Origin of the sequence: Rhizobium sp. UGM030330-04 (genome assembly GCF_003208455.1) — a bacterium.
GTDB classification, from domain to species: domain Bacteria; phylum Pseudomonadota; class Alphaproteobacteria; order Rhizobiales; family Rhizobiaceae; genus Agrobacterium; species Agrobacterium rhizogenes_A.
The window spans coordinates 173015-288075 of sequence record NZ_QKML01000008.1 but is presented as its reverse complement, the minus strand read 5'-3'; the positions used below and the strand labels follow the sequence as shown (position 1 = coordinate 288075).

The window sequence follows — 115061 nt, the reverse complement described above, 5'->3', positions numbered from 1 at the left end:
TGCCCCCGCAACCAAAATTTACCGGAATATCAAGACTTTGTCGGCCTCCCAACGGGAGGCCTAAGTCGTTTTTAAGCCTAGCACAACGCAAGCACAGAATCCGGTGTCAAAATGATGTGCCTGGACGATGACGGCCTGAAACCTCGTGTCGAATTTGTCATTCAATCGCATTGCCATCTCATCAGATTGGGAGATAGCAATGGGCGCAAACGCACTTGTCCAAACATGTATTGATGCCGAGATTCGGGATCGTGCTTATGAAGCCCATTGAGCATAATTCCGGACGGCCAGTGATTGCAGTACGAAGACTCTCGGTCTGTCCGACATTCGAAAACATGGGGTGTGCCCGCCTACCGGAAGAAAACTTTATCGCAGGGTCATGGCGCCAGCCGCACGATGATCGTGGCCTCAGAAGACGACAATTGCCGCTCGACCATTCCGGCTTGCGATGAATCAAGGCCATTGATGGTCACGTTGCCGCCCGTAATTGGCTCTCTCACCACCGGCTCGAAGATGACGTCTCCATTGACCAGCAACTGGGTCTTCTGCCCGAGAGCTGCGCGCGTGAAATCCTCATGGCTCTATCCTATTTAGGCAAAGCAGTCGTTGCAAATAGTCCACCGTGGCGAAAAGCTTGAATACCGTGATATTAAATTTTCAAGAAGGGGAGACCAGGATAGGTCGAAATTAGAATTAGATACTCCTCTAACACTACGGTATTTAAAGGCGAAAGGACTTCGATAATTCGACCATATGGAAATTCACGATTAGATCAGGCACCACAAGGTATGGCGCTCGGCTCAATCCTTCGGGCGTCTTAAGACATTGTTATAACTATATAATATATCGCTTGTGGAAATCGGATTTATGGGGTTATTGGTTCGGACCCCATCAACTGCACGGTCATGCAGTAGTAAGACCAGACAGTCTATCTCTTGCCGTGCCGCGCATCAAATCTTTGATGTTGGCCACCGTTTGGCAGTGAGCTTTCCGTGAAGCTGCCCCATATCCCAAGAGAGACCGGCGGAAGGGACAGGCTCCGGTTTCGATACGGCGATCTGATGGGCGTTCGCCGCGCATGGGGTGCCTGCCTGCCTCTGGTTCCCGTCGGAAAAATCTCACCATATGGGCGGCATTCCCTCAAGAGGAAAAGAAACATTGTCAGTTTCCAAATGCGACCGCAATTTCAGGCCCATGACCGGCCGATCCCATTCGGCAGGCAATCTCAGACAGGGAGCGAGGGCTATGGAGCGACAACTTTACGGAACGACGGTTTACGACATCGCGTCGGCACAGCTTTCCGCGAGCTTTTGTCCGGGGATGGGCGGCCGGCTTCTGGTGTTTCGGGCTAAAAACGGCTCCGACATCGTCATTCCCACTGAGCCACACGGTTTCGACGTTATCAACTGGCCCCGGGCCGGGGCCTATCCGCTGGTGCCCTATCACAATCGTCTTGCCCGGGCAAAGATCGCGGTGGGCGAGGACGTGGTCGCCCTTCGGCCGCACCCCGCCGCCATGCCGCATACTTTGCACGGTCCGGGCCATGCCAGACCCTGGATGGCGGGCGTGCATCATGCGAACCTCTTTTCGATGCGGCTCGATTACCGGGCAGATGACGACTGGCCGTGGGATTTTCACACGGAGCAGGTTTTTGAACTGGATGGCGAAAGTCTGCGCCTTACGATGACAGTGGAAAACCGGTCGACTCGTCCCATGCCTGCGGGTATGGGTTGGCACCCCTATTTCGCTTCCCGCCACCCTATCGTTGCCGATGCGGGCTACCTCTGGCCACACGGTCCAGATTACCTGCCTGGGGGTGAACGGAGCCGGACGGCAGGAAACGACCAGCCGGTGCATGTGGAAACCGCCTATTTCGAGGCGTGGGGGAGAGCGCGGATTTCACTGGGCGGCGATGTAACCGCAACGATGACGGCCTCACCACCGTTCGACTTTCTCGTCGTCCATCGCGGCGCCCCCTCCCATATCTGCGTAGAACCCACCACGCATGTCGCTAATGCCTGGAATCTTGGGCTGTCACCGTCACAAACCGGCGCCGCCCTTCTTTCTCCCGGCGAGCGTCTCACGGGCGAGATTGAAATCCGCCTTTCAGGCAAATGTGACGGGCATTGACGCCTTGCTATGCCGGCGTCTCATGATGTGGGCATATTCACGCTCGACATGGACTTTCCAGCGGCGTTTATATGGATCGTCTCATTGATTGGGTTTAGAAGCGGGGGCATGTCCATGAACGATGTACAGTGGTCGACGGATCTAATCTCGCCAAAGAACGTGGCCGGCACGGCCCTTCTTGGCAAGGCGTGCGATATCATCGAAATCATAGGAAGAGCGCCGGGGCTGGTGGGGCAGGTGGCGCTTTCGGAGCAGACAGGCATTCCCCGCGCTACGCTTTATCGTATTCTTGCTGCCCTCATCGCGCGAGGCCTCATACGTCCCGACCCCGTGACGCAGAATTATACGCTGGGGTTCAATTTCCTCGAACTGGCGCAGAATGCGTGGTCGTCGTCCGATCTTGCCTCCATCGCTTCGGTGGAGCTTCGCCGCCTGCGTGACCTGACCGGCGAGACATCTTACTTGGCGGTTCAGGAGGGTGCCTATGTCCTAGCCCTCGGCCGGTTCGAAAGCGCCCATGACAAACGTTCCAGTGCCAGGCTCGGGGTTCTGAAGCCGATGCATTGCACCAGCCAGGGCAAGTCGATACTCGCGCATCTGAGCGAGGCGCAACTGGAAACGTTTCTGTCAGGCGAACTGCAATCCTTCACCGCCAACACCATTTCCGATCCCAGGCAATTGAGGTCACATCTCGCCATTGTGCGCGCTCGCGGTTACGCCATAGACGATGAGGAAATTGTCCTTGGCACGCGTTGTGTCGGTGCAGCCATCCTTGATGACGGTGGCCGTCCATTGGCGGCGATCAGCGTGGCCGGTCCTACCTTCCGCATGCCGCCGGAACGGGCCGAGCAACTGGGCACGGAACTGGCCGAGGCAGCGAGACGCATTTCAACCCAGTTGACACCAACCCTGAAGGCGGCCGTGCAGCATTCGGGTGGCTTTCGTGTCTGGACGACCCATTCCGCCTATGTCGGCGCGGCACCGCGCTGGGACGGCCGGCGCAATGCGCTGGTATGGGCAGACCTTCTTGCGCCTGCCATCCGCATTGATGGCGATGGTGGCGCAGACCTTCTCTATTTGCACGAACTTGCGCAACGGATCGGAACGCTTTGCCTTTCGGAGGACGGTTTCGTGGTTTCGGCCGGGGGCGACGTCGTTCTCTGCGGACCGGAAGGTATCCAGCAGAGGGTCGGCGGTTCTGGCGCATTACTCATCCGTGCTCTGCGCACGGACATGGCGGGCACCATATGGGCGGCAGCCTTCGATGCCGAGGCCAATCTTACCCATATCGGACCGTGGACGATCGCGGCGGGCTTCGAGCCCGTTTTCGAGCTTGCTGGCGACGTGACGGATATCGCATTTGCTGGAGAACTGGGGCTTTATGTGGTTCAGCCGACTCGGCAAAGTGTCCTGCTTCTCGATCCGGTGACACGGCGCCGGCGCAAGTTCACGGATATCCCCAAGGTTGCAGGATCACCCTGTGCCCTTGCCGTCGATGAAAATCTCAACGCTTGGATCGGCCTTTCGGATGGCTGGAGTGTGATCAAGCTCGATGAAAACGGCGAAATCCAGCGCACCATTGCCCTGCCCATTCCAAGCCCGATCGGCATCGCCTTTGGGGGAGAGGATCTGTCGGATCTTTTCATCACCAGCGCCCGCACCGGCCAGACCCGGGAAAGCCTGAACAACGCACCACTTTCTGGGCAACTGCTTTCCGTCAATGTGGGCGAGCGCGGACTACCGGAAACGAACGGCAAACCCTAAAAGAGGATATCATGCCTGAGACCGCATCCCGCCCCGTACCGAAGATTGCTTCGCTGAAGACCTTCGCTGTGCGCATGCCATTTGTGGACGGCGGGGCCGGCACCGGTGGCACCCCGAGCCGCTGGCACGAACTGGACATGGTGCTGGTCCGGGTTGAGGACGAGGATGGTCACGTCGGCTGGGGCGAAGCCTTTGCTTATTTTTGTCTGGAGCCGGTGAGGGCCGCTGTCGAGCGCATGATCGCTCCCTTCGTTGTCGGTGAACGAATTGACGACATTGTCGCATGGAATATGGGCATTCAGAAGAAGCTGCACCTCTTCGGACGGTATGGAATCACGCTCTTTGCGCTTTCTGGTGTTGACATCGCATTGTGGGACCTGGCGGCGAAACGGCAGGGCTTGCCGCTGTGGCGCCTGTTCGGTGCGGCGGAGAATACCGAGCGGCCCGCTTATGCCAGTCTGGTGCGTTACGGTGATGCCGATCTGGTAGCACAACAGTGCCGGCGGGCGCTCGATCTCGGTTATCGTCTGGTGAAACTGCACGAAGTCGAACCGGTGGTGATTGCACGAGCGCGGCAGGCGATCGGCACCGACGTGCCGCTGATGGTTGATGCCAATTGCGCCTGGTCGGTGGAGGAGGCGAAGGCGCTTGCGCCCGTGTTTCGCGAAAACAATGTATTCTGGGTCGAGGAGCCGGTTTTTCCACCGGACGACTATGCTGCGATGATTGCTCTCGAGGCCGCCGGAATCCCTGTAGGAACGGGCGAAAACGCTTCTACCGCCTTTGATTTCAGCCGCGTCATCCAAAGCGTCAGCTACCCTCAGCCAAGCATGACCAAGGCTGGTGGAGTGTCTGAGTTCATCCGCATCACCGAGGCTTGCCGAGTGGCAGGCAAGACGCCCATGCCGCACACGCCCTATTTCGGGCCCGGCTATTTTGCGACACTGGCTCTGCTGCCGTTGATGCCGGCGCAGACGCTGGTCGAATATCTCTTCGTCGATCCGGAAGCCTGGATCGCCGAAACACCTCGGCCGGAAGGTGGCAAACTCCGCTCGTCGTCCCGCTCCGGAATAGGTTTTGCGCCGGATCCTGAGGTGCTGGAACGTTACGCGGTCAAATCCTGATCCCAACATGTGAGACGGCAGCGATGCTGACCACAGATCACCACTTTTGTGGCAGGCAAAATTCGATAGATTGAAATGGCTGGCGGCGAGGAGATCGCCAGCCGAGAACCGAAGGGAAGCAGGCTTTGCACAACGGCGGCGCATCGTTGCCGCCGGCGGAGATGCTGTGAGGACAGAGACATGGAAATTTTTGTATCCGGCGCCACCGGGCGGGTTGGCGGCGTACTTTCGGCCGCCTTGATGAAGCGTGGCCACAATGTAAGAACCATCGCTATTGCGGGTGATCCAAACCGCGCAGCAACCGAGGCGGCGGGTATTCTCTGCCATACCGGCAGTCTCGCCAGCTTCACCGATGTCGAAAAGGTCATGGAAGGCGTGGAGGCCGTGTTCCACATGGCGGCCGTCATCTCGTTCCAGCCCGGCGCCCGCGATCTCTTGTGGGATGTCAATGTGATGGGCACCTATAATGTGCTACGCGCCGTGGCCACCCAATCCCGGCAGCGCCACATCCGCATGGTCTTCGCATCCAGTGATCAGGTCTATCCGACCCGCTTTGCCCGTTACCGGCCGACGGATGAAAACCACCCCAGGGAACCCTATACGTTTTACGGCATGACCAAGGTTCTCGGCGAGGATATGGTGAAGTTCTACCAGCGTTCGGAAAAGCAGCTCGACATCAGCACGGCCGTTTTCTCCCATACTGAAGCGGCGCATGAGATTATCGATCCGGACGGCGAATATGCCGGCCCGGCCTTCTACGTCAATAGTCGTGTCCGCAGCCTGAAGGCCAGCAGCACGCATCATGCCGGTGCCACGTCCAATTCGGAACTGGACCAGATTCTGTCGATCCTCGAGCCACTGGTGGCGGACGACCAGCCGCTGCTTTTGCCACGTGACGTCAACGGCATTCCGCATACCCAGGAACTGGTCGATGTGCGCGATATTGTCGACGGTCTGCTGCTGATTTTCGACAAGCCGGAAGCCATCGGTGAAACCTTCAATCTTGCCCCGGTTTCACCGGTCAGTCTCGGCGAATTCATTCCCTATCTCGCCCGAAAGACCGGTCGGCGCGTGGTCGAGGCAACGATCCCCGTCGATCTCGGCCGCACCCATGGCAGTAACGTCAAGGCGCGTGCCATTCTCGGTTTCCAGCCCAAATATTCGATGTTCGACATGGTGGACGAGGCGATTGCCGCCCGTTCCTGACACACACCTTCATTTTCAGGAGATGTCCTATGGTTGAAATTTCCAAAGAGACCCTGGACAAGCTCAAGGCTTGTTCAACCGCCACACTAACCACTCAGCTGTTCAAACGGAACTTTCGCCAGCAGTTCCTCGTCGGCCTCAAGCCGCTCAACCCGGATGCCAGCCCGTTTGCGGGGGAAGCCTTTACGCTTCGCTTCATTCCCTCGCGCGAAGACAAGGACTGGGATCTCGGTGATCTGAAGAAGCGCGGCGAAGACAACATCCAGTGGGAAGCCGTCGAGGCCATCCGCGCCGGCCAGGTGCTGGTCATCGATAGCCGGAATGATGCACGCGCGGCGTCTGCCGGCAACATGCTGATGACGAGGATGATGCGCAAGGGCGTCGCAGCCGCCATCACCGATGGTGCTTTCCGTGACGGCACCGAGATTTCCCGCATGCCGTTTCCGGCCTATTGTTCGGCAAACACCGCCTCCACCCGTCCGGCCTATCACCGTGCCATCGACATGCAGTTGCCGATCGGTTGCGCCGGCGTTGCCGTCTATCCAGGGGACATCATTGTCGGCGACAGTGATGGCGTGGTGGTCGTGCCGCGTGCCATAGCCACCGAACTCGCCACCGATTCCTACGAACAGGAACAGCGCGAAAAGTTCCTGTTCACCAAGATCGATGCCGGCGCATCGCTCTGGGGTACCTATCCGCCGAATGAGGAAACACTGAAGGAATACGCCGAATGGCGTGCCCGCAACCAGGCGGCGGAGTGAACGATGAGCGGATCACCTGCTGCACGTGCCGAGGCACTTATCCGGCGTTATTTCGACGCCTGCAACGCCGCCGACCATAAGGCTCTTGTCGATTGTTTCACGGACGACGCCGTCCACTATTTCCCGCCGGGGCTTCCCGGCGCGCCGTGGCGGGGGGCTGGCGCGATTGCCGACGGCTGGGTCTGGTGCGTGAAGACGCTCGGCTCCCGCTGGACAATCGAAAAAGTGCTGGCGGCTGCCGACGGACGTGAAGCTGTGATCGAGTGGACCCACTGGAAGACCGCCATTGGCGAAGTGCTGCGCGGCGACGAATGGTACATCTTCAATGATGACGTGACGAAAATCCACGAAATCCGTGCCTATTACGCATCGCCGGTCAACAAGGCAGAGCCAGTGAACAGGCTCCCTGAATTCGATTACGAGGCGAGGGGATATGCACTGCAGCCCCCGTCTCCCGCCCCGAAGATCGTGTGAGGAGACGGCATGCAGTTTACCATCATTGCCCGTGATGACAGGCGGGAAGGTACGCTCGACAAACGCCTCGCCGCCCGCGAGAAGCACATGGAGCGCATTCACGCCATGAAAGCGGAAGGCAGCATCATAGACGGCGGCGCACTCATCGATGATGCAGGCAGGATGGTCGGCTCTGTCGTGCTTTGCGAGTTTCCGGATCGTGCAGCGCTCGACAGTTACATAGAGAGCGAAGTCTATTTCACGGACGGCGTTTGGAAGGATGTCGAAATACTGCCCTTCCGCCGCGTGCAGTGGCGGTGAGGCCGGTATGACTCTCTACCAGAACCTGATCGCCGGTGACTGGGTCGGCGCCGAGGTGCCGGCAAATATCAATTCCTCTGAAACGGATAACGTTGTGTTGCGTGAAGAGGCAGCCTTGCCTCCGAATTCTTCACGGCCTTGAAGACCGCCTTATACACCGGCAGGAAAAGAGACACCGTAATGACGCAACCAAGCATAACCGGCAAGACCCGGGTCCATTTCCTCATCGGTTCGCCCATCGCGCAAGTTCTGGCGCCTGGGTGGCTGACTGAGCGGATGCGAAATGCAAATTATGACGGCATGCTGGTGCCGCTGCATATCGAGAAAGGCAATCTGGAAAGCGCCTTGCCGGTGTTGAAGGCAATGCCTAACGTGGACAGCATCCTGATCACTCTGCCGCATAAATTCGAAGCAACCGCCTTTTGCGACCGCCTGTCCGACCGGGCACGGGTGCTTGGTGCCATAAACGCCATGCGGCGTGAGCCGGACGGCACATGGTTCGGCGATAATTTCGACGGAGCGGGCCTGGCATCCGGCATTCTCAAGGCCGGGCGTTCCATCGTGGGCAAGAAGGTGTTCATGGTCGGTGCGGGCGGCGCGGGGTCGTCCATCGGCGTCTCGATGCTGGAGGAAGGCGCAAGCCATCTGACCTTCCACGATCTGAACAAGACGAACGAGCATGCCCTTTACGAGAAACTGGCTGCAGCCTATCCGGGCCGCGTATCCGTGGGAACCTCTGTGCCAGCGGGCACCGAAATCGTGGTCAACGCCACATCTGCAGGTTTACACGATAGTGATCCGCTACCGGTCGTGCCTGCGGAACTGTCGCCGGCCATGGTCGTCGCTGATGTTATCACCCATCCGATCCCCACCCGGCTCGTGATTGCTGCGGCCGATGCCGGCTGCTTTACCCGCGATGGTACCCATATGCTTGAGGGGCAGATCGAACTTCTCTTCAATTTCATGCTGACACACGGCAAGTGTTGAACGACGCTTCACAGCTTGTAGTGCGTCAATTCGAATTCTCATACTGTGAGACGGGAAAACAATAAGAGTGAAAAAATCGTATGTTCACATTCTGAACTGAATTAAACTCTCGTAATATGAGATAATAATTGGGAGGATCCAATGAAAAATCTAAATTTTCTTATGAAATTCGTCACTGTTACTTTTGTTGTGGCCGGTCCTGCCATGATTTCTTCTGCCAGTGCAGATGCACTGCAGGGTATTACTGAAAAAGGCAAACTTCGTGTGTCCATCGATCCGGCTGCTCCCCCTTATTCGGCGATGGACGAAGCCGGCAAATACAAGGGTTCGGAAGTCGAGGTGGCGAAGAAGCTTGCCGCCGACTGGAAGCTTGAACTGGAACTCGTGCCTACCTCTGCCGCCAACCGCATTCCCTATCTGGTATCCGGCCGTTCGGATGTCGTCATCTCGACGCTGTCGATCACCGACGAACGCAAGAAGGCGATCGATTTTTCCAAACCCTATAGTGCGATTCAGATTGTCGTTGGTGCGCCACGGGCCGAGAACATTGGCAAGCTCGACGACCTCGTCGGCAAGCGCGTGGCGGTGACACGCGGCTCGACCAACGATGCCGAAATCACCAAAGTGGCGCTTCCCGGCACGGATATCATACGGTTCGAGGATGACGCGACCTCCATCACCGCGCTCTTGAGCGGGCAAGCATCCTACTATGTCACCGCGCCGGCGCTGCTGACAACAGTCAATGCCAAGAACCCGGCAGCCGGGCTTGAGCCGAAGATCGTACTCAAGACCAATGTCACGGGCATCGGCATCAGGAAGGGGGAGGCTGCCCTTCTGGAAAAGCTGAACGCCTGGGTGAACGCCGGCCTCGCCGACGGCAGCCTGAACGGCGTCTACAAGACGGCATTCGGCATCGATCTGCCGCCCGAGGTCACAAATGCAAAGTGAGGGCGGCCTAGGGCCTGCGGCGCGTTATGACGTCGAGGCTGTGCGTGGTCTTGTCGCGCGGCTGTTTGCGGCGAGCGGCATGACGAAGACGGTGGCTCGTGAGGTCGCAGACTGCCTGTTGACCGCCGACATGATGGGGCATTCCACCCACGGTCTTGCCATCGCTCCGTGGTATTTCGAGGAAATTCGCTGCGGCGGCATGAACCTCGAAGGCAGCTACGAAGTGCGCTCCGACCGCGGCGCCTGCGTTGCCTGGAACGGCAGGCGCCTGCCGGGTGCCTGGCTCATCAACCGGGCAATCGATCTGGCGCTGGAACGCATCGCCGATCACGGCGTGGTGACAGTGACGATTGCCGACGGACACCATACTGGCGCGCTGGCGACCTATCTGCCGCGACTGACCGAGCGTGGGCTTCTGGTGCAACTGGCCTGTTCCGGGCCGGCCTCCGGTGGGGTGGCTCCGTTCGGCGGCACCCGCGGCATCTTCACTCCCAACCCATTGTCAGCCGGTATTCCAGGCCGGGGTGACCCGATCCTGCTCGACATCAGTTGCTCGATCACCACGATCAAGCGGTCCACGCAGCTCGCAGAGGCTGGTCGCCTCTATCCCGGCGTCTGGGCGCTCGATGCCGAAGGCAACCCCTCAGACGATCCGCAGGTGCTGATGAGTGGCGGCGGTTCACTTCTGCCGGTCGGCGGACTGGACCATGGCCACAAGGGCTACGCGATGGCCCTGCTTGTTGAGGCTCTGACGCAGGGGCTCAGCGGCGTCGGCCGTAAGGACAAGCTGACGGGCATCGCCATGAACACGTTCCTGCAGGTGATGGATCCGGCTGCGTTTGGCGGATCGGATGCCTTTCTGGACGAGACGACATGGCTGATTGACGCCTGCCATGCCAATCCGCCGCGTCCCGGTGTGGATGCGGTGCGAGTGCCGGGTGATCGCGCCCGAGTGCGCGTGGAGGACGCGCGCACGGCTGGGGTGGCGTTGGACCCAGTCATCGTCGCGGCGCTGGAACCATATGCGCAACGCATCGGCGAAACATTTCCGCCGTCCGTCTGACGTTGTCACTTCAACTGGGAGGATTGAATGAAGAACCTGAAAAATATCGTGGCTACGCTAGCGATCATGCTTGCTGCAACCGCACAGGCCTCGGCGGAGGACGCGCTCGCGAAAATCCGCAGTGCCGGCGTCATCCGTATCGCGATCGATCTCAGCGTGCCGCCGTGGTCCTACAAGGACGACAGCCTCAATCCGACCGGTTCGGAAGTCGAGGCGGCGAAGCTTCTCGCCTCCGATCTCGGCGTGAAGATGGAGATCGTCGCCACCAATGGTGCCAACCGGATTCCGAACCTGATGCAGAACCGTGCCGACATCATCATGTCTGCGCTTTCCATCACTGATGAACGCAAAAAAACCATAGCGTTTTCACTGCCTTACTCCGGCAACACCACCTCAGTCTTCGCGCCGAAGAGCATGGAGATCAAATCCTTCGCGGATCTCGCCGAGAAGCGCGTTGCGGTCACCCGCGGGACAACGAACGACCAGGATATCACCAAGATGGCGCCAGATGCCGAGATCGTGCGCTTCGAGGACGAGGCGACGACAATGACCTCGATCGTCTCAAACCAGCTCGACATAGTGGCGATCGCGCAATCTTTGGTCGATCTCATCAACCAGAAGAACCCGGGCAAGGACTTCGAGCCCAAGTTGACGCTCCGCACCGCCACCATGGGCGTGGGCATGCGCAAGGAAGATGCCGAACTGAAGAAATGGATCGACGGATGGGTGAGGACAAATCTCGACAACGGCAAATTGCCGGCGATCTACAAGCAGTTCCAGAAGACTGACATTCCACCGCAGGTTCTGGCGGAAGCCAAATAAATGAATAATGTGAGGCGAAGAAACGACCATGACCTATGAATTCGATTTTGAGGCGGTGCTGGAATATTGGCCGCTGCTTCTGCAGGGTACGTGGACGACGCTGCGCCTCACATTCTTCTGCACCGTTTTCGGTATATTGATCGGCGCCTTCTGCGCGGTGGTGCGCACTGGCGGCCCCGGCTGGGCACGTCATCTGGTGGGCGTGTATGTGGAGTTCATCCGCAATACGCCGCTTCTGATCCAGTCCTATTTTCTGATCTTCGGCATCGCCAGCATGGGTGTCCGCCTTCCCATCCTCGCGGGTGCAACCATCGCACTCACCATCAATATCGGCGCCTATACGACTGAGATCGTCCGCGCTGGCATCGAATCCATCCATCGCGGCCAACTGGAGGCGGCGGAGTGCCTCGGCCTGAGCCGGACGCAGACCTATCTCCACGTCATCATTCGGCCCGCCCTGGAAAGGGTCTATCCGGCACTGTCGAGCCAGTATGTGCTGCTGATGCTCGCCTCCAGCATCCTTTCCTCGGTGGGAGTGGAAGAACTGTTCGGCATGGCCAACCGCATCCAGAGCGACACGTTCCGCAATTTCGAGGTCTTCGTAGTGCTCGGCATTCTCTATCTCTTCCTTGCGGTGGTGGTGCGTGCCGGTTTTTCCCTGCTCGGCCTCGCCCTCTTTCCCCGTCGGCGCAAGCTCGGAACGCCGTTGTGATCCCGGAGCCATCAACATGAACGTGACTTTCATCATTTCCCTTCTGGAAGGACTCTGGGGCACTGTCGTGCTCAGTGTCCTGACCTTTCTCTTCGGCGGTCTTGCAGGCTTCATCATCGCCATGGCGCGCATTTCGCCGATACCGGCGGTTTCGAAGGGAACGAGCGTTTATATCGAAATCATGCAGGGTCTTCCGCTGCTGGTGCTGATGGGCCTCTGCTTCTATGGGCCCGGCATTCTGGGCTATGATTCCCTGACCCCGCTCCAGGCCGCCACCTTCGCGCTGACGCTTTACAGCAGCGCCTATCTTGGCGAGATCTGGCGCGGTTGCATCCAGTCGGTAGCCAAACCGCAATGGGAGGCGGCGGAATGCCTCGGGCTCAGCCGCTGGCAGCGGATGAGAACCGTCATCCTGCCCCAGGCGCTGCGCATCGCCACGCCGCCGACGGTTGGTTTCATGGTGCAGATCGTCAAGAATACCTCCATTGCGTCGCTGGTCGTCGGTTATGCCGAACTCTCCTACAACGCAAAGATCATCAATAATTCGACCTTTCAGCCGTTTCTCTATTTCGGGATCGCCGCGCTGATGTATTTCGCCGTCTGCTATCCCCTTTCGGTTCAGAGCAGGGCGCTGGAAAGGAAGCTCAATGTCGCCAATCGTTGAACTCAAGAATGTTCGCAAGAGCTTCGGCGCTCTCGAAATCCTCAAGGGCGTGACCTTCGAGGTCAATAAAGGGGAGGTCGCCGCCGTCATCGGCCAGAGCGGTTCTGGCAAGAGCACGGCGTTGCGCTGCATGGACCGGCTCGAAACGATCCAGGGCGGCTCGATGGTCATCTGCGGACACAGGCTCGAAGATTCGAATGTCGACCTGAAGGCGCTGCGGCGCGACGTCGGTATCGTATTTCAGAGCTACAATCTTTTCCCGCATCTGACCGTCGCCGAAAATGTCATGCTGGCCCCGCGCCTGGTCAAGGGCATTGCGCGTGCCAGTGCACACGGCATTGCCGAGGCGGTGATCGCCAAGGTCGGCCTGCGCGAAAAAATGGATTGCTACCCGGAACAGCTTTCCGGCGGCCAGCAGCAGCGTGTGGCAATTGCACGCTCGTTGGCCATGGAACCCAAGCTGATGCTTTTCGATGAGGTTACCTCGGCGCTTGACCCACAGCTGACGGGCGAAGTGCTGCGCGTGATGGAACAGCTTGCCGCCGATGGCATGACCATGATCCTCGTCACTCATGAAATGGGTTTTGCCCGCAAGGTGGCCGATAAGGTGATCTACATGAAGGACGGCAAGGTCCACGAGATGGGCTCCGCCGATATCCTCCGCAATCCATCGACGCCGGAACTGTCCGAGTTCATCTCGGAAGCAACTGAGCACTGAATTCAATCCACGGGAGGGAAACATGAAACGCAGAACTCTGCTTCTTGCCGGTCTCGGTGCAATCGTCGCCGGTGCAATGCCCGCGGCGGCGCAGGATGGACTGGCTGCAATCAAAGCTGCCGGCAAGATCCGTGTCGCGCTGGAATTCGGCCGTCCGCCATGGGGCTACAAGGACGACGCACTGAAACCGACCGGATCAGATTACGAGACCGCTTCCCTTCTTGCCAGGGATCTCGGCGTTATGTTGGAAATCGTCGAAGTTACCGGCCCGAATCGCGTCCCCTTTCTCGTCAGCAACCGCGCCGATGTCGTGATCTCGACCTTCTCCATCACGCCGGAACGGCAGAAGGTCATCGATTTTTCGGTGCCCTACGCCAGCGCCGTGCAGTTCGTTGCCGCGCCGAGGAACCTTGCGCTGGCGCGGCAGGATGATCTGTCCGGCAAACGTGTGGGTGTGACGCGTGGCACGACAGGTGATACCGTGCTGTCGAAGCTTCCGGTGCCCGGTATCGAAATCGTCCGTTTCGATGATGAATCCACCAACATGACGGCCTTTGCCAGTGGTCAGGTGGACATAGTCGTGCAGGAGCCAGCGGTCATCACCCGCGTGGCGCAGCAGAATCCAACGAAGGAAATCGAAAAGAAGTTTGTCATCGCCGAGTTCGATGTCGGCATCGGGCTGCGCAAGCACGATGATACGCTCAGGGCCTATCTCGACGACTGGGTGCGCACCAACCTCAAGAACGGCGAATTGAACCGCATTTACGAGAAATTTCAGGGCGCGCCGCTATCGCAGAAGATTTTGGTCGCGGGTGACTGAAACCTAAAAGAGACGGTCGTGCCGGAGGTGATCCTGATGGATCGTCGCCCGGCACGTCGGAAATGGATCAGGGTCACGACCTTTACGGGATAACGGTCTATGCAAGCCATCCGCCTGTGGCGCTGGAACCCAAATTCTTGCTGCCTGGTGAGTGATTATAGAGAAGAAAGACAAGGGCGTGGAGATATCTCATTTCTAAACAGGACTTGTAGCGAATGTCGGTATCGGTGGTTGCCCCCGTAACGCCAATACTACTAACGTCGTCCATAGATGCCTCCTCTGTAGGTGACGTAATGCATCGGCCACCTTGGCACATCGCGACGCTGGTGGGAGGGACTCCAACCCGCCAGTGCCAATCAACAGGTGATGCTACGGCTATGCCAGGCCGCCACAAATTTGATCTTTCCAGAGAAGTTGATCGTATCCTAATTCCAGCACGGATTCTGGAAATCCCTCATCAACATGGTCCCCCAGGCGCGTTCTTCTGCACTCATTGATATCAAAGCTCTCTAATGAAATAACGACACCGCCCTTGATGTAGGCGCAGGATGCACTCACTCCCAACCCATGGGGGGCGCGATAGAACTAATCGACAACGGTTTGGGGGGCGGGCCACATTTGATGACGTAACGGCGTCAGGACACTCCACCCTTAATAAGGGTTGTCTCGTATATGAAGCTTTTACCTTGTCACGACCGCTCATCGCAGTTCTGTCAGACTTCTTCGTAACGCCACCTCGAAATTTCCACTCATGAGCTGTGCCGGTAGAACCAACGGAAAGCTTCGGTGGACCGCTGACAGAAGATGTGCATCTGTAGTGGGGCTGGATAATATATCGCGAATAATCATGGCCTGAGGATCATGTATCCCATAATCGGCTAGTCCCTTTGCCCAGCGTTCGGCGTAGACGATCCACGCGGCGATTGCGAAAGCAAAAGGCTGAAAGTCGGTGCCGCGTTCGAGGGCCATAAGGGCGGGAGCAGTCACTCTTTGCGGGAGCTTTTGGGTGCCGTCCATGGCGATCTGGGCGGTCGCGTGTGCAATTGCCGGATTAGAGAAACGTTCCTTCAGCTTCTCGGCATAGTCCGAAAGGTCGATGCCGAGTTGTCCGATCGCGGCCGATGCCGCCTGCAGGTGCCGGGAGACCAGCGCCTTCAGATCCGGATCCGCCATCACATCCCTGACGAACGGCTTGCCCCTGAGGCAGCCGCAATAGGCGATCAGGGAGTGGGTGCCATTCAGCATCCATAGTTTCATGCGCTCATAATTGCGGATATCCGGTACCAATATTGCTCCGGCGGTATCCCACGCGGGGCGCCCGGTGGAGAAATTGTCCTCGATGATCCATTGGCGGAACGGTTCTGTTTCCACGGCGGCGAGGTCGTTATAACCGGTTTCCGCAAAGGCCAGCATGGAGGTCGTTTCGACCGGGGCTGGGGTAATCCTGTCGACGACGGTGGAAGGAAAGGCTCCTTCCGCCGCAATCTGGTCTGCAAGGGACCGCCCATAGGCCGTGCGGGTGAATTCCAGCACACCTTCCCTCAGCTTTCGTCCGTTATCGGGAAGGTTGTCGCAGCTGATGGTGGTGAAAGGTGGAAGGCCGGTTGCGTAGCGCACGGCGAGTGCGGCTGAGATTACGCCGATGACGCCACGGGGCGATCCCGGTTCCGACAGATCGTGGACTAGATCCGGATGGGCGGTGTCGAGGCCGCCATGACCGGCAAGCGCGTAGCCTTTTTCCGTCACTGTCAGGCTGACGATGCGGCATTGCGCAGAGCTCATGGCCGAGAGCAGGTCGGGGATACGTGCCTGCCCGGAAACTACCGAATGAAGCGAACCGATCACTGTCGCTTTCGTTTCTGCGCCTTTTTCCAGCAGCGTATAACGGTAATCCTGTGGGGAGAGGAGGTCGTCGACCGTCGAACCCCGCAGGGAGGCGCCGATAACGCGCCAATCACCGCCTGCCGCCGCGAGCGCATCATCGGTATAGGAGAGCAGGTGGGCTCGCGCGAAATTGCCGAGCCCTAGGTGGACTATGCCATAGCCGTGCGCTTCCGGCCAATAATTCGGCCACAGGGCGGCCCTGCCGACAATTGGCTTGCTGGCGGCGCCAAGCTTCATCCGTTGCGCTCCTTGGAGAACATCGGATGGGATATCGCGGTCATGATGCCGCGCAGTTCCGCCAGTCCCTTGAGGCGGCCGATGGCCGGATAACCGGGTCGGGTCTGGCGAACATGATCGTCGAGAATGTTCTGGCCATGGTCTGGGCGGAACGGTATCTGCCAGTCGTCCCGGCCATGCCGTTTGCGCCGGGTTTCTTCGGCAAGGATTGCGGCAATGACGGCGACCATATCGGTATTGCCTTCCAGATGAGCAGCCTCATGAAACGAGCCGCCGGCGCGTCCGTCTTCCAGCGCCACATTGCGGAGATGCAGGAAATGCACCCGGCTGCCGAGCCTCGCCATCATGCCGGGCAGATCGTTGTCCCTGCGGGCGCCAAGCGAGCCTGTGCAGAGCGTGATACCGTTTGCCGGAATGTCGATGGTGTCGGTCAGATCATGATAGTCTTTTTCGGTCGACATGATGCGCGGCAGGCCGAGCAGCGGGAATGGCGGATCGTCCGGGTGGCAGCATAGGCTTAGGCCTAAATCCTCGGCGAAAGGCGCAACCTCGCCCAGAAAATCCAGCAGGTTCTGGCGCAACCGGTCGGCGGATATGCCGCTATAGAGATCAAGATGTGCCTTCACCTCATCGATGGTCATATGGGTCGCCGCCCCCGGCAGGCCGGATACAATATTTGCGACAAGTTGCTGCCTGCGGCGATCGTCCATCTCTGAGAAGCGCTGCCGCGCTTCTTCGATCAGCTCTGCATCGAAATCTCCATCGGCGCCGGGGCGTTCGAGCAGGAAAAGATCGAAAGCAGCGAAATCCACAGCATCGAAGCGCATACAGGTTGCGCCGTTGCCCAGGCGGTAGGCGAGATCGGTGCGCGTCCAGTCGAGGACCGGCATGAAATTGTAGCAGATCGTGCGGATGCCGGCGTCGGCCAGATGGGAGAGGCTGGTCTTCCAGTTTTCGATATGCGTGCGCCAGGCACCGCTCTGGCGCTTGATATCTTCCGAAACGGGCAGGCTTTCCACCACCTCCCAGATCAGGCCGGATGGCTGACCGTCGCGCATGACGGAAAGTTCCCGCTGGTGCCGGCCGATTTCCTTCGGTGACCATATCTCGCCAGGCGGGATATGGTGCAGCGCCGTGACGACACCTTCGACCCCCGCCTGCAGCATGTCATCGATCGATACGGGATCGGAAGGGCCGAACCAACGCCAAGTCTGCCGCATTTTTAGTCCTCTTCTGATAGTATGAATGGCGTTTAGCGAACGAAGGAAAAGGGAGGTTTGCCTCCCCGCTATTCCTTCATGCCGCTGGCGGCGACGCCCTTGACGAAGTTCCGCCGCATCGCGCCGAAGAAGACGACGCTCGGGATCAGGGACAGGGCTGCGGCGGCGCTGAGGCGACCGAGATCGACGGTGAAGCCCGTCTGGAAAAGGGCAAGCCCCACCTCGAGAACGTATTTGTCGCGGGCGGTATTGACGACCATCGGCCATGCGAAGGTCGTCCATGCCTGAAAGAAAGCGAGAACGGTCAGCGTGCCGATCGGACCGCGCATCAGCGGCAGGACAATGCGGAAGAAGATCCACCATTCGCCGGCGCCGTCCATGCGCGCGGCTTCCATCAATTCGTCGGGGATGGAAGAGATCGCGTATTGCCGGATGAGGAAGATGCCGAAGCTCATCACCAGATAGCCGGCCAGAAGTCCGCCAAGGGAGTTCAGTAACCCCAGTTGCCGCACACCGAGATAAAGCGGGATCATGTATACTTCGAACGGTACGATAGCGGTAGCCAGTACACCGAAGAATATCAGGTTTACGCCGGGAAAGCGGAATTTCGCCAGGACATAACCGGTAACGGACGACGTAAGAACGATGGCGACCGTCGAAATGGCCGCGAAAGCGAGACTGTTGCCCATCCAGATCAACAGCGGCGTTTCGGTAAGGACGGAGGAGAAATTATCCAGCGTCGGCGATTGCGGAATGAGCCTGGGCGGCCACGCCAGGAGTTCCGCGGGTGTCTTGAAGGCATTGGCGGTGAGCATGATGAGCGGCAGGATCATCAGCACGCCGAAGACGGTCAGAATGATGTCCACGATAAATTTCTGGAAGGAAAAACGCCCGGATTTCCGGTTTTGTAACGTGTGGTTCATCGGCGCGCCGCCTTGTCACGGAAGAAAACGAATTGACCGGCCGTCAGGAAAAGCACGATGGCGAGAAGCACCACGGCTTCCGCTGCGGCGTATCCGACGCGGTAATTGCGGAAGCTGTTTTCCAGCATGTCGAGCACGAGCACCCTGACGAGCTTGCCGGGCGCGCCCTGAGAGTCCGAGGCGAGCACGAAAGCCTGCCCGTAAATATTGAAGGCGGCGATCATGGTGACGACCGATACATAGAGTGTCACGGGCCGCAACTGCGGCACGGAAATATGCCGGAAACATTCCCATGCCGTCGCACCGTCCAGCCGGGCGGCTTCATAGAGCGACACCGGGATATTGCGCAGGCCGATCAGGAAGATCAGGACCGCGTAACCGAGCGCCTGCCAGGAACACAGGACGATGATGCAGACGATTGACCAGACAGGATCAAAAAGCCATGCCTGCGCAGGTATGCCGAAGAGGCTGAGGAAAGCATTCAACGGCCCGAGTTGCGCATCGAAAACCCATTTCCAGGCCATGGCGGCCGGTACGAGCGACACGATATGAGGAATAAAGACGCTGGTCTCGTAAAACCCCGCCAATGCGCTGCGGAAGCGATATTGGATGAGTGCTGCAAGACCGAGCGCAAGGGGGATCGTCAAGGCCAGCACACCGAAGGCGATGATCGTGGTGTTGCGCAGGGCTTCGAGAAACAGCGGATCGCCAGCAAGTTCCTGAAAATTGGCGAGACCGATAAAGGGCTTGTTGCGGGAGATGATATCCCATTTGAACAGGCTGAGCCGTAACGTCTCGAAGATCGGTACGACCCGGACGAGCACGAACAGCGTCAGCGGCACGGCCAGCGCACTTATCACGAAGCTCAATTGTTTGCGGCGTTTCATCTGACGGTCCTTTCGTCGCGGGGACAGCAAGGCCGTCCCCGGCACGTTGCTTCAGGCGCTGGCGATTATTTCGCCAGCAGGCCTTCCCGTTCGAGAATGGTATCGATCTCCCTGGCCGCGTCGGCAAGCGCGCGATCGATACCCGCATCGTCCGTCGCGAGCGCCGGATTGGCGAAAGCAGCTTCCAGACGTGCGGCGAAACGGGTCAAAATTTCGCTTGAGGGCGCAATCGGCGGCAAGCTGAAATAGGTGTAGTCCTGCGGCGGTGCGGCAAAGGCTTCCAGCGCCGGGTTTTTGGCTATAATGGCAGCGTAGTCGATATTGTCCCGCGAGGGCAGCCAGCCGACATTCTCCAGCAGCCATTGCAGATTCTCGGGAGCATTTGTCTTCTCGACGAATTCCCAGGCAAGACCGCTGCGGTCGTTTTCTGCCGGCACGAACAGTGATGCCGGCACGACCAGAGAGCCCTTGGGCAGCGGCGCGGTTGCGTATTTCAGGTTCGGCGCCTTCTTGAGGATGTCGCCGATGACCCAGGATTCACGGATAAACATTGCGGTCTGCCCAAGCTCGAATGCTTCCGCATCGGCCTTCATCTGCGGACTGACGGTCTTCGTTACAAAAAGCTGCTCGAGATATTGCTTTAGCGTTTTTCGTCCGGCCTCGCTGGCAATCGCCGCTTTCCAGCCTTCGCCCTTCTTCTCGATCAACGTACCGCCGAACTGATGAAGATTGATCCAGAACTTTTCACTGATGCCCTGTCCACCGCCGGAAAGTCGCATGGACCAGCCACTGGCGGCGGGATTTCCGGAAGCATCCCGTTCGGTTAGCTTTGCGGCATATTCGGAATATTGCTCCATCGTCTTCGGCGGGCCAGAGAGACCGGCCTTGGCGAATTTTTCGGCATTGTAATAGAGTGCGGCCTGTCCGTGATAAAGCGGCACGCCATAGATATGCTCGCCATCCGACACGGCGGCGGAATAGACGGCGTTGAAGTTTTTCGGGTCCTTCACGAAGGCCGCCACTTTATCCGGTGCGGGTGCCAACAGACCCGACTGCACGTAACGTGGCGCCTCTGACTGCATTTCGACAATATCGGCGGCGGAGCCAGCGGGCAGGGCAAAGGCCAGCCGCTTTTCATGTTCGCGCAGGCTAATGGTTTCGACTTTCAGCTCGAAATCCGGATGCGCGATCTTCATTTGTCCGGCTACGTATTTGTAGAAAGGTTCGAGCTCGGGCGATCCGCCCCAAAGCGTCAGGGTTTCCGCCTGCGCCGTCCAGGAAAGGCCAGCCATCAGTGCGGCAATGGGAAGCGTCTTGAAGGGATGATATGCCATTTCTGTTCTCCTCTTATGAAATTGACTGTTTTTATTGTTGTATTTATCGGTTAGCGCTGACCGTTTTCGATCCTTGCCCCGCTTGCCTTGTCGAACAGATGCGTTCCGGCACGGGATAGTTTCAGCGACAGGGCGCCGCCCGGATGGTCCGGCAATCTTTCCCGGAATACGGCGGTCACTTCCTCTCCGCCGAGCATCAGCGTGGCATGGCTTTCTGCGCCTGTCGGCTCGACAGAAACAATGGAGGCTTCGATGCGTGCCGGGTCGTCGGGCGCGCAAAGGATCAGGCTTTCGGGCCGGATGCCCAGCAGCGCCTCGCCTGAGGAGTGGCCCAGTCGCGTCGGAAGTGGTATTTTTGTACCGTCGCACATCACGAAATCCGTTTCAGTCGAAAGTCCTTCGAGAAAATTCATCGCCGGGGAACCGATGAAGCCCGCAACGAAGAGATTGGCGGGCCGGTCGTACAATTCCAGTGGAGAGCCGACCTGCTCGATGATGCCGCTCTGCATGACCACGATCCTGTCCGCCATCGTCATGGCTTCGACCTGATCATGGGTGACGTAAATCATCGTGTTGCCAAGCCGGCGATGCAGCGACTTGATCTCCGAGCGCATCTTCACGCGCAGCTTCGCATCCAGATTCGAGAGGGGTTCGTCAAACAGGAAGACCTTCGGCTTGCGCACGATCGCGCGTCCCATGGCGACGCGCTGGCGCTGGCCCCCCGAGAGCTGGCGCGGGTAACGCTCCAGATGGTCGCTGAGGCCAAGGATCGCGGCCGCGGCTTCCACCTCCTTGCGGATGCGGTCGACCGGAGCGCGGCGGAGCTTCATCGAGAATGCCATGTTGTCGTAAACGGTCATGTGCGGATAAAGCGCGTAGTTCTGGAACACCATCGCGATATCGCGGTCCTTCGATTCGATGTCGTTGATCACCCGGCCATCAATATGGATTTCGCCATCCGAAACATCCTCGAGCCCCGCTATCATTCTGAGGAGGGTGGACTTGCCGCAACCGGAGGGTCCGACGAGCACGACGAACTCTCCATCCTCCATCGAAACGTTGAGATCGCGCAGGGCGTGAAAGTCGCCGTAGTGTTTATGCAGTTTGCGGATTTCCACCCGAGCCATCTTACTTCCCCATTATGATTGTTGAGAGGTGAAAGGTTCCGCCCCTGATGCCGGTTCGCAAAAACGCAGGCCCGTTTCTCCCGGGGCCCAGTGGAAGGCGACGAAATCCGCCGGGGCACCCTCGCGCAGACCGGTTTCGAGGCCGAGCACCTTTGCCGGATTGACTGCGGCCATGGTGATCGCATCCTCAAGGTTGAACCCTTCCAGGGCGGCGACCAATGCGACACCATCAGAAAGCGGTTTTGCCGCGCCGGCGAGCATTCGCGTACCCGCCATGGAGAGGCGGCCCTCGGCGGAAAGCTCCACGTCACCGCCGACCGGCTGCCGGTAGCGGCCCGGCGGCATGCCCGCGAGCGCGACCATATCGCTGACAAGGATTGATCGTTGCACACCCTTTGCTCTCAACATGGCGGTGAGGGTTACCCGGTCCAGGTGGTGGCCGTCGGCGATAAACATTGCCTGTAACCCGTCATTGGCGAGTTGTGCCCATATCAGGTTCGGATGACGCGGCAATGTCTGCGAGATGCCGTTGCCGAGATGGGTGCTGAAGCCGGCTCCCGCCCGCGATGCCTCGGCGATATCAGCGCTTTCGGCCGAGGAATGCCCAATCGAAACAAGACAATCCGCGTTGCGCAGGTGATGAATGAAAGTGCGGGCATCGGCCTGCTTCGGGCAGAGCGTCACAAGCCGCACAATTCCGCCTGAGGCCCTTTGCCACTGGTCGAACTCCTCGCAGGAAGGGGATCGGACATGTTCCCGTGGATGCGCGCCCCGTGCGCCGTCTTCGGGTGAGATGAAAGGGCCTTCGACATGGATGCCCGGGATCATCCCGGCAAGCCATTGATGTTTCTTGCGGGCGGTCGCGATGACGGAAAGAGCATTACAGATCGTGTCGATCGATGCAGTGATCAGCGTCGGCAGGAATGCCCTGACGCCCTGGCTGCGCATCCCCGCTGCAATGGCGAGTACCGACTCTTCCGTGATATCCTGATGATTGAAATCATGGCCGCCCCAACCGTTCACCTGCAGATCGACAAAACCCGGCGCGAGCCAAGGAAGATCCTCACCGTTGTGTTCCTCGATAGGGTGCAGAGCTGCGATCATGCCGTTTTCGACGGCAAGGCCGATAACCTGTCCGTTGAGGGCGTCGCGTCCGACAATCATGCGGCCCTCCTGTCGACGTCGGGCATGGAATCACTGTCGATATAGAGCCGCGCCTGATTATGGGTGCGCAGAATACTCGCGGGGCAATCTTCCGTAACCGGTCCCGTCAGCATGCGGGTCACCGCCTCCTTTTTGAGTGCACCGGGCACGATGCATATCATGCTGGTTGCGGCAAGAAGTGCAGGAATGGTAACGGTGATCGCCCGTTGCGGCACGTCGGTCAGTTGGGCGAAACATTCGTCTTCCACCTGCTGCGCGCGGCAGTCTTGCGCAAGCGTCACGACCTTCACCGCTTCTTTTTCGTCGAACCGCGCTTCCGGCGGATCGTTGAAGGCAAGATGGCCGTTGATGCCGACACCTAGGCATACGAGGTCGAGCGGCTCAGCAGCGAGGCGGCAGGCATAATCGGTAGCGCAGGCTTCGGGTGATGCGAAGCGATGCGGCTCGATGCGATGTACGGCGCCGAAGGGTAGGTGTGAGAAGAGATACCTGTCGAGCCAGTTGGCGAAACGCGCCATATGGCCGGCCTCAAGCCCGATATACTCGTCCATGTGGAAGGCGGTGATCCGCGACCAGTCGATGGCCTTTTCCCGGCAAAGGAGGGCAAGCGTGTCCTGTTGGCTGGGAGCGGCGGCGAACATGACCGAAACGCGATCCTTTGCGGCGAGAAGCTGGTGCAGGGTGGCGGCAAGATCAAGGCTGGCCGTTTTGGCCATATCGCTGCGCGACGCTTCGCTTCGGATGACGAGACGATCGACCTGCCATGACGATGACATATGTAAACTCCTCATTTGCTGGTTTCAGAGAAATGCAACCGCTTGCATAAGTCAATAGTATTTTTATGCAAATTATTTTGTTAAAAGCTCTGAAATGCTGTTAATTCCAATAATTTTATAATTTTAGCGTAATGCCTATTGCAAAATTTTCTGAAATCGGTTGCATAGATATCGTCTATAATGCCCTCGCTCAGGAAGGAGACAGATGTGTCGGTCATCAAGGTCGGGCTGGTTGGGCCTGGAACAATTGGCAGGGTCCATCGCGATGCAATCGGTGCCGTTGAAGGTATCGCGCTGACCGCCGTCGCAGGCGGTACCGCAGAGGAGCTTGAACTCTTCGCCGCGCCGCAGGACGTGTGCCTTTTCCCCGATGCTGCATCGATGATCGAAGAGGCCGATCTGGACGTGATCGTGATCGCCACGCCGAGCGGCAGCCATTATGCACCGGCGCGGGCGGCGCTGGATAAGGGCCTGCATGTCGTTGTCGAAAAGCCGCTGGCTGTTGATCTCGATGAGGCGATCGATCTTTATCGGCGTTCGCAAATGGCGGGCCTTGTCTGCTCCACCATGTCGCAGCGACGTCTGGAGGCGCAGCATCAGGATATCCATCGCCGTCTACATTCTGGCGAATTGGGGCGGCCCGTTGCCATCGAAGGTCAGGTCTATTGGCACCGTTCGGATGCCTACTACGATGAGAAGCCGTGGCGAAAGCTCCATGTACAGGGTGGCGGATCGCTGTTCAACCAGGGTATCCACACGCTTGATCTCATGCTCTGGCTTTTCGGTCCGGTCGTAAGCGTCATGGCGGAGGCGACCAATGTCGCGGGACGCGACGGTGGTAGCGAGGATCTCTGCCAGGCCCTTCTGACCTTCGGAAACGGCGCGCGGGGCATCATCATCACCAGCACGGCAACGCCTCCGGGGCGCCCTGCCTCGTTGATGTTGTTCACGGATCGCGGTCACGTGGCAATCAATCACACGGATGTCGTTGAGTGGACATTCCCGGATCAGTTGCTGCCAGCCGCTGCCGATGCTTCGATCAAAAGTGGTGCGGGCAGTCAGGTCGGCATCGGCATTCGCGGTCACGTCGACCAGTGGCTCGATATCCGTGATGCGATCCGCGACGGACGTCCGGTGGATATTAACTTCCGTGACGGTCTCGAAGCGGTGCGTGTCATCACCGCGATCTACCGATCCGCTGAAACCGGGCGCAGAATTGTCATGAGTGACGTGGGAGACGCATGATGTCCGTGAAAAAACTTGCCATACTGGGGGCTGCGCATGGCCATGTCAGCTATGTCACTGATGGCCTTGCCGGACGTAAAGACGTCGAGCTTGTGGCCGTGGCGGATCATGACGAGGAGCGCCGCCGCAGCTTCAGCGAAAAATTCGGCATTTCGGCCCATGCAGATCTCGATGCGCTTCTTGCTGCGCACGAAATCGACGGCGCCGCCGTGATTGCCGAGCCCGGTCTGCGCGCCGGCCTTATCGAGGCATGCCTTGAAAGGAATATTTTCGTTATCGCTGACAAGCCGCTCGCCTTGACCGCGGAAGAGGTGGACCGGATCGGAAGGGCCGATAATGGCCGCAACCGCGTGGCGCTGATGCTGGAAAAGCGCTTTTATCCGGTGACGAGAAAGGCGCGGGAAATCCTCCTGGAGGGAGAGATCGGCGATCTCGTCGCCGTGACCGCCACCGGACCGCACAAGCTCCTGCCGTCGGCGCGACCTGCTTGGTTTTTCGATCCCTCCCTCTACGGCACGATCGTCAACGATCTTGCGGTCCACGATATCGACCTCGTCCTGTGGCTGACGGCGGCATCGTCAGGTCGAATCAGCGGCTGGAAAAGCCCGTGCCATCCCGAGGGACATCGGGCGTTTTCCCTGGCGGGACGTGCGCTTCTAACCCTCGATTCCGGTGTGCAGGCGGTAATCGATATGGACTGGCGCCAACCCGAGGCCGCGATCCGGCATGGCGATTACGCAATGCGTCTTGTCGGAACCCGCGGACGTATGGATATTCTGTTTGGAGAAGGACGGCTACTGGTGGAAACCGATGAGCGCCACCTCTGGGAGCCGGTACTGCCGTCGCCAATCGGGCCAGCTCAGGATGCTCTTGATGCCCTGACAGGGGTAGCGCCTTTGCAGGTATCGACGGGGGAGGCGCTTCTGGCAAGTCGTATCGCGGCATTGGCCGCTCTCAGCGCCGAAAACGGGGGGCAGGACTATCGCTGGTAAGAAGGAACAGAAGTCGAAGGAGCGCGCGAAGCCGACGCTGGACGAAATCGCCCTGCGAGCGAATACTTCCCGCTCGACGGTGTCGCGCGCGTTCAGCCGCCCGGATCTGCTCAGTCCGAAAACGGTCGAGCAAATCCTCTCGATTGCCGAGGAGATCGGCTATCGGCCGAACAATATGGCCCGGGCGCTTTCCACCGGCCGGACGGGCAATATCGGGCTGCTTGTGCCCGATATTGCCAACCCGTTCTTTCCGCCGCTCATCAAGGCCATTCAGCAGCAGGCCGACGCTCATGACCTCTGCCTCTTCCTGGGTTCGTCGGGAGAAAGTGCTGCGCGGGAAAACACGCTCTTCCAGCGTCTGGCGAGCCAGACGGACGGCATCATCCTAGCCTCGACCCGGCTTAGCGAGGCGCAGGTGCGGGCCCATGCCGAAAGGCATCCGATAACACTGATCAATCGCGACATCGCGGGATTGCCGCGTGTGTTGATAGAGACACAGGCGGCGGTGAGGGATGCTATCGGCTTCCTGCTTGAAAATGGCCATCGTGATATTGCCTATCTCTCCGGCCCAAAGGAATCCTGGTCGAACCAGCAGCGCCTTGAGGCGGCGGCTGAAGCATGCCGCGGAGCAGGCGTGCGGTTCGAGATAATCCAGCTATCCGAACCCACCTTCGAGGGGGGCGAGAAGGCGGCAGAAGAGGCTGTGACCACGGGCGTGACAGCCGTTCTGGCGTTTGACGATCTGACTGCTCAGGGTGTCCATGCCCGGCTTTCGGCCATGGGGATCGCCGTGCCCCGGGACATGAGCCTCATCGGTTGCGACGATGCGTTACCCGCCATGACCTATCCAGCGCTTTCGACGTTGAGCGGTCTCTCGCAGGAGGCGGGAAGGCATGCCCTCAAGCTGCTGCGTGATGCGATCGAGCACAGGGACAGCTCGCAGGACATGAAGGTCGTCCTCGGTGCGCGCTTCATTCGTCGCGATACGGCGGGTTCGGCGCCATCGAGACCTCACCGTTAACGTCCTGCTTCCCCTAATGGTCGCGATCGCCAATTGCCGGCAGAATGTGCAATGCGAAACGGATTGATGGAGGAGCAATTTACTTTATGCGTGAGCGTAGGCGATCTGATGGTCACGCCACTCGCTCCGGCTAAATCAAGGCCACGCGGCAAGTAGTGACAAAGGACGCTCGATCAATCGCAGGAATCGGGTGTTGTGAGCCACCGCAACCAAAATTTACCGGAATATCAAGACTTTGTCGGCCTCCCAAGTGGAGGCCGAAGTCATTTTTAAGCCTAGCACAACGCTTGCACAAATCCTGTCCCTCATTTGATTATTCCCGTATGCCGTGACTCCATCCTGTTGAAACAACGGGAAAGAGAACGGAGGCAGGCACGGCGAGTCATGAAATCCTCGGAGGAAAGGTCAATTTGAATAGCCCCTAGATTTGTAGATGCTTTCTTTCCTAATTTTGAGGCAAGAAGATCATCATGAGCAGATCGAATTTCAGCGAAGAGTTTAAGCGTAACGCGGCGCGTCAGACCATCGAACGAGGCTCTTGGGTTTCCTTGGAAAAAAGCCGGGGCTTTGGTGATCGCTGAAGCTTGTGAACAGGAGTTCCGTCGCCAGATCCATGCCGGTGGAATTGATACCCATGGTTTCCGGTTTGTCGCGATAGCATCAACGGATTCCTTCGCTGGTGAACGCTCCCTCCCCACCAGGTATAGTCATCGATTGCGCCGCTCCTCCAAATTCCGGTAGCGCCCGTCGAGGTGAGGAGACTGACGGAGCAAGGTGCGCGGTTCACGAATGCACAAATTATCGAGATTTGAAGGGCAGGAGAGTGGGCAGCGATGTCTGCCGCCAGCAAGGGGTATCCGAGGTTAAACTTGGAGCGAAGAACGCGGAGGGCTTGATTGCGTTTAAAGCCACCTATTCCCGCCGTCTCCGGATAACTCACATGGTCCCGCAGCGCCTGGCCAGTGATACGATGTACGAGGAACGCAAGCGGCGCGGCTTCTTCGTCGTGCGAATTGTGCTGTCAGGCCTGCGCGCCAGTCGGCAGCAGAAGCTATTTCCTTTCCAGAGCCGCGGCGATCTCGCGCCGCATTGCTTCAAGGCTTGGGGCGCCGGTAATTTTCTTGCCGTTGATGAAGAATGTCGGCGTGCCCTCCACCTTGAAGTCGTTCTGCGCCTGATTGGTAAGTGTCTTGAGGTTGTTTAATACAGACTGGTCCGCCACCGCCGCATTAAAAGCATCGCGATCGATTCCCACAGAGGCTGCGATTTCGCGTAACGTCTGTTCCAGATTACCGGAGTTCGCGATCTCGTCCTGACGGGCGTAGAACCTGTCCAGAACGGGCTTTGGTTGCGGCTGCGTCTCTGCCAGCATGAAGATAACAAGGTCCACATTATTGCGAACCAAAGGCCGGAACAGAATTCTAATCTGCCCGCTTTCAACAAATTCCTCCTCGATCTTCGGCGCCGTCTCGTTTCTGTATGTCGCACAGTGGGAACAGGTGGGAGATGAGTATTCGATCACCGTGACCGGAGCGGTCGCGGAGCCCACCGGGCGGTCCGCGCGGCCGAGCGGCTGCAGGAGATCGGTCGCGCCGGCGGCAATGGGTAGAATGAGCACGATACCGAGCAGTATCGCGGCGCGGTGGATCGGTTTGAATAGCGGTGTCATCATTTTCAGCCCGTCAAAAATTCAATGTCCCAATATCTGACCGAGGAATGCCCGCGAGCGTTCGGATTGCGGGGCGCTGAAGAAGGCCTTCGGTTCGTTTTGCTCGACGATCTGACCCTGGTCCATGAAGATCACCCGGTCGGCCACAGCCTGTGCAAATCCCATCTCGTGGGTCACGCAAAGCATGGTCATACCGTCTTCGGCAAGCGCGATCATTGTATCGAGTACCTCCTTTATCATCTCTGGATCAAGTGCGGAGGTGGGCTCATCGAAGAGCATGATTTTCGGCTTCATGCACAATGATCGCGCGATCGCCACGCGCTGCTGCTGGCCGCCTGATAATTGGCCAGGATATTTGTGCGCCTGATCCGGTATCCTGACCTTCTCCAGAAAGTGCATGGCAAGCTCCCGGGCTTCTTTTTCCGGCAACTTGCGGACCCAGACAGGGGCAAGAATGCAGTTTTGAAGGATGGTCAGGTGCGGAAAGAGATTGAAGTGCTGGAATACCATACCGACTTCACGACGGACGTCTTCGATTTTCTTCAGGTCGCTGGAGAGCTCGATGCCATCAACGGCGATTTTGCCGGACTGGTGCTCCTCAAGCCTGTTGATGCAGCGGATCATGGTTGATTTTCCAGAGCCGGACGGTCCGCAGATGACGATCCGTTCTCCCCGCCGCACCGTCAGATCGATATCGCGCAGGACATGGAAGTCGCCATACCACTTGTTCATGGACGTGATTTCGACGGCGATACCTGCAAGTCCGATCCGGTCGTCGGGCGAAAGCGCGCGTTGCGAGTTTGTATTGATCATCCATATTCTCCTAATGATGATCCGTTTTCAGCCGGCGCTCGAGATACATGGAGTAGCGCGACATGCTGAAACAGAAGACAAAGAACACGGCACCGATGAAGATGTAGAGTTCCCAATATATGCCTTGCCAACTGGTGTTGGCGCGAATGGCGGCGGCGAGAGCGATTGGGTCGAGAAGGCCGATGAACATGACGAGCGTCGTGTCCTTGAAGAGCCCGATGAACGAGTTGACGATGCCGGGTATCGAGATTTTCAGCGCCTGCGGAAGAATGACCAGGCGTTGCGCTTTCCAATAGTCCAGTCCCAGCGCTTCGGCGGCCTCGTACTGACCGCGCGGCAGCGCCGCCAGCCCACCGCGAACGACCTCGGCCATATAGGCGCTGGCAAAGAGCGTTACCATGATGACGACACGCAGGATGAGATCGAAATTCGTGCCCGGCGGCAGGAAATAGTTGAGGAGGAGCGACGCCGTGAATAGCAGCGTGATCAGCGGAACGCCGCGGATGAATTCGATAAAAACGACACTCAAAGTCCGAATGAGGGGCATGCCGGAACGCCTGCCAAGCGCGAGCAGGATGCCGAGCGGCAGCGACATCGCGATACCGGTGACACCGATAATCATCGACAGCAGAAACCCGCCGATTTGCCTCGATGCCACGCTTTCAAGTGAGACCGGGGCCGCTTTTTCGAGGAGTGTCGCGAGTGGACCGGCGAGATAGACCCACCAGAGCACGGTCGTGAAGATTGCCGTTGCGGTTGCCACCGCCGTGTTTTTCCGCGCCAGCAGGGCGATGGTGACCGCGCCAGCGGCGAAGGCAAGATAAAGCGTGACGGGAAACCAGAACGAGCCACCCCAGATCAGCCAGTAGACCAAACCCGGATAAACGGCGCTGAACCAGAGCATCTTTCGGGGCAGGGCTGCAAAAAGGGCAGGTGCCAATGCAGGCAGGAGGAGCACGAAGGCCGCGACCGGCCGCCAATAGGATTGCGGCGGATAAAAACCGAAAAAAAGCTGCGTCCATCGATCCCGAATGACACCCCAGCAGGCGCCGGATGCCCCGTCGAGAATCTGCCGGCACTCGGCAAGCGAATTGGCTTTCCAGATGGAATTGCCGAGCCATGGGGCGATAGCCGATACGAGCCAGAGAACCGCCGCCACCGAGGCGATGCTCAGAAGTGTGCTCGTCCAGCCGTTAAACAGGTTCTTCTTCATCCATTGGACGATACCGGTCTGGCCTGCCGGCCGCTCATAGGGGGGCAACATGTTTTCTCGGACCCAGGAGACACTATGGACGTTCATCTCAGCGCTCCTTCAGCATGATACGATTATTGTAGACATTCATGATGGCGGAGATGATCAGGCTGATGGAGACATAGATCAGCATCATCAGCAGCATTCCCTCGAGTTCACGGCCCGTCTGGTTGATGGTGATGCCGCCAAGCGTTGAGCGCAGATCCATATAACCCACGGCAAGGCCAAGCGATGTGTTCTTGGTGATATTCAGATATTGTGAGATGAGCGGCGGAACGATGATGCGCAGGGCCTGCGGAAGGATCACCAGACGCATCGTTTGTCCCGGCCGCAGGCCGAGCGCATGGGCCGCTTCCGTTTGTCCCCGCGAAACCGCAAGAATACCCGAGCGGACGATCTCGGCGATAAACGCCCCGGTATAGATGCTGAGCCCGATCCAAAGCGCGATCAGGGAATTTCGAAGCTGCAAGCCACCGGTGAAATTTAGTCCCTTCAATTCAGGACATTGCAGGTGGAAGCCGAGCGCGCACAGCAATGCCAGAACAGGTATTGCGAAAACGGCGATGCTTTTCCACCAGATATGGGGACGCTTGCCGGTGCGGCTTTGCCGCCGCCGCGCATTGTCGAGGAGGAGGCGGTGCATGGCGAACGAGCCGGCAAGCACGGCAATCGTTGCCAGCAGATCGAGACTGATGGCCCCAAAGGGGAGATCGAATTTTCCGAGACTGCTCGAAAAGCCTGGCAACGGGACGTAGATTCCCCGGTTCGTTACCGCGACGCTGTTCCATAAAAACATGGAGGCGCGAGCGTTATCGCCGCGGAAATCGGTGGGTGCAGGCATGGCCTCGGACATGATGGCGGCGATGACGATAATCCACAGAAGTGCCGGCACATTGCGGAAGCTCTCCACGTAGAGCGTCATCAGACGCCCAACGATCCAGTTGTTGGAAAGCCGCAAGACGCCTGCGAATATGCCCACCACAGTTGCGGTGATGCACGCCATAACGGCAACGATCAGGGTATTGAGCAATCCGACCAATGCGGCGCTGGCATGATTACTCGCGCTCGAGTAGTCGATCGGCCGTTGCGATATGTCATAGCCGGCGGTGCGCCACAGGAATTCAAAGGAGAAATCCTTGCCGAGCGCGGCGAGGTTCCGCACCGTGTTGTCGACAAGCCAGAAAAGACCGATTGCCAGAAGGGCGAAGGTTATGACCTGGATCGTTCCATTGCGATAACGGGTGTCGCGAAGGAGCATGCCGAGGCGAAACGGCCCGTTTCGAGCGGCGTTTCTCGTAGCCATGAGTTCTCACCATGTAGCGTGGAGGTTACCTTGGTTCGCGCTGGTCGCGCGAGGTTCTGTTCGTAAAATGCGATGCGGTGCGGGCTTGCCCGCGCCGCGAAGACATCAACGAAACGGCAGCGCGTACATCAGGCCGCCCTGTTCCCACAATGCATTCTGCCCACGGGACAATTTGATCGATGTGTGTTCGCCGAGGTTTTTGGCGAAGAGTTCGCCATAGTTTCCCCCGGCCGCGATCGCGCGTTCAGCCCAAGCGGCATCAAGACCAAGCTGTTTGCCGAAATCGCCTTCTTTACCCAGAAGGCGCTTGATTTCCGGGTTGTCGGAATCGACCGCGAGTTGTTTCACATTCTCAGCGGTGATGCCAAGCTCCTCAGCGGAGATGAGGGCGTTCAGCGTCCAGCGTGTCATGTCGGCCCATTGATCGTCTCCCTGGCGGACCAGCGGTCCGAGCGGTTCCTTTGACATGATATCGGCGAGGATGATGTGGTCATCGGGGTTTGCGAAACTGGAGCGGATCGAGGCCAGATCGGAACCGTCACTCGTCATGACGTCACATGCGCCGGCCAGATATTTCTGCTGGTTTTCAGCGCCGTTTTCGACGGGGACCGGCTCATAGGTGAGGTTGTTCTTTTTAAAGTATTCGGCGAGATTGAGTTCTGTCGTAGTTCCGCTGGTGATGCAGACGGTTGCGCCGTTGAGATCCTTTGCGGAGCTTATCCCCAGAGACCGGGGAACCATGAATGTCTGTCCGTCATAAAACGACACCCCCGCGAATGTGAATTTCAGATCGACATCGCGTGAAAAGGTCCAGGTCGTCGTGCGGGACAGAATGTCGATTTCACCCGAAGCCAAGGCCGAAAAACGGGTCTGCGCCGTCGTCGGAACGAAATTTACCGCCTTCGGGTCTTTGAGGACGGCCGCCGCAACGGCGCGACAATAGGAGATGTCCAGGCCCTGCCAGGTACCGGAGGCATCTGGCGCGGAGAAACCCGGCTGGCCGGTGGTCACGCCGCAATTCAGTTTGCCACGCGCCTGAACATCGGCCATGGTGCCGGCTGAAACGATACCGGCCGTCAGTGTCGCCGCCGCAAGCGTGGCAAGAGCAGTCGTCATTTTCATTGCTATTCTCCCAGTTGTGATCCGGCGGCGGGTGGCTTTTACCGATTTCTCCGCGGCCCGGTCGGTTGCGTTTCCCCGTTTCATTCGGTCCTGTTCGATCCCGCGTTCGGCGAGACGGTGTTCGATAGGCTATGATATAGGCTCCGCCCTCACAGCCCGGCGACGGCGGCGGTTATGCGCCGGATCGCTTCATCGACCGTGGAGCGTGGGCAGCCGAGATTGACGCGCATGAAGCCATGGCCCTCAATCCCGAATTTCTGGCCCTTATCGAGCCAGACCCGCGCCCTCGTCAGCATGAATTTATTGAGCGCTTCGGCATCCAGCCCAAGACCGCGGCAATCCATCCACGCCAGATAGAGGGAGTCGGTCGGAAGGACTTTCAGGCGCGGGTCCGCTGCGTTGATCGATGTCGCGAAATGTGCGTGATTTGCGCGCAGATAGGTCAGCATGTCCTCTAGCCACGGTTCGCCGTGGGCATAAGCCGCTTCTGCGGCGACCATTCCCATGACGTTCACCAGCTCGAAGACGTTGCGCTCATATTGACGGCGCAATTCTTCCCGCAGCCTTCTGTTCGGGACAAAGACATTGGCGCTTTGCAGACCGGGCAGATTGAACGTCTTGCTTGGGGCGGTGCAGGTGATGCTATTTTGCGCGAATTTCTCGCCGAGCGAGGCGAAAGGAATGTGTTTCCTGTCCGGATTGAGGATGAGGTCCTCATGGATTTCGTCGGAAATGACCAGCACGCCATGGCGGGCGCAGATTTCGCCCATTGCGCGCAATTCGTCTTCCGACCAGACATTTCCGGTGGGATTATGGGGGTGACTCAGGATGAAAATTTTCGTGTTGCCGCGTATGGCCGCCTCGAAGCTCTTTTCATTGAACCGGTAGCCGTCGCCGGTGAAGTCGAGCGGCGCAAAGGCCAGATGACGGCCGTTCAGCAGAACGTCGTTATGGAAGTGTGCATAGACCGGCGGCTGGATCAGGACGGTGTCGCCCGGGGCCGAAAAAGCCTGCACGGCCGTCTTCAGCGTGGTGATGATGCCGGAGGTCTGGAGAACCCATTCCCTCGGTACATCCCAGCCGAAACGTCGCTGCTGCCAACTGACTACGGCGTCCACATAGGATGACGTAGCGCCGCCGGGATAACCGAACACCCCGTGTTCGACAGCTTCATGGAGTGCGTCAATGATGGCTTGAGGTGCTTTGAAATCGGTATCGGCGACCCACATCGGCAGGGGATCGGCGGCAGCTTCGTCCGGTGTCAGCAGCTTGCCCGCATAGGCCCATTTCATCGAGTTGCTGTTCCTGCGATCGATGACCTCGTCGAAGATCGATGGAGAAAATCCATTGCTTGTCGCATGCTGGGCTGCTGTCGCCGGTTTTGTCACTGCTATGTCCTTTCGTCCCTTCAGGCTGGCATCGATCCACCTGTTGACGAAAAGGTTAGCTGCAATCCATTATGAGTGGAAATGGTATGATTTCATTATTCAATGAGGTTTTTTCATAATGATCGATCGACACCACCTGGCGATTCTGCGGGAAGTCAGCCGCCGCGGTAGCGTCACGGCGGCGGCCGAGAAGCTGAATGTCACGCAGTCGGCGCTCAGCCACATGATTGCCAAGTTAGAGGAGCGCCACGGCATCAAGGTGTGGACGAAAACCGGCCGCGGACTGCGATTGACTCAAACGGGCGAATATCTGCTAAGCGTCGCAGAGCGAATTTTGCCGCAGATGGAGCATGCAGAACGGGTTCTGACCGACTTCGCATTGGGACGAAGGGGAGCGTTGCGCGTCGGCATGGAATGCCATCCCTGCCAGCGATGGTTGTCGCGTATTGCCACTTCCTATCTCACTCACTGGCCTGACGTCGATTTCGACGTTCGGACTGCCTTTCGCTTTGATGGCATTGAAGCGCTCCTGGGCTTCGAAGTCGATCTACTCATCACCCCGGATCCGGTCGATGCGCCGGACCTGCTCTTCACGCCCGTTTTCGATTATGAATTGGTATTGATGGCACACGAGGCACATCCGCTTGCAGCGCGGCGTTTTGTGTTACCTCAGGATCTGATCGATCAGGAGCTGATCACCGTGCCGGTAACCCTGGAACGACTGGACATATATACCCAGTTTCTGGTTCCTGCCCATTGCCGGCCCCGCCGGCACCGTACCGCCGAAACCATCGATTTGATGCTGCAACTCGTTTGCGCGGGCAGGGGAGTGACCGTGCTGCCGGATTGGCTTTTGCAGGAAGACGCGGCGGGATTACCGATCCGGGCGCTCAGCCTTGGCGAAGCGGGTATCCGCAAGAGCATCAACCTCGGTGTGCGCCGTGGCGAGGAGACGACGTCCTATATCGAAGGTTTCCTCGAACTCGCACGGGAGATGGGGCGCTCACCTTTGCCATGATGCTGAATGTCAATCACGACGAGCGGCCGGGTTAGCGCCGGGATGTGAGCCGGCGCCCCTTTGCCTCGGCACACTAAGCCTGAACTTGCAGTTCTGTCATCATGCCGGTTTCCAGATGCCCCATGTGGTGGCAATGGAGCATCCACGGAGCGGCTTCGCCCGCATCGAATGCGATGGTTACCCTGTTCATCGGCGGAACATGGACAGTATCGCGCAACGCGCCTGCGATACGCCGCGTGCCGACACCGACGACCTGAAAGACATGGCCGTGCAGGTGCATGGGATGGGCCATCATCGACATGTTGTGGAAGGTTATTTCCACCCGCTCGCCGCTGCGGGCGGGGATGGGGGCGTGATCGCCCCAGCCTCGGCCGTTGATTGTCCACCGATAGGGCATCATCGAACCATCCAGCATGACATTATGGCGTCGGATAACCTCGCGCTGCATCAACGGCGTCATGGCCCGCAATGTCGACTCCTGGTCGAGATTGCGAGAGAAGGCGGGATGTTGCGCGTCTGCCGTGCCGGCTATCCGGGCAATGGACGCGCGCGCGGGCGCGAGAATGATGCCTGTCCGTTGCGGCGCGCCTTCGCGAAGGCAGAGTACGGGCAACGCCGATCCGTCGGCCGGCATGTCGATCTCAATGTCCAGCCGCTGGCCAGGCGCAAAGCCGAAACGGGTTGCCTCGTGCGGAACACAGGCTTCGCCATCGGTGGCCACGAGCTGCCCACGTACGGCCCCGAGATCTATCCAGAAGGTCGTCATCGACGAGGCATTCACCGCCCGCAGGAGAATCCGTCCGCCCCGTTCGACGCGCACCACGTCCGGGTCATCGAGCGTACGATCATTCGCCAGATAGGCGTCAAACTCGAAATCGTTCAGATCCATCTTCATGGATGCCATGTCCATCATACCCGGCATTTCCGGCATCGCTTTCGGGTCCGCCGCACCGCCATGGCCCATCGCGGCGTGATCCATGCCCGTTCCGCCTGCCACTTCGCGGAGCACGGCCTCAGGCGGCTTGAAGGAGAAGTCGTGCAGAAACAGCACCACCTCCTGCCGGTCAGCGGCAAGATCGGCTTCAGAACGCACGATCAGCGGTGCGGCGAGAAGGCCGACCTCCTGTGCCGGAATGTGGCTATGCATCCAGAAGGTGCCTGGTCTGGCGGCATAATCATAGGAACGCGTTTCGCCCGGGCGCAGCATCGGGCTGGTGTTGGGCACGCCGTCCTGGGCATTGGGCGGAATCTGGCCGTGCCAATGTATGATTGTGTCTCCGTCGAGCCCATTGGTCAGATCCACGCGGAAGCGTTGTCCGGGATCAAGGGTAAGTCCGGGTTCCCCTTTTGCATTGACAAGTCCCATGACGGTGGCGGCGCGTCCCGCCACCTCGATCGTGCGTGTCGTGGCAGTGAGCGTGGCCGCGTTGGGGGCGGCCCAGACGCGGGCGGGCAAGAGCAATGCTGCCGATGTCGCTGCGGAAGCCGCAAGAAAGCCGCGGCGTGAGATAGGATGTGTCATGTTCAATCTCGCAATTTTCATTGAAACGGACCGTCAATGAGTTCAGGTCCGGCGGTGGAGGAGGACCAAGGCTACGAAACGGGTAGCCAGCGACTGTCAGTCGGGCTTTGCCGGGGACCGGGTAAGCGAGGTGATCAACAAAACGGTCAGGGTGACAAAGCCGCCGAAGGTGAGGAGCATGGCGAGCGGTCCGAACAGCATCATCCAGCCCATTCCATTCCTCATTTCGGTCATGGGTGACATTCCGTTAAAGCTCACCGGTGCCGGGAAGGGCGGAACCGGGCCGAAACTGTGATACAGGATCATTGTTGTCACGCCAGTAAGCAACGAGAGGATGGAAATCGTGGCGAGTGTCGTTCTGCGGTTCATGGTTTTCTCCAGATGATTTTAGCCGTTCAATGGCCACCATCTGGCGCGGTAAACGTCACCCAAGTTTTTCAGGACGCTGCGTTTTTGTGACAAGTTGTTACAGAGAGGCTTTCAGGCAAAACTTGTTTCATCTTTTCCCGGCAGTCTCTTCACGATTGGGATAAGTGGAAAGTCATGCAAAACAGTCCTCATATACTCATCGTCGACGATCACCGCGAAATCCGCGAACTGGTCTCGCGCGCGCTCGTCAAGGAGGGTTTTCGCACCAGTGTCGCCGCCGACGGGCGGGCGATGCGAAAGGTCATGGTGGATGCTCACATTGACCTCATCATTCTCGACCTGATGCTGCCGGGGGAGGATGGCCTCTCGCTCTGTCGCGGGTTGCGCGCGCAATCGACGATCCCGATCATCATGCTGACGGCCAAGGGAGACGAGATAGACCGTGTTGTCGGCCTTGAACTCGGCGCTGACGACTATGTCTCGAAGCCTTTCGGCAGCCGTGAATTGATCGCCCGGATAAGGGCGGTGCTGCGCCGGAGCGAGAATGACGGGGTGGCAGATCAGACCCGGCGCGCCAGGCAATATTGTTTCGACCGCTGGCGCCTCGACACCGGTGCAAGAGAACTCCAGCGTGACGACGGGATTACGGTGCCGCTCAGCACCGGCGAGTTCGATCTTCTGCTTGTTTTGATAGAAAGGCCGGGACGGGTGCTGAGCCGCGATCAACTGCTGGATCTGGCCCGAGGACGGGCCGCCGGTTCGTTCGACCGCAGCATCGACACGCAGGTGAGCCGGCTGCGTAAAAAACTCGAGGTCGATCCCACCACGCCGAAAATTATCAAGACCGTCTGGGGCGGCGGTTATGTGTTTGCGCCAGAGGTAACGTCCGAATGAGGCGCCTGCTTCCACAGAGCCTGTTTGGCCAGACCCTGCTCGTGCTCCTGGCCGGTCTTCTGGCCTCTCATCTGATCGGCACATGGATATACAGCGCCGACCGCGGGCAGATCGTGCGCGCGGTCGGCGGTTTGGCGATAGCGCAACGGATCACCAATCTGACGCGGCTCGTGCGTGATGCGCCCACCGAATGGCGGGTCCGTATCGCGAAGGATTCCAGCGATGAGACATTTCAAGTCGCGCTTTCGGCGGAGCCGCCCCGGCCAGCCTTAACCGACAACGACACGCCGGCGGCAGAGGCACTGAAACAGCTGCTTGTCGAGCAGCTTGCTCTCAGCGGTGCCTCCGAGCCGTTGGTCTCTGCCTCCCGGCCGCGTGGCATGATGGTGGACATGGCGGAGCGAATGATGTCGCAGCACGGCATGGGCGAGAGTCCGATGATGTCCGGCTTCGGTAGTTTGGGTCCGTTCGCGGGATTTCGCGAATTGCAGGTTGCCATTCCGGTTGAGCAAGGACAGTGGCTGACCTTTAAAACGGTTCTGCCGGAAAGCGGCACGGCCTTTTCCCTGCGCTTCCTTGTGTCGATGGGTATCATGGCGGCGATCACGGTGCTGGTGTCGATCTGGGTCGTCCGCCGGGTCTCGGCACCGCTGACAGCGCTTTCAAAGGCGGCCCTGAGGCTGGGGGAAGACCTGAACGCGCCGCCGATGCCGGAGGTCGGAACGGTCGAGACCAGGCAGGCCGCACGCGCCTTCAATGCCATGCAGGCGCGCTTGCGTGGCATGATCAATGATCGCACCAGGATGCTGGCCGCCATCTCTCACGATTTCCGCACGCCGCTGACGCTATTGCGGCTGAGGGTCGAGAATGTCGAAGATGCGGCCGAGCGCGAGAAAATGCTCTCGACCATAGCCGACCTCAATAAAATGGTCGCAACGACACTGGAATTCGCAAGCGGCGCGACACAACAGCCGGTCCGTCGTCCGACGGACCTTGCGGCCCTGCTCGAGAGCATGGCGGATGATCTTTCCGATGCCGGCCTGCCGGTGGTGTGTATGGATGCCGCTCAACCGATCATCTACGCCTGCGACCCGGCAACGCTGAAACGCGCATTGACCAATCTGATCGACAATGCCGTGAAATATGGCGGCCACGCCGAGCTTGCAATCCATGAGGTGCCGCAGACGATCGAAATCACGATCGATGACGCAGGCCCCGGTATTCCCGAAGAGGAACTCACGCATGTTTTCGAGCCGCTTTACAGGCTGGAAAGCTCACGCAGCCGGGAAACAGGCGGAATGGGATTAGGACTTGCTATCGCCCTCTCCATCATTCGCGCCCATGGAGGGCAGCTCACACTGTCAAACCGGGCTGAAGGCGGGCTTCGGGCGCTGATCTGTTTTCCGCGAACCGAAGCAAGTTAGCCAGTTGAACTCGGACGCTCGGTGTCGCAACCGGGACGTTCAGTCACCGAGTGCCGCCCGGAGTCCCCACATGAAACCCGGCCTTACGGCGCTGATATGATCCGTGCCCTCCATGATCTTCGAGGAGATATTCAATCCCTCGTAGTCGCGTGAGCGAAGACGGGACTGGAACTTCTGCATGCCGACGACCATGTCGTTCGTCTTTCCCTTCCGCGCAGGATCGTGGCGAGACGTCTCAAGACCCCCGACATAGAAGACTACATGCGCGTTCAGTTGGTGGCGCCTTTTGGCGTAGTCGTCTTCGAGCCTGTAGATTGCTTCGTCGGCGAACCAAAAGGATGGGCTGCCGAGGATGTAGGTCTGGAAAAGCGAAGGTTCGGTCAAAAGGATATGGGCACCAAGCAGCCCTCCATAGGAATGTCCCCAGAAAATGCGGCGGCCGGATGCGAGCCGGTAGCGATCCTCGACATAATGCAGGACGACGTCGCGCAGGTAGTTTTGATAGGCGGCCGCGCCGCCATAAATCCTGCCGCTTCCCGGGAGCGTTACAGGCGTGTAGTCGCGACGGCGGCTGTCCTCAAGCGTCTCGCCGAGCGCATAGGAAAGGCCGATGACGACGGCCTCCTCGACTTGCCTGTTTTCTGCAAGCAGGCGGGCGTCGCAGCTCAACTTTGGAAAGGCGCGGCCGCCATCGGCGATGACTAAGAGGGGATAGTTTCTTTCTGGACGCTGCGAATAATCTGCGGGTAGACTGATATAGATTTCGTAGCGGCGGCCCGACGCGGGATCCGGTAGTTGCACGGTCAGGGCTTCACTTTTCGAACAAAGCGACTTCGCTTCGGATGGCGAGAAGAATGCGGGTGCTGCTGTCGTGACGAATGTCGCCATGAAAGCCAACGCCAATCTCCAGATCGATATGGATGTCATCTCTCGTCGCTCTGTTTATCGGCTCTTCTTCAATCGGGCGGCCTGCCAGACCAAAGGGACAAGAATGATCGCAACGGCGGGCAGGACGAGCCTGTTGATGCTGCCCCATCCCGAATTATAGAGAAGCGAGCCGGCGAAGAACGAAGCGCAGGCAACCGTTCCGAAGACCAGAAAATCGTTTGCGCCCTGTGCCTTGCCGCGCTCTGCCGGCGTATGGCAATCCGCGACCATGGCCGTGGCGCCGATGAAGCCGAAATTCCAGCCGATACCCAGCAGGATCAGCGAACCCCAGAAATGCGCGATGTCGAGACCGCCGAGCGCGATCAGGGCCGATATGCCAATCAATAGAAGGCCGACGGCTGCAACCCGCTCCTTGCCGAAACGGGCCATCAGACGACCGGTGAAGAAACTGGGCCCGAACATTGCCAGGACATGCCATTGGATGCCGAGGGCAGCGGAATCGACGGAATGACCGTGGCCCACCATCGCCATCGGGGCGGCGGTCATGACAAAGGTCATGAGCCCGTAAGACACGACACCTGTGGCCACGGCCAGCATATAGCGCGGTGAAAGCAGGATACCGGAGAGCGGACGGACGCCTGTCGTATCGGCCCGTATCAGTCCCGAAAGGGGCGGGTGGCGGAGGTATAGCAGGACCGGTATGGCAAGGCCGGCCAGCACCGCCTGACTGAGAAAACTGCCCGCGAAAGAATGACCCGGAAAAGCTTCGCGCGTCCAGATCACCAGTTGCGGTCCGATCACGGCCGCGATCAGGCCGCCGATCATCACACGGGAGATCGCCCTGTCGCGATCGGCGCCTGTGAGGCCGTCCGTAGCCGCGAAGCGGTAGCTCTGCACGTAGGAGCTATAAAAGCCGGCCAGGAAGGTGCCGATGCAAAAGAGCGTAAAGCTGGACTGGACGATGCCTGCCGTCGCCACCAGACCGGCTGCGATGCCAAGGATTGCTCCAAGGAGATAACCCGCCCTGCGGCCGAACCGGAGCATCATGGCTGCCGCCGGAAGCGTTCCGACAGCAAGCCCGAGATTGAGCAGACTGACCGGCAGGGTGGCGGCAGCCGGGTTTGAGGCCAGTTGCTGACCGACCAGTCCTCCCAGTGAAATGACGATGGGAGAGTTGGCCCCGCCAAGGGATTGCGCCGCCGTCAATATCCAGACGTTTCTTGAGGCAATGGTCTTGTATTCCGATGAACCCGCGTCCTCGCAGGGTGTCGGTTTGACGATGTTCATTCGTCATATTCCTTCAGATCGAGCTATTCATATGTGGCGGCAGTCGATGCGCCTACTCCGGCATGCGCAACACGTCAGGATGCAGGAGAGGGCCTTGCTTCAGCCATATCCGCACGCCATCGGCACCGGTGGTGACGTCCATATCCGCTCCGGCCGGCAATCGCCCCCAGCATTCGCAGGACAGTATTTCTCCGTCCCGGATCATGCTCCCCGAAATGACGAGAAATTCCAGCCCGGAAGGGTTTTCGACGCGGATCTGTGTGTTCCGACGCCATTCTTCGATAAAGACGCGCTCATGCCCATCATCGAACAGGAGCTGCGAGGATATGCCGCCGCTGCGCGCCGCGCCTTGAACAGCGTCTCCTACCCGTTTGACGATCTGCACGTCATCGCCTTCACGAAATTGCCAGAGGCGAACGAAAATCGTGCAGCCTTTGATGGATGCCGGCACATGGGACGTGCCCGGCGGGTTGCGGAAATAGGTGCCGGCCGGGTAGTCGCCGTGTTCATCCTGAAATACGCCTTCGAGAACCAATATTTCCTCGCCGCCGGCATGGACATGGCGCGGAAAGGCGCTGCCCGGCGCATAACGTACAATCGACGTTGCTCGCGCCACCTCCGCTCCGACGCGATATAACATCCGTCGATCAACGCCGGCTGCCGGGCTCGGAATCCAGTCGAGCCTCGATGCGTGGACGATGACGGGGACGCTCAGGTCTTCATTGATCAGCATCGGCCCGATCTCCCATGGTCAACACCATCCGGAACTGGACATCGCCGGATCTCATGCGTTCCACCGCCTCGGAAGCGCGCTCCAGCGGCATGGTTTCGATCATCGGCCGAATTCCGGTCAGGACGCTGAAATCCAGCGTCTTTTCGTTTTCGAAGGGAGAGCCGGTGATCGAGCCGATCACTCCGCGCTCGCCGCCGACGAGGAAGCCGGTGGAAACGGGAAGGGGATCCTTGCCGATACCGAGCATGACAAGAAGCCCGCCGGGAGCCACCGAGGACATGAGATCGGCGACCGCTGTAACATTGCCGATCGTTGTCAGGATCGCCTTTGCGCCGCCCATCCCGCGGAGGATGTCGACCGCGCTTTCGGCATTTGTATCGATGTATCGGTGGGCGCCAAGGCTGAGCGCGACCTCGGCTATATCCGCACCGCGGCCAATGGCGATGACACGAAATCCCATCTTCCGGGCATATTGCAACGCCATATGACCGAGGCCGCCAATGCCGAGGACGACCACCGTATCGCCTGCTTCTGCGCCGCTTTTCTTGAGCGCATTGAAGGTGGCGATGCCGGCGCAAAGGATGGGGGCCGCTTCCTCCGACGAAAGATCGTCGGGGATCGATACAAGCCCGGTTGCCCTGGCCGTCATCATTTCCGCATAGCCGCCATCCCTTGACGATCCCAATACGGGCTGGTTGCGGCAGAGATTGAAGCGGCCGCGCCGGCATTGGTCGCATTCGTTGCAATGGCCGCCGAGACGGCCGACACCCACGCGCTGGCCGATTTTCCAGATCGCCGGCGTATCGGCGCCGAGAGCGACGATCCGTCCGACGACTTCATGACCCGGCACCCGGGGCGGCTGAAGTGCCGGGTCGGCGCGATCGATGTCGCCGGCATCGGCGCCGCAGATGCCGCAGGCTTCCACGGCGATCAACACTTCGCCGGCCGGCGGTAAGGGCGTCGGCCGCTCGACAATTTCGAGCTTTCCGGGGCTGGAGATCTGCACGGCCTTATAGGTGGATTTCATGCGCTATTGCCCTTTCGGTGAGGCAGGTTCAATGACATCTGAGTTGCAGCGAATAAGGTCTGCCGCGGCCCGCTCGCCTGCTTCAATGGCTCCCGCCAGATAGCCGGGCGAATTGGCTGCGGTTTCACTGCCGGAGAGGGTAATCCACCCGCTCCAGTCCGCATCGACCCAGTCATGTTGGCCGCCGGCGGGATGTCCTGCGGCCGTCAGGTCAAGCTCCGTCGCGGTCAGGGTGTCGATGGCCCAGTCCTTGTAAAGCGTGGCAACCGGATGGAGGGCTTCCGCACCGAATATCTGGCCGAGCTGGGCCACGGACGCGGCAAGCAGGGCATTTTCATTGAGTTGCATCCGGCTCCGGGCGGGAATGCCGACAAATCCGAAAAGCGCAGCCTTGCCGGACGCCGTCGTCGCATCGTGGATTTCAACCAACGGTCCGGCCATGCTTTGCGCAGCACCTGACAAGCCCGCTTCGCGCCAGAACGGCCGCTCGTAAACGGCGAAAAACTTCGCATGCGGGGCCATCCAGGTCGGTGTGGCTCGCCACAGGGCGCGTGTCGCGTTCCGGGGGGGTAGCGAGAATTCCACCGTGGCCTCAAGGAGACGCGGCGGCAATGCGAAGACGACATGCGTGGCTTCGATTGTTTCGACACCTGATGCCGTCGAAACTGTCACGGCAAGGCCGGCCTGTGTGCGGGCGAGATTGGTAACCCGGGATTCGAGGTGCAGGCAATCCTGCGGGAGACGAGCGGCCAGCGCCGAGACCATGGCGCCGGTGCCGCCCGCCAGCCGCATCGATGAAGGTTGATGGCGAAATGAAGGATAGCGCTCCGGCATTCCGCCTTGCGAGCGCTGGAAAAGCATCAAGCCATCGGTGTGTTGCGGAATGAATGTCAGCCCTAGTTCATCGACAAGAGGCAAAATCTCCGGCGTCATATCCGGCCAGAACCAGGACGGTCCAAGATCGAGGCCATCATCCGACGCGTGGTTGTCCTCTCCCGCCGACAGGATGCGGCCGCCGAGACGGCTGCGGGCCTCGATCAGGCAAATAGGCAGGCCCGCCTGATGCAGCCTGTAGGCTGTCACCAGGCCGGAGAGCCCGCCGCCGACAATGAGTACGTGTTTGGTGCCGATAGGGATCATCTGATTGCTGGAACCTGAAGTGAGCACTCCGCCGGCCCTCAGGCAACCTCGTAGATGCGGATTTCAGGTGCCGCCACAAGCAGGGGCTTCAATCCGGTCACGACATCGTCGTTGAACATTGCGCTTTCGAGATAGGCTTTCGCATGGTCGCTCGTGTCGAAGCCGTGCAGGACCTGAACGTCATCCGGACGGATCAACAACTCCTTGGATGTGGCTCCGGCGATCTCGGACAGGAACGATTGCTTGTATTTCTGATAGATGTTCGCCGCAGCGGCGCGGTCGCTTTCCTTGATTTGAAGCGTAATTTCGAGGTAGGCCATGATTTCCCTTTCGGTTCACGCACGGCCATCGGCCGTCAGCAATTTGCATGCGCAAACTTCAACGGAAGTCGCCTCTTGGACAAATGAGACTTTCTTCGCCGCGGGAAAGAAAAACTATCTCACGATAGGAAGCGTGCCTGCGCTTCATCGAATAGCCAATCGCGGAAGGCTTTCAGTTTAGGCAGCGCGGCATATTCTGTTCGGTAGACAACATAATAGGCCAGTTTCGAGGCAACCCGGACATCGGGAAAAAGCCTCCGAAGCCGGCCGGCGGCGAGATCGTCATGGGCGAGAATGCTTCTCGCCAGGGCGATACCTCGTCCCTCTATCGCGGCCTGCAGCACAGCGGCCGAGTTGTTGATCCTCATGCCCCGTTGTGGCGGTGGCCCGGCGACGCCCGCAGCCTCCAGCCAAGCCGGCCAGCCAATGAAACCCACCGAAGGGTCAACGGACAGATCATGAATGAGAGGCGCGTTTTGGAGGTCCTGTGGTGACGCCAGATCATGTGCGGTGTGAAAACCGGGCGAACAAACGGGAAAAACATCCTCGTCCATCAGTTTCTCGGCGATAAGCTCCGGCCATATACCGTCGCCGTAGCGCACGCCGATATCGAGGCCCTGCGCCTTGAAATCGGCAAGTTTCAGGCTCGTCTCGATCCGGATATCCGTGTCCGGGCATCTAGCCTGAAAACGGTCGATCCGAGGCATCAGCCATTTGGCCGCAAAGGCGGGACTGACGGTGACATTGAGGATGCCGCTCGTCGTTGATTCGTGCAGGCGCTGCAGCCCGATGCCCAGCCTGTCGAGACCGGCGCGAATGTCCGGAAGCGCATTTTCCGCCGGCTCCGTCAGCTTCAGCCGGGTTTTGCCCGAGGTGCTGCGATGGAATAGTGGCATGCCGAGCCACTCTTCCAGTCCGCGTACAAGTTGACCGACCGCCGCCGCGGTGACGTTGAGTTCCTCTGCCGCCGCGGAAAAACTGCCATGCCGGGCGCTTGCCTCGAAGGCGCGCAGCGCATTGAGATAGACCGGCGCTTTCTTCTGCATGGCGGACTTTCCTCCCTGGCCGTCGCATGTTCTCATACGAGAGCAGCGCTGCCATTCTCGAATATTGACGGGTTCTCCAGAACGTTTGCGATCAGCATCGCGCCTTCCAGCGTCGCCAGCGCATGAAACGCCTTGTCCCTGCCGAGGCCGGCGGCCTCTAGTTTTTCGATGCCCAGCAGGAAGAAACGTTTCACTTCCATCCGCACCTCTTCCGGCAGGTCGTGTGCGGTCGCCGCCAGCGTGCCGCACAGGCACATGCGCCCGTCACGCCGCAAAGCGGTGAAAAAGGTCCGCTTCCAGGCTTCGATGGCACCCGTTCCCCGATCGATCTCGGCGTCCACGGCAGCCATGAAACGGTCCGTGTAACGTTTGGCCACAGCCGCGGCGAGCTTCTCCTTCGCCGGAAAATGGTAATGGACGGAAGAGGCTTTCACGCCGACATCTGCGGCCACGTCCCTGAAGCTGAAACCGCTGTAGCCGCCGCTTCGAATTCGTCTCTCCGCAGCATCCAGAATTGCAGCTGTCGTGTCGGTCATTTTCAAAATCCTCTCTATCTAATGTTAGATAGGGCTTGCATCCGCGAAACGCAATCCATAAGTAGGTTGCCTATCTAACGTTAGATAGACAATAAGGAGACAGAGAATGCGTTTTGAAAACAAGGTAATTGCGATCACCGGCGGCGGCTCAGGCATTGGCAAGGAAGCTGCGGCCCGATTCCTGGCGGAGGGCGCAAAGGTCGCCATCAATGGTCGCGATCTGGCAAAACTGGAGGCTGCCGCGAAGGAGATCGATCCGAGCGGGCAGAATGTCGTCGTGTCTGCAGGTGACATCGCAAAGCCGGAGACCGGTGCCGTGCTCGTTGATACCGCGGTTTCGACGTTCGGCAAGCTCGATATTCTGGTGAACAATGCGGGGGTCTTTAATCCGAAACCGTTCCTTGAACTGACCGAGACGGATTATGACTGGTATCTGGACACGATCCTGAAGGGCAAGTTCTTCACGGCACAGGCTGCCGCGAAGGCGATGAAGGACAAGGGTGGAGCGATCGTCCAGACCGGTTCCCTATGGGCGATCCAGGCGATTGGCGCGACGCCATCGGCAGCCTATTCCGCAGCCAATGCCGGCGTCCACGCCATGGTTCGCAACCTTGCCATAGAGCTTGCGCCCTATAATATCCGCATCAATGCCGTCGCTCCGGCCGTTGTCGAAACGCCGGTCTACAACACCTTCCTGTCGGACGATCAGGTCAAACAGGTTCTGCCGACCTTTAATGCCTTTCATCCGCTCGGTCGTAATGGCCAGCCGCGCGACGTCGCCGAAGCGATCCTTTTCCTGGCCTCCGAACAGGCATCATGGATCACCGGCACGATCCTCCCCGTAGACGGCGGCGTCACCGCCGGCCGCCAGTAGGAGGCTTTCATGAGCAACATGCAGGACTGGAATTCATACCGCGACGCCCTGATCGGCCGCGTCGGCGATTTCGCAAAGCTCAGCCCCGATGTTCTTCGCGGGTTGAACATCATGGAAGCCAGCGGCAACAAGACCGGTAAGCTTGAGCCGAAGATGCACGAGATCATTGCTCTGGCGGTTGCGGTCACGACCCGCTGCGACGGATGCATCGCCGTTCATGCCAAGAAGGCCATCGAACTGGGCGCCAGCGAAGAAGAGATCGCCGAGGCCCTCGGCGTGGCTATCTCGCTTAATGCCGGCGCTGCGCTGACCTATACGGCTCGCGTGTTCGATGCGATCAAAAGCCTGCCGGGCAAGTGATGTAAGTCCCGATCAGCGCGAGACATGCGCTCGCGCTGATCGGGCATGTAGCTGGGATTATTTCTCGAATTCCCAATTGTTTCGGACGCGGGACCATTTCAAGTGCTGAAGCCTGCGGCATGCCCGCAACGGTTTCTGAAAATGATTGCGGGCGTGCCTTCGAAACCAGACGCCGTCATGAGGCTCGCACCTTCGATGGCCATGATGCTGTCGTCGCCAGAAATGCTGCCTCACCTCGCTGGATCCCGACATCCGGATGATCATAAGGAACCTACAGACGACGGTCGCAACAGGGATGGCCGGCACACCTATTTATCCTGTCCACGGCACGAACAATCTAATCCTGGTCGGCAACACGGTCCCGACCGGCTACAGCCTTTTTTGGGATCAGGATATCAGTTGCCCACGGGTGATTTCGGTCGCTGCCTACGGAAGCCCTTGGTTCCTGTGTTAGCCCACTTTTCCCATCGGCAGTCGCAGGTTCATACCGATCATGATCATCCTGACAGCATCCTCCGCTGCGCGGGCCAGAAGCTTGGGTGCCAGTGATATTGCATCCTCAAGGGAGCATGGCCGGGTCAATATCGAGGCGAAAGCATCGATCCCGCACTCGAAATTGAGCCTCACTCCCTTGCCGATCGTACCTGCGAGGGCAACGACGGGAACGCCGGCTTCCTTGGCCCGACGGGCGATTTCGGCAGGAACCTTGCCGAAGGGGGTCTGGCCATCAAGGCTTCCTTCTGCGGTGATCACGAGGTCGGCGTTGCGCAGATAGTCGTCGACATCGAGATATTGCATGACGATATCGTAGCGGGGATGAAGCTTGCCGCAGAGCAGGCCGAGGACTGCCGCACCCAGGCCACCGGATGCGCCGGCACCTGGTGCAGAGCCGACATCAATATCTGTGGTGTCCTTGATGCGGGCGGCATAGATTTCCATCGCCGCAGCGAGCTCTTCCACCTGTTCCGGCGTCGCGCCTTTCTGTGGGCCAAAAATGCGGGCGACACCACGTTCTCCGAGAAGCTGGTTGTGCCAGTTCACAGCGGCATCAATGCGCACCCCGGACAGGCGCGGATCGCGGTTGCCGAGATCGATGCGGTCCAGTTTTGTCAATGCCGCGCCGCCGCGATCAAGATCGCGGCCGGCGGCGTCGAGCAGTCGAACGCCCAGTGCCTGCGCCATGCCGGCACCACCGTCATTGATGCCGCTGTCGCCGCAGCCGAGCAATATTCGTCTTGCGCCACGGTCGAGCGCGGCGCGCACGAGTTCGCCGACCCCATAGCTGGTGGTCAGGCAGGGGTTGCGGCGATCGCGCGGAACAAGGCTGAGGCCGGCGGCCGCGGCCATTTCGATGACCGCCGTCGGCTCGGCGCATCCGCCGAGAAACCCGACAAAGGCCGGGACGGGTTGCCCAAGCGGGCCGGTCACCGTCACCGGGTGGATGGTGCCATTGGTGGCGCCGATCAATGCCCGGGTAAAACCTTCGCCGCCGTCGGCCATGGGCGCCTTGACCACAACAGAGCCGGGGAATGCGCGCAGAACACCTTTTTCAATGCAGTCGGCGGCCTGTTCGGCTGACAGGCTTTCCTTGAAACCAGAGGGGGCAACTACAACGCGGAAGGGCATGGGACGATCCTTTCATGACAGTTATGTGACATTGGGGAAACGTGCTGGCCCGATGCTTATTCCGGTGATTGAAAAATTTAGTCGGATAAATAATAAAAGGCCGCATGTCGCGGCCTTTTATTTGTTGCAAGTCACTGTTTGTGTTAGTTTTTCCGTAAAATTTCCTGCGTCGGCCAAAGAAATGTGGCCGAGAGGATGAGTAGAAATATGAAGGGTGGCAGGAGGAAGTAACCAAGCTTGCGCAGGTCGGCTTGCGTGAATGCCGCGGGCTCCAGGCCACCGAACAGGACCACCGGTTTTGCCGATACCATTGTCATCTGGCAAAAGCCGCTTGCCAGTGTCACCGCCATCACAAGCACGGCCGGTTCCACGCCAAGGCCGGACAAAGGCAGCGCAAAGGCGGGAATGAGAACCGTTACCCGTGCCGTGCGCGAGGTGATCACCAGATGGGAAATGGCGGCGACGATCACGGCAAACGAGATGATGATGACCGGTGCGGTGATCATGCTTAGGCGGAAAACGGCCACCAGCCGGTCGGCCAGCATCTGCGCCGTTCCCGTCTCGATCAGCGCTTCGCCGATGACGAGGGTGCCCGCCATGAAAAGAAGCAGGTTCCACTCGACGGTTTTCAAGGCCGCCTTCAACGTCATGCCGGAGACGTTCGGTGTGCAGAGTACAAGGGCTGCCACCATGCCGGTCAGTGCCATCCCGATACCGTGAATGGATTGGGTGGAAAACATCAGGACGGTAAGGCAGACCACCCCCGCGACGACGACCTGTTCTCTGGAGAAGGGGAGGGTACGTGTCAGCCCCGCTTTGCTGTCCGGGGCCATGTCGCGTTCCTCTCTGGTGAGAAACACATGCAGCAGGATGGCGCAGGCGAACAGGCAGGTGATGAGCGAAAACGGGCCGGCCAGCACTAGCCAGCCAATGAAATCCGGTTGAGTTCCGGTGAGGCGGAACAAAAAACCGGCGGCGATCAGATGCGCTCCGGCCCCGATCAGGGATGCGCCGGCCGACAGGAGGATGATCGTGGGAAAGAGCAGGCCGAGGGCGCGCGAGATCCGGCTGTTGCCGATTGCGCTCGAGAGCCCGAGATAGACCGGCATGAGGATCGCGGCCCGGGCTGAAGTTGAGGGAATGACGAAAGCAGTCGCGAAGGTCAGAAATGTCAGCATCCAGAACATGGAGCGTATGCTGCGCATTTTCGGCATCAGACGCACCGTCACCTGCTCGATGAGACCCACATTCCTCAATACGCCGGCAATCACGAAGGCAGACAGAAGAAGCCAGATGATGTCATTGCCGAGCGACTGGTAAACCAAATCTTCCGGTATGGCGCCGACGACGGCAAGGGCGATGGCTCCGGTCAGGGCAACCGGCGTTTCGGGTAGTTCCAGCACCGTCCATGCGGTGATGGCCGAGAAGAAGATGAACAGCGTTGCCCGCATCGGCATTGTCAGGCCGTCGATTGCAAGGAAGATCAGCACGGCAGCGAAGACAGTCAGCAGCGCTGCGACGATCTGTCTGAGGCGCCGGATGGAAACGGTTGTCTCGGTTACGGCGACTGTCGCCAGTTCTTTCTTTGGATTTGCCGTGGGCAAGGACATGAGGTGCGCCACCACTCGGCCTCCTTTGAATTGCGCCGTCATCAGAGGGCGGTTTCGGATCGGGAGGCCGCCGGGCGGCTCAAAACTCCCCGTGTGGGAATATGAACGTTCGATGACGGTGGTTATTCCCAGCCAAAGTGAGTTTTTAAATGCAGGGTGGTCCGGGGAAATTGTCACTCCACGGAATAAAGCCGCGGCAGTCGCGTTCATCGGCATGTACCGACACCAGACATGGAAGGAGAAAAGCCATGAGTTCGATTTTTGCCGCAGGCGCGGCGGCGCTACTTGCCACGGTGACCCTCACAGTTGCGGCATCTTCGGCGCATACCACGCCGATGCCGCCGCAGCTTACCGTGCGCTCACACATCGTCCTGGTGGATGATGACAATGATGACGACGATGATCGTCGTTACAGTCGCCGCTATCGTGGTGACAATGATGGATGGCGGGGGTTCCGTGATGGTTCCTCCGATGACGACGACGACGATGATGACGACGATTGATATCCCGCATCAAAATCTAATGTTCATGCCCGGCCTTGTGCCGGGCATTTTCATTGCGGGCGCGTATGAACGAGGCCAGACGATAAACGACACCGGCGAACTCAGCTTTGGCACAAGGATCGTGCGTTCAGCAGGCCCCAGCCGAAAATCGCGTCCTTGCCCGGTGCACCCATGTCGCTTGCCGAGCGTGCCAGCGCATCCGCCAGATCGTTCGGCCGCATGTCCGGATTTGCGCCCAGCAGCAGCGAGGCCGCGGCCGTCACAAAAGGCGCGGCGAAAGATGTGCCACTCTTCTGTCTGCCGCCAGAGATGGAGGCGGCGGTCCATACGCCGACGCCAGGCGCGGCAATGTCGACATAATCACCGCGAACGGCGCGCCGATAGGGCTTCATGCTTCTGTCCACGGCCGTCACGGCGATGACATCCGCATAGGCCGCGGGATAGACCGGCTTGGCGTTCGGGCCTTCATTGCCGGCTGCGGCGATCAGGATCGTGCCTTTGTCGATTGTCGCGCGCACCGCCTTTTCGAGCAGCGCGTTCGCCGGTCCGCTCAGACTGAGGTTGACGATCCGGATTTTTCTCTCGGCCAGCACGTCAATTGCCCGGATGAGATCGTATGTTTCGGCAATATCGGCCGTTCTGCGATATCGCTGGAAGGCATCTATCGCCACAAGGCGGCCGGACGGGAGGAGGCCGGGCGCTCGGCTGCCCGCAGCCCCGACCAGAAGGGCGGCAACCGCGGTTCCATGCTGTTCGCCCGAGGGCGATCTCGCATCATCGCCCAGTTGCACGACCTCGATCGTGGCCTCGGCAAGCGATGCGTGCCCGGCGTTTATGGCGGTGTCGATGAGGCCGATCGGCAATGGCGCGGCACAGCTCGGCGTTTGATCCTGACTGCCATCGAGAGGCCAGCCGACCATATGCCTGACGAGCCTGCAGCCATCACCCGAACAGGAGGAGGCTTCCTTCTGTTCGGGCCGATAGAAATGATTGAAATCCACGGATGCGGCGGGAGCTGCGGCGATGACGGCCTGTCGTGCGGTCTCCAGCGTCATGCCCCGTGGTATCGTCAGCTTGACCAACTCGCTGCCGGTTAGCGCAACGTTTATTCGCTCATCGGCGACAAACCCTTGCTGCGCCAGATTTGCAATCGATGTCTCGTCGAGACCGAGTGCCAGGATTTCGCTGGGCGCACGATCCGGAACGGTCACGGCCCTTCGGGGCGGCGGCCTGCGTTCCGCCCGCTGGAATGGCCAGCCGAAAAGCGAGCGCAGATCGCCGCGCGGACGCCGGTCGTCACTGCCGCGGTTTCCTCCGCCGGAAAAGCCGCCATACCCGCTACCGTCACCATCGTCGTCATCGCTGCCGCCATCGTCATCATCGTCGGCGAGTGCTGCCGCAATACCGGGGACCACGCCCGCCGATTGCAGCAGCGGTAGCCCGGTCACTGAACCGGCGGCGATGAGGATAATGGTGCAAAACCCGAAACGAAACGGTGCAATCTTCGACAAAAGACTATCTCCGGTAGAAAATACGCTCGAAAGATTCCGAACATGTATGGGAATGTTACCTCAGGTAGACGTTTGTCTCGACAGATTATTCCGTTCCGTGCCAAACAAATCGCATGACGAATGAAATGCCCACAGTGCCGCAGAGGCTGGTCGAGTTCCTGCCCAATCTGCGTCGATTTGCGATTTCGCTCTGCCATTCACGCGAATTGGCCGATGATCTCGTGCAGGCCGCTTGCGAGCGGGCAATCGTTGCTGCCGACAGTTTTGTGCCCGATACCCGTTTCGATGCCTGGATGTTTCGTATCCTGCGCAATCTCTGGATCGATCATCTTCGCCGCGCCCGGACCGCTGGTCCGCAGGAGGAGATCGAGAAGGCCTATGATGTATCGGTGCCTTCGGGAGAGGCGGCGGCGCATGCCCGCATGGAGCTGATGGAGGTGGCAACGGCCTTGCAGAAACTGCCGGAAGAACAGCGCGAAGTGCTGGTTCTCGTCTGTATCGAGGAGCTGAGTTACCGCGATACGGCCGATGTTCTCGCCATTCCCATCGGCACGGTCATGAGCCGGCTGGCGCGGGCGCGCAAACATCTGGCGGAACTGACAGGAATAAGTCTCGGGGAGAAACGTTCGTCCGATACGAAAGGCGGCGTGGCATGATTATGGAACATTTTGACGACGAGACATTGATGGCATTTGCCGATGGCGAACTCGACGAGGCAACCAGCTTTCGTCTGGAAAAGGCGCTCGAAAGCGATGAAGCGCTCGCCGAACGCCTCGCCGTTTTTCTCGACACGCGGACGGCGCTTGCCGCCACCATGAAGCCGCTGATCGACGAACCGGTGCCGGACGCGCTCGCCGCATCGGTGCGCCGCATGGTCGAAAAGGCCGAAGTCGACGCTTCCCGTTCGGAAGACGACAACGTCATCGCTTTCCATAAACGGGAAAAGCCGGAGATACCTCGTCGGGGACAGCGCTGGTTGATGCCTGTTGCGGCATCCATACTTGCTGTCATTACCGGCATCGGCGGCTTCATGGCGGGGCGTGGAAGTATCGAGCCCGGCCTGTCTCTCGAGCACACATTATCTGCCGCACTCGATCGCCAGCCGTCCGGCAGTGATACCGCACTCGGCCAGTCCGAAGCGCTCCGCATTGTCTCAAGCTTTGTCGATGGCCGGGGCGAACTCTGCCGGGAATACGAATTGAAACGGCAGCAAGACAGCACGACGGCCATTGCGTGCAGATCGGGCAACACGTGGATAACGCGTCTCGCACTGTCATCCCCCCGGGCCGACGGTTATGTTCCGGCGTCCTCCCAGGAAACGATCGACGCCTATCTGGCATCGATTGAAGCCGGCGGGCCACTTTCGGCTGCGGAAGAACAACGCCTGCTCGCGCGCAAGGCCGAATGACTTTTGCCTCATGGCGGATCGGTTTCGATCCGTGTCATGATTTTCGACGAGCAGCCGTTGCCGTTTCGATACCTGGAGCGAGGTGGCTGTCGAACCAGGTGATCATGTCGCGAACTTTGCCTTCGGCAGGCCTGATGTTACCCGCGTTCACCAGTTCAGCCGCCGCTTGGGACATCGCCAGCAGAATCCGTGCGGTTTCCGGTACATATGGCAGGTCAGCCCCTGCTTCGTGGCGTTCGCGTATAATCTGATAACGAAGGCTCTCGGGATAGGTCCATGCGCTCACGAGCATATCATGAACGCTAACCTGCTGGCCGCCGATATCGATCGTGGCATCGCGGTCGGTTTCAACATATCCTGATGCCTCAATGCGCTCGCAGGCATTGAGTGCTGCATTCATCATATTCCTGATTACATCCCAGTCCGTCTTCATGTCACTCTCCCTCGCGACTGCGCCGACTGTACGACAATATGTTGATGGTCTACCCAAACGCCACGGATGACGCTCGAAAAATGCAAGGCGATGCCGCAAGTCTTGGTGATGGACCGCGCCAGGCGCGATCCATCGTCGCAATTGTGCTTCACCGTTCCCGATAGAAGATCATCCCGCCATGGTGCAGGACATCGTTTATGAACTCTCCATCCGCGGTAAAGCCGGTGTCGTCCCAGTAGTTGATGTGATTGCCGGTCACAACGTAGCGGCCCTGATAGGCACTTTTACGGTTGCCGCGGGCTTCATCATAGCGCCCATTGGCCAAAAGCTCCTGACGGATGTGGCCGTCACCCGTTACCCACATTCCGACATAGGGATGAACTTGCGGCGAAGCGGAGTCGGCGCGGGTTTCTGTTCCTGTAAGGATGGCCAGGGCGGCGGCCATGGGTATCGTCATGTGTTTCATCTGTCTTCTCCTCAGGCGGCAGCTGTCGGGCGAATGACGATCTCGTTCAGATCGACGTCATCCGGCTGTTCGATTGCGAAACGCACCGCGCGACCGATGGCATCGGGCTTCAGCGCGATGGCGCGATAGGTCTTCATGGCTTCCGCGGCTGCGGGATCGGTGATTGTTTCGGCCAGTTCGCTTTCCACCACGCCGGGGTGGATGCAGGTGACACGCAGATCCGGCCGTTCCTGCCGCAAACCCTCCGAAATTGCCCTCACGGCATACTTCGTGGCGCAGTAGACGGCGGCGGTTGGCACCACCGACAACGCGCCGATGGACGCGATATTGACGATGTGGCCGGAGCCGCGCGACGTCATTTCCGGCAGAACGGCGGCGATGCCGTGCAGCACGCCCTTGATATTGACGTCCACCATGCGGTCCCATTCATCGACCTTCATCGAGGCCATCAGGGAAAGCGGCATCACGCCGGCATTGTTGATCATGACATCGACGCGGCCAAAGACTTCGCGGGCCTTATCGGCAAAGTGCGCCACGTCCGCGCGGTCAGTGACATCAAGCCGGGTGACTGCCACATGGCCGTTGCCCGCTTCCCGGATTTCCTGTGCCAGCTCCTCCAGCCGCTCCGTGCGGCGGGCGCCGAGCATGAGCTTCGCACCCGCCCTGCCAAGTTCGCGCGCAATACCCGCGCCAATGCCGCTGGATGCTCCTGTTATGAGAACAACCTTGTTCATGGGTCTTTCCTTCCTGTTTGAAACCGCTGCTCTATTGCGGTTACTCGAAAGATAGACAGGTGCTATTGTTGAGATAAGATACCTATTGGTTTCCATTATGGTAAGGATTTCTAACCAATGACGCCTGATCTGAACGCTCTTTCGGTCTTTGCGCTGGTGGCGGAGCTGAAGAGTTTTCGTGCCGCTGCCGACCGCATGGGGGTGTCACGTTCCGCCGTCAGCCAGACAATTCGGCGGCTGGAGGAAATGCTCGGCCTGGCGCTGGTGTTACGCACCACCCGCAGTGTCAGTCTCACGGAGGCGGGTGAGGGCCTTTATGCCAATATTGCTCCCGCCATAACCGAGATGCTGGCGGCGGTGGAACAGGCCGGCGAATTGCGCGAGAGGCCGAACGGGCTGTTGCGGCTCGCCGTTTCCTCCATTGCCGAAGGCTTCCTGTCCGGCCCGCTTCTCGCGGGTTTCACGGCCAACTATCCGGACGTCCATATCGATGTCGTGGTAACCGATGAGGAGTTCGACATTGTTGCCGAAGGATATGACGCGGCAGTGCGGCTGGGCGAGGTGATCGATGAGGACATGATCATCGTGCCCATATCCGGGGATGTGCGGCAGCTGGCCGTCTGTTCACCCGATTATCTCGGGCGAAACGGCAAGCCTTCCCATCCGAAGGAACTGGCCCGTCATCGCTGCATAGGCTGGCGACCGGCCCCACGCAGCGCACCCTATCGCTGGGAATTTGCGGAAGCAGGGCGCGAATTCAGCGTCGCCGTCGCACCTGAAATCACGACCAATGACATGGCGTTGATGATCCGGTTGTCCGTGGCGGGGGCAGGGATCACCTTCGGCATCGAAGATACATTCCGCGGCTGGATCGATCGTGGAGAACTGGTGCCGCTGCTGGAAGATTACTCGCCTTACTTCCCCGGCTTCTATCTCTATTATCCCAGCAGGCGCAATCTGGCGCCCAAACTCCGGGCGCTGATCGACCACGTCAAGACATTCAGGCAATCCGCACGATCATCCTGATCCGGGCACCCTTGTGCCAGATGCCCGGTGTTTGGAGTGCGCCTTTACCGCAGAACCGAGGAAAGAAATTCGCGGGTTCGCTCTTCCTTCGGTTCGCCGAAAATTTCCTCCGGCGTTCCCTGTTCACAGATACGGCCTTTGTCGAAAAAGCAGACGCGATCGGACACCTCCCGGGCAAAGCGCATCTCATGGGTGACGAGGAGCATCGTCAGATCATGTTCGTGCGCCAGACCGCGGATGACGGAGAGCACTTCGCCGACCAGCTGTGGGTCGAGTGCCGAGGTCGGCTCATCGAAAAGCAGGACACGCGGGCGCATGGCAAGCGAGCGGGCAATGGCGACACGCTGCTGCTGGCCGCCGGAAAGCTGCACCGGATAATGATCCTTCTTGTCCGCCAGCCCCACCATTTTCAGCAATTCGATTGCACGCGCCTCAGCCTCTCCCCGAGCGATGCCCAGCACCCGCACCGGCGCTTCCACGATGTTGCGAAGCACGGTCATATGGGGAAAGAGATTGAAGCTCTGGAAAACCATGCCGACATGGTTCCTAATCTGGCGCAGATGTTTTTCAGAGGCTTTGAACGGGCCTTTGGCTCCTTCTTCATGGTAGGACATATCCGCCAGCGTCAATTTTCCCTCCTGGAACGGTTCCAGCGTCATGAGAATGCGCAGAACCGTCGACTTGCCGGAGCCGGAGGGACCGATGAGGGTGACTTTTTCGCCCTTTGAGACGCTGAAATTGAACTGATCGAGCACCGTCAGAATGCCGAAGCGTTTCGTGACATCGGAAAATTCGATCAGCGGCTGGTTGGTATTGTTGGTCATCGCAAGGGTATTCCTGCTTTCGGAAGCGCCCTTTGCAGGCGGCTGAGGCCTGCCGAGCAGATTATGGTCAGAAGGAGGAAGATCAGGCCGACAAGCGTCAGCGGCACCAGATATTCGAAGGTGCGCTCGCCGATCATGTTGGCAAGGCCCATCATTTCCAGAACCGTGACGACGGAAAGCACCGGCGTTTCCTTGATCATGGCGACGAGATAGTTGCCCATGGCCGGAACGATGCGTGGAATGGCCTGCGGGATGATGATATCCCTGTAGGTCTGCATGCGTGTGAGATTGAGCGCAGTCGCCGCTTCCCACTGGCCATGATGCACCGCCTCGATACCGCCGCGATAGACCTCGGACGTATAGGCGGCATATTGCAGGCCGAGCGCCAGCGCGCCGGTGAGAAACGCCGGCAGGACAATGCCGAAATCCGGCAGCACGTAATAGAGAAAGAACAGCTGCACCAGAAGCGGCGTATCGCGCAGGAATTCGACAATCAGCGCGGTCGGCCAGGAGATCATCTTTGCGCGGCTGCGGCGTAGCAGCGCGAAGACGAGCCCCAGAACCAGTGCGATGGCAAAACCGGCGGCGGCGGCCTTCAGCGTTACCGTAAGCCCGATCAGGATGATCGGCAGGATGGAGGTCGTGTAGGTGAGCCAGGTGGTCGTGTCCCATTCGTAACCATACATCATGAGAAGATATCCTTACGAATGGCGGGTGCGCGGGAAGACGTTGCCGCGCCGCACGAAGCGTTCGATCACCCGGATGACGACCATCAGGATCAGCGACATCGCGAAATAACAAAGCAGCGTGACCGAATAGATGCTGGCGCTATCCAGCGTCAGGTTGCGGATCGACTGCGCCGCGAAAGTGAGGTCGGCAATCGAGATCAGCGACACGAGCGAGGAAAGCTTCAGCGTTTCGATGGCGAGATTGCCGAAGGCCGGCATCATCTCGACAACGGCCTGCGGCAGCGAGATGCGAAACAGCGTCTGCATCCGCGTGAAGTTCAGCGCTCGTGCGGCCTCCAGCTGCTGCACCGAAACGGAAGACAGCGCGCCGCGCACGATCTCGGCGCCATAACCGCCGGCATGGGCGGCGAGCACCAGTACGCCGGTGGTGATCGGATCGAAACTCAGCCCGACCAGCGGCAGCGCGTAATAGAACCAGAAAAGCTGGACCAGCAGCGAGGTGCCGCGAAACACTTCCGTGTAACAGAGCGCGATGGCCGACAGGATCGGTCCACCCTCGACGCGCAGAATGCCGAAGAAAAAGGCGAGCACCGTGCCGACGACAAGGGCTGCGAGCGTAATCGTCATGGTGACGACGGCGCCTTGCCATAACATCGGCAGGTAAGCGGTCATGTCCATCTGGCGTTTTCCCGAGTTCCCGAGGAACGGCGCCCGGTTATGGCCGGACGCCGGCTGGCATTATTTGCCGGCGCAGAGATCGGCGACCTTCTTTTCGGCTGCTGCCGCGATACTCTGTTCGGACAGACCGTATTTTGCGAGGATTTTCTTGTAATCGTCGGTCTTGCGGAATTCGACGAGCGCGGCGTTGAAGGCGTCACGCAGCTCCTTGTCTTCCGGCCGGAAGGCGAAACCGCCGTAGTTGCGCACCGGCGCATCCTTCACGACAGGATCGGTGAAAGGCTCGACCTGCTCGACATTGGCCTGCCCCTTGGCGAGTTCCGAAACCGTCAGTTCCGTGGCTGCATAAGCATCGGCGCGGCTCTGGACGGTCGGAATGGCATCGGCATTAGCGGGGATGAAGACGATCTGTTCTTCCTTGACGCCGACCGCCCGCAGGAAGTCGACATTGTTGGCACCCGACACGACGGCCACCTTCAACGAGGGGTCCTTGGCGATATCGGCATAGGTGGTGAGCTTTTTCGGGTTGCCCTTCTTCACCAGCAGGCCTTCGCCATAGGACGAGTTCGGCTCGGTGAAGGCGACCTGCTTGCAGCGCTCGGGCGAGATGTTCTGTTCGGCGGCCGCAAAATCGAAGCGACGGGCTTTGAGGCCGGGGATCAGTGTGCCGAAGGGCGTCACCGTCCAGTTGACCTCCTCGATGCCCATCGATTTCAGAACCGCATTGGCCACATCGGGGCCGATACCGGCGGAGGTGCCGTCGGGCTGCATGTAGGAATAGGGCACTTCATTGGCCGTGGCGGCGCGGATGTAGCCCTGGCTTTTGACTTCCTCGACAGTCAGGGCGCTGGCTGACGTCACACCGATGGCAAGCGCGAGGGCGGAAAGCCCGGCAAGTCTGGTCATACGCATGTTCTTACTCCTCTGGTTGGGTTGCGTGGTCCGTTTTCGGATCTCACGATGTTTCTAATGGCTAGGTATTCTCCGTGACCGTGGCGATGACGGAAAGGCAGTCGCCGGCCTTGATCAGGCCGGGCACATGGCGGGCGGCAAGCACGCCATTGATGGAGGCGCGGTAATCGACCGGCGCGAGGCCGGTTTTCCCGACGGGATAAACCCGGGCGATTGTTTCACCCGCCGTGACCGCGTCTCCCAGATCGCGGACAAAGGCGACGAGCCCGTCGTCTTCGGCAAAGGTGAAGCAATCGCTGGATGGCATGTCCAGCCAGCGGCTTGGCGCAGGTGCCGGTGCGCCGGTGAGGATGCCGGCATGGCGCAGCAGATTGACGGTGCCTTTCCGGGCAATGTCGATCGATTTGGCGCTCGCCGTGCCGGCTCCGCCGAGTTCGGTGGTGACGAAGACCTTGCCCATCTCCTCGACTGTCGTGTCGAGCATACCGACGGCATCGATTTCCAGCATCTTCATCGAATAGGGGGCAGCAAAAGCCGCCACCGCTTCAAAACACCGGGCTTCCTGCGTCTTGTCGGGCAATTCGTGGGCTGCGGCATAAGGCAGGAAATCAAGCGTCCTGCCGCCGGAATGGAAGTCGAGAACGATATCCGCATGCGGTATCAGATGGCGGGTCACGTAGTCGGCGATCTTCTCCGTCACCGTGCCGTCAGGGCGGCCGGGAAAACTGCGGTTCAGGTTTCCCCGGTCGATGGGCGAGGTGCGTGTTCCCGCTCGAAAGGCCGGATAGTTGAGCGCCGGCACGATGATGACGCGCCCGCTCACGTCTGCCGGATCGAGCGCGTGGGCGAGTTCGAAAAGCGCCGCCGGTCCCTCATATTCGTCGCCATGATTGGCGCCGGTCAAAAGGGCTGTCGGCCCTTCGCCATTGGCGATGACGCAGATCGGGATCATCACCGAACCCCAGGCGCTGTCATCGCGGCTGTATGGCAGCCGCAGATGACCATGCTGCACACCCTTCGCGTCAAAATCGACGGAGGGCGTGATCGGCGAGGGGCGAAGCGCGGTCTTCAACATCGTCTCAGCCTTTCACGAAGAGTTGCCGCGGCACATTGGAGAGGCATTCGACACCGGTTTCTGTGATGGCGATGCTTTCGGTGATTTCGAGGCCCATGTCTTCCAGCCAGAGGCCGGTCATGAAATGGAATGTCATGCCGGGTTTCAGTTCCGTGCGGTCGCCGGGGCGAAGGCTCATGGTGCGCTCGCCCCAGTCCGGCGGATAGGAAAGGCCGATCGGATAGCCGGTGCGATTGTCCTTGATGATCCCGTATTTTTTAAGGACTGCGAAAAAGGCATTGGCGATGTCCTCGCAGGTGTTGCCGGGCTTGGCTGCGGAAAGGCCGGCTTCCATGCCTTCAAGCGTTGCTTTTTCCGCGTCGAGAAATGCCTGTGTCGGCTTGCCGAGAAAGACGGTGCGCGACAGCGGGCAATGATAACGGCGGTAAGCACCGGCGATTTCGAAGAAAGTGCCTTCGCCTGAGCGCATCGGCTTGTCGTCCCATGTCAGATGCGGCGCGGACGCGTCGGCGCCCGAAGGAAGCAGCGGCACGATGGCGGGATAGTCGCCGCCGAATTCGGCGGTGCCACGAATGCCGGCATCGTATATTTCGGCCACGAGATCGCATTTGCGCATGCCCGGCTCAACGACATCGACAATACGCTTGTGCATCAGCTCGACGATTTTGCCGGCCTTGCGCATATAGTCGAGTTCTGTCGGGCTTTTCACCGCGCGCTGCCAGTTCACGAGACCGGCGGCATCCTTGAAGCGCGCGTTCGGTAGATGTTTCTGCAGCGATGCAAAGGCGGCGGCCGAGAAATAATAATTATCCATCTCGACGCCGACCGTCAGGCCGGACCAGCCGCGCTCCTCGATGATCTCAGACAACAGATCCATCGGGTGCCGTTCGGTGGATTGAACGTAGTGATCCGGGTAGCCGATGATATTGTCATGGGCGAGATAGGCCGTGCGCCTGGCGCCGTTGGCATCCTGCTTGCGGCCGTACCAGATCGGTTCGCCCTCCGGCGGCACCAGCACGCATTGGTGGACGTAGAAGGACCAGCCGTCATAACCGGTCAGCCAATGCATGTTGGACGGGTCGGTGACGACAAGCAGGTCGATCCCGGCCTTTTCCATGGCATTGCGGGTTTTGGACAGGCGCGCGGCATATTCCTCGCGCGTAAAGTTCAGCGTTACGCTCACGCTGCGTCTCCCATTTTTACGGTGTTTTCGATGGTTTGACCGCTCTTTGCTTCCTTTGCGCGGGCAAAGGCGAGATTGGCGATAGCCGTGTCCTGCACGCCGGTGCCGGTCAGATCGGCAAAGGTGATGTCCTTGTTCGACACGCGGCCCTGTACCTTGCCGGCAATGACGTCCCCAAGTTCGGCGAAGTGCTGATCCGACGCGGCGCGCCCGGCGGCGATGGCGTGATGCAACTCACCGAGAATACGGGTCTGCGAGATGCGGTCCGCGACATAGCGCGCTCTGGTGAATACGGCTGGATCGATCTCGTTCTTGTGTTCGGCATCCGATCCCATGGCTGTCAGATGCTGGCCTTCTTCCAGCCAGTCGGCAAGCAGGATCGGCTCTTCGGCGGGTGTCGTTGTCACGATGATATCGGCGCCCCGCGCGGCGGCCTGCGGATCGGCCACGGCGGTAACTTCGATGCCGTGTTCGCTGGCGAAATCGTTCGCAAGTCTTTCAGCCTTCTGGTGGTCCCGCGCCCAGATTCGCGCCGATCTGATCGGGCGCACCAGCATCAAGGTTTCAAGCTGCAAACGCGCCTGCATGCCCGCCCCGAAGATCGCGGCGACGGAAGCGTCCTTGCGGGCCAGATGCCGCGCCGCGACGGCACCGGCTGCGGCGGTGCGCACATCGGTAAGATAGCCGTTATCGAGGAGAAGGGCCTGCACCAGTCCGGTCTCTGCATTGAAGAGGATCATCAGGCCATTGAGGCTGGGTAGACCGAGTTTCGGATTGTCGAAGAAACCGGGGCTGACCTTGATGGCGAAACCGTCAAAGCCCGGCACATAAGCCGTCTTCACATCCACTTCGCCGCGAAACTCGGGAATATCGAGCCGCAGTATCGGTGGCATGGCGACAGCCTCGGTGGCGAGCGCCGCAAAGGCCCGCTCCACGCAGTCGACGGCAGAGAGGTCGAGCTTCACGACAGCCCGCAGGTCTTTTTCGGTCAGGATGGTGATGCGGCTCATGCGGTTCCCCCGTCGATGATCGTCCTGTGCACCGCCGGATCGATATTTCCGCCCGACACGATGAGGGCGGTCGGGCCGCTGATTGTGATCTTGCCGGAGAGGATTGCGGCGAAGCCAACGGCGCCTGCGCCTTCCACCGTCAAGCCGTCCTCACGCGCCGCATGGCGGATGCCATCGGCGATTTCATCTTCGGATACCAGCACGATCTCATCGAGAAGCGCCTGGCAAAGCGCGAATGTCACGCGGTTCGCCAGTCCAATTCCGCCGCCCAGCGAATCCGCCAGCGTTTCTTCCTCCCGGACCGAGACGGGCCTGCCGGCTTTAATCGACGCATGCATGGCCGGACCCCGCTCCATGGAAATGCCAATGACCCGTGCCCTTGGCTTCAACGCCTTCACCGCAACGGCGATACCGCCCGCAAGGCCACCGCCCGATAGAGGAACGAGAATTGTTGCCAGTTCAGGCATGTCTTCGGCGACTTCGAGGCCAATGGTGCCCTGGCCGGCCACGACGTCGGCGTGATCGAAAGGCGGGATAGCGGTCAGGCCACGGCTTTTGGCTAGGCGTTCCACTTCCTCCTGTGCGTCATCCTGCGATCTGCCGACGATCCGGATTTCCGCACCGAGCGCACGGATTGCCTCGACCTTGTTTGCCGGCACCAGCGCCGACATGCAGATCGTGGCGGGAATGCCGAGTTTAGTCGCGGCAAAGGCCACGGCCCGGCCATGATTGCCCGTGGAAGCGGTGACGAGGCCACGTCTGCGTACCTCTTCGTCAAGTGACAGTATGGCGTTCATCGCGCCGCGCAGCTTGAAGGCGCCGATGGGCTGAAGGGTTTCAAGTTTGAGATGAACAGGATTGCCACAGCGCTCGGAAAGTGCGTCCGAGCGAACCAGCGGGGTGCGCTCCACCTGTCCGGCAAGTCGCACTGCCGCCCGCTCTATCGCGGCCAGTGAGACCGGAGGCGGGTTTTTCTCGGCGGATATGGACAGGTTTTCGCTCTTCATGATTGTCATGTTGAGAGCGAAGTAAAATCATGTCAATTATTATATTGTAATGATTCAATGATTTTCGGCAGATAGCCTCAGCCGATTGAACCGATATCGTAGACCGGCGGCAGTTGCTCGAAGGCCTGCCGCACGGTGGTCAACGCCTTGACGAGACTGGGATGATTGAGACGCCCGCCGAGGCATATGCGGATGCCGCCGCCATGGCCGGGGCCGGCGACGAAGGGCTCGGACGGGGTGACCGCGACGTTCTGGTTGGTCAGGGAACGGACCAGACCATCCTCCGTCCAGCGTGGCGGAACCTTGAGCCAGGCACAGAAGGAGAGGGGGTGGGTCGAGGCGATATGGTCGCCGAGTATATCAGTCGCAATCCTTTGCCTTGCCCGCGCTTCGGCGCGCTGAACATCCAGCAACCGCCGCGCCGTGCCGTTCTCCACCCAGCGGGTGGCGATTTCGGCCGTCAGATAGGTTCCGCTCCAGCTCGACACGCGCAGGATCGAGGCGGCGCGGATGGAGTAGGCTGGCGGCACGACGAGATAACCGACGCGCAGCCCGGTCAGAACCGTCTTGGTGAAGCTGGTAACGAAAAAGCCCAGATCGGGCAGCATTTCGGTAATGGACGGCAAGCCGTCCTCGATCATCGGGCGATAAACTTCGTCTTCAATCACGAAGACACCGTGTCGCTCTGCAATCGCGGCGATTTCACGCCTGCGCTCCGCGCCCGCGACATGGCCGGTGGGATTGTTGAGAGTGGGTATGAGGACGAGTGCGCGCACACCACCCGCCGCGCAGGCTGCCTCCAGCGCATCGGGCAGAATACCCTCGGCATCGGTGGGCAGCCCCTTGAGGCTGAAGCCCAGAATATTCGAAAGTCCGATGATGCCATGGTCGGTCAGGTTTTCACAGAGGACCACGTCGTTCGAGCGGACGATGCAGCTCAGGGCGAGGAAAATGCCGTGCGCCGCGCCGTTGGTGACGAGGATGCGTTCCGCCCCGGCGGTCACGCCCATCATGCCAAGCCAGATGCGGGCGGTCTCGCGATGGCTGTCGAGACCCGCGACCGGCCGGCAGGGGCGCATGAAGCCTGAGTTGTCGCCATCCGCCAATTCGCGCAGGATAGTGCGCGAGGCGGTCTCATGTTCCTCGAGATAAACGCCGCGAATGATGGAGAGGTCAAGCACCTCTGTCGGGCTGTGATCCAGCATCATGCGGCCCGCGCGGTCTGTCACCCGCGCCTTGACGAAGGTGCCGCGACCGATTTCGCCGCTGAGATAACCCAGCCGTTCCGCCTCCTTGTAGGAGAGACTGACGGTCTGGACGGAAAGGCCGAGCTCGCGCGCCAGATCGCGGTGGGTCGGCATGCGGTCCATCGGCTTCAGGACGCCGGCATCGATATCGGCGATGATGCGCTCCGTGAGCGCTGAATGTTTGGTCTCGCCCTTCTGCTTGGTCAGGGTCGGTCGCCAGGCCACCGGTTTCGATGCGGGAACCGGATCGAGGCTGAGCGGATTGGCTTGACGACGCATGAAATTGTCTCGTTTTTGGCGACCATAATTTCATGACATTATGCATGGTTCTTCGAAAAGATGAAGCCTTATGCATCACCGGCGACGATTGCACTGTGAATAAGCGCAATCGTCGTATGCGTGCCGCTCAAAGAGGCATTGATGGCGGGAGCCGCTGCGGAGCGGATCGTCTCAGATTTTCTCGCCGGCCCGTACCAGATCATCCATGACGCTGCGAACGGCGGCTTCGGCAATGGCGATGATCTCGTCCACCTCCGCCCTCGTTGTGACGAGTGGCGGTGCAAAGCCCAGAATATCGCCATGCGGCATGGCGCGCGCAATAAGGCCGCCGTTGCGTGCCGCCTTTGAAACGCGCGCGCCGACCGTGAGATGGGGGGCAAAACGTGTCTTCTTTTCCCGGTCCGCCACGAACTCGATCGCGCCCATCAGGCCCACGCCGCGCACTTCGCCGACGATTGGAAGCTGGGCGAACTTCGTCTTCAACTGCTCCTGGAAATAGCTGCCGACGGCCCGTGCGTTGCCCGGCAGGTCTTCCTTTTCGACGATGTCGAGCACGGCGTTTGCTGCGGCCGCGCCGATCGGATGGCCGGAATAGGTGTAGCCGTGGGAGAAGGCGCCGACGCGATCGGCGCCTTCCTCCATCACCTTGTAGACTTTCTCACCGACGATGGCGCCGGAGAGCGGGAAATATGCGGATGTAAGGCCCTTGGCGACGGTAATCAGATCCGGCTCGATGCCGTAGTGCTGCGAACCGAACATGGAGCCGGTGCGGCCAAAGCCGGTGATGACCTCGTCGGCGATCAGCAGGACATCGTATTTCCTCAGAACATCCTGTATCGCCGGCCAGTAACCTTCCGGCGGCGGCGTGATGCCGCCGGTGCCGAGCACCGGTTCGGCAATGAAGGCGCCTATTGTGTCGGGACCTTCGCGCAGGATGAGGGCTTCGAGTTCATCGGCCCGCCGTTTTGAGAATTCGAGTTCGGTTTCACCGGCTTCCGCGCCCCAATAATGGTGCGGAACGCCGGTGTGCAGCACACCTGCGCGCGGAAGGTCCATATGGTCGTGATAAAAACTCATGCCGGTCATCGAGCCGGAAACCACGCTGCAGCCGTGATATCCCCGCTCGCGGGAAATGATTTTCTTCTTTTGCGGCTTGCCGCGCAGGTTGTTGTAGTACCAGACGAGCTTTGCCTGGGTCTCGTTGGCATCCGAGCCGGACATGCCGTAGAAGACCTTGCTCATCTTGCCCGGCGCCATCTTCACCAGCCGGTCGGAGAGGATGGCCAGTTCGTCCGTCGTGTGGGCGGCATAGGAGTGGTAGTAGGCAAGCCGATAGGCCTGACGGGAAATGGCCTCCGCCACTTCGGTGCGGCCATAACCGACATTGACGCAATAAAGTCCGGCAAAGCCATCGATCAGCTGCTTGCCGTGGGCGTCCTCAATGCGGATGCCCTTGCCGGTTTCAACGATGGTCGGTTCACCAAGTTTGCCGCTGGCGAAATCCTTCAGCTGGGTGAAGGGATGCAGAACGGCGTTTCGATCCATTTCCGCGATTTTTTTGATGTCGATGGTCATAATCGAGTTCCTTTCAGGCAGCCAGATTGCCGAAGCAGACATATTTGGGTTCGAGATATTCCATGAGGCCGTGGCGCGAGCCCTCGCGGCCAAGGCCTGATTGTTTCCAGCCGCCGAATGGAATGGGCGCACCGGTGAATTTGGGTGTGTTGACAGCCACCATGCCGTATTCCAGCCGGTCGGTGAGGCGCATCGCCCGGCCGAGATCGTTGGTGTAGACATAGGCCGCGAGCCCCATCTCGGTCGCATTGGCGCGGCGGATCACGTCCTGTTCGTCATCAAAAGGCAGGATGGCGGCCACCGGTCCGAAGGTTTCCTCGCGGGCAATCAGCATGTCGTCGGTCACATCGGCCAGCACAGTCGGCGTTACGAAATTGCCCCCTAACGGGCTGTCCTGCCCGCCGCAGACAAGACGCGCGCCGGAGGAGAGGGCTTGCGCAATCTGCTGACGGCACTTTTCGGAAACCGACGGGCGCGTCATGGGTCCGATGTCGGTGGCGGGCTCGAGGCCGTGGCCAACGGTGAGTTCGGAGGCCGCGTCTGCGAACCGATCGATGAACCGTTCGTAAAGCGCGCGTTGAACGTAGATGCGGTTTGCCGCAAGGCAATCTTGTCCGGATGTGGCGAATTTGGCGCTGAGGCAGCCCTTCACGGCTTGAGATAGATCGGTATCCTCAAACACAATAAAGGGTGCGTGGCCGCCAAGCTCCAGTGATGCCTTTTTGATGGTGGCAGCCGACTGCGTGAGCAGGATTCGTCCGACTTCGGTGGAGCCGGTGAAGGAAAATGCGCGGATATCGGTGTGTTCCAGAAGGCGGCGTGCAAGGGGTGCGGCTTCGCCGGGCAAAACCTGCAGGACACCGGCCGGCATACCCGCCTCATCGGCAAGTTTTGCCAGAGCCAGCGCCGAGAGCGGTGTTTCCGGCGCCGGCTTGACGATCATGGTGCAGCCCGCGGCAAGAGCTGCGCCTGCCTTGCGGGTTATCATGGCGGAAGGGAAGTTCCATGGGGTGATTGCGACGGTCACGCCAATCGGCTGCATTTGTACGGACAGGCTGCCGCCTTTCAAATGGCTCGGAATAGTCTCCCCGTAGGATCGTTCGCCCTCGCTTGCGAACCAGTCGAGAAAATTGGCGCCGTAGGAAATCTCGCCGAGCGATTCAGCGAATGGTTTGCCCTGTTCGGCAGTGATGATCGTGGCGAGATCCCGCGCGTTTTCGCGCATCAGTCTGCTCCAGGCGCGGAGAATATCGCCACGTTCGACGGGCAGCCTCTCCCGCCAGTCGGGAAAGGCTCTGCCGGCGGCACCAATTGCGACGTCAACATCGTCAAGCGGGCAGGATGTTACATCGACGAGATGTTCACCCGTTGCCGGATCGATAACACTCAGCCAATTGTCGTGCGCCACCCATGCCCCGTCCAGAAAGGCACGATGCTCGATCAGATCGGGTCGATGCAGGTTTTTCAGCGCCGCGCTGGCGATACCTTTCATGAGCAGGCTCCCTTTTTATTTGCCAGGAGCTTAGCGGCGCGGCATGATCGATCGGCGGCGTTTATTTTCCTTCCGGTGCAGGATAAATGCTTAATTTTCCCCAATGACGCAGGAATTCCGCATGACCAGCATTGATCGAGCCGACAGGGCGTTGCTTGACGCCGTGCAAAAGAACAACCGCCTGACGTCAGAGGAACTGGCGCAGATCGTCAATCTGTCGCCGACGGCATGTCAGCGCCGCCTGAAGCGGTTGCGTGAGGAAGGGGTCATCGAAGCGGATGTCGCGATCATCTCGCCCAAAGCCGTCGGGCGCGGCATCACAATGATCGTTCTCGTATCGCTGGAACGTGAGCGGGCGGACATCGTCGATCGTTTCAAGGCAGCCATCCGCGCGACGCGGGAAGTCATGATCGGTTATTACGTGACGGGCGACGCCGACTTCATCCTGGTCATCACGGCAAAGGACATGGAGGACTATGAGGCCTTTACCCGCAGGTTCTTTTACGAAAATCACGATATCAAGGGGTTCAAGACAATGGTTGTCATGGATCGCGTGAAGGCTGGCTTCGCCTTTCCCATCGACAATTGACCGGCTGCAGATCAACGGTCGCGCAAGACCGACGCCGCAGCGGTGGATCGCCGCGTCGGCATGTCCTGATTGATCGGGGCCGCGCCGGCCGCTCAGCGCAAGGATTTGCGCGGCCTGCCCGGCTTGAGCATGGAGTGGCGGCGATCTAACCGGCGGAAGGGTCGGAATATAACCGTGTACCGGTCATATTCCTGAGCCGTCGAGTTCGCGTTCATCCTCTCCCTCCCAGGGAAAGGGCATTGAGAGGCCATTGTCATTGGCCGAAGGTACCGGCATCCAACACTTCAATTCCGCTTCGGTATATTCAACAATCCGACCAGGAGAGGAATCCGAGGCGCGCCAGCCTTCCGGACCGAATTGATCGCCCTTCGACCAGTATGCAAGGTCCACTTCGGCTGGCCCCTGCTCTGACGAGCGGATCGTTACAAGAATCCGATTGCCGTTTTTAGGCGCACTTGTCATGTGACGCCAGCGGTTTAGTCCGTCCATCATTTTCCTCCCCGTCCGTGGCTGCCTCGCCACTAAAACGGTCAATCCGGCTTTGTGCAACCTCCTTTATCGACTGTGAAGGCCATTGCGGATCGAAGGGACGTATTTCCCGTGTCTGGAGAACGGGACACGGACTTCCGCCGGAAAACGCCCCGTCTGTCAGACCATTTTCGGCATTTCAATCACACCCGGCTCATCGCCCATGATCCCTGACCCGAGGTGATCGCCCGCCCTGATATCTGCGGGTCCAGAGGCTCCTGTCTGCGTGCGGTCTGCGATCCGCGACGGCCGATTTGGCGTTGATGCCGCCGCTGCTTGGCAAGGCTGCGGCGGCACGCGATCTCAACCCGTGAAGATGAAACGGGGCCAGCCCGATCGCGGGATGTGGCGACGGGGCTGGCTCCGGTGGGTATTATTCGGCGGGCTGCGCCACGGATTTTGTGCCGGAAAGTCTCTGCTCTCCAGAAAGGCTGCGTTGGCCGAAACCGATGATGGCCACCGTCGAAAGGCTTGCGGCGACGGACATCCAGAAGCCGTTGGTGGGACCGAAATTGTCGATCACCCAGCCGGAGACGAAGGCACCCAGCGCCATGCCGATACCGATGCCGGTCATCACCCAGGTCACACCTTCCGTCAGCATCGATTCCGGCACACGACGCTCGATGAGGCCGAAAGCGGTGATGAAGATGGGAGAGATCGCAATGCCGCTGAGGAAAACGGCGAAGGCGAGCAGGGCAACCGTTGTGGTGGCAAAGAGGAGCGGCAGAGCGGTAAGGGCAAGGACGCTGACGGCGATCAGCAATTGCCGCTGCAGCGGCATTTTCGGGTTGATTGCGCCCAGAAGCAGGCCGACGACGAAGGAACCGATGGCATAGACACCGATGACGAGGCTGGCGGCCTCCGGCTGGCCGAGTTCCTTGGTGATCGCGACGGCGCTGACCTCGGCCGTGGCGAAGGTCGAGCCTACGAAGATCAGGGCGAGCGTGATGATCTGGACCGGCCGCAGCCGGATCGCCGAATGCTGCCGCCGGCCGCTTTCAGCCGGGCGTACCTTGGGTTCGGTCGACCGTTGCAGCAGGAAGGCAAAGGTGCCGAGCGCGAGCGAGGCCGTGCTGATCATCATGCCGGCTTCCGGAAAGAGGGAGACCGCGAGGCCGACGGAAAGCGAGGCGCCGGCGATGTAAACAAGCTCGTCCGCAGCGGATTCAAAGGCAAAAGCCGTATTCAGCTCGGGCCGGTCACGGAAGATTTCCGTCCAGCGTGCGCGCATCATGGCGGGAATGCTCGGCATGGCGGCGGCAAGGAAGGCCGAGAGGAACAGGGTCCAGACCGGCCATTTCTGGTTCGTGGCCACGATCAAGACCATAAAGGCGAGGACCGATATGATGGTGGCCGGGATGAGCACCTTGCTCTGGCCCCTGCGATCCACCAGACGGGAAATCTGGGGTGCCGCGGCGGCGTTGGTCAGCGCGAAAGTCGCCGAGACGGCACCGGCAAGCCAATATTCGCCATGGGTCTGGGAAAGCATGGCAACGATGCCGATCGGCGCCATCGCAATCGGCAGGCGGGCGAAGAAGCCCGCGGCGGAAAAGCCTTTCGCGCCTGGAGCGCTGAAAATTTCTCTGTATGGATTAGACATCGGGATGCACCTTGTTCAGGGAGTATCCACCACACACATACGTGGCGTATGTGAATGAGATAATTGCATACGTGGCGTATGTCAACTAATATACGCAACGTATGTGGACGACGGAGAAAAAATGCGCAAACCCCGCAGTGAAATGATCGCCGAGACACGGGCGAAGCTTCTGGCCGCCGGCCGCAAGGCATTTGGCAGCATCGGTTATGCCGAAGCGTCGATGGACGATTTTACGGCCGAGGCGGGGCTGACCCGTGGTGCGCTTTATCACCATTTTGGTGATAAAAAGGGCCTGCTGCTGGCGGTCGTGGCCGAAATCGACGCGGAGATGACGAAAAGACTCTGTGAGATTTCCTCAAGGGCCGCAACCCGGTGGGACGGTTTCGTTGATGAAAATGTCGGTTATGTCCGCATGGCCCTCGAGCCGGAAATCCAGCGGATCATGTTCCGCGACGGACCGGCGGTGCTCGGCGATCCCTCCCGCTGGCCGAATGCCAATGGCTGCATCTCGGCCGTTGCGCGAAGCCTTGAGGCGCTCAGGCAGGAAGGCACGATCGCCGATATCGATCCGGAAGCATGCGCCCGTTTCATTAACGCGGCGAGCAGCAGCGCCGCCCAGTGGATCGCGAATTCCGACGACCCCGAGATGACCTCGAAACGGGCCGTCGGGAGTTTCCGCACCTTGCTGGAAGGGTTGCGCATCAAGAAAGGCTGACCCGGTTTCGCTGAAGCCGGCATATTTCGGCCGGTGGGGATCGGCGTCTCGCATGCGCCGTGGCGGGTTCCCGTCGCTGCCCGCTTTCAGGATATGGTCGTCTGCAAGTCATGCAACTGTCATGTGGCGGGTCTAGGAGAGGCTGTGGTTTTCACATGTCTTGCGAGGGGAATATGCGCAAAATTGTTGCTGCTTTGGTCGCTACGACCGTTCTTGCCGGCGCCGCTCAGGCTGCCGAGGTCTATCCGCTTGATCGTGCTACGATCCTGACCGGCTCACCGTTTGATTTCAAGGCTGAATTCGACACTGTCGTAAAGCCGGAAGACGTCAAGATCACCGTCAACGGCCAGGATTACAAGGCTCTGCTCGGCAAGGATGCCGAGTTCGTTGCCGAAGAAAAGAACAAGGACAAGGTTCTTGGCTCGGCCGTCATCCTGCGTGGCGTTTCGCTTGCCGATGCCGGTGACTACAAGGTTGAAGTTTCGGCCGGTTCCGAAACCAGGAGCGTGACCTGGACCGTCTATGGCACGCCCGACCAGGCGAAGGCCAAGAATGTCATCTTCCTGATCGCCGACGGTCTGTCGGTTGCCCATCGCACGGCCGCCCGCATCATGTCCAAGGGCATGACACAGGGCAAGGCCAATGGCCGTCTCAACATGGACGATGTGCCGCCGGTCGCCTTTATCGGCACGTCCGCCACCGATGCCGTCGCCACCGACAGCGCCAACACCATGTCGGCCTATATGACCGGTCACAAGACCGCCGTGAACGCCATCGGCGTTTATGCCGACCGTACCCCGGCCTCGCTGGACGATCCCAAGGTGGAAACGCTTGCCGAAGCCCTGCGCCGTCAGACCAAGAAGTCGATCGGCATCATCTCCACCGCCGAAGTGCAGGATGCGACACCGGCTGCCGTCGTTGCCCACACCCGCAAGCGTGGCGACAAGGCTGAAATCAATGGCATGCTGTTCGACGTGAAGCCGGATGTGCTTCTCGGCGGCGGTTCCGCTTATTTCCTGCCGCAGTCCACCGCCGGTTCCAAGCGCAAGGACGACAAGGACTATATCGCCCTGTTCAAGGAAGCAGGCTATACGCTGGCGACCAGCAAGGCTGAACTCGCAACGGCTGCCGGTACCAATACCGGCAAGATCCTCGGCCTGTTCCACACCGGCAACATGGACACCACGCTGGACCGCGAGTTCCTGAAGAAGGGCACCACGGGCAAGTTCCCGGATCAGCCGGGTCTCGTTGAAATGACTAAGGTTGCGCTCGACAGCCTGTCGAAGAACCCGGACGGTTTCTTCCTGATGGTCGAAGCGGCCAACGTCGACAAGATGTCCCACCCGCTCGACTGGGACCGCGCCGTGGTCGACACGATCGAATTCGACAAGGCCATCGGCGTTGCCCGCGAATTTGCGGCCAAGAATCCCGATACGCTGATCATCGTCACCGGTGACCATACCCATGGTGTTTCCATCATCGGCACCGTTGATGACGATAAGCCCGGCACGGACATGCGCGAAAAGGTCGGCACCTATGCCGAAGCCGGCTTCCCGAACTATGAAGACAAGGACGGCGATGGCTATCCGGACAGGGTCGATGTCTCGCGTCGCCTGTTCCTGAACGCCAATAACGGCCCGGATCACTACGAAACCTTCCGTCCGAAGCTCGACGGCCCCTTCGCACCGGCCATCCAGAACGAAAAGAAGGAATATATCGCCAACGAACAGTACAAGGATGTTCCCGGTGCCGTTCTCGTCACCGGTATCATTCCGAAGAGCTCGGACAGTGGCGTCCATGCGGTCGATGATGTTGTGCTGCAGGCTGAAGGTCCGGGCGCCGAAGGTTTCCGCGGCTACATGGAACAGAGCGATGTCTATAAGGGTCTCGCAGAAGCCCTCGCGCTCGGCGCAAAGCAGACCAACTAATAACTGAACGGGGCAGGGGCGCACTGTTGCGGTGTGTCCCTGCCGGTTTCCGGCCTCGCATTGCCGGCCATGGCTGACGATGTGAGGCCTTTCAAAAAGGAGAATGGTCATGGGCAAGCCTGATCAGGCGTGGTTCAGCCGTCGCCAGACCCTGGGTCTCATTGCCGGTCTGCCGCTGCTGGCCGTCGGCACGCGCGCGCAGGCGAAAAGCGACCTCACCTTTGATGAACTTTATGGCAAGGTCAGCGTGCTCGGGCTGGAGTTTTCCGAGAAGGTCAAGCAGCTGAACGGCAAGGAGGTCGCCATGCGCGGCTTCATGGCGCCGCCGCTGAAGGCCGAAGCGCAGTTTTTCGTTCTGACCGAAATCCCGATGTCGATCTGCCCGTTCTGCTCCACCGATTCCGACTGGCCGGACAATATCGTCGTTGTCTATCTCGGTGAGAAACAGACCTTTACCCAGCCCAGCCAGACGATTGAAGTGCGCGGCACGCTGGAAACGGGTTCCTGGACAGATCCGGATACCGGCTTCGTCAGCCTGCTGCGCATCCGCCAGGCAGAATACGCGACGGTTTGAGACATGCTGCCTCTGAAGATAGAAAATCTTGCCGTGTCCTTTCCCGGTCTGGCGGCCCCGGTTCTCGTTCTCGACCGCCTGGAAATCGCTGCCGGAAGCCGTGTGGCGCTGACGGGCGGTTCCGGCTCGGGCAAGAGCACCCTCATCAATATTATCGCCGGCCTTGAGCACGTCGCGGTTGGCCGTGTCGTGTGGGGGAGCGAGAATATCGCCGATTTGTCCGAGAGCCGTCGCGATCGCTGGCGTGCCGCCAATATCGGCCTCGTCATGCAGGAGTTTCATCTTTTTCCTGGCCTTTCCGCGCTGGACAATATCCTGCTGCCGGCCCGCCTGTCGCGCGTGGCAAATGCAGACCTCATAAAACGTGCGCAATCCCTGTTTGCAACCGTCGGTCTCAAGCGTCCCGGTCAGCACGTCGAGACCATGTCACGCGGTGAAATGCAGCGGGTTGCCATCGCCCGCGCGCTGCTGCGCAGCCCCGGGGTGATCATTGCCGACGAACCGACCGCGAGCCTTGATCTCGAAAGCGGGGAAGCCGTCGGCGACCTGCTTCTATCTGTCGCCACCGACACCGGCAGCACCCTGATTGTCGCCAGCCATGACCAGCATCTTATCGGCCGTCTCGACCGGCGTCTGACCCTGAGTGGCGGCCGTATCGTTGCCGATACCGAGCGGAAGGAGATCGCGGCATGATCGGTTTCATCCTTGCCGACCTGCGTCGCCTGTGGCTGGGCGGGGCCGTCGTGGTTCTGCTGGTTGCGCTGGCCACTGCGCTCGGCGTGGCGGTCACGCTGCAGGAACGGTCGCTGCGTCTCGGCAGCGCCCGCGCTGCCGATAAATTCGATCTCGTTGTCGGTGCGGCCGGCAGTGAAACCCAGCTGGTCCTTTCTTCCATCTTCCTGCAGGCGGCACCCCTGCCGCTTGTGGATGGCGCCGTCCTCACCAGACTTGCCGCTGATCCGCGCGTTGCCTGGGCAGCGCCGGTCGGTTTCGGCGATTCCTTTTCCGGCTATCCCATCGTCGGCACGACGACGAGCCTTGTCGGCAACACGACACCCGGTTTTACCGAGGGCAGGATGTTCGCGCTGGAAGGCGAAGCCGTCCTCGGTGCCGCCGTCAATCTGTCCCTTGGCGCCGAGATCAAGCCGATGCATGGCACCGCCGAAACCGGCGGTCATACCCACACCGAAATAGCCTATACGGTTGTCGGCAGGCTGCAGCCGACCGGCACCCCCTGGGATCGTGCCATTCTCGTGCCGATACAGGCCGTATGGCACGTCCATGGTCTCGGCCAGGACCATGGTCATGATCACGGTGAGGCGGAAGGTGTAAACCATGCGGATGCGGATGGCGGCGGTCATCAAGCGGATGGTCACGATCACGCCCACGATCATGCCCATGAAGATGGGGAGCATCACGAGGATGGCGACACGCACTCCGAAGGGGAGGCGGGCCACGACCGTGCCGTTGTCCAGACCGGGGCGCAGCAGGGACAAAATGAGGTGCCTGCCTCCAATGCTTCTTCGGGCCATGCCGAGGCCGATCATCATGGCGGCATCGATCCCGATGCGCCGATCGTGGAGGCTTTTGGTGAAGGCTTACCCGGTCTGCCGGCCATTCTCGTCAAGCCGAAGACGATTGCCGATGCCTATCGCCTGCGACAGGAATATCGCAGCGGCAATACGCTTGGTGTTTTCCCGGGAGAAGTGCTGACCGGTCTTTATGCCACGCTTGGAGACGCCAAGACGGTGCTGAGCGCGGTCGCGGCCGGCTCGCAAGGGCTGGTGGCGGCGGCGCTGATGCTGGTCACGGTGATCCATATCGGGCAACGGCGTCGGCAGATCGGCGCATTGCGGGCATTCGGGGCGCCCCGTGGCTCGGTTTTCGCGATCGTCTGGCTGGAGCTTTTCTTTCTGGTGGCGCTTGGTGTCGGCATCGGTTTTCTGGTTGGGTTGGGTGCAGCCCATATCGGCGCGCAGCTTTTTACCGCAAGAAGCGGCGTGATCCTGCCCGTCGGCTTCACTGGCGAGGATTTGCGTCTTGCGCTCTTCCTGCTGGGCTTTGCCGCCGTTCTTGCCGCGATACCGGCCCTCCTTGCCTATCGCCAGTCTCCCGCAGCCGCCTTGCGCGCCTGAAGCCGCGATAGGGCACTGTCGTCGCATTGTGGCTGGAATTGGCCTGCCAGCCATGGCGGGTCGGTACCGTCGTGTCTGCGCTTCAGTCGCCATGCCGAAATAGAGGTTTTTTCCGCAGATACCCCCCGGATATGCATCGCCGGGGGCGAAGCAAGGGCTGTGCATAAAATATAGTTTTTTTACTGTGGTCGCTTTTTATGGCAGGCTTGTACCGCGGCTCGGGAAAATGCCAGGAAGCCGCATGATACTGGGAGGAGACCGGGATGGCCGAAAAGAAGTCGGATAAAGCTGCAAAAATCGTGGACACCGAGCCGTCCGCCGCCGCACCGAAGCTTCTTTCGGGCGGCAATCCACAGATTGCCAAGGGGTATGGCGATGCCCCCGTGCAGGCCTATATTGCCGCCATGCCGGGCTGGAAAAGCCCGGTCGGAGCGCGGATCGACACGCTGGTTGAAAGCCTGGTGCCCGGCGTGCGCAAGGCGGTGAAGTGGAACTCGCCCCTTTACGGCATGGAGGATGACATCTGGTTCCTCAGTCTCCACTGCTTTACCAGATATATCAAAGTCACCTTCCTTAACGGCGCATCCTTGCAACCTTTGCCGCCCGGCACGTCGAAACATCCGAAGGTTCGCTACCTCGATATCCACGAGGGTATTTTCGATGAAGCGCAGTTTGCCGACTGGGTGAAGCAGGCGAGCCGGCTGCCGGGCGAGAAGCTCTAGCAGGGCTTGGTACGCCGGTCTTGTGGGGACAATAAGGTTCCGGCAATGGCAGACGAATCATGCCCTGTGTCCCTCTGCTGAAAGGCCGTGACCTCGCGCCAGTGATGAGAAATTGCAGGCACCTCGATACAGTTTTTCCTTCGCAAAGAAAAACCGGCCGATCCGGCCGATTTCTGTTTACTTTTGCCGAAATTGCACGCCATCACGCTTGGAATGGCGGGAGACAAAGCGGAATCGGTCCCGCCGTTCCAAGTTTTTGCTTGAGCATCGGATTTTCTGAAAACCGCAATACACTTTTCGGTCCGATGCCCAGTGAATTCGCTGCCAGGCGTATCGCAAACCATGGAGGATGAGATGAAAGCACTGGTGCTGGAAGAAAAAGGCAAACTCTCGCTCAGGGATTTTGACATTCCCAACGAATTCGGGCCCGGTGAACTCGGACCGAAGGATGTGCGCATCCGCACCCATACGGTCGGCATCTGCGGCTCCGACGTCCATTATTATACCCATGGCAAGATCGGCCATTTTGTCGTCAACGCCCCCATGGTGCTGGGCCATGAGGCATCGGGAACCGTGATCGAAACCGGTGCCGAGGTGAGCCATCTGAAGGCTGGAGACCGCGTCTGCATGGAGCCGGGTATTCCTGATCCCACGTCGCGCGCTTCGAAGCTCGGTATCTATAACGTCGATCCGGCCGTTCGCTTCTGGGCGACGCCGCCGATCCATGGCTGCCTGACGCCGGAGGTCATCCACCCCGCCGCTTTCACCTACAAGCTGCCGGATAATGTGTCCTTCGCGGAAGGCGCCATGGTCGAGCCCTTCGCCATCGGCATGCAGGCGGCACTCAGAGCCCGCATCCAGCCCGGTGATATCGCCGTTGTCACGGGTGCTGGTCCGATCGGCATGATGGTGGCGCTGGCGGCTCTTGCCGGCGGTTGCGCGAAGGTCATCGTTGCCGATCTCGCCCAGCCGAAGCTCGATATTATCGCATCTTATGACGGTATCGAGACCGTCAACATTCGCGAGCGCAATCTTGCCGAGGCCGTGGCAGCCGCCACAGATGGCTGGGGCTGCGATGTCGTCTTCGAATGCTCGGGGGCTGCACCCGCCGTGCTCGGCATGGCGAAGCTGGCGCGGCCCGGCGGCGCGATCGTGCTTGTCGGCATGCCGGTCGATCCGGTTCCGGTCGATATTGTCGGCCTGCAGGCCAAGGAGCTTCGGGTGGAGACGGTTTTCCGTTACGCCAATGTCTATGATCGGGCCGTCGCCCTCATCGCATCCGGCAAAGTCGACCTTAAGCCACTGATTTCCGCGACAATTCCCTTCGAAGACAGCATCGCCGGTTTTGACCGTGCGGTGGAGGCGCGGGAAACGGATGTGAAGCTGCAGATCGTGATGCCGCAATAAGTGGCGGGTAAACCGGCCGCTGATGCATAAGCGACAGATATGCTGCGGAAAAGTATGAGTTCGGCCTGCCGGCACCAGGCAGGCCGAACTCCAAAAAATCATCAGATATTGCCTCTGGCTGAGCATTGTTTGAGCGCATCACGCCAAATTGAGCAAAAAAATCGACGCAACCGCCGAGTTTATGGTCAGCCATGTTGGGCGACTATTCAATTATCGACAAAAAAGAGTCAAAAAAGTATCGGTAATTTCTCCGGCGTGATGTGGAAGCACAGCTGCCGCACGCCATATGCTCCTCATCAACGCCTTGGACGAGCCATAAAGAGGAATGGCCTTGCTCCGCAAATGCGGCGGACGTGTCGATGGGAGGAACTATGATGCAGCCCGATCTGGAACTGGTGCACATCCGCAAGGGCGAATCCTTCGCTGCCTGGCGGCATGGCTATCCGTTCCGCACCGTGCGCTGGCATTATCATCCCGAATACGAAATCCATCTTGTCGTCGCCACGTCTGGCACGTTCTATATCGGTGATTTTGTTGGTCGTTTCGGCCCCGGTCAGCTCATCATGACCGGTCCCAATCTCCCCCAGAACTGGATCAGCGAGATCGAGCCGGACGAAATCGTGCCGACACGCTCTCTCGTGATCCAGTTTCCGGAGAGCTTTATCGAAGATGCCTGCACCTCCATGGCCGAGATGGATGTGGTGCGCGCGCTGCTGGATCGCAGCCGCCGCGGCATTCTGTTCGACGACGAGACGAGCGACCGGGTTCGCCCGCTGGTGCTTCGGCTGATCGAAGCGCAGGGGTTGACCCGTCTGGCACTGTTCTGGGAAATTCTCGATCTGCTGGTCAACGCGCCGTCTTCAGAAGTGCTGGCAAGCCTGAGCTACGAGCTTGATCTGACCGGCATTGGCGATAGCGGCATCAACCGCGCTTTGTCGCATCTGCGCCAGCATCTGACGGAGCAGGTCGAGGAGATCGATCTGGCCGACATGGTGGGCCAGAGCCCGAGTGCCTTTTCCCGTGCCTTCAAGCGTCATACGGGAACGACGCTGGTGCGCTATCGCAATCAGCTACGCATTGATCTTGCCTGCCAGATGCTCTTGGCGGATCAGGACGTGAAGGTGGCGGAGGTCTGCTACGATGTGGGCTTTTCCAACCTTTCGAATTTCAACCGGCATTTCCTGAAACTGAAGGGAATGTCGCCGTCGAGGTTCCGAACCGTATTCGCAGCCCAGAAGGCAGCGGTCATGGCGGATTAAACCAGCGACACATCGCCGATTTTTACCAATTCGGGCAGAGGGCTGTCCGGAAACGGGCACTTGTTGCCCCAACTTTCCAAACGGGAGGAATAGTGAGATGAAAATGAAATCCAAGTTTCTGATGGCAACAGCCGCAATCGCAATGATGGCCGCTCCGGCGCTGGCGCAGGAAAAGCTGAAGATCGGCATGACCTTCCAGGAGCTGAACAACCCCTATTTCGTATCGATGCAGGAAGCCCTGAAGGAAGCCGCCGCAAGCATTGGCGCCGATGTCGTCGTCACCGATGCCGGCCATGATGTGGCAAAGCAGATTTCCGACGTTGAAGACATGCTTCAGCAGAAGATCGACATCCTGCTTCTGAACCCGACGGATAGCGCCGGCATCGAAGCCGCCGTGCATGCTGCAAAGGCTGCCGGTGTGACTGTCGTTGCGGTGGACGCCAATGCCAATGGCCCGGTCGACACCTTCGTCGGCTCGAAAAACCGTGACGCGGGTTACCAGTCGTGCAAATATCTCGGCGATGCGCTTGGCGGCAAGGGTGAAGTCGCGATCCTCGACGGTATTCCGGTCGTTCCGATCCTGCAGCGTGTAGAAGGCTGCAAGGCGGCTCTTGCCGAATTCCCCGAGATCAAGCTCGTTGACACGCAGAACGGCCGTCAGGACCGCTCCGTCGCTCTCGGCGTCGTTGAAAACATGATCCAGTCGCGTCCGAACCTCGCCGGTATCTTCTCGGTTAATGACGGCGGCGCGATGGGTGCACTCGCTGCGATCCAGGGTTCCGGCAAGGACATCAAGCTGACCTCGGTGGACGGTGCTCCGGAAGCGGTGAAGGCGATTGCCGACGGTGGCCCCTTCATCGAAACCACCGCGCAGTTCCCGCGTGACCAGGTCCGCGTCGGCCTTGCCATGGCGCTTGCCCAGAAGTGGGGCGCACGCGTGGTGCCGAAGGAAGTCCCGATCGACGTTATGGTCGTCGACAGCAAAAACGCCGGCGAGTTCAGCTGGTAAGAACTCCTCCCAGGCCCCGTCCCCGTCTAGTATGGGGGCGGGGTTAAATCCCGACCATCGAGGAGGGTGAAATGCTGGAACTGAATGGAATAAGAAAAAGCTTTGGCAAGATCGAAGTCCTGCGTGGCGTCGACCTTGAGGCGCGCGCCGGCGAGGTGCATGCGCTTCTGGGCGAGAACGGCGCGGGCAAGTCGACTTTGATGAAGATCCTGTGCGGCATTTTGCAGCCATCGGACGGAACGATCCGCATTGACGGCAAGGATCGCCGCTTCGCCAATTACGACGAGGCGATTGCGGCCGGCGTCGGCATCGTGTTTCAGGAATTCAGCCTGATCCCCTATCTCAATGCCGTTGAAAACATGTTTCTTGCCCGCGAAATCCGCGGGCCGCTGCGCCTTTTGAACAAGGGCGCCATGCGCAAGCGCGCGGCCGAGATCATGAGCCGTCTGGCCGTGGATGTTCCGCTCGACGTGCCGGTGCATCGCCTTTCGGTTGCCCAGCAGCAATTTGTCGAAATCGCCAAGGCACTGTCGCTGGATGCCCGCATTCTCGTGCTCGACGAGCCGACCGCGACGCTAACCCCGTCCGAGACCGAACATCTGTTCAAGGTCATGCGTGAACTGCGACGTCAGGGCGTGGCGATCATCTTCATTTCCCATCACCTTGAAGAAATATTCGAGATCTGCGACCGCATCACCGTTCTGCGCGATGGTGAGCTTATCGGTTCCTGCCTGACTTCGGAGGTCGACAATGACCGTCTGGTCGAGATGATGGTCGGCCGGCGCATCGAATCCAGCTTCCCGCCAAAGCCGCCGCTCGATCCTTCCGCCGCAAAGGTGATCGAAGTGGAAGAGCTGCAATTGAAGAAGGGCGGCCCCGTCTCGCGCTTTGCGCTGCGGAAGGGCGAAATTCTCGGCTTTGCCGGACTTGTCGGCTCGGGCCGCACGGAAACGGTTCTCGCCATGCTGGGCGCGCATTCCGCCTCGCGCCGCAAGATCAAGGTCGATGGCGTGGACACGCGTTTTTCCGGTCCTGATGAAGCGCTGATGCGCGGCATCGGCTTGCTTCCGGAAAGCCGCAAGGAGGAGGGGCTGATCACCAGTTTCTCCATACTGCAGAATATTTCGCTGAATAATTACCGCAAATACCGCAAGGCCCACTGGTTCCTCGATCTCAAAAAGGAACTGGAGCACACGACAAAGGCCATGGCGCAGGTGCAGGTGAAGGCGCAGGGCCCCTATGCCCGCGTCGACACGCTATCGGGCGGCAACCAGCAGAAGATCGTCATCGCCCGCTGGCTGAACCATGACATGCGCGTGCTGATCTTCGACGAGCCGACACGCGGCATCGATGTCGGCGCGAAGGCGGAAATCTATTCGCTGATGCGCGAATTCGCTGCCAAGGGATACTCGATCATCATGATCTCCTCGGAGCTGCCGGAAGTGATCGGCATGTCCGACAGGGTCTGCGTCTTCCGTTCCGGCGGCATCGTCGCCACGGTCGAGGGCGAAGACATCAATTCAGAAACAATAATGACAAACGCCACCACCGGGAGAGTTGAACATGTCGCTTGATGCAAACACCGGCGTTGCCGCGAAAACGGGCGGTTTCAGTCTCAGCGCCATGCTGCGTTCACCGCTCGCCCTGCCTCTGGCGGGCCTGATTGTCGTATCGATCCTGATGGGGCTTGCGAGCGACAATTTCTTCAGCGTCAACAATATCATGAACGTGCTGCGGCAGGTTTCCGTCGTCGGCATTCTCGCCGTCGGCATGACCTTCGTCATCCTCACCGGCGGCATCGATCTGTCGGTCGGTGCGGTCATGGCGCTTGTCGGCACGCTGTCGGCCGGGCTTATGGTGAATACCGGCCTGTCTCCCGCGGTTGCTTTGCCGGCCGGCCTGTTCATCGGTCTCGGCATCGGCATCTTCAACGGCGCGCTCGTCGCCTGGGGCAAGATGCCGGCCATCATCGTCACGCTCGCCACCATGGGCATGGCACGTGGCCTCGGCCTCATCTATTCCGGCGGTTATCCGGTCAGCGGCATTCCAAGCTGGATTTCGTGGTTCGGCGTCGGCCGCGTCGGTGTCGTTCCCGTACCTGTCATCATCATGGTGGTGATTTATGCCATTGCCTGGGTGCTGTTGCAGCGCACGGCTTTTGGTCGCCATGTCTATGCACTCGGTGGCAACGAACTTGCCGCCCGCCTTTCGGGTGTAAAGACCCAACGTGTCAAACTTGCCGTCTACGGCATTTCGGGTGTCACCGCAGCACTTGCCGCCCTCATCCTCACCGGCCGCCTGATGAGTGGCCAGCCCAATGCCGGCGTCGGCTTCGAACTGGATGCCATCGCAGCGGTCGTTCTCGGCGGCACGGCGATTGCCGGCGGCAGGGGTCTCATCCTCGGCACGCTCATCGGCGCGGTGCTGCTCGGCATTCTCAATAACGGCCTCAACCTGATGGGCATCAACCCCTATCTGCAGGATGTCATCAAGGGCGGCATCATTCTGCTGGCCATCTATATCGGGCGCGAATGGCGCTGAGCCGGCCCGGAAATATCTTCATAAACGCAGGAGAATTAAATGTCTGAATCGCTGCAAGGCAAGATCGCGGTCATCACCGGCGCCGCATCCGGCATCGGGCTTGCCACAACAGAAGCGCTCTTGGAACAGGGCGCAACCGTGGTCATGGTCGACTGGAACGAGAAAGCCTTGAATGATCTGGCCGCCAAGCTTGGTGACCGCGCCATCCCGCAGGTGACGAACCTGCTCGATGCCGACAGCTGCAATGCCATGATCCCGGAAATCCTCGGGAAAGTCGATCATATCGACATCCTCTATTGCAATGCCGGTACCTATATCGGCGGTGAGCTGACCGAAACGACGCCTGAAGCCATCGACAAGATGCTGAACCTCAACGTCAACGCCGTGATGAAGAATGTGCAGGCCGTCGTGCCGCACATGTCGGAGCGCAAGACGGGCGATATCATCGTCACCTGCTCGATCGCCGGCCATTTCCCGACCTATTGGGAGCCGGTCTATTCGGGCTCGAAATGGGCGATCACCAGCTTCGTGCAGGGCATGCGCCGCCAGATGATCCCGCACGGCGTGCGCGTTGCGCAGGTCTCTCCCGGCCCGGTCGTCTCCGCACTTCTGGCGGACTGGCCGGAGGAAAACCTCCGCAAGGCCAAGGAATCGGGTAGCCTTATCGATGCGAGCGAAGTGGCCGATGCGGTCATCTACATGCTGACGCGTAAGCGCACCGTCACCATCCGCGACATGCTGGTTCTTCCGACCAACTTCGACCGCGTTTAAAAACTTCTGGAGCGGCTGGGGAAATCGGAACCGGTCCAGCCGCTCCATATCGTTCAAGCACCGGATGATCCGCTCCGAGGAGTATCGCAAATGGCTTCCTACCTTGTTGGCGTCGATGTCGGGACAGGCTCGGCGCGGGCCGGTGTCTTCGATGTCGCAGGCAAGCTTCTCGCTACCGCCAAGCGCCCGATCAGCATGCACCGCGAGGATGGCGGCATTGCCGAACAGTCGAGCGGTGAGGTGTGGCAGGCGGTTTGCGACAGCGTGCGCGAAAGCGTTTCCCGCGCCGGCATTAATCCGGCTGAAGTTGCCGGCATCGGTTTTGACGCGACCTGCTCGCTGGTTGTTCGCGGGCCTGATGATGAGACCCTGCCGGTCGGCGCTGCCGATCATCCCGAACGCGATATCATCGTCTGGATGGATCACCGCGCCGTTGAACAGGCGGAGCGCATCAATGCTGGAGAGCATGCTGTCCTGAAATATGTTGGCGGCCGCATCTCTCCCGAAATGCAGACGCCGAAGCTTTTGTGGCTTCGTGAAAACCGGCCGGATGTCTATGCCCGTGCCGAGCACTTCTTCGACCTGACGGATTTTCTGACATGGAAGGCTTCCGGCGCGCTTGATCGTTCCGCCTGCACGGTAACCTGTAAGTGGACCTATCTTGCTCATGAAAACCGCTGGGATGCGGAATATTTCAACCACATCGGGCTTGGCGATCTCGCCGAACAGGGCTTCCGTCGTATCGGTGAAAGCGTCGTCCATCCCGGCACGGCGCTGGGTAACGGCCTGACCGAAGAGGCGGCAAAAGCCATGGGGCTGGTTGCGGGCACGGCGGTTGCCGCAGGCCTGATCGATGCCCATGCCGGTGGCGTTGGCACCGTGGCTGCCGGCGGTGATGCATCGCGATGCCTCGGTTATGTCTTCGGCACCTCGTCCTGCACCATGACCACCACCACTGACCCCGCCTTCGTGCCGGGTGTCTGGGGTCCCTATTATTCCGCCATGGTTCCCGGCGCCTGGTTGAATGAGGGCGGCCAGTCCGCCGCCGGCGCGGCCATCGATTATCTGGTGCAATTACATCCTGCCTTTGCCGAGGCGAAGGTGCTTGCCGAGAAGGAAGGCAAAGCCTTGCCGGTTTGGCTTGCCGACCGCGCGCTCGGCCTTGCCGCATCCGCTTCCGCCGCAGCTGAAGTCGCCGAGGATTTTCATGTGGTGCCGGAGTTCCTCGGTAACCGTGCCCCCTTTGCCGATCCCCATGCCCGCGCGGTCATTGCCGGTTATGGCATGGAGACCGGCGTGGATTCCCTTGTCGCGCTTTATGTGGCGGGGCTTCTCGGCCTCGGTTACGGTCTTCGCCAGATCATCGAAACGCAGGCCCGCAACGGCGCGCCGGTGGAAACCATCAGTGTCAGCGGCGGGGCCGGCGCTCATCCGCTTGCCCGGCAGTTGCTAGCCGATGCGACTGGCCTCCCGGTCGAACTCACCGAATGCGAAGAGCCGGTGCTTCTCGGATCTGCGATGCTTGGCGCGGTTGCCGCCGGAACCTATCCGGACCTGATGGCGGCGATGCCCGCCATGTCGCGGATCGCCAGCTGTGCTTCACCTGATCCGGCTTTTCAGAAGGTTCATCAGTCGCGGTACGACGCGTTTCTGGCGCTCCAGAATGCGGCGCGCGCCATTCGATCCGCCAGCCATTCCTGAGCCGCGTCACAAGTTTAGATCATCCGGCTGTGTTGGCCGCAAAATAACGAGGATTCCATGCAGTTTTCCGGAAAGTCCGTCATCATCACCGGCGCAGGCAAAGGCATCGGCCGCGCCTGTGCGCAGCTGATGGCCGCACGCGGTGCGGAAGTGGTGGCGATCAGCCGCACGCAGTCCGATCTCGACAGCCTGAAAAGCGAAATCGGCGGCCGTTCGATCCGTGTCGATCTTGCCGATGTCGTCGCCACCCGTGCCGCCATGGCGGAAGCTGGCCCGTGCGACTTCCTGATCAACAGCGCCGGTATCAATGTGCTGGAAAGCGTGCTCGACATGAGCGATGCCGGCTATGAGGCCGTGCTGGGCATCAACCTGCGCGCCGCGCTCGTCACCTGCCAGGAATTTGCCCGCGCTCGTGTCGCCAAGGGTGGCGGTGGCGCCATCGTCAACATCACCTCCATCGCCGGCCATCGCGGTTTTCAGGATCACCTGTGTTACGCAGCGTCGAAGGCCGGGCTGGAAGGCGCAACCCGTGTTCTCGCCAAGGAGCTTGGCGCCCATGGTATCCGCGTTAACGCCGTCGCGCCGACGATCACGCTGACCGAACTGGCGGCAGAAGCCTGGAACGATCCCGTCAAGAGCCAGCCGATGATGGTTCGCCATCCGCTCAACCGTTTTGCCGAAGCTGAAGAGGTGGCACAGAGCATCGCGCTGCTGCTTTCGGATGACAGCAAGATGATTTCCGGCGCCGTTTTGCCCGTGGATGGCGGTTTCCTCGCCGTTTGACGTTTGGCAGACAGGTTCGGGACTGAGGCATTGAGAGAGAGAGGCGGATGCGCAGGTGCCGCCCGCAAGTCGAAAGAACGCCCGGCAAACCGCCGGGCGTTTTTTTGGATCAATGGCGATGTTCGGGCATGTCCTTCAGCTGGTCCTTCGTCCATGAAGTGACCGCGTGGACATCGCCGTCTTCGTCCCGCATGAAATCGAGGTCGCTGAGCGGCACTGCGACCGGCTTTGCGCCGATGCCGAGAAAACCGCCGACATCGATGATCGCGGTGCTGCCGGCTCCCACGCCATGGACGTGGTCGACCTTGCCAACCTTGTGATCGTCCGCACCATAAACAGTCGCCCCTTCAAGCACCGATGGCGTCAGTTCCGTTTCAACCAGACGTACGTGATTGGTGTGGTCCATTGTTCTTCCTCCTGTCTTGGTTTGCAGAAATCAAACTCCCGCACTGCAAAACCGTTCCATCCGAATGTCGTGGCTGGCGGAGGCAGGTCATTTCTCATCGGTGCATTGTTGGGGTCGCCAGCGGCATGCCTGTAAAAAGGTTGCGGAATGGTCACACCTTTTCTCTGGAAAACGGGCTTTCTCTGAATTGCAACCGTTAAAGTTGTTGCGGTGACGTATCGTGATGTTATCTCTGCGTCAGGTTGAATCATCAAGGGGATGAGGGATGAAGAAGTTGGGGGCGGTTCTGCTGGTGGCTCTGCTGAGCGCATGTGCAAAACCATCTGACGGGCCGACTGCGGGCAATATCCGGTCTGCGACTTTCCCTCGGACCAACGAGAAAATCCCTGTCATCGAACTGGCGAACGCGCCAGCGGCCACGGTTTCTGCGGGCCCGCAGAGCGCCTCCGGTCCCGGGCTGACCGCACTTCGCAACACCGGCTACAACGCCCAGAGATTGCGGCGCGGCGACGTGATCGACATTACCGTGCTGGACACGGGCGAGGACGGGCTTTTCTCCCCGACGCAAAGCAAGACCCTTAACCTCGGCCGCTTCACCGTGGATCAGAGCGGGTCGGTCAATATTCCTTTCGTCGGCAAGCAGAGGGTAGTGGATTCGACGCCGGAGGGGCTGCAATCCCAGGTCGTCGCCGGGCTCAAGGGCTCTGCCGTCAATCCGCAGGCGGTCGTTACCGTCGTCGACAAGCCGACGAGCGCCGTCATGCTCAGCGGTGCGGTCAAGACCCCCGGAAAGATCGTGCTCACCGCCCGTCAGGAGCGGGTGCTCGACGCGCTCAATCAGGCCGGTGGCCCGACGGTTGCCCCGGGTGCGGCCACGGTCACCGTCGTTCGCGGCTCGCAGAGAGCCAGCGCACCGCTTGACCGCGTCATGCGGGAAGATCGCCAGAATATCCGTCTTTCGCCCGATGATCAGGTCATGATCGATGGCGATGCCGCCAGCTACACGGCGCTTGGCGCCTTCAAGAGTGCGGGTGAGTTCCAGTTCGAATCCGGCAAGCTGACATTGGCGCAGGCCGTCGGCCGTGCCGGTGGTCTGCTGGATGACCGCGCCGATGCCCGCAATGTCTATGTCTTCCGCAACGAGATCACTCAGGTTCCGGCGGCGACTGCTTCCGGCGCCAAGGGCCCGGTTGCGACGGCGACGAGCATGCGGCCGGTGATCTATCACGTCAACATGCGGGATGCGTCCAGCATCGCGCTCATGCAGCTCTTCCAGATGCAGAAGGGCGATGTGCTTTATGCCAGCAACGCACCTCTGGTGGATTCGGCCAAGCTGCTGACCGTGTTCCAGAAGAGCGTGCCGACGGCCGCCGCCCCTCTGCCAGGTAGCGGCAACTGACAGGCCGCGCTACAAAAGCTGTAGCGCATCCATTGCCGATTGCGGCCGTGAAGCGGGGTCATCAAGGCAACAGGCGCGGGCGAAATGCGAAAGCTTCTCCGTTGCGTGCGCCTCCATTGTTGCGATGAGCCGCAAGGCAAGCCGCCCGACTGAGAAAATATCCTGATTTGGGTTTGCGGCCGCACCCTGCATCTGCTCCGGTGCCGCAAATCCGGCCGAGGCGGCAAATGCCATGCCCCGTTGCCTGTGCTTCTGGCCAATTTCCAGCGCAATGCCGAAATCGCCGAGCCTGACGGTCGCGACGCCATCCTCCTGCAGCAGAATATTGGCAGGCGTCACATCGCAATGAACATATCCCCGCATATGCATGGCGTTCAGGCCTTCCAGCACCCGGCGAAGCACAACAACCGCATCCTGTAGAGTGATTGGCCGGGCGATGGTCTGCGACGCCAGCGATAACGGGAGCCATGGCTGCAAAAGCCCCGGCCGCCCATCGGGCAATCGCAACAGTGCGGATGTTTCCACCAGGCACGGGTGGCGCAGGGCAAGCCCGATCTGTGCCTCCTCCCGCAGTCTTTGCAGCAGCGCCGCATCGTCCGCCGATGCCGGCGGCACGGTTTTCAGGGCGTGAAGGGAGCCGAGGTCACGGTGCCGCAGTTTCAAAAGCAGCGTCGTGTCGCTCTCATGGGCAATTCCCTCGACGGCAAAGCTGTCGGCGATCCAGACGGGTTTTACTGCTGAAAAATGTGAGACCTTTCGATCGAGCGCATTCCGCAGCCGATCGATCAGGTCGTTCTGTTCTTCGGCGGGCCTTTCGCGCGTGCCGTCATGGCGAATACTCCGCCACAGTTCGGAAAAGCGCGCGCTCACCTGCAAATATGCAGAATCCGGGCCTTGCAGCTCATCGTTGCTCACGCTCGTTTCCAATCACGATGGCGCTGATGTTTTCGCGTGCGTTTTCGATCAGCGCTTCCTGTATCAGGGCGCCGGCGCATTCCTTGAGAAGCGTGCCACTGATGACCTCGGCAATTGTTCGCTCTTTCAGGATCTGCACCAGCGGGGCGCTGCAGAGAAGCAGCCTGTCCTGCGGCCCCCAGTCTTCATGAATGATATCCGGACGGAACTGCTGGGAAAGTCCGACGCATTGGGACAGCTGCTTTTTCATGCCGACAACGACGTGATCGCGGGAAAGCTGATGCATCGTTCCGTTTTTCAGAAGGTAGGCGCGTGCGTCGCCGGACCAGACGATGCTCAGCCTGTCGACGCTGATATGGGCGATGACCACACTGGCGGCCGGCCTGTTTTCCGCGGCTGCGGCCTGCCGTGACAAAAGAAGGCTGTTGACGGTGCCGAGCTTTCCCCGAATGTTCTGCGTCATCATCTCCGGATTGTCGGCATCCGGGGTCTCGGACAGAATGTTGGTGACCAGTCGGGCAGCTTCAACGGCGCCGTGTGTATCTCCCTGTCCGTCGGCTATGGCGAAGAGGGCAGGGTCTCTTGAAACGAACAGCGAATCCGCATTCAGGGACAGCCGCGTTCCCGCGTGCGTCGCATAGCTGTAGATGACCGGCGACGGCGGCTCGGCGGAGCGCGCAGGCCGCGTTGGCGGAGGTGCCTGCGCAGGCGCGCTGTCTTGCGTCGGCGCATGGGCGCGGGCGGCACCCGCCCCGTCCTCATCGCTCTTGCCCGCCATTTCGCTGAACAGGCGCATGAAATCGGAAGCCTTCGGCTTGCCGTCGAATTTGAGCCCTCGCGGTCGGCGGCTGAGGGGATCGATATGCCACCAGAGGCTGGTCGGCGGTCGGCCGCGCGCCATTTCCGGTTCGTCGTCGTCCTCCCGGGGTTTTGGCAACCGCAGTTTCCTGACCGCGGCGTTGAAGCGCGCAATCTCGAAATCGCCGGTCATGGAGGTCTCGGCCAGGGCCTCGGCCGCCATGAACCAGGTGTCGTCCAGATAGAGTGTTCTTGGATGTTTCCGGAAGCTGTTGAGCTGGGCGATGATGGCGAGCGGATATTTCCGCCCCACCCGGTCCGTGCTGGGCAGCAGCACGCCCACATAGGCGCAGTTTCCCCAGATGCCCCTTTCAATGATGAAGCGTATGGGTGGGGACGATGAGAATATGGCTGGCCAGCGGCCGGAGAACATATCCGCGCAGGCATGCAGGCCGGATCGCATCCAGTCGTCAAAGATGCTGATCAATTCCCGTTCAAGGCCGTCGGAGATGAAATCGCCGTGGCTGGGTACCTTGCCGAAGAAACCGATGCGGTCGCTTTCCGCTGCGGTTTCCGCGGGTCTCGATGCCTGATTGACCATCAGACGGAAACGACCGCTGAGGTTGTCGTCATCGCTACCATTTTCAATCCCCTCCGTTAAAAATCCATATGCCGCCTGCCGTCAAAACTGCTGGGGGCAGGCAAAGCTCGACATCGCCTCCAGTCTGAATGGATTGAGAACCGACCCGAACTGAATATCGAATTCGGCCGTCTGGCCGCCATTATCAAACCGTACCCGCAAAAGATCACCGGACTGGCTTTCGATATTTGCGCCGTCGAACAGGCGGAATGGTGACCAGTCGCCGTTTTCGGTCTTCGCCTGCTGCCAGCCGCCCGGCTGGAAGGCGATGCGCGACAGGCTCGCCGTATTCTCACGGGAGGGCCAGGTGATCGACTTCGCCTGGATCGGGCCGTGATAATAGACCACCCGCTCACCCTCGATTTCCAGCATCACGGCGCTGGAGGCATTGGTGAGCGAAACGGGTTTGACATTGATCGAAACCGCCGGCGTCTCGCTGCCATTCGGGAAGAAGGCACGCGAAATCTTGTCGGCATTTTCGAACTGGGCGATGGCGCTGCTTGGAATGCCGGCGGCGCCGAAGGTGCCTTTCCAGCTCCAGGGGGTGGTCGTCTTGTCAACGAAAGGCTCCATGCGCTGCTTGAAGAAGCTCTGGAAAACTCCGGTCGGGCCGAACAGACGCGTAAAATCCGCAATGGCGACATCGCGGGAGGAGGACCGGTCGAAAGGATAACGCCCGGTCACGATCGAAGAGCACAGGGAGGCTGAATCGGCCGCCCAGAGGTCTGCAATACGGCTGCGTGCGGATTTGACCGCAAGCGAGCCGACATCGGCCGCCACCCCCGCCACCCAGACATCGAGCGGCGCCGGCAGTTGGCGTGCCTGCTGCAGCAGGTCCTGATTGGCCTTGGTCAGCTGGCTGTCCACATCGAACACCTTGGCGACCTCGTCGGAGGTGGTTGCAGAGCGGGCGAGCTGCTCGTTCAGCATCTTGAAATTGGAAAGCAGCTGCTCGGCTGGAGAGCCCGCTGCCTTGCCGCCATTGGTTTCCGCGCCGGCTGCCGGGGCGGCTCCCTTGGCCGCCAGCATATCCCGCAATCGCGCATAGGGGTCCGCCGCATTCACGGTGGCGGCAAGAACGGCCGCCGTTGCATCGCCTTCGGCGGCGGAAGCGAGGCTGGCCGGATCTGCGCCCACACTGGGGCGCAGATCGGTCGCTTCGGCGATGGATTTTGCCGCCTCCACCAGAATGTTGCGCTCATTGGCGAGGGCGCGGGTTGTTTCCACCGCGTCGCCCAGCGTCTGGGAGGGCTTGACCCTCAGATCGGCCAGCGTATCGGCCCATTTCTTCTCGAAACGGTCGAAATAGATTTGCAGCGCGGCCTGTGCCACCTGTTCGACCGTCGCGCCGCGGATCGCGTCGTCGGAACCACGCACCCATCCTTCCGAAAGCGCGATACGCGCCGCATGGGCGATCTGCGGAATGACGACGCTGCGATATCCTTGCGCCGTGAAGAGGCCTTCTATGCCCTCCGCCATCGGGGCCTTGCTGCGGCGTTCGAAAGCGCGTTCTCCAAGCGGGCCGAAGGCCGTGGCGGGCGTCCATTCCATCAGCTCCTGCGCCTGCGGAAGGCCGGCGAGAATATCATAGGCACGGGTGCCGATCGCCTGGTCGCGGATGGTTTCGCGGGCGGTGTCGATGAGGCGGGCATCAAGCTCGATCGGGGCGAGTACGCCATCCGCCAGGGCCCTTGCGTGCTGGTCCAGCGCCTCCCGGGCCGCCGCCCTTCCGTCGCCGGGATAAAGGGACGCGAACATCTGATGTGTCTGCATTGTCAGGAAATCCCGGTCCAATGCGCCCATGCCGCCAAGCATTCCATAGAGTTTCAGCGAATTGAACGTGCGGGTGACATCCTTTTCGTCCTTTAGCTGTTTCTGCAGCTGCACGATCATGCGCGGCAGCAGAAGGGCGTTCAGTGCGCGCTGATAGGCATCGCGCTGCCGCCCGGCGATCTTGTCTTCCTGATCGAGACCGAAACTGACATTCCACACACGCTCCCGGGCAAAGCCGGAATTGACGTCACGCAGATTATCGAGTGCTGGAAGGATGCGCAGGAAATCGGCATCGGCGACATCGCGCACGGGAATGCCTTGGACCAGCTGCTCATAGGCGCCGAGCCTGCGGTCGGCTTCCGCCAGCGCCTGCGTATTGGCGAAATAGGTGAAAATCCAGCCCGTGAAGACGACGGCAACCGCGACCGCGCAGGCCGTATAGGCAATGCGCCGGACAAGCAGCTGCCGCCCCGAAAGGCGCTTGTCGCGCATCACCAGCGCGGCTTCCGGGAAGATGACATCCTTGAAGAGCCGCGCAAGGAAATAGCTGCGGCGAGCCCGTGGTGCACTGACAGGCCGTTCCGTTTCCGGCTGCGTTCCAGAAGCGAGATAGACGCCGCGTAGAAGCGGCGCTTCGATCAGGGGGGAACTAGCGCAAAGTTCGCTCAGAGCTTCGTGAAGCCGGTCTTTCAGCCGCGCCAGCTCCGCCGGGAACCGGAAGATACGCCCGCGTATCTCCGCATTCTGTTCCTGCTGCAGGCGCTCGATCAGCATCGCGTCGACCCGCTGCTGCAACAGTTCGAACTCTTCCGTCAGCCGTTGCGGCAGGTCCTTGGCGGAATAGCTCTCATCCAGCTTGAAGGTCGTGCCCCAGACCTGCTGGCGATCGGTCTTGTTGAAACCGTCGAAGAATTCCACAAAGCCATGCAGGAGGTCGGCCTTGGTCAGCACGATATAGACCGGCACGCGGGCGTGCAGATATTCATCCAGTTCCGAAAGGCGCTGCCGGATGGAGCGCAACTCCTGCCGCTGCTCCTCGGGATCGCGGGTGAGAAGATCGGGGATGGACAATGTCACCAATGCGCCGTTGATCGGCTGCGAACGGCGATATCGTCTCAGAAGGCCGAGGAAACCTTCCCAGCCGGCTTTCGATGAGCCATCGAGATCATCCTGTGTGGTGTAACGCCCTGCCGTGTCGATCAGTATCGCCTCGTCGGCGAACCACCAGTTGCAGTTGCGCGTGCCGCCTATGCCTTTCACCGCGTTTTCGCCGAGCGCATCGCCAAGCGGAAATTGCAGGCCGGAATTGGTCAGCGCCGTCGTCTTGCCGGAGCCCGGTGCGCCGAAGATCACGTACCAGGGCAGATCGTATATGTAACCGAACCGCTTTTTCGTGACGCGCCGCAACAGCGCCAGGGCTTCCTTCAGGCGTGTCTGGATTTCGCCGATCTCGGCCTGACGGTTGGCGAGAGCCTCCCGCTCGATGCTGTCGACGAGTTCCTTGTCCTGCTTGCGGCCGCGGTAAATCGTGACGACGATGTAGATCAGCCAGATGGCTAGAATAATGCCGATGGCGATGAGCCGGGCCTGCGTCGTTCCAAGCGGCTTGAAATCGCCGAGCGCAATCAGGTAGCCGTAAAACCAGATGACGACGCAAAGCGCGATCACCCACAGGAGCGACAGGAAGCGACGTCCGACGAGGGCCGCATAGCTCTCGACATAAGAGCGGATCGTATAAAAATAACTCAATGGATTCATGGCTGCGCCTCTCCCGGCTGCTGTCCTGAACTGTTCTCTATGGTCGGCGAGAGAATGCCGGCGTCGCTCAGTTTTTCATCGGGGTTGGTCAGGACCATGATTTCCGTTCTGCGGTTTATCTCGCGGCCTTCATCCGTCTTGTTGTCGGCGATCGGGTCGCTGTCGGCGCGGCCTTCCGTCAGGATCGCTTCCGGGCCGGCGAATTGCGAAAGAATGTCTCCGACCGCTTTGGCGCGCGCTTCGGAAAGATGCCAGTTCGACGGGAATTCCACGGTCTTGATCGGTACGTTATCGGTATAGCCGATGACGACCGCGCGGAATTTTTCCGCCGCGAGCGCGCCGCCGATGCGCTGGATCAGATCGCGGAACTGCGGGCTGACCTCGGCGCTGCCGGTGGCGAAAAGGCCTGAATTATTGATGCGTATGCGCAGTCGTCCGTTGACATCCGCCAGCGTGACCAGCTTCTTTTCGACCTCCGGCTGAAGGAAGGCCATCAGCTTTTCAAGCCGGGACGGTTGCTTCGGTTCCACGATCTTCGGTGGTTCCACGACCCTGGGAATATCGACTTTGACCGGTGGTTGCGGCGGAGGGCTCGCAATCAGCACGCTCGGCGTCTCGTTTGGGGGCAGATGGGCCAGCCGCTCGAAAGTGACATCGGATGCGCTGTTGAGTGACAGTGTGAAGAAAAGATAGCCAAGCGCGAAGGCGAGCGCCATCAGGGACAGCAACGTCCAGAGCGCGGCCATCGTCCGCAATGGCGTATGCCGGGCCTCGACACCTTTCCAGTGCGGTGAAAGTTCCCGCTCGAAAGCGCCATACTGGCCGATCAGCGTCTTGTAGAGACTGTCGCGGATGCGCGAAAGCTCCAGCGCGCCCTTCGGTGAAACGCGGGTGCGTCCTTCAAAGGCGAGCGACAGGCACAGATAGATCAGCAGCAGCAGATCCTTGTTGGCGCCGGGCGACTGGTGGAAGTGGTCGAGAATGTCGAAAACCCTGTCGCCACCGGTGACATCATTGTGGAAGGTGGACACAAGGCCGGAGCGCGCCCAGCCTGCCCGCACGCCCCAGGGCTTGCTGAGAATGACATCATCCACGGTTGCGCAGACGACATAATGCGCGGCCCGTGCCCGCTCGGCGCTGATGCGGGCGGAGGCAAGATCGCGCTCATAGCGGGTGATCGCCTCCAGGCAGGCACGGCGCAGATGATCCGGGTCCGGCTGGGCGTCGCTGAAGCGCAACAGATGCGCGAGATTGAGCAGCGGCGCTGCCGATTGCACCAGCGTCGGCACATCCTCGCCACCGAAGCGGAAGCCGGAAAGCAGCTGGTCGACCGGCATGGTGGTCGTGTTGCCTTTCGGCCGTGCGGCCGGCTCGTCGGTCTCGATGATGTCTTCGAGGATCGTCGCCATGTTGCGGGCGTTCTGGTTGCGGCGGCGGCTTTCCTCGGTGATTTCGACCACCGTTGGTAAATCCTGCCAGGAGGAGGGCTTTTCGTTGCTCATTCGCGTAACGCCCACATTTCCATCTCAAGCCCGGGAAATTCGCCCGCCAGATGCAGGGCGATGGCGCCCGATGTCTCGAGCTGTTTCCAAAGTGGTGATGTCGTGTCGATTTCGAAATAGACGGTGCCGGAACGATAGGGCAATTGCCGCGGCAGAACGGGTAGCGAGCGCACGGGAATGCCCGGCAGCGCGACATTGACCAGTTCCGAAATCCGCTCGACCGGCCCGACCTTGATCTGTGCCGGCAACCGGCGGCGAATGTCCTCGGCGGCCATATCAGCACGTACCGCCAGAACGAAACCGGCATCGCGCAGCAGGGTACGGTCGTGGATGGTGCCGACACGCACGCCATGGCGGCGCTCCACCAGTTCGATGGCAACGGCCGCCTGTTCCAGAACCGCCGAAAGCGACGTGCGCAGATCATCGAAAACCGCGCCGAAGGTGGCCTTCAGATCATCGTGACGATAGGGCGGGAAATTCGTCGCCCGTTTTTTGTCCGTCGTGAAGGTGGCGAGTTCGCCGGCAAGCTGGATGCAGTCCTCGTAAAAACGGATGGGGTGAAAACGCGTGGCGTTGGCGCCGCGATGCGAAAGCAGCGGATCGGCCCGGTTGAGGATCTGCAGCAGGAAGTAATCGCCCACTTCCGCTGTTCCGCGGATCGTCGGATCGCCGATGCGCTCGGCGATCGCCTGGGCGCGGTGGCGCACGATCCCCAGAAGCTCCGTCAGCAACTCGTTGAGACGCGGTGCCGCGGCGCAGGTGAGACTGGGCGGAATGAAATCCGGATCGAGGATGACCGCACGGTCGGAGCGAACCTCGATCACCCGCGCAAGCCCGATAAGATCGTAGCCGGAAAGGTCGTCGCCGGTCTTGAGGAATTTCAGGCTGAGACGGCCGACATCGATGGGTGCGACAAAATCCGTCTCGATATTGGTGTCGGAGACCTCATAGCTGGAGGCGGTGAAGCGCACATTGTTGGTGTCGTTGCGGCCCGATGCGGACATGTCCGCCTTGCCGGGCTGGCGGGCGGGCAAGGCGAGATAGATAATGGCGTCCTTGACGCTGTCATCGAGATCGAGCGGCGGCGGCAGGTCGGAATCCTCCGGCGCCTCGAAAGGGGTGCCATCGGGAAGAACGCCGCGCAGGTTCGACAGGGCAAACTGCCCGATCGACAGCGCACTGCGGTCCATGCCGATCTCGGCAATGCCCCAGGGATAGGGAGAAAGATTGCGCGTCGTGTTGCGCACGAGGCGCTCCGTCCAGCGGTCGGATTGCTGGAAATGCTGGACGCGAAGAAACATGCCTTCGCTCCAGGCAACACGGTTTTCATGTCTCATCGTGGTTGTTTACCCCCTTGGCATCGGTCGTCATCGCGTCAGGCTCTGCACTGGGCGCGGCGTCACCGCGCGCTGCCCGTTGCAGAAACTGCCTGACCGGCAATTGACGGCCGTTTTCTTCAAACTGCTTTTTGTAGGCGGACCAGTAATCGGTCCTGGTGATCAGCGACTGCCAGTCCCTGCGCTCGATTTTCGCGCGAATATCGTTTCCGGCATCGACCGAGGCTTCGAGAAGCCGCGGCTCGAGTTTCTGCGTGCATGTGTGCATGAGTGTTTCAAGAGAGGCGGTAAGCCGACGCTGCTGATGAATAAGGGTTTCCAGGCGTTCGCTTAGTGACGCATGTGGCGCGGCAGCGGTGTGATCGCTTTCGATGTCGAGAACGGCCATGCACTCGGCATTTTCCCTTTCGAGCGCGGTCAGAAGATCGCCGATCCCTGCCTCTGCGCCGGAGGTTTCTGCTGGCCATGTTGCTTCTGCGGCGGGGTCTTCGTTTTCATCCGGAAAGACGCTGTCGAAATCCTCGCCCTGCGACGGTGATGCCGGGCGTGCGATCATGACCGGCGTGTTCAGCGCGTCCGTGTGCTCGTGCCTGCTGCTTGCGGCCGGCTCTTCATCCCAGTCTTCCGGCAGTACCGCACCCATGCCGCCGGCCTTGGGCGGAGCGCTCCAGCCGATCTCGACATTGCGTGAAATGGATTTGGGTTTCGGGCCGGCGGCACTGCCGCCCGTTTCCATCCAGTCATCCTGCGGCAGCGTGCCGCCCAGCACCCCGCCGGCGGAGCGCCCGTTCGGGGCGATATCGGCAAGGATTGCGGAGATGGTCAGGGGTTCGTCGCTCATCCGCAGGGAGGCATCGGGATCGGAAAAATCCAGTTCGGCATCGCCGCTGATGACCACTTGGAAAATCTGGCCGCCGATGTTGATCTGCGAGCCATCCTGCAGCCGCGCGCTTTCCCCTTCGAGCAGCAGCCGGCCATCGACCAGCGTGCCGTTCGCACTCTGGTCCACGATCGTAAAACCTTCACCATCGCGGCTGAGCGTGCAATGCAGCTTGGAAACGCGCCGTTCATCGTCGTCGATCTGCCAGTCGCAATCCCGCGACCGGCCGATGACGCGGCGGCCGCGCTCGAAGCTCCATTGGCCGGGTTTTGCGGCCCCGATATTCTGTGTGTGCCTGAGCGCCAGTTTCATGTCATGCCTCACCCGGAGATTGCCGAGCCTTCCCGCTCGGTCACGATGGCGTCGGTGCTGTCTTTTTGTGCCGGTGCCACGCGGGCCCAGCTGTTCCAGCCAAGACGGGCGGGAGCATTGGGCTGGCCCAGCTGGCAGAAGGGAATATCCTCCTTTTTCAGGATCACCTGCACATCGAAATCGAGCGCGCTTCCGACGAAGAGCCGTGTCAGCGAGAATATCTCGGCGAGCCGTTTGGATCCGGGCGTCAGTGCCAGATAATCCGCATAGGCGACCGGGCCGATGACGACCCGGAAGCCGCCGCTCATATCCTCCACGGCGCTACCCGCCGTGGTATTCTGCCCCAGCCGCAGCCCTGATGCCTGCCCGAGCTGGCTCTGTTCGTGAAGCGGCAAGGGTACCCATCGCCGGCGGAACTGTTCAACGACGACCGGAAGCCCGGTAAATTCGCAAAGGGCCGAGGTGAGCGCCGAGACATTGCGGTTGCGGCTGGCGAAAAGCCCGCTGAAACGCAGAAGCGTATCTTCGCTCACCCCGGCTTTCTCGGTCAGGCCGGCCGTGCGGAAGCCGGTAAGCGCAAGCAGCGTCTTGCGGAAACCGTTGTTTTTTCCCTGATCGGACCAGCGTAGTCCCCTGGCGAGGCGATATTTTTCCGAAGCGGTTACAAACAGCTCGCTGAATCTGGCTGCGAACAGATTGAAGAAGTTCGCCAGTGCGCCGGAGCGGCTGCGCTCTTCCCGTTGCAGCAATTCGCCATAGGCTGGCGGCAGCGAACCGAGTGGCCCGACAATCGGGGCGAAGGCCGATTTCAGCTGGGAAACACCGTGTTTGCGGCCGAACCCGCTGATCGCCAGCGCCGTGGGCTGCACGCCGCCATGCGCCGCAATCGTCAGCCCGTCATCCGAAACGTGCTGGGCAACGCGAAAGGCGGTGGCCGGATCAAAACGGCCGGGATCGGCGCTGAGAAGAGCGGCCTGCTGATCTTTCAGTGTCGGTATCTGCTGTTCCATCCCGGTCTCCTAGAGCAAAGGCCGGTCCGCCGCGCGGGCTGGCCAGCGGGCAATCGGTTTGGAATGGCCGCGCATCGTCGCCGTCAGCCGGGTGAAGCTGTTGATCGAGGTATAGAGGCCGAAGAAGTGGTTGAGCACACTGGCGAAAATGAAGGCGGCGGGGCGTGCGATGAGCGCCGGATCGAATTCCACGGTGATGTCGGTTCCCGGCACCATCGCCGAGCCGATGCGGGCGTGGGAATTCTGGGCCTCGACATTGCTGATCGATTCAACCAGCTGCCGGGTTTCCGGGCTGTCCCTGAAGGAATAGAGCGACAGAATATCCTTCAGCGGAGCGCCGCCATTGTCTGAAAGCGAGAGATGATTGAGCAGCAGATGCGAGATGAGCCGCCATTCGCGCGCCGAGCGTTCGTTGACGCGGATGGCCGCTGTCGGCGGCATCAGGGCATGGATGGACTTCACGGCTTCGTTGCCGGCTGAAAGCTGGAGGAAGGGGTGTCCACCGCCAAAGGGAAGCTGGCTCGGCAATTCGCGGTTGATGCAGAGCGTATCGACACTCGCCACCATGTCGAGCGGCCCGAGCGGCCCGCGCTTTTGATCCACGAAGGCGATATCGGTATCGGAAGAGCCGTCGTCGTCGAAGCGGCGCTGGATCTGCCAGAACACATTCGAGCCGTTGTTGCGCTGGGTGCGCCCGAAAAACGGAGAAGTCTTTTCCGTCTGCCCGGAGCGGCTGGTCAGCTCGACATTTTCGACGGCGTAGATTTCACGGGTCCGCTGCCGCCTCGCGTCAGGCAGAAGACGATATTCCGTGCGTGTTCCATCAAGGCTCAGCGGTTCGCAGTTCTGCTTGAACAGGTTGATGACCGGTGAGGCATTCAGCACGAAATCCTTGACGGAGACCATGCGCTCAAGCCGCGTATCCGCCGCATCCAGATAGATATAAAGCTCACAATTGCCGCCGCTCCACCTGTGCAGACCGTCAATATCGAGAAAGAGGAATTTCTGCGGCAGCGCGAAGAATTCGGTGAGAAGCCGGTATCCGTCAAAACTGTTGGCCGGATAGGGCAGCATGGCCTGATCGCGCGTATAACCGGATGGCTTCAGATTGGCGGCGGGCAGGAAAACTGCCTCCTTGTCCTCGGAGTGACGGGCCAGCGCCATGCCCACGCAGTGGTTGGTCAAGAGCTCGTAAAGCGCCGTCGCCTGTTGCCAGGCGGCAGACAGGAATATCTGCAGTTTCGTCAGCCCCATTTCCGGGAAGGTACTGCCGCGTGGCGCGGTGCTACGCAGGGAAAGTCGCAGGCAGCTTGCCGCACCGGCGAAGGACGCTGAAAAAGGCGCATCGATCGGCTGGCCGGAAAGCGTCGCCGCGGCGATCTGCAGCGGAACGATCTCCACCTCCTGCGTCGTGCGGAAACGGCAGCTCTCGCCGCCTACCGGTTCGGCGAGAATTTCGCTGTGACGCGGAAGCGGCTGCACGGTTGCCAGCGCGGGGCTCGGTGCAAACTGAACGACGCTCATCGAAGGGATCGGTGCAAGATAATGCGGATAGAGCGTTTCCAGCAGGCTGTCCGACAGTTCGGGGAACTCGTCGTCCAGCTTCTGGCGCACACGGGCGGCGGAATAGGCGAAGCTCTGGATCAGCCGCTCGACATGCGGATCGTCGGCGACATCCCCCGTCATGCGCAGCCTGCCGGCAATCTTGGGAAACGCCGCCGCGAAACGCGATGCGCGTTTTCGCAGCGCGAAGAGTTCGTCATTGTATTTTTCGAGGAAGCCGTCAGCCATTCGTCGCCTCCACCAGAAAACGCTGCGTGGACGGATCGATCCGGGATTCAAAACTGATCGGCGGCATGCCTTCCTGAAGGCGGAAGCTCGCCTGTATGCGCATGCGAAGCGCCCGGTCGCCATCGGTACGGTTTTTCAGGATCGTCACATGCACGTCGGCAAGACGGGTTTCGAACAGGGAAATCCGCCGCTCAATGCTGCGTGCGAGCCGTGCCTTGGAGGCGTCCGTCACCAGATTGGCCGAGAGAATGCCGTCCACGCCATAGCTCACCAGCGCGTCGGACAGTTCCCTCAGCGCTGCGGGCGGGCCGGCCGGGTTACGGCGGGTATTGAGCAATGCCTCCAGATCGCGGCGGATCACCTCGCGCATCTCGCGCGCCTGATCCTTCAGGCTGACGAGCGCGTCCGTTTCCGCATCCGGCGCATCGTCCAGCAGCCGGTCCAGAACGGAGCGCGACAGCGTTCTTTGCCGCGCGCGATATTGCTCCAGCGGATCAACCACGGGCGATCTGCCTTTCATCGTCGGAGGCGGCGGAAAGGGAGCCGGTTTCGTGGAACGGCACCACATCGTCGCCGATCAGCAGGCAGCGCTGCCCTTGCCCGGTCGCCAGCGGCTGGTCCTCATCGCTCCAGCGTGTTTCCCGGCCAAGCAGAAGGCCAACATCGTCCTTCGCACTGTGATAGATCGCCGGAAGCAGCACGGATGCGACCGCGCCGTCGCGCAGGGTCAGCTCAGCCCCGCGGAAAGCAAGGTCGCGCGGGCGGCTCATGGGGTCGATGGTGAGGCTCTCGATGCGGCCGTAATCGATCCACAGGTAGCGGCCACCATTGGTCAGCACTTCCAGCGCATGCGGAATGCGGTCGTCCAGATCGCGAATATCGCTCGCGCTTTTGCCATTATGGCCGATCGGCACATTGCCGCGTTTTTCATCGAGTTCAGCAAGCGCGGCTCTGGCGGCATCCGCGTCGCCGCTGCGTGCGGCGATATTCGCCCGGATGGCCAGCTGGTCGAGTTCGGATGGACCGCCGGGAAAATCCGGCACCGCGCCGTTCTCGAACCACGCATTGCGCGCGGCCATGGCGCGCAGTTGATGACGAAAGAGGGAAAAGCCGACACTGTCCTGCGGCGAGAATGTTGCGGCCAGATTGCATTGCGCATCGGCCTTCTCATAGTCGCCGGCAAGGACCAGCAGGTCGATATAGAAATGCCGGCCGTCCTTGTCGGTGGGCTTCGTCTTGACGTGTTCGCGCGCAAGCCCGATCGCGTCCTGCAGCCGGTCGTCATCGAGAAGGCGGGAAATGTCGTCGCGCAGCGTCATGCGGGTATCCTTTGTGGCTCGGCCGAAGGCCGGGATGCGGCGGCGGGCTGCACCATGGTTTCGGCAATGAGGTGAAAGCTCGTGGAGACGTCATCGAGCTGGAAATGCGGCTGGAGGCGCACGGTACAGGAGAATGTGCCGGGCTTGCCGGGAACTTCGAAGACGTTGATCCCGGCGGAGCGCAGCGGGTAGCGCGTGCGCAGCGCCGCTTCCGCATCGTCATTGCCGAGCGTGTAGGAGGAAAGCCAGCCTTCCAGCTTGCGCTCGATCGTCGAGGCGTCGCTCAGCTGGCCGATATCGTCGCGCATGATGACCTTGAGGTAATGCGAAAACCGGGAGGCGCACAGCACATATTGCAGCATGGCGGCAAGACGCGCGTTCTGTCTCGCCGCTTCGCTGGAATAATGGCCGGGCGCATGCAGGGACTGGTTGGCGTTGAAGATCGCCATGCCGGAGAGATAGGTGGTGGAGACGGGCACGATGCCGAGATCGGAAAATTGCTGTTCCTGCCCGGTCGTCAGCTGCACCTCGACGGGCGGCTGGGCGGAAAGGCCGTTGCTTTCGATACCGAGATCGAGCGGCGGCAATTGCCGGGAAGAGAGCATGCCGCCATCCACGGCGTCCTGCGTCACACCGCGCAGATCGGCAAACCAGCCGGAATCGACGAAGTTGCGCACCACCACCGTTGCGAAGGCAAAGGCGGCATTGCCCCACAGCAGGGTTTCGCCGCCTTCCGCCACATGCTCGCGGAACGGAAATCCGTCATCGCGGCCGCGCGCATAGGGCTTGTAGGGAGAGCGCAGCAAAACGCGCGGTGCGACAAGGCCAACGAAGCGGGAATCGTCGCGTGCGCGCAGCGCATTCCACCGCAGCCGCGATTTATCCTGCTTCAGCGAGGAAAAGTCGTGAACCCGGCTGAGTTCGGCGAAGTCCTGCAGGCCGACGGCGGAAGGCGCTGCCGCCGCCACGAAGGGGCAGAAGGCTGCCGCAGCCACCATGCCGATTTGCGACAGTGTGGTGATGGAATCGGCACCCTGTAGATCGTCAGGGGAAAAGGCGTAGTCACCGATCAAGAGGCCGACCGGTTCGCCGCCCGGCATGCCGAATTCGCGGTTATAGACGACTTCGAAAAGATGGCTCTGGTCGAAGTCGGTGGCGCGTTCCGTGTTGCGGGCAAGGTCACGCCAGCTGGCGTTCAGCAGCTTCACCTTGACATCGGTGCTCCGGCCCGCCTCACGCACGACCATGGCAAGCCCGCGCCATCTCGCTTCCATCGCCTGAAAATCAGGGTGGTGGAGAATGGCGTTCACCTGGCCGGTCAGCGCATCGTCGATGAGAGCGATGAGCTGGTCGGCGAAAATACGGGCGTCCGGAAAGGACTGATGCGCCATGAGCGGACTCCGGATGATGAACGGGGCCGGGGTGGCGGACCACCCCGGTCCGGGCTCAGTTCTTGGACGGAATACGGGCGACCATGCGCAGCGAGGTCGTCAGTTCTTCCATCTGCAACCAGGGCCGCATCCATGCGACCGCATTGTAGGCGCCGGGTTTGCCCGGCACTTCCTGCACGGTCACCTTGGCGTCGCGCAGCGGATATTTCGCGCGGCTTTCCTCACCCGCTTCGTCATTGGCGTTGACGTAGTTGGCGATCCAGCGATTGAGCCAGACTTCGCAGTCCGACGCCTCCATGAAGGAGCCGATCTTGTCGCGGCCCATCACCTTGAGATAATGCGCGAAGCGCGACGTGGCCATGATATAGGGCAGGCGGGCCGAAACGGCGGCGTTGGCCGTTGCTTCCGGCTTGTCGTAAAGCTTCGGCTTGTGCGCCGTCTGGGCGCCGAAGAACACCGCATAATCCGTGTTCTTGTAGTGGCAGAGCGGCAGGAAACCGAGCTTGCCGAGTTCGGCGTCGCGGCGGTCGGTGATGCCCACTTCGGTTGGGCATTTCAGGTCGAGATCGCCGTCATCGCTGGAGAAGACATGCATGGGCAGATTTTCCACCCGGCCGCCATTTTCCGCACCACGGATCGCCGTGCACCAGCCGCTTTTCGCAAAAGCGTCGGTCAGCTTCGTTCCCATGACGTAGGCAGCGTTCATCCAGCAATATTCGTCATGCTGCAGATCGCCATTCACCGCACCCTTGGTTTCGTCATAGGCGAAATCGTCGATCGGGTTGGTTTTCGGGCCATAGGGCATACGCGCCAGCACTCGCGGCAAAGCGAGCGTCACGAAACGGGAATCGTCGCTTTCGCGGAAGCTGCGCCACTTGGCATATTCGACCGTGTCGAAGATCTTTTCCAGATCGCGCGGACGGGCGAGATCGCGATAGTCCTCGAAACCGAACATGCGCGGGCTGGCCGCGGAAATGAACGGTGCGAAGGCTGCCGCTGCGATCGACGAGACACCCTGAAGCAACTGCACGTCATCGAAGGAATTGTCGAACTCGTAATCGCCGATGATGGCGCCGAGCGGTTCGCCGCCGGGGGTGCCGAATTCGTCTTCGTAGATCGCCTTGAAAAGCCGGGACTGGTCGAACTCGACAGCCTTTTCCAGATCCCTTGCGAGTTCCCGCTTGCCGGCGTTCATGACACGGATCTTGAGGTTGACGCTCGTCTCGGAATTCTTGACGAGATAGTTCAGCCCGCGCCAGGTGCCTTCCAGCTTGGCGAATTCCGGCGCCTGCATGATAGCGGCGAGCTGCTCGGAAATCGTCCGGTCCAGTTCGGCGATCGCGTGGTTGAGGGTGACGGTGAGGTTGCGGTCGTATTTGACCGTTCCCTTCAGGGCCTGATCGGTCAGCGTGCGCAGCAGATTTTGCGCGCGGTCCGGTTCGGTCTGGCGGGTTGCGGCAACCACCTTGGACAGGAGTCCCTGGTCTTCGGCGGTCGTTGCCTGTGCTTCGTTTTTCAGCAGGCTTTCAGCGCTCATGTTTCAGTCCTTCCACATGCGGCTTTAAAATGCCGCTTGAACAGGTGAAGCCCCCTTTGCGGGGGCCGTTCGGGGAGGTTTTCCTCCGCACAGGCGATTATTCGCTTGCGCCGTTCTTTTCCTTCAGTTCGGAAACGAGCGTCGCGAGGTCCGTCTTGTTCTGGAGAATATCTTCGAGCATCCGCTCCAGATCTTCCGAGCGATCGGCCTTGGAAAGCAGGTCACGCAGCTCGTTGCGGGCATCCAGAAGCGCCTTGAGCGCCGGGACCTGCTGCACGACCGCGCCGGGTTCGAAATCGTCCATGCTTTCGAACTTCAGGTTAACCTGCATGTCCGTCCCGTCTTTCTGCAGCGTATTGGCAACGGAAATATTGAGGCCCGGCGTCATGCGGCGCATCACTTCGTCGAAATTGTCGCGGTCGATCTGAACGAACTTACGCTCGCCGAACGGCTTCAGGGGCTGGGTCGGATTGCCGGAGAAATCACCCAGCACGCCAACGACGAAAGGCAGTTCCTTGACCACCATCGCGCCTTCTGTCTCGACTTCGTATTTGATGTGGACGCGGGGCTTGCGAACCCGCTCCAGCTTTTCATGTACACTTGCCATTTCAACCTCCTTGATGCCCCGTGGCATAGATGACTGTTATGGGGCGTCGTCTCGCCCCGAGTTTGTTATTTTCCGTTGTTTTCTCCGCCGGGTTTGATTCCGGCGGCCGTCAGAACGGCGTTGCGGACCTGCGCTTCAGGCAGAAGCTCCGCCAGCAGTTCCGAGAAATCCATGCGTCCCCTGCGAACCAGCGTTTCGATGGAGAGCGAGATCGGTGAATGCGGCTCGGTACGGCGAAAGTAACGCGCAACCGAAAGAAGAGTTTCAAATGCCTCGTCGCGTGAGGATATGCCCTCCGGCGAGACCACGGCGGCGCGTATGACGGGTTGCCCGCTTTCATCGGTGCCCGCAATCGCGGCCGGCGCCTGTTCTACCGGTGCCGGCTCCAGGTCCCGCCCGCCCAGCGTGCGAATGGCGGCAGCCGCCTCGATAAGCGTGTTGCGTATGTTGGAACTCGGCGGAGCGGACTGGCCACAGCGCTCTGTCAGAACTGCCATGATTGCGTCAAACGAGGAGAGACAGGCATTCACCTCCGACAGATGCGAGGACATGGCGGCAACGCCCGCCTCGGAGGCTGCCCGATACAGTTCCTCGCGACGTTTGCCCTCGTTCGGCCGCTGCGCCAGCTGGAAATCCCAGAGACTGTGCTCGGCGAATTTCCCTCCCGGGATCAGGGGCGCGAGGCGAAGCGGCTGAACAAGCGTGCCTTCGCTGCCAATGCCGTTCAATCCCGCAAAAGGTGCAAATTTTTCTTCGTCATTATCGTCACTGATTGACCGCAATGAGTCCCAGTGGTTGTAAAAAAGATCGCTGCAAAGATCATAGATTTCACGTAGGCCGTGAAATCCACGCAGCCTCAGGCTTGCTTCCGCAAGCCATGCCAATATTTCGATATCCTTGCTTTCGGAATATATAATCTGCAATCCAAGATTGCTGACACTGTCCCAGCTACTGGAGATCTTCAAGTTATCTTGTGGGGATGCAGCGCGCTCTTCTGTTCGTGCCTGGTTTCTTTCATCCTTAATTCTATAGTATATTTCACGCGTTCTTGCGTCGATGCGGATATTTTCTCCGCAATCTCCCAAAAATTCTATATCTCTTTTAACATGCGGCGCGTTCAAGAGCAGTCTATCTCCAGAAAATAGTAATTGATTTTTTGTAGTTACTTCCCTTACGTGAGGCTATTCCTCAGACAGACTTATTCAAAATGTGTCTAAATTGTGGCGTCTACTGCCTAATCTCACCTGATAAAAAATAAACTTCGGGGTGGACAATGCGGTTTCATCGTCATAGTTATTCCACGTCACGTTGTGGAATGGACCGGGGCAGGAGGCTCATTGCATGTCGCATATCGATCTCAATCGCCTCATTGAAGCGCTTGAGCCTGACCTGCGCGTTACCCTTGAAGCCGCGGCTTCTATCGCGGTGCGCATGGGTCACAGGTACGTGGATATCCCGCATTGGCTGCTGGCGGTTGTAGATGCCGGTATGTATGCGGAAACATTCGAGGAATTAAAGATTCCACTTCCGGTATTGCAGGCTGAAATCGGCCGCAGTCTGGGGGAGGCCATTATTGGAGACGGCGAAGCGTTGTCGCTCTCCCAGAACGTCCTGACCGCCGGCCGGGAGGCATGGGTTCTTGCTTCCCTGGAGGCTGGACGCAACCGGGTAACGCTTTGCGACCTGCTGCTGGCGATGGATGAGGAAACCTCACTTCGCTCCTTCGTCCGCTCTGCATTTCCGTCGCTGAAGGCAATGGATCGGGCCGCGCTCGAGCGCCTTCGCAGTTCGGTTGAAGAGGGCGCAGGCGGGGATGTTTCTTCCGTGCCCGCGAGTTCCGGACCGGCCGCCGGCCAGAACGATTTTCTGCGCCTTTATACCCAGGATATGACTGCGGATGCCCGCAGTGGCAAGGTCGATCCGGTTATCGGCCGCGATGATGAGCTGCGCCAACTCGTTGATATTCTGACGCGCCGCCGACAGAACAATCCCATTCTGGTGGGCGAGGCGGGCGTCGGCAAAACGGCGGTTGCGGAAGCGCTGGCGCTGGAGATCGCCTCTGGAAACGTTCCGGAAAAACTGCGTAACGTTCGCCTGCTGAACCTCGATATTTCGCTGCTTCAGGCCGGTGCCGGCGTGAAGGGCGAGTTCGAACGGCGCCTTCATGGCGTGATCGATGCGGTAAAGCGCTCTGCCGAACCTGTCATCCTGTTCATTGATGAGGCGCATGGACTTGTCGGTGCGGGTGGCGCAGCCGGTCAGGGTGATGCGGCCAATATTCTTAAGCCCGCACTCGCAAGAGGCGAGGTGCGGACCGTCGCGGCGACGACGTGGAGCGAATACAAGAAATACTTCGAAAAGGATGCCGCGCTGACGCGTCGTTTCCAGCCCGTGCATGTGCGCGAGCCGGACGAGGCGACCGCGATACGGATGTTGCGCGGGGTGGCCGATACCTTCGTCAGCCATCACAATGTCACCGTTCGTGACGAGGCGATCGTGGCGGCGGTGCAACTGTCCGCGCGTTACATGCCCGCAAGGCAATTGCCCGACAAGGCCGTCAGCCTGCTCGATACGGCCGCCGCAGCCGTATCGCTGGCGCGGCAGACGCTGCCGGAACGGTTGCGCGCCATGGAAAGCGAACGCCGCCTTCTGTCGGACGAACTGGACTGGCTTCTGCGTGAACCGCAGGACGAAGACATGCAGGGTCGCATCCAGTCGATACGCGACGAGCTTGAGAGGCTTGAAAGCGGGATCGGTGATCTGCGTGGTCGTTACGATGCGGAAATGGCCGAACTGGCGGCGCTGGGCGAAGAGCAGCCGGCGCAGCAAACCGGCGCATCGAATGTCTCGCTTCTCCGACCTGCCGGGGAGGCGCAGCCGACAAATACCGAAAGACTTGTGCCGACGGTGGTCGACCGGGATGCAATCGCATCCGTGGTATCCCGATGGACGGGTATTCCGCTTGGCAAACTCCTGGCGGACCAGATCGAGAGCGCGCGCACGCTGGATGATCGCATGCGTCAGCGTGTCGTGGGGCAAGATGCGGCGATTGCCCGGATTGCCGATGCCATGCGCACCGCCCGCGCCGGCTTGTCCGATCCGCGTCGCCCGCCCGCCGTGTTTTTCCTCGTCGGCATGTCCGGAACGGGCAAGACCGAAACCGCGCTGTCGCTGGCGGATCTGCTTTATGGCGGCAACAGCCATCTGACGACGATCAACATGTCGGAGTTCAAGGAGGAGCACAAGGTTTCGCTGCTTCTCGGCTCGCCACCCGGCTATGTCGGTTTCGGTGAGGGTGGTGTGCTGACCGAGGCGGTGCGCCGCAGGCCGTTCGGCGTTCTGCTCCTGGATGAAATCGACAAGGCCCATCCCGGTGTCCAGGATATTTTCTATCAGGTGTTCGACAAGGGTGTGCTTCGCGATGGCGAGGGCCGCGATGTCGATTTCAAGAACACCACGATCTTCATGACGGCCAATACCGGCTCGGAACTGCTTTCGGCGCTTTCCGCCGATCCCGAGACCATGCCGGAAGGTGAGGCGCTGGAAGCGCTTCTGATGCCGGAGCTGACGAAACAGTTCAAGCCCGCTTTCCTCGGGCGCACGATCATCCTGCCCTTCATGCCGCTGGGCACGGAGGAGCTGTCGAGGATCGTGGATATGCAGATTGGCAAGATCAGGGACCGCGTCCTGGCAACATATGGCGCCGACCTGACCTTGTCCGATGCGGCGCGTGATGCGCTGGTGGCGCGCGCCGGTGCGAGCGACATCGGCGCGCGCGCCATTGAAATCATGATCGGCAAGGATCTCCTGCCGCCTCTTTCCAGCTTTTTCCTTGAGAAGGTCGTTGCCGGAGAGCGGGTCGGAGAGGTCACTGTCGATTTTGACGGAAACAGGTTCGGCATTCGTGCCGAAGCGGCTGGGGAAACGAATGAATTCGTCGCAACCGAACGGGTTGGGATGGATGAAGTTGCCGCGTCGGAAGGGTCTACCCGACGCATGCGGCATTAGACGAAGGGTAACTCGGCCTCGAAGCAAGAGGTCATTTCAGCTACAGGAGCTTACAGCATGCCAATTTATCTGCAGATTGACGGTATCCAGGGCGACGCCACGCACGAAGAACACCGCAAGTGGATGGACATTGAAGCCATTCACTGGAACGTGGCCCGCAACATGAACACCTCTGCTGGTTCTGCTGCAAACCGCGAAGCTTCCGAACCGACGATTTCGGAAGTCATTCTGACCAAGGTTAGCGATTCTTCTTCCACCAAGCTTTTCCAGGAAGCTTGCGCAGGCCGTACCGGCAAGCTCGCAACGATCCATCTGGTGACCACGGGCAACCCGGGCAACACCTATATCGAGTACCTGCTGACGAATACGCTTATCGCCAGCTACTCGGTGGATTCCAGCGGCGACCGCCCGGTTGAGACCATCAAGCTCAACTTCACCAAACTGGAAGTGAAGTACACGCCGTTCGACGACAACAACTCGCCGCAGTCTCCGATGATCGCCTCCTACGATCTGGCGACGACCAAGGCCGCCTGATAACGACGCGACCCGGTGTCGGCATTGGCCGGCACCGGGTCGTTTTCATCACAGTTTTGCAGCTCACGTCGTGATGTTTCTCATCCACGTTGGACGAGGCGGTTTTTCATGCGCTCCCAATTCGCGTTTCTTGTTTCCGTACCATTTGTCTTGGCCCTGTCCGGGTTTTCATCAGCCGGTGCGGCGGAACGGACCTGGATATATTCCGGTACCGAACTCAAGCAGGCAATCGAGGGAAAGCTTGCGCCGGAAGTGTCCGATCCGGAAATGCGCCGGCTGGTTTCCGTCGCGAAATCCAGCGCCTACATCGCCGGCGTCGCCGATCTGACAAGCGGATCGGACTGGTGCGGTGCCGGCACCGTGGCGCCCCATGAGCTTACCGACCGGATCTACACCTATCTCGGCGATATCCCTGCGGAAAAACTGGATGAACAGGCAGCCATTCTCGTGCGGGAGGCGCTTGCGTCCTCCTTTCCCTGTGAGCCGAAAAGTAACTAGTGGGACAAGCCATGCGCGTTAACTTTGACACTCTGTACGCCAATTATCCGAGCAGCGAGCCGTCACATTCCAACTATATCAGCCAGCGTGATCTTTTCACGGAAATCGGCTGGGAAGATTATATCGGCAATCCGAACTATCATAATACCTGCGCGATCCGCGTCAGCATCGCCCTGGTGAAATCGGGCATCAACATCGTGCCTTCCTCTCACCGCATCCAGAAGGGCCCCTATGCCGGGAAAGGCATCGAGGTCAATATGCGTCGCCTTGCCACTCTTCTGAAAAGGACGAGTTATCTCGGCGAACCCGAACCCTTTACGCCCGCAACGGCCCGCAACGGCATCGGCGCGCGCAACGGCGTCGTGGCATTCAACAATATTCCGGGCTATAGCGGCGGCGGTCATATCGATCTCGTGCGCGGCGGTGCAGAAGCTGCCCAGTGCGCATCGGCCTGCTATTATAATTCGGAAACGATCTGGTTCTGGCCGCTTCAAGCCAGCCGCGTATCCTGATCCAGCCACCCCTGAAACGGAGCTGCCGTCACGCGCTTCGTTCAGCCGGCCGCGTTCTTGAAAACCGTCTTCGCCACCCGGCGAGGACCGGTATCCGCCGGATCATATCCGGCTTTCCTGCGCGATGAAGGCACTCTTTCGATCAGAATTGGTCTACGGCACGGCGCGCCTGATGCGCCCTTCCGAGAGAAACTCATCGACATCCTGCTCCTGCAGCGGCGGCGCATAAATATAACCCTGCACCAGCGTGGCGCCGAGGCTTTCGAGGGCCGCGAGTTCCTGTCGCGTCTCGACGCCTTCCACAACGCATTCCAGTCCCATATCCCTGCTGAGGGTAAGAAGGGATTTCACGATCTTGTAGCTCGCCGGTTTTTCATGCAGATCCGTAACGAAGCTGCGGTCGATCTTGATCTTGGTGAGGGGAAGGGCGTGAAGCCGCGTCAGGCTGGAATAGCCGGTGCCGAAATCGTCCAGTGAAATGCCGCAGCCGAGCCGTCGCAACATTTCGACCGACTGCCTGACCTGCTCGAAATCATGTGCAAAGGCCGTCTCGGTGATTTCCAGATCCAGACGCCGCGCGTCGAAGCCGCTGTTTTCGATGATGCCGATCAATGACAGCACGCCTTCGCGGGAATTGAGGTCGTGGGCGGAGAGATTGAACGACAGCCTGAGGGGTGGGGCCCACCGCGATGCAGAAGCGAGAGCGTTTCTGAGAAGAGGCCGGGTCAGGGAGCTGACGATGCCAGCCCGCTCGGCAATGGAGAAAAATTGCGCAGGTGGAACCTGGCCGAGGACCGGGCTGTGCCAGCGCGCCAGCGCCTCAAAACCGGCGGTCTTTCCATCGCGTATATCGACGATCGGCTGGAACACGACTGCCAGTTCGTTTTCCATGTCGCGCTGCTTGAGCAGATGTTCGATGCGGGCTTCGATATTGATCTGTTTTTCGTGTTCCGCGTCAAACAGGACAGCATCTCCGCGCCGGGTCTTCTTGGCGTGGTAAAGGGCATAATCCGCCCGGTCGAAAAGCTGTTCAAGCGTGGAGGCAAGATTTGGAAAGACGGCTATCCCCATCGAGGCGGACACATGTACCGTGCCTTCGGGCATGTGGTAGGGTGCCCGCAGCTGTTCCGAGATAGCGTTTGCATTGGCAACGAGCTGTGCATCGTCGAGTATGACGGGTGCGACAATGGCAAATTCGTCGCCACCCAGCCGGAACGCCCTGCTGGCTTTCAAGGTGGCGGTAAGACGTTTGCTGACATTGACCAGCAGCCTGTCTCCCACGGAATGTCCATAGAGATCGTTGACCGGCTTGAAGCCGTCGAGATCAATGACACCAAGCGCCAGCCGGGTTCCGGTCGCCCTGGCTTTTTCCAGTTCGGTTTCCAGATGGGTGAAAAAGGCGCGGCGATTGGGCAGTTCCGTCAGGCTGTCCATATTGGCAAGCAGAAGATTCTCGTTGCTGAGCGCTTCCGTGCGCTGTTGCGAAACCACCATGCGCTCGAAATTGCGGTAATTGGTCAGGAGGATGGACATCATGCCGGCGCAGACCAGCAGCACATTGATGGCAATGGCGATGAATGTCGGCTGTCGTGACGCCAGAAAGAAGATGATGAACGCGCCGTTGACGATGACGGTGACTATGAAGGCGGCGGAGCGCACATACATCAGACAGAAAATACAGGAAATAACGGTAATCGCCATGTAGAAGGCGACGTGCGATTGCGTATAGGCATCCCCATAGGGCACCAGCAGAAAAGACCAGAGCGTGAATACCATGGCTATGCCGACCGCCAGGCGGTTTGTGCGCTGCAGCGCCGCATGGGCAACCTTCGGCTGGGGATCGATGCCGCGGGTCCTCCACCAGAACGCGACCCTGAGCATGCAGCCAAGCGTGAAAAGGGCGGGAACTCCGATGGTCAGCCAAAACGGCGCCAGTCGCATATGTGTGATGGCGAGCGCCCATGTGCTTGAAAGCAATATGAAATACATCATCGGCATCTGCCGGGTAAAGGCGCGATACTGTGCTTTCAGCAGGTCCGGATTGTCAGACCGGACGGACATGAAATGCTGCAATTTCTGTTTGGCAGTTAGTATTTTCATCCACGGCTCATCAAGTACAGAGGAGCGTTTTTAGCATAATTCCAGTTACGTCATTGGAAATACACAGGGTTAACCGGGAGGCAACTGGATCAACCCCAAGATGTACCTTGCCGCCCTGCGCAACATGTATCCATTTGTGTCTGCAAATGCGGGTTTACGTCTTTCTTGAGCAGCCCGGACCAGGCGCCTGGCCTCG

The 115061-nt window shown here is 59.9% G+C and carries 108 protein-coding genes; 48 read left to right on the top strand and 60 right to left on the bottom strand.

Annotated elements, in window-relative coordinates; all coding sequences use genetic code 11:
• Positions 1-377: 377 nt before the first annotated feature.
• Entirely contained in the window at positions 378-536 is a 159-nt protein-coding gene (locus tag N434_RS25800; RefSeq protein WP_181423983.1) for a hypothetical protein, read from the bottom strand.
• Between the two features lie 709 nt (positions 537-1245).
• On the opposite strand from N434_RS25800, the gene N434_RS14730 reads away from it, so the two are divergent.
• The 16 genes from N434_RS14730 (at position 1246) to N434_RS14660 (ending at position 14493) form a co-directional block, all read left to right on the top strand.
• A complete protein-coding gene (locus N434_RS14730; protein ID WP_181423982.1) occupies positions 1246-2130 on the top strand; it encodes an aldose epimerase family protein in 885 nt (294 codons plus the stop codon).
• Positions 2131-2244: 114 nt separating this feature from the next.
• On the top strand, positions 2245-3894 hold the full coding sequence (locus tag N434_RS14725; RefSeq protein WP_181423981.1) for an IclR family transcriptional regulator domain-containing protein: 1650 nt from the start codon (positions 2245-2247) through the stop codon (positions 3892-3894).
• 11 nt (positions 3895-3905) lie between these two features.
• On the top strand, positions 3906-5018 hold the full coding sequence (locus N434_RS14720) for a mandelate racemase/muconate lactonizing enzyme family protein (protein ID WP_110758882.1): 1113 nt from the start codon (positions 3906-3908) through the stop codon (positions 5016-5018).
• Between the two features lie 180 nt (positions 5019-5198).
• Positions 5199-6224: an NAD-dependent epimerase/dehydratase family protein gene (locus N434_RS14715; RefSeq protein WP_065117932.1), complete on the top strand. Its 1026-nt coding sequence runs from the start codon at positions 5199-5201 to the stop codon at positions 6222-6224.
• 29 nt (positions 6225-6253) lie between these two features.
• The gene (locus tag N434_RS14710) at positions 6254-6985 is read left to right on the top strand and encodes an RraA family protein (RefSeq protein ID WP_110758880.1); all 732 of its coding nucleotides are present in this window, start codon (positions 6254-6256) and stop codon (positions 6983-6985) included.
• A gap of 3 nt (positions 6986-6988) precedes the next feature.
• Entirely contained in the window at positions 6989-7459 is a 471-nt protein-coding gene (locus N434_RS14705) for a nuclear transport factor 2 family protein (RefSeq protein ID WP_065117930.1), read from the top strand.
• A gap of 9 nt (positions 7460-7468) precedes the next feature.
• On the top strand, positions 7469-7759 hold the full coding sequence (locus tag N434_RS14700; protein ID WP_065117929.1) for a YciI family protein: 291 nt from the start codon (positions 7469-7471) through the stop codon (positions 7757-7759).
• A gap of 7 nt (positions 7760-7766) precedes the next feature.
• Positions 7767-7901 carry a hypothetical protein gene (locus N434_RS26100; protein ID WP_262517694.1) on the top strand — a complete coding sequence of 45 codons (135 nt, stop codon included), beginning with the start codon at positions 7767-7769 and terminating at the stop codon, positions 7899-7901.
• Between the two features lie 38 nt (positions 7902-7939).
• Positions 7940-8746: a shikimate dehydrogenase family protein gene (locus N434_RS14695; protein WP_065117928.1), complete on the top strand. Its 807-nt coding sequence runs from the start codon at positions 7940-7942 to the stop codon at positions 8744-8746.
• 141 nt (positions 8747-8887) lie between these two features.
• Positions 8888-9694, top strand: coding sequence for a transporter substrate-binding domain-containing protein (locus tag N434_RS14690; RefSeq protein WP_110758877.1), 807 nt, complete (start codon positions 8888-8890; stop codon positions 9692-9694).
• Positions 9684-10757: an Ldh family oxidoreductase gene (locus N434_RS14685; protein WP_110758875.1), complete on the top strand. Its 1074-nt coding sequence runs from the start codon at positions 9684-9686 to the stop codon at positions 10755-10757. The genes N434_RS14690 and N434_RS14685 overlap by 11 nt, the downstream gene beginning before the upstream one ends.
• A 27-nt stretch (positions 10758-10784) precedes the next feature.
• Positions 10785-11579, top strand: coding sequence for a transporter substrate-binding domain-containing protein (locus tag N434_RS14680; protein ID WP_110758873.1), 795 nt, complete (start codon positions 10785-10787; stop codon positions 11577-11579).
• Between the two features lie 28 nt (positions 11580-11607).
• Positions 11608-12291 carry an amino acid ABC transporter permease gene (locus N434_RS14675; protein WP_065117924.1) on the top strand — a complete coding sequence of 228 codons (684 nt, stop codon included), beginning with the start codon at positions 11608-11610 and terminating at the stop codon, positions 12289-12291.
• Positions 12292-12307: 16 nt separating this feature from the next.
• A complete protein-coding gene (locus tag N434_RS14670) occupies positions 12308-12955 on the top strand; it encodes an amino acid ABC transporter permease (protein WP_065117923.1) in 648 nt (215 codons plus the stop codon).
• On the top strand, positions 12939-13673 hold the full coding sequence (locus tag N434_RS14665; RefSeq protein WP_110758871.1) for an amino acid ABC transporter ATP-binding protein: 735 nt from the start codon (positions 12939-12941) through the stop codon (positions 13671-13673). Before N434_RS14670 ends, N434_RS14665 begins: the two co-directional genes overlap by 17 nt.
• Before the next feature lie 22 nt (positions 13674-13695).
• A complete protein-coding gene (locus tag N434_RS14660; protein WP_110758869.1) occupies positions 13696-14493 on the top strand; it encodes a transporter substrate-binding domain-containing protein in 798 nt (265 codons plus the stop codon).
• A gap of 699 nt (positions 14494-15192) precedes the next feature.
• On the opposite strand, the gene N434_RS14655 is transcribed toward N434_RS14660, so the two are convergent.
• The 8 genes from N434_RS14655 to N434_RS14620 form a co-directional block, all read right to left on the bottom strand.
• Positions 15193-16614 carry a mannitol dehydrogenase family protein gene (locus tag N434_RS14655; protein ID WP_110758867.1) on the bottom strand — a complete coding sequence of 474 codons (1422 nt, stop codon included), beginning with the start codon at positions 16612-16614 and terminating at the stop codon, positions 15193-15195.
• Complete coding sequence (uxuA, locus tag N434_RS14650) at positions 16611-17834, bottom strand: mannonate dehydratase (RefSeq protein ID WP_110758865.1); 1224 nt, start codon at positions 17832-17834, stop codon at positions 16611-16613. Before uxuA ends, N434_RS14655 begins: the two co-directional genes overlap by 4 nt.
• A gap of 68 nt (positions 17835-17902) precedes the next feature.
• Positions 17903-18700, bottom strand: a complete 798-nt coding sequence (locus N434_RS14645; protein ID WP_309578296.1) for a carbohydrate ABC transporter permease — start codon at positions 18698-18700, stop codon at positions 17903-17905.
• Between the two features lie 53 nt (positions 18701-18753).
• Positions 18754-19644 (bottom strand): carbohydrate ABC transporter permease, encoded by an 891-nt coding sequence (locus N434_RS14640; RefSeq protein WP_110758861.1) that lies wholly within the window; start codon positions 19642-19644, stop codon positions 18754-18756.
• A 65-nt stretch (positions 19645-19709) separates the two neighbouring features.
• A complete protein-coding gene (locus tag N434_RS14635; RefSeq protein ID WP_110758860.1) occupies positions 19710-20978 on the bottom strand; it encodes an ABC transporter substrate-binding protein in 1269 nt (422 codons plus the stop codon).
• Between the two features lie 50 nt (positions 20979-21028).
• Positions 21029-22105, bottom strand: a complete 1077-nt coding sequence (locus N434_RS14630) for an ABC transporter ATP-binding protein (protein WP_110758858.1) — start codon at positions 22103-22105, stop codon at positions 21029-21031.
• 12 nt (positions 22106-22117) lie between these two features.
• A complete protein-coding gene (locus N434_RS14625; protein WP_065117914.1) occupies positions 22118-23269 on the bottom strand; it encodes an N-acetylglucosamine-6-phosphate deacetylase in 1152 nt (383 codons plus the stop codon).
• Positions 23266-24045 (bottom strand): 6-phosphogluconolactonase, encoded by a 780-nt coding sequence (locus N434_RS14620; RefSeq protein WP_286172262.1) that lies wholly within the window; start codon positions 24043-24045, stop codon positions 23266-23268. The genes N434_RS14625 and N434_RS14620 overlap by 4 nt, the downstream gene beginning before the upstream one ends.
• A 207-nt stretch (positions 24046-24252) precedes the next feature.
• Here N434_RS14620 and N434_RS14615 point away from each other — a divergent pair, with 207 nt between their 5' ends.
• The 3 genes from N434_RS14615 to N434_RS14605 are packed head-to-tail and all read left to right on the top strand — an operon-like array spanning position 24253 to position 27303.
• Complete coding sequence (locus N434_RS14615) at positions 24253-25290, top strand: Gfo/Idh/MocA family protein (RefSeq protein ID WP_181423980.1); 1038 nt, start codon at positions 24253-24255, stop codon at positions 25288-25290.
• Entirely contained in the window at positions 25290-26282 is a 993-nt protein-coding gene (locus N434_RS14610) for a Gfo/Idh/MocA family protein (protein WP_286172261.1), read from the top strand. Before N434_RS14615 ends, N434_RS14610 begins: the two co-directional genes overlap by 1 nt.
• A complete protein-coding gene (locus N434_RS14605; RefSeq protein WP_110758852.1) occupies positions 26272-27303 on the top strand; it encodes a LacI family DNA-binding transcriptional regulator in 1032 nt (343 codons plus the stop codon). Before N434_RS14610 ends, N434_RS14605 begins: the two co-directional genes overlap by 11 nt.
• Before the next feature lie 1051 nt (positions 27304-28354).
• On the opposite strand, the gene N434_RS14600 is transcribed toward N434_RS14605, so the two are convergent.
• The 6 genes from N434_RS14600 to N434_RS14575 all read right to left on the bottom strand — a co-directional run bounded on the left by N434_RS14600 (position 28355) and on the right by N434_RS14575 (position 34850).
• Positions 28355-28975, bottom strand: a complete 621-nt coding sequence (locus N434_RS14600; RefSeq protein WP_110758850.1) for a DsbA family protein — start codon at positions 28973-28975, stop codon at positions 28355-28357.
• A gap of 18 nt (positions 28976-28993) precedes the next feature.
• Complete coding sequence (locus tag N434_RS14595) at positions 28994-29785, bottom strand: amino acid ABC transporter ATP-binding protein (protein ID WP_110758849.1); 792 nt, start codon at positions 29783-29785, stop codon at positions 28994-28996.
• Positions 29786-29795: 10 nt separating this feature from the next.
• Positions 29796-31085 (bottom strand): amino acid ABC transporter permease, encoded by a 1290-nt coding sequence (locus tag N434_RS14590; RefSeq protein WP_110758848.1) that lies wholly within the window; start codon positions 31083-31085, stop codon positions 29796-29798.
• Position 31086: 1 nt separating this feature from the next.
• Positions 31087-32340, bottom strand: coding sequence for an amino acid ABC transporter permease (locus tag N434_RS14585; protein WP_110758847.1), 1254 nt, complete (start codon positions 32338-32340; stop codon positions 31087-31089).
• Positions 32341-32445: 105 nt separating this feature from the next.
• Entirely contained in the window at positions 32446-33462 is a 1017-nt protein-coding gene (locus N434_RS14580; RefSeq protein ID WP_110758846.1) for an amino acid ABC transporter substrate-binding protein, read from the bottom strand.
• A 149-nt stretch (positions 33463-33611) separates the two neighbouring features.
• On the bottom strand, positions 33612-34850 hold the full coding sequence (locus tag N434_RS14575) for a MalY/PatB family protein (RefSeq protein ID WP_286172260.1): 1239 nt from the start codon (positions 34848-34850) through the stop codon (positions 33612-33614).
• A gap of 118 nt (positions 34851-34968) precedes the next feature.
• On the opposite strand from N434_RS14575, the gene N434_RS14570 reads away from it, so the two are divergent.
• Positions 34969-35868, top strand: coding sequence for a LysR family transcriptional regulator (locus N434_RS14570; RefSeq protein WP_110758844.1), 900 nt, complete (start codon positions 34969-34971; stop codon positions 35866-35868).
• 73 nt (positions 35869-35941) lie between these two features.
• Here the strand turns inward: N434_RS14570 and N434_RS14565 are convergent, their stop codons facing one another.
• Positions 35942-37390: a multicopper oxidase family protein gene (locus N434_RS14565; RefSeq protein WP_110758842.1), complete on the bottom strand. Its 1449-nt coding sequence runs from the start codon at positions 37388-37390 to the stop codon at positions 35942-35944.
• A gap of 96 nt (positions 37391-37486) precedes the next feature.
• Positions 37487-37759, bottom strand: a complete 273-nt coding sequence (locus N434_RS14560) for a hypothetical protein (protein ID WP_110758840.1) — start codon at positions 37757-37759, stop codon at positions 37487-37489.
• A 174-nt stretch (positions 37760-37933) separates the two neighbouring features.
• Here N434_RS14560 and N434_RS14555 point away from each other — a divergent pair, with 174 nt between their 5' ends.
• Together N434_RS14555 and N434_RS14550 are read left to right on the top strand one after the other, a co-directional pair.
• The gene (locus tag N434_RS14555) at positions 37934-38653 is read left to right on the top strand and encodes a response regulator (protein ID WP_110758838.1); all 720 of its coding nucleotides are present in this window, start codon (positions 37934-37936) and stop codon (positions 38651-38653) included.
• Positions 38650-40077, top strand: coding sequence for an ATP-binding protein (locus tag N434_RS14550; RefSeq protein WP_210206047.1), 1428 nt, complete (start codon positions 38650-38652; stop codon positions 40075-40077). Before N434_RS14555 ends, N434_RS14550 begins: the two co-directional genes overlap by 4 nt.
• 39 nt (positions 40078-40116) lie before the next feature.
• Here the strand turns inward: N434_RS14550 and N434_RS14545 are convergent, their stop codons facing one another.
• The 8 genes from N434_RS14545 to N434_RS14510 form a co-directional block, all read right to left on the bottom strand.
• Entirely contained in the window at positions 40117-40965 is an 849-nt protein-coding gene (locus N434_RS14545; protein WP_181423979.1) for an alpha/beta hydrolase, read from the bottom strand.
• A gap of 54 nt (positions 40966-41019) precedes the next feature.
• Positions 41020-42252 carry an MFS transporter gene (locus N434_RS14540; RefSeq protein ID WP_110758835.1) on the bottom strand — a complete coding sequence of 411 codons (1233 nt, stop codon included), beginning with the start codon at positions 42250-42252 and terminating at the stop codon, positions 41020-41022.
• A 52-nt stretch (positions 42253-42304) separates the two neighbouring features.
• Positions 42305-42985: a cupin domain-containing protein gene (locus tag N434_RS14535; protein ID WP_110758930.1), complete on the bottom strand. Its 681-nt coding sequence runs from the start codon at positions 42983-42985 to the stop codon at positions 42305-42307.
• Positions 42972-44012, bottom strand: coding sequence for an alcohol dehydrogenase (locus tag N434_RS14530; RefSeq protein ID WP_110758833.1), 1041 nt, complete (start codon positions 44010-44012; stop codon positions 42972-42974). The genes N434_RS14535 and N434_RS14530 overlap by 14 nt, the downstream gene beginning before the upstream one ends.
• A gap of 3 nt (positions 44013-44015) precedes the next feature.
• Positions 44016-45152 (bottom strand): flavin monoamine oxidase family protein, encoded by a 1137-nt coding sequence (locus tag N434_RS14525; protein ID WP_110758831.1) that lies wholly within the window; start codon positions 45150-45152, stop codon positions 44016-44018.
• A 38-nt stretch (positions 45153-45190) separates the two neighbouring features.
• Complete coding sequence (locus tag N434_RS14520) at positions 45191-45472, bottom strand: hypothetical protein (protein WP_110758829.1); 282 nt, start codon at positions 45470-45472, stop codon at positions 45191-45193.
• A gap of 119 nt (positions 45473-45591) precedes the next feature.
• Entirely contained in the window at positions 45592-46518 is a 927-nt protein-coding gene (gene gcvA, locus N434_RS14515) for a transcriptional regulator GcvA (protein WP_110758928.1), read from the bottom strand.
• Between the two features lie 32 nt (positions 46519-46550).
• On the bottom strand, positions 46551-47054 hold the full coding sequence (locus N434_RS14510) for a TetR/AcrR family transcriptional regulator (protein WP_065117895.1): 504 nt from the start codon (positions 47052-47054) through the stop codon (positions 46551-46553).
• A gap of 106 nt (positions 47055-47160) precedes the next feature.
• Here N434_RS14510 and N434_RS14505 point away from each other — a divergent pair, with 106 nt between their 5' ends.
• Positions 47161-47928 carry an SDR family NAD(P)-dependent oxidoreductase gene (locus N434_RS14505; RefSeq protein WP_110758827.1) on the top strand — a complete coding sequence of 256 codons (768 nt, stop codon included), beginning with the start codon at positions 47161-47163 and terminating at the stop codon, positions 47926-47928.
• A 9-nt stretch (positions 47929-47937) separates the two neighbouring features.
• Positions 47938-48288, top strand: coding sequence for a carboxymuconolactone decarboxylase family protein (locus tag N434_RS14500; protein WP_353618483.1), 351 nt, complete (start codon positions 47938-47940; stop codon positions 48286-48288).
• Between the two features lie 450 nt (positions 48289-48738).
• Here the strand turns inward: N434_RS14500 and N434_RS14490 are convergent, their stop codons facing one another.
• Positions 48739-49914: a glycerate kinase family protein gene (locus N434_RS14490; RefSeq protein WP_110758824.1), complete on the bottom strand. Its 1176-nt coding sequence runs from the start codon at positions 49912-49914 to the stop codon at positions 48739-48741.
• A 143-nt stretch (positions 49915-50057) separates the two neighbouring features.
• A complete protein-coding gene (locus N434_RS14485; RefSeq protein ID WP_110758822.1) occupies positions 50058-51524 on the bottom strand; it encodes an SLC13 family permease in 1467 nt (488 codons plus the stop codon).
• Between the two features lie 248 nt (positions 51525-51772).
• On the opposite strand from N434_RS14485, the gene N434_RS14480 reads away from it, so the two are divergent.
• Positions 51773-52027 (top strand): hypothetical protein, encoded by a 255-nt coding sequence (locus N434_RS14480; RefSeq protein WP_110758821.1) that lies wholly within the window; start codon positions 51773-51775, stop codon positions 52025-52027.
• 101 nt (positions 52028-52128) lie between these two features.
• Here N434_RS14480 and N434_RS14475 read toward each other — a convergent pair whose 3' ends face one another.
• Positions 52129-53538 (bottom strand): S8 family serine peptidase, encoded by a 1410-nt coding sequence (locus N434_RS14475; RefSeq protein WP_286172258.1) that lies wholly within the window; start codon positions 53536-53538, stop codon positions 52129-52131.
• A 113-nt stretch (positions 53539-53651) separates the two neighbouring features.
• On the opposite strand from N434_RS14475, the gene N434_RS14470 reads away from it, so the two are divergent.
• Together N434_RS14470 and N434_RS14465 are read left to right on the top strand one after the other, a co-directional pair.
• Positions 53652-54194 (top strand): RNA polymerase sigma factor, encoded by a 543-nt coding sequence (locus N434_RS14470; RefSeq protein WP_065117890.1) that lies wholly within the window; start codon positions 53652-53654, stop codon positions 54192-54194.
• Positions 54191-54946 carry an anti-sigma factor family protein gene (locus N434_RS14465; RefSeq protein WP_110758819.1) on the top strand — a complete coding sequence of 252 codons (756 nt, stop codon included), beginning with the start codon at positions 54191-54193 and terminating at the stop codon, positions 54944-54946. The genes N434_RS14470 and N434_RS14465 overlap by 4 nt, the downstream gene beginning before the upstream one ends.
• 34 nt (positions 54947-54980) lie before the next feature.
• Here the strand turns inward: N434_RS14465 and N434_RS14460 are convergent, their stop codons facing one another.
• The 3 genes from N434_RS14460 to N434_RS14450 all read right to left on the bottom strand — a co-directional run bounded on the left by N434_RS14460 (position 54981) and on the right by N434_RS14450 (position 56579).
• The gene (locus N434_RS14460; protein ID WP_065117888.1) at positions 54981-55379 is read right to left on the bottom strand and encodes a hypothetical protein; all 399 of its coding nucleotides are present in this window, start codon (positions 55377-55379) and stop codon (positions 54981-54983) included.
• 148 nt (positions 55380-55527) lie between these two features.
• A complete protein-coding gene (locus N434_RS14455) occupies positions 55528-55824 on the bottom strand; it encodes an Atu4866 domain-containing protein (protein ID WP_286172265.1) in 297 nt (98 codons plus the stop codon).
• A 32-nt stretch (positions 55825-55856) separates the two neighbouring features.
• Positions 55857-56579, bottom strand: a complete 723-nt coding sequence (locus N434_RS14450) for an SDR family oxidoreductase (RefSeq protein ID WP_065117887.1) — start codon at positions 56577-56579, stop codon at positions 55857-55859.
• Between the two features lie 117 nt (positions 56580-56696).
• Here N434_RS14450 and N434_RS14445 point away from each other — a divergent pair, with 117 nt between their 5' ends.
• Positions 56697-57605, top strand: coding sequence for a LysR family transcriptional regulator (locus tag N434_RS14445; RefSeq protein WP_065117886.1), 909 nt, complete (start codon positions 56697-56699; stop codon positions 57603-57605).
• 44 nt (positions 57606-57649) lie between these two features.
• Here N434_RS14445 and ehuA read toward each other — a convergent pair whose 3' ends face one another.
• The 11 genes from ehuA to N434_RS14390 all read right to left on the bottom strand — a co-directional run bounded on the left by ehuA (position 57650) and on the right by N434_RS14390 (position 69576).
• Entirely contained in the window at positions 57650-58429 is a 780-nt protein-coding gene (gene ehuA / locus N434_RS14440; protein WP_110758816.1) for an ectoine/hydroxyectoine ABC transporter ATP-binding protein EhuA, read from the bottom strand.
• Complete coding sequence (ehuD, locus tag N434_RS14435; protein WP_110758815.1) at positions 58426-59118, bottom strand: ectoine/hydroxyectoine ABC transporter permease subunit EhuD; 693 nt, start codon at positions 59116-59118, stop codon at positions 58426-58428. The genes ehuA and ehuD overlap by 4 nt, the downstream gene beginning before the upstream one ends.
• A gap of 12 nt (positions 59119-59130) precedes the next feature.
• Positions 59131-59796, bottom strand: coding sequence for an ectoine/hydroxyectoine ABC transporter permease subunit EhuC (gene ehuC, locus N434_RS14430; RefSeq protein ID WP_110758813.1), 666 nt, complete (start codon positions 59794-59796; stop codon positions 59131-59133).
• A gap of 60 nt (positions 59797-59856) precedes the next feature.
• Positions 59857-60708: an ectoine/hydroxyectoine ABC transporter substrate-binding protein EhuB gene (gene ehuB, locus N434_RS14425; RefSeq protein ID WP_110758812.1), complete on the bottom strand. Its 852-nt coding sequence runs from the start codon at positions 60706-60708 to the stop codon at positions 59857-59859.
• A 61-nt stretch (positions 60709-60769) separates the two neighbouring features.
• On the bottom strand, positions 60770-61783 hold the full coding sequence (gene doeB / locus N434_RS14420; RefSeq protein WP_110758810.1) for a N(2)-acetyl-L-2,4-diaminobutanoate deacetylase DoeB: 1014 nt from the start codon (positions 61781-61783) through the stop codon (positions 60770-60772).
• Between the two features lie 4 nt (positions 61784-61787).
• Positions 61788-62966, bottom strand: a complete 1179-nt coding sequence (gene doeA, locus N434_RS14415) for an ectoine hydrolase DoeA (RefSeq protein ID WP_110758809.1) — start codon at positions 62964-62966, stop codon at positions 61788-61790.
• Positions 62963-63976, bottom strand: a complete 1014-nt coding sequence (eutC, locus tag N434_RS14410; protein WP_110758807.1) for an ectoine utilization protein EutC — start codon at positions 63974-63976, stop codon at positions 62963-62965. Before eutC ends, doeA begins: the two co-directional genes overlap by 4 nt.
• Positions 63973-64992, bottom strand: a complete 1020-nt coding sequence (eutB, locus tag N434_RS14405) for a hydroxyectoine utilization dehydratase EutB (protein ID WP_181423978.1) — start codon at positions 64990-64992, stop codon at positions 63973-63975. The genes eutC and eutB overlap by 4 nt, the downstream gene beginning before the upstream one ends.
• 68 nt (positions 64993-65060) lie before the next feature.
• Positions 65061-66509, bottom strand: a complete 1449-nt coding sequence (ehuR, locus tag N434_RS14400; RefSeq protein ID WP_110758805.1) for a MocR-like ectoine utilization transcription factor EhuR — start codon at positions 66507-66509, stop codon at positions 65061-65063.
• Positions 66510-66680: 171 nt separating this feature from the next.
• Positions 66681-68084, bottom strand: a complete 1404-nt coding sequence (locus N434_RS14395) for an aspartate aminotransferase family protein (protein WP_110758923.1) — start codon at positions 68082-68084, stop codon at positions 66681-66683.
• Positions 68085-68097: 13 nt separating this feature from the next.
• The gene (locus N434_RS14390; RefSeq protein ID WP_110758803.1) at positions 68098-69576 is read right to left on the bottom strand and encodes an NAD-dependent succinate-semialdehyde dehydrogenase; all 1479 of its coding nucleotides are present in this window, start codon (positions 69574-69576) and stop codon (positions 68098-68100) included.
• Positions 69577-69697: 121 nt separating this feature from the next.
• Between N434_RS14390 and N434_RS14385 the strand changes: the two genes are divergently transcribed.
• Positions 69698-70165, top strand: a complete 468-nt coding sequence (locus N434_RS14385; protein WP_065117950.1) for an Lrp/AsnC family transcriptional regulator — start codon at positions 69698-69700, stop codon at positions 70163-70165.
• A gap of 183 nt (positions 70166-70348) precedes the next feature.
• On the opposite strand, the gene N434_RS14380 is transcribed toward N434_RS14385, so the two are convergent.
• Both N434_RS14380 and N434_RS14375 read right to left on the bottom strand, forming a co-directional pair.
• Positions 70349-70654: a hypothetical protein gene (locus tag N434_RS14380; protein ID WP_110758921.1), complete on the bottom strand. Its 306-nt coding sequence runs from the start codon at positions 70652-70654 to the stop codon at positions 70349-70351.
• Positions 70655-71066: 412 nt separating this feature from the next.
• Positions 71067-72293 carry an MFS transporter gene (locus N434_RS14375; protein ID WP_110758801.1) on the bottom strand — a complete coding sequence of 409 codons (1227 nt, stop codon included), beginning with the start codon at positions 72291-72293 and terminating at the stop codon, positions 71067-71069.
• Positions 72294-72414: 121 nt separating this feature from the next.
• Here N434_RS14375 and N434_RS14370 point away from each other — a divergent pair, with 121 nt between their 5' ends.
• The 14 genes from N434_RS14370 (at position 72415) to N434_RS14305 (ending at position 87838) form a co-directional block, all read left to right on the top strand.
• On the top strand, positions 72415-73008 hold the full coding sequence (locus tag N434_RS14370; protein WP_161991810.1) for a TetR/AcrR family transcriptional regulator: 594 nt from the start codon (positions 72415-72417) through the stop codon (positions 73006-73008).
• A gap of 173 nt (positions 73009-73181) precedes the next feature.
• Entirely contained in the window at positions 73182-74936 is a 1755-nt protein-coding gene (locus N434_RS14365; protein ID WP_065117871.1) for an alkaline phosphatase, read from the top strand.
• Positions 74937-75045: 109 nt separating this feature from the next.
• Positions 75046-75510 (top strand): hypothetical protein, encoded by a 465-nt coding sequence (locus tag N434_RS14360; RefSeq protein WP_110758919.1) that lies wholly within the window; start codon positions 75046-75048, stop codon positions 75508-75510.
• Between the two features lie 3 nt (positions 75511-75513).
• The gene (locus N434_RS14355; RefSeq protein ID WP_110758798.1) at positions 75514-76203 is read left to right on the top strand and encodes an ABC transporter ATP-binding protein; all 690 of its coding nucleotides are present in this window, start codon (positions 75514-75516) and stop codon (positions 76201-76203) included.
• Positions 76200-77645, top strand: a complete 1446-nt coding sequence (locus N434_RS14350) for an ABC transporter permease (RefSeq protein ID WP_110758797.1) — start codon at positions 76200-76202, stop codon at positions 77643-77645. Before N434_RS14355 ends, N434_RS14350 begins: the two co-directional genes overlap by 4 nt.
• A gap of 263 nt (positions 77646-77908) precedes the next feature.
• On the top strand, positions 77909-78367 hold the full coding sequence (locus tag N434_RS14345) for a DUF1801 domain-containing protein (RefSeq protein ID WP_065117867.1): 459 nt from the start codon (positions 77909-77911) through the stop codon (positions 78365-78367).
• Between the two features lie 354 nt (positions 78368-78721).
• Positions 78722-79774 (top strand): NAD(P)-dependent alcohol dehydrogenase, encoded by a 1053-nt coding sequence (locus tag N434_RS14340; RefSeq protein ID WP_065117866.1) that lies wholly within the window; start codon positions 78722-78724, stop codon positions 79772-79774.
• 374 nt (positions 79775-80148) lie between these two features.
• Positions 80149-81033, top strand: a complete 885-nt coding sequence (locus N434_RS14335; RefSeq protein ID WP_110758917.1) for an AraC family transcriptional regulator — start codon at positions 80149-80151, stop codon at positions 81031-81033.
• A gap of 97 nt (positions 81034-81130) precedes the next feature.
• Positions 81131-82042 carry an ABC transporter substrate-binding protein gene (locus N434_RS14330; RefSeq protein WP_110758795.1) on the top strand — a complete coding sequence of 304 codons (912 nt, stop codon included), beginning with the start codon at positions 81131-81133 and terminating at the stop codon, positions 82040-82042.
• 71 nt (positions 82043-82113) lie between these two features.
• On the top strand, positions 82114-83616 hold the full coding sequence (locus tag N434_RS14325) for a sugar ABC transporter ATP-binding protein (protein WP_110758793.1): 1503 nt from the start codon (positions 82114-82116) through the stop codon (positions 83614-83616).
• Complete coding sequence (locus N434_RS14320; RefSeq protein ID WP_065117864.1) at positions 83606-84583, top strand: ABC transporter permease; 978 nt, start codon at positions 83606-83608, stop codon at positions 84581-84583. The genes N434_RS14325 and N434_RS14320 overlap by 11 nt, the downstream gene beginning before the upstream one ends.
• Positions 84584-84622: 39 nt before the next feature.
• A complete protein-coding gene (locus N434_RS14315; RefSeq protein WP_110758791.1) occupies positions 84623-85354 on the top strand; it encodes an SDR family oxidoreductase in 732 nt (243 codons plus the stop codon).
• A gap of 90 nt (positions 85355-85444) precedes the next feature.
• A complete protein-coding gene (locus N434_RS14310) occupies positions 85445-87055 on the top strand; it encodes an FGGY-family carbohydrate kinase (protein WP_110758789.1) in 1611 nt (536 codons plus the stop codon).
• Positions 87056-87112: 57 nt separating this feature from the next.
• Positions 87113-87838 (top strand): SDR family oxidoreductase, encoded by a 726-nt coding sequence (locus N434_RS14305; protein ID WP_110758787.1) that lies wholly within the window; start codon positions 87113-87115, stop codon positions 87836-87838.
• A 109-nt stretch (positions 87839-87947) separates the two neighbouring features.
• Here N434_RS14305 and N434_RS14300 read toward each other — a convergent pair whose 3' ends face one another.
• Positions 87948-88244 (bottom strand): PRC-barrel domain-containing protein, encoded by a 297-nt coding sequence (locus N434_RS14300; RefSeq protein ID WP_003522015.1) that lies wholly within the window; start codon positions 88242-88244, stop codon positions 87948-87950.
• A 265-nt stretch (positions 88245-88509) separates the two neighbouring features.
• Between N434_RS14300 and N434_RS14295 the strand changes: the two genes are divergently transcribed.
• A complete protein-coding gene (locus tag N434_RS14295) occupies positions 88510-89643 on the top strand; it encodes a polysaccharide biosynthesis/export family protein (protein ID WP_110758786.1) in 1134 nt (377 codons plus the stop codon).
• Between the two features lie 9 nt (positions 89644-89652).
• Here the strand turns inward: N434_RS14295 and N434_RS14290 are convergent, their stop codons facing one another.
• The 14 genes from N434_RS14290 to tssA all read right to left on the bottom strand — a co-directional run bounded on the left by N434_RS14290 (position 89653) and on the right by tssA (position 108334).
• Positions 89653-90558: a protein kinase domain-containing protein gene (locus N434_RS14290; RefSeq protein ID WP_110758784.1), complete on the bottom strand. Its 906-nt coding sequence runs from the start codon at positions 90556-90558 to the stop codon at positions 89653-89655.
• Positions 90545-91957 carry a type VI secretion system-associated protein TagF gene (gene tagF, locus N434_RS14285; RefSeq protein WP_110758783.1) on the bottom strand — a complete coding sequence of 471 codons (1413 nt, stop codon included), beginning with the start codon at positions 91955-91957 and terminating at the stop codon, positions 90545-90547. Before tagF ends, N434_RS14290 begins: the two co-directional genes overlap by 14 nt.
• 81 nt (positions 91958-92038) lie before the next feature.
• The gene (gene tssM, locus N434_RS14280) at positions 92039-95527 is read right to left on the bottom strand and encodes a type VI secretion system membrane subunit TssM (protein WP_110758781.1); all 3489 of its coding nucleotides are present in this window, start codon (positions 95525-95527) and stop codon (positions 92039-92041) included.
• Positions 95524-97029, bottom strand: a complete 1506-nt coding sequence (gene tssL / locus N434_RS14275; RefSeq protein ID WP_110758779.1) for a type VI secretion system protein TssL, long form — start codon at positions 97027-97029, stop codon at positions 95524-95526. The genes tssM and tssL overlap by 4 nt, the downstream gene beginning before the upstream one ends.
• Entirely contained in the window at positions 97026-98366 is a 1341-nt protein-coding gene (tssK, locus tag N434_RS14270; RefSeq protein ID WP_065117855.1) for a type VI secretion system baseplate subunit TssK, read from the bottom strand. The genes tssL and tssK overlap by 4 nt, the downstream gene beginning before the upstream one ends.
• The gene (locus N434_RS14265) at positions 98356-99558 is read right to left on the bottom strand and encodes a type VI secretion system-associated FHA domain protein (protein WP_110758777.1); all 1203 of its coding nucleotides are present in this window, start codon (positions 99556-99558) and stop codon (positions 98356-98358) included. The genes tssK and N434_RS14265 overlap by 11 nt, the downstream gene beginning before the upstream one ends.
• 8 nt (positions 99559-99566) lie before the next feature.
• Positions 99567-100568 (bottom strand): type VI secretion system baseplate subunit TssG, encoded by a 1002-nt coding sequence (gene tssG / locus N434_RS14260; protein WP_110758775.1) that lies wholly within the window; start codon positions 100566-100568, stop codon positions 99567-99569.
• Positions 100569-100577: 9 nt separating this feature from the next.
• Positions 100578-102359, bottom strand: a complete 1782-nt coding sequence (tssF, locus tag N434_RS14255) for a type VI secretion system baseplate subunit TssF (RefSeq protein WP_065117852.1) — start codon at positions 102357-102359, stop codon at positions 100578-100580.
• Positions 102352-102861: a type VI secretion system baseplate subunit TssE gene (tssE, locus tag N434_RS14250; protein WP_110758915.1), complete on the bottom strand. Its 510-nt coding sequence runs from the start codon at positions 102859-102861 to the stop codon at positions 102352-102354. The genes tssF and tssE overlap by 8 nt, the downstream gene beginning before the upstream one ends.
• Positions 102854-103678, bottom strand: coding sequence for a type VI secretion system accessory protein TagJ (locus tag N434_RS14245; protein ID WP_110758774.1), 825 nt, complete (start codon positions 103676-103678; stop codon positions 102854-102856). The genes tssE and N434_RS14245 overlap by 8 nt, the downstream gene beginning before the upstream one ends.
• Positions 103675-105069 (bottom strand): type VI secretion system contractile sheath large subunit, encoded by a 1395-nt coding sequence (tssC, locus tag N434_RS14240; RefSeq protein ID WP_110758772.1) that lies wholly within the window; start codon positions 105067-105069, stop codon positions 103675-103677. Before tssC (N434_RS14240) ends, N434_RS14245 begins: the two co-directional genes overlap by 4 nt.
• Positions 105070-105124: 55 nt before the next feature.
• On the bottom strand, positions 105125-106606 hold the full coding sequence (gene tssC / locus N434_RS14235) for a type VI secretion system contractile sheath large subunit (RefSeq protein ID WP_110758770.1): 1482 nt from the start codon (positions 106604-106606) through the stop codon (positions 105125-105127).
• Between the two features lie 97 nt (positions 106607-106703).
• The gene (gene tssB, locus N434_RS14230; RefSeq protein ID WP_010973761.1) at positions 106704-107213 is read right to left on the bottom strand and encodes a type VI secretion system contractile sheath small subunit; all 510 of its coding nucleotides are present in this window, start codon (positions 107211-107213) and stop codon (positions 106704-106706) included.
• 65 nt (positions 107214-107278) lie between these two features.
• Positions 107279-108334: a type VI secretion system protein TssA gene (tssA, locus tag N434_RS14225; protein ID WP_110758768.1), complete on the bottom strand. Its 1056-nt coding sequence runs from the start codon at positions 108332-108334 to the stop codon at positions 107279-107281.
• Positions 108335-108554: 220 nt separating this feature from the next.
• Here tssA and tssH point away from each other — a divergent pair, with 220 nt between their 5' ends.
• The 4 genes from tssH (at position 108555) to N434_RS14205 (ending at position 112765) form a co-directional block, all read left to right on the top strand.
• Positions 108555-111221, top strand: coding sequence for a type VI secretion system ATPase TssH (gene tssH, locus N434_RS14220; protein ID WP_110758766.1), 2667 nt, complete (start codon positions 108555-108557; stop codon positions 111219-111221).
• Between the two features lie 57 nt (positions 111222-111278).
• Positions 111279-111755 (top strand): Hcp family type VI secretion system effector, encoded by a 477-nt coding sequence (locus N434_RS14215; RefSeq protein ID WP_065117846.1) that lies wholly within the window; start codon positions 111279-111281, stop codon positions 111753-111755.
• Positions 111756-111863: 108 nt separating this feature from the next.
• Positions 111864-112253: a Rap1a/Tai family immunity protein gene (locus N434_RS14210; RefSeq protein WP_065117845.1), complete on the top strand. Its 390-nt coding sequence runs from the start codon at positions 111864-111866 to the stop codon at positions 112251-112253.
• A gap of 11 nt (positions 112254-112264) precedes the next feature.
• Positions 112265-112765, top strand: coding sequence for a type VI secretion system amidase effector protein Tae4 (locus tag N434_RS14205; RefSeq protein WP_065117844.1), 501 nt, complete (start codon positions 112265-112267; stop codon positions 112763-112765).
• Between the two features lie 153 nt (positions 112766-112918).
• Here N434_RS14205 and N434_RS14200 read toward each other — a convergent pair whose 3' ends face one another.
• Positions 112919-114865, bottom strand: a complete 1947-nt coding sequence (locus N434_RS14200) for a putative bifunctional diguanylate cyclase/phosphodiesterase (protein WP_065117843.1) — start codon at positions 114863-114865, stop codon at positions 112919-112921.
• Positions 114866-115061: the final 196 nt, after the last annotated feature.

Excerpts from the sequence above, each read along its gene's own strand:
- N434_RS14730 (WP_181423982.1), top strand. The coding sequence starts at position 1,246 with ATGGAGCGACAACTTTACGGAACGACGGTTTACGACATCGCGTCGGCA.
- N434_RS14725 (WP_181423981.1), top strand. The coding sequence starts at position 2,245 with ATGAACGATGTACAGTGGTCGACGGATCTAATCTCGCCAAAGAACGTG.
- N434_RS14720 (WP_110758882.1), top strand. The coding sequence starts at position 3,906 with ATGCCTGAGACCGCATCCCGCCCCGTACCGAAGATTGCTTCGCTGAAG.
- N434_RS14715 (WP_065117932.1), top strand. The coding sequence starts at position 5,199 with ATGGAAATTTTTGTATCCGGCGCCACCGGGCGGGTTGGCGGCGTACTT.
- N434_RS14710 (WP_110758880.1), top strand. The coding sequence starts at position 6,254 with ATGGTTGAAATTTCCAAAGAGACCCTGGACAAGCTCAAGGCTTGTTCA.
- N434_RS14705 (WP_065117930.1), top strand. The coding sequence starts at position 6,989 with ATGAGCGGATCACCTGCTGCACGTGCCGAGGCACTTATCCGGCGTTAT.
- N434_RS14700 (WP_065117929.1), top strand. The coding sequence starts at position 7,469 with ATGCAGTTTACCATCATTGCCCGTGATGACAGGCGGGAAGGTACGCTC.
- N434_RS26100 (WP_262517694.1), top strand. The coding sequence starts at position 7,767 with ATGACTCTCTACCAGAACCTGATCGCCGGTGACTGGGTCGGCGCCGAG.
- N434_RS14695 (WP_065117928.1), top strand. The coding sequence starts at position 7,940 with ATGACGCAACCAAGCATAACCGGCAAGACCCGGGTCCATTTCCTCATC.
- N434_RS14690 (WP_110758877.1), top strand. The coding sequence starts at position 8,888 with ATGAAAAATCTAAATTTTCTTATGAAATTCGTCACTGTTACTTTTGTT.
- N434_RS14685 (WP_110758875.1), top strand. The coding sequence starts at position 9,684 with ATGCAAAGTGAGGGCGGCCTAGGGCCTGCGGCGCGTTATGACGTCGAG.
- N434_RS14680 (WP_110758873.1), top strand. The coding sequence starts at position 10,785 with ATGAAGAACCTGAAAAATATCGTGGCTACGCTAGCGATCATGCTTGCT.
- N434_RS14675 (WP_065117924.1), top strand. The coding sequence starts at position 11,608 with ATGACCTATGAATTCGATTTTGAGGCGGTGCTGGAATATTGGCCGCTG.
- N434_RS14670 (WP_065117923.1), top strand. The coding sequence starts at position 12,308 with ATGAACGTGACTTTCATCATTTCCCTTCTGGAAGGACTCTGGGGCACT.
- N434_RS14665 (WP_110758871.1), top strand. The coding sequence starts at position 12,939 with ATGTCGCCAATCGTTGAACTCAAGAATGTTCGCAAGAGCTTCGGCGCT.
- N434_RS14660 (WP_110758869.1), top strand. The coding sequence starts at position 13,696 with ATGAAACGCAGAACTCTGCTTCTTGCCGGTCTCGGTGCAATCGTCGCC.
- N434_RS14655 (WP_110758867.1), bottom strand. The coding sequence starts at position 16,614 with ATGAAGCTTGGCGCCGCCAGCAAGCCAATTGTCGGCAGGGCCGCCCTG.
- uxuA (WP_110758865.1), bottom strand. The coding sequence starts at position 17,834 with ATGCGGCAGACTTGGCGTTGGTTCGGCCCTTCCGATCCCGTATCGATC.
- N434_RS14640 (WP_110758861.1), bottom strand. The coding sequence starts at position 19,644 with ATGAAACGCCGCAAACAATTGAGCTTCGTGATAAGTGCGCTGGCCGTG.
- N434_RS14635 (WP_110758860.1), bottom strand. The coding sequence starts at position 20,978 with ATGGCATATCATCCCTTCAAGACGCTTCCCATTGCCGCACTGATGGCT.
- N434_RS14630 (WP_110758858.1), bottom strand. The coding sequence starts at position 22,105 with ATGGCTCGGGTGGAAATCCGCAAACTGCATAAACACTACGGCGACTTT.
- N434_RS14625 (WP_065117914.1), bottom strand. The coding sequence starts at position 23,269 with ATGATTGTCGGACGCGACGCCCTCAACGGACAGGTTATCGGCCTTGCC.
- N434_RS14620 (WP_286172262.1), bottom strand. The coding sequence starts at position 24,045 with ATGTCATCGTCATGGCAGGTCGATCGTCTCGTCATCCGAAGCGAAGCG.
- N434_RS14610 (WP_286172261.1), top strand. The coding sequence starts at position 25,290 with ATGTCCGTGAAAAAACTTGCCATACTGGGGGCTGCGCATGGCCATGTC.
- N434_RS14600 (WP_110758850.1), bottom strand. The coding sequence starts at position 28,975 with ATGATGACACCGCTATTCAAACCGATCCACCGCGCCGCGATACTGCTC.
- N434_RS14595 (WP_110758849.1), bottom strand. The coding sequence starts at position 29,785 with ATGATCAATACAAACTCGCAACGCGCGCTTTCGCCCGACGACCGGATC.
- N434_RS14590 (WP_110758848.1), bottom strand. The coding sequence starts at position 31,085 with ATGAACGTCCATAGTGTCTCCTGGGTCCGAGAAAACATGTTGCCCCCC.
- N434_RS14585 (WP_110758847.1), bottom strand. The coding sequence starts at position 32,340 with ATGGCTACGAGAAACGCCGCTCGAAACGGGCCGTTTCGCCTCGGCATG.
- N434_RS14580 (WP_110758846.1), bottom strand. The coding sequence starts at position 33,462 with ATGAAAATGACGACTGCTCTTGCCACGCTTGCGGCGGCGACACTGACG.
- N434_RS14570 (WP_110758844.1), top strand. The coding sequence starts at position 34,969 with ATGATCGATCGACACCACCTGGCGATTCTGCGGGAAGTCAGCCGCCGC.
- N434_RS14565 (WP_110758842.1), bottom strand. The coding sequence starts at position 37,390 with ATGACACATCCTATCTCACGCCGCGGCTTTCTTGCGGCTTCCGCAGCG.
- N434_RS14560 (WP_110758840.1), bottom strand. The coding sequence starts at position 37,759 with ATGAACCGCAGAACGACACTCGCCACGATTTCCATCCTCTCGTTGCTT.
- N434_RS14555 (WP_110758838.1), top strand. The coding sequence starts at position 37,934 with ATGCAAAACAGTCCTCATATACTCATCGTCGACGATCACCGCGAAATC.
- N434_RS14550 (WP_210206047.1), top strand. The coding sequence starts at position 38,650 with ATGAGGCGCCTGCTTCCACAGAGCCTGTTTGGCCAGACCCTGCTCGTG.
- N434_RS14545 (WP_181423979.1), bottom strand. The coding sequence starts at position 40,965 with ATGGCGACATTCGTCACGACAGCAGCACCCGCATTCTTCTCGCCATCC.
- N434_RS14540 (WP_110758835.1), bottom strand. The coding sequence starts at position 42,252 with ATGAACATCGTCAAACCGACACCCTGCGAGGACGCGGGTTCATCGGAA.
- N434_RS14535 (WP_110758930.1), bottom strand. The coding sequence starts at position 42,985 with ATGCTGATCAATGAAGACCTGAGCGTCCCCGTCATCGTCCACGCATCG.
- N434_RS14530 (WP_110758833.1), bottom strand. The coding sequence starts at position 44,012 with ATGAAATCCACCTATAAGGCCGTGCAGATCTCCAGCCCCGGAAAGCTC.
- N434_RS14525 (WP_110758831.1), bottom strand. The coding sequence starts at position 45,152 with ATGATCCCTATCGGCACCAAACACGTACTCATTGTCGGCGGCGGGCTC.
- N434_RS14520 (WP_110758829.1), bottom strand. The coding sequence starts at position 45,472 with ATGGCCTACCTCGAAATTACGCTTCAAATCAAGGAAAGCGACCGCGCC.
- gcvA (WP_110758928.1), bottom strand. The coding sequence starts at position 46,518 with ATGCAGAAGAAAGCGCCGGTCTATCTCAATGCGCTGCGCGCCTTCGAG.
- N434_RS14510 (WP_065117895.1), bottom strand. The coding sequence starts at position 47,054 with ATGACCGACACGACAGCTGCAATTCTGGATGCTGCGGAGAGACGAATT.
- N434_RS14505 (WP_110758827.1), top strand. The coding sequence starts at position 47,161 with ATGCGTTTTGAAAACAAGGTAATTGCGATCACCGGCGGCGGCTCAGGC.
- N434_RS14500 (WP_353618483.1), top strand. The coding sequence starts at position 47,938 with ATGAGCAACATGCAGGACTGGAATTCATACCGCGACGCCCTGATCGGC.
- N434_RS14490 (WP_110758824.1), bottom strand. The coding sequence starts at position 49,914 with ATGCCCTTCCGCGTTGTAGTTGCCCCCTCTGGTTTCAAGGAAAGCCTG.
- N434_RS14485 (WP_110758822.1), bottom strand. The coding sequence starts at position 51,524 with ATGTCCTTGCCCACGGCAAATCCAAAGAAAGAACTGGCGACAGTCGCC.
- N434_RS14480 (WP_110758821.1), top strand. The coding sequence starts at position 51,773 with ATGAGTTCGATTTTTGCCGCAGGCGCGGCGGCGCTACTTGCCACGGTG.
- N434_RS14470 (WP_065117890.1), top strand. The coding sequence starts at position 53,652 with ATGACGAATGAAATGCCCACAGTGCCGCAGAGGCTGGTCGAGTTCCTG.
- N434_RS14465 (WP_110758819.1), top strand. The coding sequence starts at position 54,191 with ATGATTATGGAACATTTTGACGACGAGACATTGATGGCATTTGCCGAT.
- N434_RS14460 (WP_065117888.1), bottom strand. The coding sequence starts at position 55,379 with ATGAAGACGGACTGGGATGTAATCAGGAATATGATGAATGCAGCACTC.
- N434_RS14455 (WP_286172265.1), bottom strand. The coding sequence starts at position 55,824 with ATGGCCGCCGCCCTGGCCATCCTTACAGGAACAGAAACCCGCGCCGAC.
- N434_RS14450 (WP_065117887.1), bottom strand. The coding sequence starts at position 56,579 with ATGAACAAGGTTGTTCTCATAACAGGAGCATCCAGCGGCATTGGCGCG.
- N434_RS14445 (WP_065117886.1), top strand. The coding sequence starts at position 56,697 with ATGACGCCTGATCTGAACGCTCTTTCGGTCTTTGCGCTGGTGGCGGAG.
- ehuA (WP_110758816.1), bottom strand. The coding sequence starts at position 58,429 with ATGACCAACAATACCAACCAGCCGCTGATCGAATTTTCCGATGTCACG.
- ehuD (WP_110758815.1), bottom strand. The coding sequence starts at position 59,118 with ATGATGTATGGTTACGAATGGGACACGACCACCTGGCTCACCTACACG.
- ehuC (WP_110758813.1), bottom strand. The coding sequence starts at position 59,796 with ATGGACATGACCGCTTACCTGCCGATGTTATGGCAAGGCGCCGTCGTC.
- ehuB (WP_110758812.1), bottom strand. The coding sequence starts at position 60,708 with ATGCGTATGACCAGACTTGCCGGGCTTTCCGCCCTCGCGCTTGCCATC.
- doeB (WP_110758810.1), bottom strand. The coding sequence starts at position 61,783 with ATGTTGAAGACCGCGCTTCGCCCCTCGCCGATCACGCCCTCCGTCGAT.
- eutC (WP_110758807.1), bottom strand. The coding sequence starts at position 63,976 with ATGAGCCGCATCACCATCCTGACCGAAAAAGACCTGCGGGCTGTCGTG.
- eutB (WP_181423978.1), bottom strand. The coding sequence starts at position 64,992 with ATGACAATCATGAAGAGCGAAAACCTGTCCATATCCGCCGAGAAAAAC.
- ehuR (WP_110758805.1), bottom strand. The coding sequence starts at position 66,509 with ATGCGTCGTCAAGCCAATCCGCTCAGCCTCGATCCGGTTCCCGCATCG.
- N434_RS14395 (WP_110758923.1), bottom strand. The coding sequence starts at position 68,084 with ATGACCATCGACATCAAAAAAATCGCGGAAATGGATCGAAACGCCGTT.
- N434_RS14390 (WP_110758803.1), bottom strand. The coding sequence starts at position 69,576 with ATGAAAGGTATCGCCAGCGCGGCGCTGAAAAACCTGCATCGACCCGAT.
- N434_RS14385 (WP_065117950.1), top strand. The coding sequence starts at position 69,698 with ATGACCAGCATTGATCGAGCCGACAGGGCGTTGCTTGACGCCGTGCAA.
- N434_RS14380 (WP_110758921.1), bottom strand. The coding sequence starts at position 70,654 with ATGGACGGACTAAACCGCTGGCGTCACATGACAAGTGCGCCTAAAAAC.
- N434_RS14375 (WP_110758801.1), bottom strand. The coding sequence starts at position 72,293 with ATGTCTAATCCATACAGAGAAATTTTCAGCGCTCCAGGCGCGAAAGGC.
- N434_RS14370 (WP_161991810.1), top strand. The coding sequence starts at position 72,415 with ATGCGCAAACCCCGCAGTGAAATGATCGCCGAGACACGGGCGAAGCTT.
- N434_RS14365 (WP_065117871.1), top strand. The coding sequence starts at position 73,182 with ATGCGCAAAATTGTTGCTGCTTTGGTCGCTACGACCGTTCTTGCCGGC.
- N434_RS14360 (WP_110758919.1), top strand. The coding sequence starts at position 75,046 with ATGGGCAAGCCTGATCAGGCGTGGTTCAGCCGTCGCCAGACCCTGGGT.
- N434_RS14355 (WP_110758798.1), top strand. The coding sequence starts at position 75,514 with ATGCTGCCTCTGAAGATAGAAAATCTTGCCGTGTCCTTTCCCGGTCTG.
- N434_RS14350 (WP_110758797.1), top strand. The coding sequence starts at position 76,200 with ATGATCGGTTTCATCCTTGCCGACCTGCGTCGCCTGTGGCTGGGCGGG.
- N434_RS14345 (WP_065117867.1), top strand. The coding sequence starts at position 77,909 with ATGGCCGAAAAGAAGTCGGATAAAGCTGCAAAAATCGTGGACACCGAG.
- N434_RS14340 (WP_065117866.1), top strand. The coding sequence starts at position 78,722 with ATGAAAGCACTGGTGCTGGAAGAAAAAGGCAAACTCTCGCTCAGGGAT.
- N434_RS14335 (WP_110758917.1), top strand. The coding sequence starts at position 80,149 with ATGCAGCCCGATCTGGAACTGGTGCACATCCGCAAGGGCGAATCCTTC.
- N434_RS14330 (WP_110758795.1), top strand. The coding sequence starts at position 81,131 with ATGAAAATGAAATCCAAGTTTCTGATGGCAACAGCCGCAATCGCAATG.
- N434_RS14325 (WP_110758793.1), top strand. The coding sequence starts at position 82,114 with ATGCTGGAACTGAATGGAATAAGAAAAAGCTTTGGCAAGATCGAAGTC.
- N434_RS14320 (WP_065117864.1), top strand. The coding sequence starts at position 83,606 with ATGTCGCTTGATGCAAACACCGGCGTTGCCGCGAAAACGGGCGGTTTC.
- N434_RS14315 (WP_110758791.1), top strand. The coding sequence starts at position 84,623 with ATGTCTGAATCGCTGCAAGGCAAGATCGCGGTCATCACCGGCGCCGCA.
- N434_RS14310 (WP_110758789.1), top strand. The coding sequence starts at position 85,445 with ATGGCTTCCTACCTTGTTGGCGTCGATGTCGGGACAGGCTCGGCGCGG.
- N434_RS14305 (WP_110758787.1), top strand. The coding sequence starts at position 87,113 with ATGCAGTTTTCCGGAAAGTCCGTCATCATCACCGGCGCAGGCAAAGGC.
- N434_RS14300 (WP_003522015.1), bottom strand. The coding sequence starts at position 88,244 with ATGGACCACACCAATCACGTACGTCTGGTTGAAACGGAACTGACGCCA.
- N434_RS14295 (WP_110758786.1), top strand. The coding sequence starts at position 88,510 with ATGAAGAAGTTGGGGGCGGTTCTGCTGGTGGCTCTGCTGAGCGCATGT.
- tagF (WP_110758783.1), bottom strand. The coding sequence starts at position 91,957 with ATGGTCAATCAGGCATCGAGACCCGCGGAAACCGCAGCGGAAAGCGAC.
- tssM (WP_110758781.1), bottom strand. The coding sequence starts at position 95,527 with ATGAATCCATTGAGTTATTTTTATACGATCCGCTCTTATGTCGAGAGC.
- tssL (WP_110758779.1), bottom strand. The coding sequence starts at position 97,029 with ATGAGCAACGAAAAGCCCTCCTCCTGGCAGGATTTACCAACGGTGGTC.
- tssK (WP_065117855.1), bottom strand. The coding sequence starts at position 98,366 with ATGAGACATGAAAACCGTGTTGCCTGGAGCGAAGGCATGTTTCTTCGC.
- N434_RS14265 (WP_110758777.1), bottom strand. The coding sequence starts at position 99,558 with ATGAAACTGGCGCTCAGGCACACACAGAATATCGGGGCCGCAAAACCC.
- tssG (WP_110758775.1), bottom strand. The coding sequence starts at position 100,568 with ATGGAACAGCAGATACCGACACTGAAAGATCAGCAGGCCGCTCTTCTC.
- tssF (WP_065117852.1), bottom strand. The coding sequence starts at position 102,359 with ATGGCTGACGGCTTCCTCGAAAAATACAATGACGAACTCTTCGCGCTG.
- N434_RS14245 (WP_110758774.1), bottom strand. The coding sequence starts at position 103,678 with ATGACGCTGCGCGACGACATTTCCCGCCTTCTCGATGACGACCGGCTG.
- tssC (WP_110758772.1), bottom strand. The coding sequence starts at position 105,069 with ATGGCGCATCAGTCCTTTCCGGACGCCCGTATTTTCGCCGACCAGCTC.
- tssC (WP_110758770.1), bottom strand. The coding sequence starts at position 106,606 with ATGAGCGCTGAAAGCCTGCTGAAAAACGAAGCACAGGCAACGACCGCC.
- tssB (WP_010973761.1), bottom strand. The coding sequence starts at position 107,213 with ATGGCAAGTGTACATGAAAAGCTGGAGCGGGTTCGCAAGCCCCGCGTC.
- tssH (WP_110758766.1), top strand. The coding sequence starts at position 108,555 with ATGTCGCATATCGATCTCAATCGCCTCATTGAAGCGCTTGAGCCTGAC.
- N434_RS14215 (WP_065117846.1), top strand. The coding sequence starts at position 111,279 with ATGCCAATTTATCTGCAGATTGACGGTATCCAGGGCGACGCCACGCAC.
- N434_RS14210 (WP_065117845.1), top strand. The coding sequence starts at position 111,864 with ATGCGCTCCCAATTCGCGTTTCTTGTTTCCGTACCATTTGTCTTGGCC.
- N434_RS14205 (WP_065117844.1), top strand. The coding sequence starts at position 112,265 with ATGCGCGTTAACTTTGACACTCTGTACGCCAATTATCCGAGCAGCGAG.
- N434_RS14200 (WP_065117843.1), bottom strand. The coding sequence starts at position 114,865 with ATGAAAATACTAACTGCCAAACAGAAATTGCAGCATTTCATGTCCGTC.